Here is a 112,784-nt window from a genome sequence, read left to right as displayed (position 1 = left end):
CTTGGTCCGCATGGCGCCGACCTCGGCTGACGACACCTGCCGCGGCGGGGCATCCGGCCCGCGGTCGAAGAAGACGAAAGGCTCCGTGATCTTGGAGGCGTTCCAGGGCAACTCCGCACCCTGCGTCACCTCGTTGACGCGCAGGCGCGTGCGGTCGAAAACATCACCAAGCTGCAGGCCGCCATCCCTGATCATCTCGGCAAGCGCCTGCGCATAGGCGCCGTAAGGTCCTTTGCCTTCCGGCGCGACCGTGCCCGGGGCGGCGTTGAAGGCGATCAGCATGTTCGGGTCGGGATCGACCAGTGCAAGGCCGCCAGCCAGCGGCTGGTTCGATTTGGCGAAGGAGTTTGGCCGCGCCGCATCGAGCACGACGATGTTGACCTTGGTCGGCAGCGCTGCAAGCGGCTTGGTGAGGTCGGAGATCCGCACCGCGGCCATCGGCACGTCAGCGGCGTTGGCGATCTGGGCATCGACGGGCGCGAAATAGTTCTCGCCCTCGAACTGCAGGCCCTGGCCGGCCAGATAGACAAACACCACGGCGTCGGGACCGGCTGCCGTCACCTTGGCGAGGAAATCGCGATAGGCGCCGCGCAGCGATTCCTGGTCGACGTCGCGCGCGCCGACCACGTCGAACCCCGCCGCTTGCAATGTCTGGGCAATCAGGCCGGCATCGTTGGCCGGCGTCGCCAGCGCGCCCGCCGGATAGGCGGCATTGCCGATGACGAAGGCAAGGCGCTTCTGGCTTTGCGCCAGCGCCAGGGCTGTCGACCCGAACGCGAAAATGGAGAGGGCGAGGAAGAAAGCGAGAAGTTTCGAGACCGTCCGCATTACGATCATCCGTCAGTGAGAGTGCCGAATCTTCCGCCCCAACCGGACTAGGCTGGCACAAGAAGGCGGCTTTGCGGCGTCAATCCGGCCGCTTTGGGCCGGGAGAGGCCGAAGTGCCCGGTCTCAACGAAACGTGATCACGGGCCGGTCTCAGCCGCGCCTTCTCCTGGGCTTTTCCAGCAGGGCGACCGCCTCGACATGGGGCGACCACAGGAACTGGTCGATCGGCGTCACGCTCTTCAGTTGATAGCCGCCGTCGATGAGGATGCGCAGGTCGCGAGCCAGCGTCACCGGATTGCAGGACACCGCGGCAACGAAGGGAACATCCGAGCGGGCGATCTGCTTCGACTGGTCTTCGGCACCCGCGCGCGGCGGATCGAAGACAAGGCCGTCGAAGGCGTTCAACTCCTTGAATGTCAGCGGCCGGCGGAACAGGTCGCGGCGCTCGCCCGTCACCCGCTTCAGGCCGGTCGCGAATCGTGCCCCCCGATCGAGCGCCGAGAGAGCCGCCGCATCGCCCTCAACCGCATGGACTTCCGACTTGGCGGCCAACCGCAAGGCAAAGCTGCCGCAACCGGCGAAAAGATCGGCGACCTTCTTGGCGCGTTTCAGATGCGTGCCTACGATCTCGGCCATGGCCTGCTCGGCTGCCTCGGTCGCCTGCAGGAAGGCGCCGGGCGGCACGGCGACAGCGACGCTGCCGAACATCACCACGGGCTTCCTCGGCTCGATGACGATCTCGTCATCGATGGACAGCCTGGCAAAGCCTTGCGCCAGGACAAAATTGGAGGCGATGCGGCGCTGGTGTTCGCCGAGCTTGCCGGACTCATGCACCGCGACGTCGAGGCCGGAACCCGTCACCGTGACCGCCATCCGGAACGATTTGGTGGTGGCGCATATCAAGTCGGCGAGCGCCCTCAACCGGTCGAGTGCTGCGACGATCTCGGGCAGCGAGATCGGACATTCCGATATGGAAATGATTTCCGGTGACAAATGGCGATTGAAGCCGAGCAGCATGCCCGTCTCGCTGCGTCGGGCGGCAAGCACGACGCGGCGGCGCGTGTGCGGCGCGCAGGCGACCAGTTCGTCAATGCCGCAATCGATGCCCTTCAGGGCGTGCACCACCTTCTCGCGCTTCCACTGGCGATAGGCTTCGGCCTCGAAATGCTGGAGGGCGCAGCCGCCGCATTCGGTGAAATGGCGGCAGGCGGGTTCGATGCGCAGCGGCGAGGCTGCCAGCACCGCCATCAGCGCTGCACGATCCCGTTCGCGCGCGGCGGTAACGGTCTCGCCGGGCAGCGTGAAGGGGATGAACAGATCGCCGCTTTCGGTTTCGGCAATGCCGTCACCCTGGGCGCCAAGCTTTTTGATGGTGAAGCGCGCGCTCATCGATCCTTGATCCCACCAAGCAGGAATTCGCGATTGCCGTCGCCGCCTTCGATCGGCGACAGATGCAGGCCGAGCGAACGCCAGCCCGGAACGGCGTCCAGCCAATCCTGCAGCAGGCCGGCGACGCGGGCGGCATCGAAGGGGTCCTTCAACAGGCCGCCCTTGCCGATCGCCTCGCGACCCGCCTCGAATTGCGGCTTGACCAGAAAGACCGCGGCAGCCCCAGGTTCGGCAATCGCAAGCGCCGGCGGCAGCGCCAGTCTCAGCGAGATGAAGCTGACGTCGGAGACGATGAAATCCGGAATGCGGCCGGCAAGATCCGCGGCGGTGAGGTCACGGGCATTCAGTCCCTCGATAACCGTCACGCGCGGGTCCTTGCCGACATCGGGATGCATCTGGCCGTGCCCGACGTCGATCGCGGTGACATGGGAGGCACCACGCTCCAGCAGCACCTGGGTGAAGCCACCCGGTCGAGGCGCCGATGTCGATGGCCTCGCGGCCGGCCGGATCGAGGCTGAAGTGATCGAGCCCGCCGATGAGCTTCAGGGCCGCGCGCGAGACATAGCCTTGCGCCGGATCATCGATGGCAACAAGGGATTGCGGCGAGACGTTCTGACCGGGTTTACGGGCAATGGTGCCGTCAACCGTCACCGTGCCACGCTCGACCGCGTCGCGGGCACGCGAACGGCTGGCAAACAGGCCGCGCTGGACGAGCAGGTCGTCGAGCCGCTGGCGTGTGCTGGCTGGCAGAGGCGAGTTCATCGGCCTTCATGGCGAAAGCCGGCAGCGAAGGCAAGGACATTGGGACGGACGAAGAACATCCTCGCACGCAGGCGAATGGGTCAAGCCGCTCCGCGGCTTGCTGGAATCGCTTTGGGTCCGGCACAATGTTAGGGAGGAGAGCCGTTTGCTGTCAGAACTCGGAGGAGGAACGAATGCTGACGGGAACCTGCCATTGTGGCGCAACCCACTGGACCCTGGAAGGCGATCCCGGGCCGGTGACGGCCTGCAACTGCACGCTCTGCCGTCGCTATGGCGTGCTCTGGGCCTACGACTATGTCGACGAACGCATTCGCGTTTCGGGACCGACGGACAGCTATACGCGCGCCGGAAAGGCCACACCGTCGCTCGAAATCCTGTTCTGCCCGACCTGCGCCTGCGTGCTCGCCTGGCGTGGTTTGCGCGCCGAGGAATCTGGTCGCACACGCATCGCCGTCAATGTAAGGCTGGCGCCACCCGAGGCGGTCGCCGATCTGCCTATCGACCATTTCGATGGCCTCGACACATATGACGACCTGCCCCGCGACGGGCGTTGCGTGCGCGACATGTGGTTCTAGAAGATGGTGCGGGACACTTGGCGCTCGACGGCCGGAGACAAACCGTCGTCGCGACCCCCCGATGCCTGCACAGCAGGATGCTCGGTGGCATTGGCAGGCGGCGGAACAGGATCCGGCAAGACCACAAGCTGCGGCACCTGCTCGTAGGAAAAGCCGCCGCGGATATCACCCATCTTGCTGGCAACGATGCCCAGCGCCGCCTTTTCGAGATTGCGATCATAGCGCGTCTCGGCGGCGGCCGGCGCGACTATGGTGGCCAAGAGGGCCACGCCGCACAGAAGCGTCTTCATTGTTCTTGTCTCCCTGCCTGACGCCGGTCTAGCAGGGCGCCGTTGAAAAACGGCCAAGGGACACGGTAAGCAAAACGCCAAACGGCAGTGTTAACAATGCGTTACGAAATCAAGCCGGCAAACTGATTCAAGCGCTTCAGATTTTGAGTCAGGCGCGCTGGGCGCGGGCCGTATGATCGAGCGCGGTGAAAACGGTGCGCACGATGCCGGTGGCATCGAGCCCGGCATCGGCATACATTTTTTCCGGCTTGGCGTGATCAGTGAACACGTCAGGCAGCACCAGCGGGCGCACCTTCAGGCCGCTTTCCAGCAATCCCTCATGGGCAAGGAACTGCAGCACATGGCTGGCGAAGCCGCCAATGGCGCCCTCCTCCACCGTGACCAGAACCTCGTGCGAGCGGGCCAGCCGGCGGATCAAATCCTCGTCGAGCGGCTTGGCGAAGCGGGCATCGGCAACGGTGGTGGAAAGCCCGGCCGCGCCGAGTTCCTCGGCAGCTATCAGGCAATCCTGCAGGCGCGTGCCGAAGGACAACAGCGCCACCTTTGTGCCTTCCCTGACGATGCGGCCCTTGCCGAGTTCGAGAACCGAGCCGCGCTCCGGCATGTCGACGCCGACGCCATTGCCGCGCGGATAGCGGAAGGCGATCGGGCCGTCATCATAGCTTGCGGCGGTGCGCACCATATGGCGCAGTTCCGCCTCGTCAGCCGCCGCCATCACGACAAAGCCCGGCAGGCTTGCCAGGAAGGTGGTGTCGAAGGCGCCGCAATGGGTGGCGCCATCGGCGCCGACGAAGCCGGCGCGGTCGATCGGGAAGCGCACCGGCAGTTTCTGGATCGCGACGTCATGGACGACCTGGTCATAGGCGCGTTGCAGAAAGGTCGAATAGATCGCCGCGAACGGCTTGTAGCCTTCGGTCGCGAGACCGGCAGCAAAGGTCACAGCATGCTGTTCGGCAATGCCGACATCGAAGGTCCGTGACGGGAACACTTCGCCGAACAGATCAAGCCCTGTGCCGCTCGGCATGGCGGCAGTGACAGCGACGATGCGGTCGTCCTCGTGGGCTTCCTGGATCAGGCTCTCGGCGAACACCTTGGTGTAGGCCGGTGCGTTGGCCGGCGCCTTGGCCTGCGCACCGGTGATGACGTCGAACTTGTTGACGCCGTGATACTTGTCCGCGGCGGCTTCCGCCGGCGCATAGCCCTTGCCCTTCTGGGTGACGACATGGATCAGCACCGGGCCTTCGCCATTGTCGCGGACATTCTTCAGCACAGGGATCAGATGCTCGAGATTGTGACCGTCGATCGGGCCGATGTGGTAGAAGCCGAGCTCCTCGAACAGCGTGCCGCCGGTGACGTAGCCGCGCGCATGCTCAACCGCCCTTGTGATCGCACGATCGGCGCGCTTACCGAGATAGGATGTCAGCTTCTTGCCGAAGTCGCGCAGGCCGGCATAAGCCTTGCCCGAGGCGAGCCGCGCCAGATAGGCGCTCATCGCGCCGGTCGGCGGCGCGATCGACATGTCATTGTCGTTGAGGATGACGATGAGTCGGGCATCGAGCGCGCCGGCATTGTTCATCGCCTCATAGGCCATGCCGGCCGACATGGCGCCGTCGCCGATGACGGCGATGACGTTGTTGCGGCCGCCGGAGAGGTCGCGGGCGGCGGCCATGCCGAGGCCGGCAGAGATCGATGTCGAGGAGTGGGCGGCGCCGAAGGGATCGTATTCGCTTTCGGCGCGGCGGGTGAAGCCGGACAGGCCGCCCTCCTGGCGCAATGTGCGGATGCGGTCGCGGCGGCCGGTCAGGATCTTGTGCGGATAGGCCTGGTGGCCGACATCCCAGATCAGCCGATCGTCCGGCGTGTTGAAGACGTAATGCAGCGCCACCGTCAGTTCGACCACGCCGAGGCCGGCGCCGAGATGGCCGCCGGTGCGCGACACCGCGTCGACCAGTTCGAGGCGAAGCTCGGACGCCAGTTGCGGCAATTCGCTCTCGTCAAGCGCGCGCAGATCCGCCGGAATGCGGACCTTGTCGAGAAGCGGCGTATGCGGCGTTGCGTTCACGGGTGCTCAGGCTTTCTGTTCAACGGCGGGATAAGCCGCCGGCCGGCGAAAGTAAATGCGTGTCGGTGACGCGGATCAATCAGATCCCCTCGCCGATTTCCTCAGCTTTCCGGCAGCGGGATGAACTCTTTCTCATCTCCAGGAACGATATCGAAGCGTCCCGTCTTCCATTCCTGCTTGGCCTGTTCGATGCGCTCCTTCGACGAGGAGACGAAATTCCACCAGATGTAGCGCTGCGAGCCAAGCGAGGCTCCGCCGAAAAGCATGAAATGCGCACCGCGGTTTGCGACGATATGATGATCTCGTCAGCGGGCCGGAACACCAGCAACCGCTCTGCCGGAAAGACGTCGCCCGAAATCGCGACCTCGCCTTCCAGCGTGTAGATGGCGCGCTCTTCCGCGTCGGCGGGAATCTTTATACTGGCGCCCGGCGCCAGCCTAAGGTCGGCGTAAAGTGTCTCGGAATCGGCTCTCACGGGGGAGCGCAACCCTTGAAAATCGCCGATGACGATGCGGCCGCGCACGCCTTCGGCATCGATCTCGGGCAGCCGCAAGGCGGCGGTGTTCTCGAAGACCGGGGCCACTTCCTCCTTGCCATCGGGCAAGGCGAGCCATGTTTGCAGGCCAGAGATCGACATCGGCGCTCCACGCAATTCCTCCGGCGTGCGCTCGGAGTGGACGATGCCGCGGCCGGCGGTCATCAAATTCACGTCGCCCGGCTGGATCACCATTTCGGTGCCCAGGGAATCGCGATGACGGATCTTGCCGTCGAACAGATAAGTCACCGTCGACAGGCCGATATGTGGGTGCGGACGGACATCGAGAGCCTGGCCTGCCCGCAGGATCGCCGGACCCATGCGATCGAAGAAGATGAATGGCCCGACCAGCCGCCGCCTGGCGGTCGGCAGAGCGCGGCGCACCTCGAAGCCGCCAATGTCCTTGGCATTCGGGATGACCATCAGTTCGATCTGGTCGCTGGCAAAGGCGTCGCCGGCTTCAGGGTCTTTTCCGGGAAAGAAGCTCATGGGCTCTCCTTGTCAGCGGTCGAGGACCGCTCTGGCCGCATCAGGCAAAGCGGATCGCCGCTTTTGCCCGCAGTTTGGCCGCCACCTCTTCGCGGTTGCGCGGGTGCTGATTGGTTTCGAGCGAATCGAGAAGTTCGCGCGCCGATGCCGCAATGGCTTCGACGGCGTGATCGAACGCATGCTGGTTCTGTTTCGAGGGCCGTGTCGTTCCGCTCAGCTTGCGAACGAACTGAAGGGCCGCGTCGCGCACTTCGTCATTGGTTGCCGGCGGGTCAAAATTGAACAGGGTCTTGATGTTTCTGCACATCGCTTCCGTATCTCCTCTTGTCCTGGAGCCGTTTCAATCGGGACGAGCTTAATCCTCAACCTTGATCGTGTCCAAAAACCGGTAAGGCTACTCCGCGCCTCAATCCGCGTCGAGCGGCTCGGTTCCGACCGGCTTGCCGTCGCGCGACAGCCTGATCTTCTCGACCTTGTCTTCGGCGGCCTTCAGCAGCCGGTCGCAATGCGCCTTCAGCGCCTCGCCGCGCTCGTAGATCTTGATCGACTGGTCGAGCGGCACGTCGCCACGCTCCAGATCATCGACGATCTTCTCCAACGCGTCGAGTGCCTGTTCGAAGCTCATCGCCTTGACGTCTTCGTTGGTTTCACCAGCCATCATTCATCCTTTCATCAGTCGCCCGACATGGGCGGCGACCGAAAATGCCAGTCCCTGCAGATCGTAGCCGCCCTCGAGCAGGCTGACGAGCCGGTTGCCGCTGTGGCGCGCGGCGCGCTGCATCAACTGGCCGGTCGCCCAGTCGAAATCGTCCTCGGTCAGATTGATCTCGGCCAGCGGATCGCGGTGATGCGCGTCGAAACCGGCCGAAATGATGATCAGATCGGGCGCGAAATTGTCGAGCGACGGCAGCACCCGCGACAGGAAGGCATCGCGAAACACCTCACTGCCGGTCTGCGGCGCCAAGGGTGCATTGACGATGTTGCCGGCGCCGGTCTCGGTCTTCGCGCCAGTGCCGGGATAAAGCGGCATCTGGTGCGTCGAGCAATAGAGAACCGAGGGATCGTCCCAGAAAATATCCTGCGTGCCGTTGCCGTGATGGACATCCCAGTCGACGACGGCGACACGCTCGGCGCCATGCTTCTTCTGCGCATAGCGCGCCGCAATCGCCGCCGTGTTGAAGAAGCAGAAGCCCATTGCGGTGGTCTTTTCGGCATGGTGGCCGGGCGGCCTTGCGGCGACGAAGACATTGTCGGCGCGGCCTGCAAAGACGTCGTCAACAGCGGCGTTGGCCGCGCCGATCGCGGCGATCACCGCCTGCCAGCTCTTCGGGCTGGCGGTGGTGTCGGCATCGATGCGGGCAATACCCTCTTCGGGAATGGCGGCACGCACACGGGCGACGAAATCGGCGGGATGGGCGTAGAGGATGGTGGCCTCGTCGCCCTCCGGCGCTTTGACACGATCGAGCGCGGCAAAAGCCTCGTCGTCGAGCACGCGCTCGATGGCGCGCAGGCGGTCCGGCCGCTCGGGGTGACCGGGCGGTGTGATGTGTTCGAGGAAGATCGGATGCGTGTAGAGACGGGTTGTCATGCTCCCTATCTAGTGCCCCGGCGCCGCGATGGCCATGCATTGCAGCTTGATGGCTGGGGAAAATCGCGCCTGCGTCCATTGGCGTCGCTGCGGGGATTGGCGCGGCCGAGCCTTCGGCGTAAGGTCGCCGCTACTGCCTGGTGCCCGTCGCAAGCGGGAGAATCGGGAACACGGTTGAATTCCGTGGCGTGCCCAACGCTGTGAGGGGGACCGCGCCGGTAAATGCCACTGTCGATGACGGGAAGGCACCGGACGCGGGTTGATCCCAAGCCAGAAGACCGGCCTGGCAGGCATCGTCATCCGCATGGTCAGGCGGACGGCATCGGAGCGACGTGCGTCCGCTTGGATGCACAAAGTGCGCTCTGACGGTGTGGAGCTATTGCAATCGCAAGGGGACGAGCGATGCCGGAACACATGACCGCTGCTATGGGTGATGGATTTGACCAGATGGCGCGCGACGCGGTTTACCGCGCCATGTTCACGCGGCGCGACGTGCGCAGCCATTTTCTGCCCACCGGGCTCGACGACGCGGTGCTGGCGCGGCTTCTGCTTGCCGCCCACCATGCACCGTCGGTCGGCTTCATGCAGCCGTGGAATTTCATCGTCATCCGCGACGCCGCGCGACGGGCTGATGTGCGCGACCTGTTCCTGGCCGCGCGCGAGCAGGAATTGCCTGAAATCGAAGTGGAAAGACAGGCGCTCTACCGCAAGCTCAAGCTTGAAGGCATCTGCGAAAGCGCCCTCAACATCTGCATCACCTGCGACCGCGAGCGCTCAAAAAACTCGCCGCTGGGACGTTGGCACAATCCGGAGATGGATCTCTACAGCACGGTCTGCGCGGTGCAGAATTTCTGGCTGGCCGCGCGTGCCGAAGGCGTCGGCGTCGGCTGGGTCAGCATCATCGAGCCGCAAGCGTTGAAGAGCCTGCTGTCCATTCCCGAGCACGTGACGCCGATCGCATATCTCTGCGTCGGCCGGGTTTCCGAGTTCGCATCCAAACCGGACCTGGAAACGCATGGCTGGGGCCGGCGGCTGCCGCTGCCCGATCTGATCATGAGCGAGACTTTTTGCGGGCAAGGAGAGACGCCACTCAAGTCAGCGGTGGCGCACCTCAACACGGTTGCTGCTGCGCAGGCGAATCCCGCCGATCAGTGCGTCGCGCCGGCCGTGCCCCAGCGCGAGCCGCCAAAGGAGGCCAGCGCCTTGTCCTTCAACTCTCGGAACTTCGACGACGCCTCGGCCAGCCGGGCATCCCAGGCCGGATCAGGCACCTGGCCGGCGATGGTCTTGAAATAGACCTGCATCAGGCAGGCGATGGCGAAGGGCTCGATGAAGGCCGCCTTGAAGGCCCAGGCAAAGACGATGGCGAGCACGAAAGCCCAGCCGGCGAGTTGCCCTGGCATGAGGAAAAGAATGGCGGCGGCCGGGGCCAGCATCAGCAGGAAGATGACGAAGGAGACACCCCACATGATGACCGCCAGCCAGACGGCGTTCTTGATCATGGTCTTGCCGTTCTGGGCGTAGAGCACCACGCCTTGCCGAGCGGTTTCGAACGGTGAGGACGAATTGATGCGGATGTTGTAGCCGAGGATGATCTCGTCGACATAGGTGAGTGACAGGCGGATCACCGTGTTGATGAAGGAGACCAGGCCGCTCAGCCCCGGAATGGGCAGGAAGGCGGCGATGCCGCCGAGCAGGCCGGTGATGGCGCGGATGGCGCCCTTGACCAGCTGGTCGACGACGAAAAGGATGTTGGCCTCGGCGAAGCGCTCGGTCACGACCTGCCTGGCATAGGCGATCTGGTTCTGGCCGTCGGGAACATCCCGGCCATCAATCAGATGGACCATCACGGCGATATGGCCGGCCTTGACGACATAGAGGATGTATTCGCGGATCCAATAGACGGCGATCGAAACCACGCCGAAGCCGACCACCCCGCCCCACAGGGCAAAGGACATCGGCCCGTCAGGATCGGTGGAGATATGGCCGACGCCATAGCCGACGGAAGCGCCGGTGCCGGTCGCCATGATGTAGGCCAGCGTGATGCCGAAATAGACGATCATGCGGAAGACAATGAAAGGCCAGGTCCGCACCATGATGGACACCGACATGCCGATATCGAAATCCCACATGCCCGAATCTCCCCTCAGAGATGGCTGGAAAGGATGCGCTCACCCCGAGGATTGTCAATCATGAGCGGTGGACAGCGGTGCGCCCAACGAGGATTTAGTTCTGTTGCGAACCCGGTTTTCTGAGCAGTCCCTCGAGCAGTTGCTTGAACGCCGCAACCACTATCTTCGACGTCGCTTCGGGGTCGTTAGAATTGGCGATCCGCTGCGCCGCCTGGCCGCTCGCCCCGTTGATCAGCCGTGCGGCGGTCTCGGGGTCGACGCCCGGGACGACCACCCCCTCCCCTTGCAGCGCGGTCAGATGATCGGTCATTGAGCCGACGCAGGCATTGGCATTCGACCATTGCGCCGGATCGCCCAAGACGGCCGGACCGTCGCGGAACATGATGCGCTGGATTTCCGGCTCCAGCGCCATTTCGATATAGGTCGTGCATTCGTCGACGAAATGCTGCCAGCGGGTCGGCGCTCTCGACGCCACCTCATTCACCCGGGCCGCCATCTCGCCGTCGATTTCGGCGATAACCGCCTCCAGCAGTCCCTTCTTGTCGCCGAAATGGTGATAGAGGGCGCCGCGCGTCAGCCCGGCCGATGCCGTGAAATCATCCATCGACGCCTCGGCATATCCGATCGTGCCAAAGGCCTGGCGGGCCGCGGCAATCAGCTTGGCGCGCGTTTCGGCGATCATTTCCTTGCGGGGTCTGTGCATTTCCGTCTGGCCCTATTCACATACGTTCCGTATGCCAATTGACATACGTCGCGTATGCTCTATCTAATCCTCATACGCTTCGTATGTAATTGTCGAACCGCCCTTTGTCGAGGAACCCCATGCAAAACCCCTATTCAGAAATCTTCCGCGCCCCTGGAGCGAGGGGCTTTGCGGCCGCCGGCTTCATGGCGCGCCTGCCGATCGCCATGGCGCCGATCGGCATCGTGGCAATGCTGTCGCAGACGCGTGGCGAATACTGGTTGGCGGGTGCCGTCTCGGCGACATTCGCTCTGGCCAACGCATTCCTGGCGCCGCAAATATCAAGACTGGTCGATCGCCTTGGCCAGACGCGGATCGTCGTGCCCACGACAATCATCTCCGTGCTCGCCTTCATCACTCTCATTGCGGCCGCCAATCAGGACTGGCCGGTTTGGACGCTGTTCGTGTCGGCGCTGCTGGCGGCGGCCATGCCCAGTATGCCTGCCATGGTGCGCGCGCGCTGGACGGAGCTTTTCCGGGGCCGGCCCGAGATGAACACCGCTTTCGCCTTCGAATCGGCGGCGGATGAACTGGTCTACATCGCCGGCGCATCGCTGTCGGTCGGCCTCAGCGCCGCCCTGTTTCCGGAAGCGGGCATGCTGGCGAGCACACTGTTCCTCGCCTTGGGGTCGACCGCGTTCATCCTGCAGAGATCGACCGAGCCGCAAGTGCGCCCGGTGGACCACGGCTCGAGCGGCTCGGCGATCCGCCTGCGGCCAGTGCAGATCATCACCTTTGCCCTGATCTTCATTGGCGCCACCTTCGCGACGACGGAAGTGAGCACGGTGGCCATCACAAAAGAGCTCGGCCAGCCCGGCGCCGCCAGCCTCGTCATCGGCGTCTACGCGCTGGGGTCGTTCGTGCTCGGCATCATTGTCGGCGCGCTCAACCTGAAGGGTCCACTGCAACGCCAGCTTGCCATCGCGGTCGCCCTGGTCACGCTCGGCACGCTACTGCCGCTCACCGCCAGCAGCGTGCCGCTTCTGGCGTTGACCGTCTTCATCAGCGGCGTGGCGATCTCGCCGACCTTCATCACGGCCTTCGGCCTGATCGAACGGCATGTGCCGGAAGCGATGCTGACCGAAGGCATCACCTGGGTGACCACCGGGATCGGCATCGGCATGGCGCTGGGCTCCTTCGCCGCCGGCGCCGTGGTGGATGCGTTCGGCGCCCAGAACGGGTTCTGGGTCTCGGTGGCATCAGGCACGATTGCGCTCGCCACCGTGCTGCTCGGCCAGCGCATCCTTGCCACGCAAAAATGCGAGCTGGACGGATGCGAAGCAGCCGCCGTTCCGGCCGAGTGACAGGCAGGATAAGTTGAGATTCAGGTCAGGCCGACCTGACCCGAATATCGATATATTCTAGAGGATCTCGGTCTTGGCGATGTGGATGCCAAACCCTTCGAGGCCGACATAATGACGCTCGCGCGAGGCGATCAGGTTGATCGAGGAAATGCCGAGATCCTTCAGGATCTGCGCGCCGAGACCGATTTCACGCCATTCGTTTTCGCGGCGGCGCGCCTCTTCGTGATCCTCGCGGTCGCCGCTCAGCGGACGCTTGCGCTCCTGGTGCGCGACGCCGACGGAGCCCTCTCTGAGATAGACGATGACGCCGCGCTTGCGCTCGCCCATCGCTTTCATGATGCCGTCCAGGCGATGGCTGGTGCCGAAGACATCGGTCACCACATCCTCGGAATGCAGCCGCACCGGCACGTCCTCGCCATCGCGTATATCGCCAAAAACGACAGCGACGTGATGCATCGTGTCCCAGGGCAGCGTGTAGGTGAAGACCTGCGCCTTGCCGCCAAGCGTGTCGATATCGGAGCAGGCGACACGCTCGACCAGCGTTTCCTTGCGCTGGCGGTAGGCGATGAGGTCGGCGACCGACACCTGCTTCAGGCCGTGCTCTTCGGCGAAAGCCTGCACTTGCGGGCCGCGCTTGACGGTGCCGTCGTCGTTGACCAGTTCGGAAATGACGCCGATCGGCGGCAGGCCGGCGAGCTTGCAGAGATCGACCGCCGCTTCGGTATGACCCGAACGCATCAGGACGCCGCCTTCGCGGGCGATCAGCGGAAAGATGTGGCCGGGGCGGACGAAATCGGAGGCGCCGACATTGCCGTTGGCAAGGTTGCGCACGGTCAGCGTGCGGTCTTCGGCCGAAATCCCTGTCGTCGTGCCATGCTTGAAATCGACGCTGACGGTGAAGGCGGTGGTGTGGGCGGAATCATTGTCGGCGACCATCGGCTGCAGGTTGAGCCGCTTGGCTTCCTCACGCGGCATCGGCGTGCAGACGATGCCCGAGGTGTTGCGCACGATAAAGGCCATCTTTTCCGGCGTGCAGTGAACGGCGGCGACGATCAGGTCACCCTCGTTCTCGCGCCCGTCATCATCCATGACGACGACGATCTCGCCGCGTTCGAATGCGCGGATGGCTTCGACAATCTTCTTCTGATCGTAAGGCATGGGATGCTCGCTTCGCTCGCAGGGATTCGGCAGTAGGCAGAAGGGAAGAAAAAGGCTGTTTCGGGCGGCCTACTGCCTATTCCCTACTGCCTATTCCCTTCCCCGTCTGTCCCCTGTGCCGCAGATAGTGATCGGCAATCGCGCAGGCAACCATTGCCTCGCCGATCGGCACGGCGCGGATGCCGACGCAGGGGTCGTGCCGGCCCTTGGTCATCACCTCGACGTCGTTGCCGTCCTTGTCGATCGACTTTCGCGGCGTCAGGATCGACGAGGTCGGCTTGACGGCGAAACGGGCCACGATCGCCTGACCGGTCGAGATGCCGCCAAGGATGCCGCCGGCATTGTTGGACAGGAACACCGGCTTGCCGTCATTACCGATCCGCATCTCGTCGGCATTCTGTTCGCCGGTGATGCGCGCGGCCTCGAAACCATTGCCGATCTCGACGCCCTTGACGGCGTTGATCGACATCAGGCCCGAGGCAATGTCCTGGTCGAGCTTGGCATAGATCGGCGCGCCAAGCCCTGGCGGCACGCCGTCGGCGACAATCTCGATCACAGCGCCGACCGAGGATCCGGCCTTGCGGATACCGTCGAGATACTGCGTGAAGACGGGAACCGAAGCAGGGTCGGGCGTGAAGAACGGATTTTCCGCGTCGCCGATGAAATTCCAGTTCCAGTTGGCGCGGTCGATCGATTTTTCGCCCATCGAAACCAGGGCGCCGCGCACCACCATGCCGGGCACCACCTTACGGGCGAGCGCGCCTGCGGCGACCCTGGCGGCGGTCTCGCGGGCGGAGGAGCGGCCGCCGCCGCGATAGTCGCGTATGCCGTATTTGACGTCATAAGTGTAGTCGGCATGGCCGGGCCGGTACTGGCGGGCGATCTCGCCATAGTCCTTCGATCGCTGGTCGACATTCTCGATCAGCATGGAGACCGGCGTGCCGGTGGTGATCATCGTCTCGCCGTCCTCGTCGAGGACGAAACCGGACAGCACCTTCACCTCGTCGGGTTCGCGGCGCTGGGTGACGAAGCGCGACTGGCCCGGCCGGCGCTTGTCGAGTTCGGCCTGGATTTCGTTGCGCGTAAAGCGGATGCCGGGCGGGCAGCCATCGACCACGCAGCCAAGCGCTGCGCCATGGCTTTCGCCCCAAGTGGTGACGCGGAAAAGATGGCCGAACGTGTTGTGAGACATGGAAAAGTGCCCTGCCCGGCAGCGGAGCCGGTTGAAGCCTGCCTTCTATTGGCGTTTTTTGCGGTGGTCAAACTGTCATCCCTGCCGTTTAAGTTTTGACACATTCGGCTGGTTTCTGCTTTCTTCCATCCGCCGTTGAGGATCCGCCGCCACAGTGCCGGCGCAATGACCAAAGAGGACGATCATGCGTACCCTGATTGGCGCTGTTGCCGCCACCCTGCTCTATTCCACCGCCGCCTTCGCCGGACAGACCGAAGGCCTGATCAAGAAGGTCGACAAGGACGCGCTGACCCTGACGCTGGACGACGGTAAATCCTACAAGCTGAACGCCGAAACCGATCTCGACTCGCTGAAGCCGGGCATGGACATCGTCATCGCCTACGACGTGACCAATGGCGAGAATGTCGTGACCGATATGCAGTTGCCGGACAGCGACACGAACTAGGTCAGGCGGCTTAAAGCCACTCCAGGCTCTTGCCTTCGAGTTTGAGCACGCGATCCTGTGGTATTTCGAGGTTCGCGGCCTCGTCCTCGGCCATATCGAGCACGAAACGGAACAGGGTGCGCATGACGCCGCCATGCGTCACGCAAACCGTCTTGCGGTCGATCTCGTCGAAGCAGGGTTTCACCCGTTCGAGCAGCATCTGGTAGCTTTCCGCCCCCTCGCCCGGCGGCTGAAAATTCCATTTGTCCAATGCGCGGAACCGGCTTGCTCCGGGAGACTGTGTCTCGAGCTCGGCAAAGGTAAAACTCTGCCAGTCGCCGAAATTGACCTCGACCAGCCTGACATCGGTTCGATAGGCGAGCGGATCGAGTTTCATCGCGGCGCGGATGCGTTCCATCGTTTCGCGCGTCCGCCGCATCGGGCTGGCGACGAAGTCGAATTCCCCTTGATCGCCTACAAGGTCTGCCAGCCGACGCCCGTTTCCGGTCGCCTGCTCGCGGCCAAGGGCATTGAGATCGGTGTCGGCCTGGCCCTGAAGCCGGAATTCGGCGTTCCACGCGGTCTGGCCGTGGCGCACGATATAAACCAGCGGGTACATCAGGTCTTCCGGAGGTCGGGCCAGGGCCTGGGCGGAGGATGGGCGGAGGGCGTTATTCCTTGACCGTCGAAATATCAGGCGCGTCGACCGCCTTCATGCCCACCACGTGATAGCCGGAATCGACATGGTGCACCTCACCGGTGACGCCGCGCGACAGGTCGGACAGGAAATAGACGCCGGAATCGCCGACCTCCTCCTGCGTGACCGTCTGCTTCAGCGGCGAATTGTATTCGTTCCACTTCAGTATGTAGCGGAAGTCGCCTATGCCCGAGGCGGCCAGCGTCTTGATCGGGCCGGCCGAGATCGCGTTGACGCGGATCTTCTTGCCGCCGAGATCGACGGCAAGGTAACGCACGCTGGCTTCGAGCGCGGCCTTGGCGACGCCCATGACGTTGTAGTGCGGCATCACCTTCTCGGCGCCGTAGTAGGTCAGCGTGAGCAGTGAACCGCCCTCGGTCATCAGCGCCTCGGCGCGCTTGGCGATGGTCGTGAAGGAGAACACCGAAATGTCCATGGTGCGCAGGAAATTGTCGCGCGTCGTCTCGACATAGCGGCCGGTCAGCTCGTCCTTGTCGGAGAAGGCGATGGCATGGACGAGAAAATCGAGCTTGCCCCAATGCTTGGCGACATTGGCGAAAACCTCGTCGAGGCTCGCCGGATCGGTGACGTCGCAATGGCCGGCGACAAAGGCGCCCAGTTCCGCCGCCAACGGCTCGACACGCTTCTTGAACGCCTCGCCCTGATAGGTCAGCGCGATCTCGGCGCCATGGTCGACGCATGCCTTGGCGATGCCGTAGGCTATCGACCTGTTGTTCGCGACGCCAAGAATAAGGCCGCGCTTGCCGGCCATCAGGCCCTGTCCACCCGCCATGTGAGCGCTCTCCGCAAGGTTTGTGCTTTGTGGAGTGCCTATCGCACAGGCACACAGCCCCTTCAAGCGCTCAAACCGGACAGTTCGGGGGACAAGAGCGCTGGATCAGCCTTTTTGACCACGCAGCAACGCTTCGAGAGCGCTGTCGCCGCCCTCCGGCAGCATGATGCGGACATGCGCGTAGAGATCGCCGTGGCCGCCGGCCTTTTCCGGCAGGCCCCTGCCCTTGAGCCGCAGGACCTTGTCCGAGCTCGACCAGGCGGGGACGTTGACCGCCAGCCTGCCGGTCGGCGTCTCGACCGGCACCTTGGCGCCCAGCACCGCATCCGTCAGCGACACCGGCAGATCGGCATGCAGGTCGCGGCCCTCGATGCGGTAGCGCGGATGCCGGCGGATATGGATCTTGACCAGCGCGTCGCCGGGCTGGCCCGGCCCCTGCTCGCCCTGCCCCTTCAGCCGGATGGTCTGGCCATCCTCGACAAAGGCCGGCAGTTTGACCGCCACCTTGCGGCCATCCGGGAACATCGCCGTCACCTTTTCGGCGGTCGCCGCTTCCTCGATGGTGACGTCGAGCGTGACGTTCAGATCAGCCGCCGTCGCCGGCTGGCGGCGGTCGCCCATGCCGGCACCGCGCGCGCCGGAAAAGGCGTCGCCGAAGATCTGGCTGAAAATATCGCTGTTGCCGTCGAACGGATCACCGCCCGGGCGCCCCGAACGGAATTCGAATCGCGAACCGCCGGCGCCTTGCTGGCGGCGAAACCCGGCAAAGGGGTCGCCGCCACCGGCGGCGCCCTCAAAACCCTGGAAGCGCGGCTTGCCGTCGGCGTCGATCTCGCCACGATCGAAAGCGGCACGGTTCTTCTCGTCGCCGACGATCTCATAGGCCTGATTGGCCGCGGCAAAACGGTCCTTCGCCTTGGGATCATTCGGATTCTGGTCCGGATGATGTTTCTTGGCGAGTTTCCGGTACGCCGATTTTATGTCCTTGGCCGATGCGTTCTTTGCAACGCCCAGGACCTCATACGGGTCGCGCATGCTTCCTGCCCTGGAAATGAGTTGAGTCCATACTTGCCCCCTATATGCGCTCGGATAGGAAGAAATTCCAGTAGCGGGTGGCCATATTGAAGGCGGAAAATCAGCTCGACTTTGTACGTTTTTGGTCAGGTCCATGTCCAGAAGAGGCTGTTGGTTGCGATGTGGCTGAGCGCCTGATCGAGGGGCAGGCTGCAGCCTCCCATATCGTCGATGTCTTCCCATTTTCGCCGGTGTGACCAGTAGGCGATTTTGACCTCATCGCCTCTGCCGATCGGCTTGAGACGGGCGATCGGCACCTCGGTTGCCAGCAGGTACAGGTGGTAGGCACCTTTGTCCTTGTACCAGCCAACGCCGCCGCCATTGGCCTGGTCGAACGCTTCGATGCGCAGGGCTATGTCGTCCTTTTCCATTGTGCAGTCATAGCTGCCGCAGCCCTAGTCAGGTCTGATTCACTTCGCCGCACGGTCATTGCCTTGCAACATGTGCTGGCCGGGATTCGAAGCATGGGATGCTGCACCATCCCAACGCCGCCGTCAGCGATGCCGTTCCTCAGATCCTGCGCCAGTGGCTCCAAGAGTTGCGCACCTGTTTCACAGCGCCCAGTTGGGAACATGTCCTTGTTCTGGTCATGGGAGCTTTGCTGGCGCCGGGCAAGCGGACCGTCAGCTCCTGCTTGCGCATGACCGGCAGGGCCGAGGCCGCCAACTTTGCAAGCTACCACCAAATCTTCAACCGAGCCTGCTGGAGCCCCCGTGCCGTTGCCAGGCGATTGCTGGGCCTCGTGGTCGAACGGCTCGTGCCCGATGGCCCCATCGTCATTGGCATGGACGACACCATCGAACGCCGATGGGGACGCCGGATCAGCGCACGGGGCATCTACCGGGATCCAGTGCGCTCCAGCCATGGCCATTTCGTCAAAGCCAGTGGCCTGCGCTGGTTGAGCTTCATGGTGCTGACCCCGGTGCCATGGACGAGCCTGGTAAAGGCCTTGCCGGTCCTGACCTTGCTTGCCCCATCCGAGCGATCCGACCATCAACGTGGGCGGCGCCATAAGCTGCTGACCGACTGGGCGCGGCAGGGCGCACTGCAACTCTGTCGCTGGCTGCCAGGGCGCCGCGTCATCTTCGTAGGCGACAGCAGCTTTGCCGTCCATGAACTGGCCCATGCCATCACTGCCAGGGCAACGCTCATCAGCCGGCTGCGACTGGATGCCAGCCTGTTTGCGCCACCGCCAAAGCGGACCACGCGCACCCTCGGCCGGCCAGCGCAAAAAGGTCCAGCACTACCAAAGCTCAAGACCCTCCTGTCCAACCCCGCCACGACTTGGGCCAGGATCATCGTGTCCGCCTGGTATGGCCATGTCGACGGCAAGACGCTCGAGATCACGTCTGATACCGCCTTGTGGTACAGGCCCGGTACCCCGGTAATGCCGATCCGCTGGGTGCTGGTCCGGGATCCCGATGGTAAACGCGCGCCCCAAGCCTTCTTCAGCACAGACATCGCCCTCGAGCCCGCCGACATCATCGCCCTGTTCGTCCGCCGCTGGCAGATCGAGGTCACGTTCGCCGAGACCCGCGCCCACCTTGGCGTTGAGACCCAACGGCAATGGTCCGACAAGGCCATTGCACGAACCACCCCAACATTGCTCGGTCTCTACACCCTCGTATCGCTATGGGCCTGCGATCTGCTCACCAGCACCACCACCCCATACGCCGCAGCGTGGTACCGAAAAACCAGCCTGACGTTCAGCGATGCCATCGGCGCAGTCCGCCTCGAAATCTGGATCGGCGATATTAATCAACACTCCCCGCCAAACCGGGAACGACAAAATATCCCGCCACAACGCATCCTGCGAATGGCGCAAGCACTATGCTTCGCCACCTAAACGTACAAAGTCGAGATCAGAGCCTGATCCGAAAGTCGGCGGCTGAGGATTGGCGAGGGATTTTTGCCGATCCGGAAGGAGCCGATCGCAGCCGATATTGGGATATCGGCAAGATCGGCGACGCGCTGGGCGGCGAAAAGACCCGCCAAGCCGACCCGATCGACTTTCGGATCAGGCTCAGAGCGCCTTGAAGCCTTGCATGCGCCAGCCGCCGGCGCTGGCCAGGCAGAGCTCGCCCTCGAACATGGCAACGCCGTCAAAGCTTTCGCGCGAAGCCTTGAAGCGGCGGCAGGTCTGGCCCCGGTCCTTCAATTCCGCGAGTTCGGTGATGGAGCCGCGTGAACCGGTGCCGGCATTGGCCCACGGCACGGCCTGGCCGCCGAGCTGCTCGATGTCGGCGGAGGACACCGCATTGCCGATCGTCGTCTGGTCGGAGTCGCGATCCGAATCGGCAGGCGCCGATTGAGGCTGCGTGCTGCTGGTCAGGATCGAGCGGTCGACTTCGGCTTTTTCCAGGCTGAAGCCACCCGCGCCGCAGGCGGCAAGCGGCAAGGCGGCCGCCACGATCGCCGCTTTCGCGCTGGCCGAAGCGATAACGCTCCATTGCCTGCTGTCAAAAGCTTGCGCGATACGCGACAATCGGCAACCTCCCTGATTTCGTGACAATTTGAGAAAAACTATGAGTGACACAGAGTTAACAACCAGTGACTTTACCGAAGCGGCCGAGCCGTTTCGCCTCTTTGCCGCATGGCTTGACGACGCCACCAAGAGCGAAATCAACGATGCCAACGGCGTGGCGCTGGCGACCGTCGACGCCGAAGGCATGCCGGATGTGCGGATGGTGCTGCTGAAGGGGTTCGATGAAGGCGGGTTTGTTTTCTACACGAATTTCGAGAGCGCGAAGGGCCAGGAGATTCTTGACAGCATGAAGGCGGCGATGTGTTTCCACTGGAAATCGCTGCGCCGCCAGGTGCGCATTCGCGGCCCGGTGGAGATCGTCAGCGATGCCGAGGCCGACGCCTACTACGCGACGCGCCCACGCGGCAGCCGCATCGGCGCCTGGGCGTCGAAGCAGTCACGGCCGCTGGAAAGCCGCTTCGCACTGGAGAAAGCTGTCGCCGAATACACGGCGCGCTACGCCATCGGCGAGATTCCGCGCCCGAAGCACTGGTCGGGTTTCCGCATCGTGCCGAAGACGATCGAGTTCTGGCACGACCGTCCATTCCGGCTGCATGACCGGGTGGTCTTTACCCGCAACGCCCAAGGCGATTGGGACAAGACGCGGCTCTATCCCTGAAAGGGCAAGGCCTCAGCTCTTCTTCCTGGTCATGAACGCGGTGAGCGCGGCGCGCGCCTCATCCGACTTCAGCCGATCGCGAAAATGCTGGCTTTCCTCGCCGATGCGGGCAACGAGGTCGTCGCGCGAGCCGCGCATGAGATCGCGCGCGATCTTCAGCGCCTGCGGCGGCTTAGTGGCGATCTGGCTGGCGGCCGCAAGGACCGAGGCCTCCAGCGCGGCCTCCTCGACCACATCGTAGATCAAGCCGGCGGCCTTCGCGCGCTCGGCGGAAAAACCTTCGCCTAGGCCGAGCAGCGCGAAAGCGCCTTGCTGACCAAGGATGCGTGGCGCCAGCAAACTGGAGCCAGCCTCGGGCACCAGGCCAAGATCGACGAAAGGCGTCCTGAAGACGGTGCGCGGCGTGGCGAAGGTCAGGTCGCAATGCAGGTTGATCGTCGTGCCGATGCCGACCGCGATGCCGTCGACGCCGGAGACGATGGGTTTTTCGACCCTGGCCAGCGCCATCAGGAAATCCCAGACTTCCGTGCCGCCGTCACCGCCGGTGGCGACAACCATGAAATCGGCAAGATCGTTGCCGGAGGAGAAGGCGCCGGGCACGCCGAGGAAGACATGGACGCGGATCGCCGGATCGGCGTCACCCTCGGCAAGCGCCGCCGACATCTTTGCGTACATGGCACGCGTCAGCGCGTTCTTCTTGTCCGGGCGGTTCATGCGGATGATCTGGATGGCGCCCTGGCGCTCGACGAGGATATGGTCTGTCACGGTCTTCTTCCCTGGTGAGCGCTAAGAGAATTCAAGCTGATATCAGCGCCTTGCCGGCGGCAGCGAGGCTCTCCGCGCCGTCGATGACACGCTCCTTCAAGGCGCGTGCCTCGCCGAGCAGGTTTTCGGCGAAGAAGCGGCACAGGGCGATGCGATCCTGATCGGCAAGAGCGCCGCGCGCCAGATAGGCGCCGCCGGCGGCAAGCGAGATCAGCCTGAGATACGGCGTCGCTCCCGCCAGCACCTCTTCCATCCGGCCGTCGGCCGACGGTTTCTGCAGGAAGCGCGTCGCTTGCGTCAGGTCGCTAAGGGCTGCGTCGAGAGCATCGGCGGTGCGGCCGAAACCTTGCAGGTTTGAGGTCCGCACGGCGTTGGCGACGGCGGCCAGTTCGCCGATGAAGCCATGCACATGTTGGCCGCCGCCGAGCGGCAGCTTGCGGGTGACCAGATCGATCGCCTGGATGCCGTTGGTGCCCTCGTAGATCGGTGCGATGCGCGCGTCGCGGTAGAAGGCTGCTGCACCGGTTTCCTCGATGAAGCCCATGCCGCCATGCACCTGCACGCCGAGCGAAGCCACCTCGACGCCGACATCGGTCGAAAACGCCTTGGCCAGCGGCGTGAGCAGGTTGGCGCGATCACGCCAATGCACAGCCTGATCACCATCCGAGACGCGCGCCATATCGATGGCATGGGCGCAGGAATAACTGATCGCCCGCGCCGTCTGCGTCAGCGCCTTCATGGTCAGGAGATTGCGCTGCACGTCGGGGTGATGGACGATCGGCGCCATGCCGGCGCCGGCATAATCCGCCGCCTTGCCCTGGCGGCGCTCATTGGCATAGGCGATCGCCTTCTGGGTGGCGGCTTCCGCGACCGCGACACCCTGCATGCCGACGGCCAGGCGGGCATTGTTCATCATGGTGAACATGCAGGCGAGACCCTTGTTTTCCTCGCCGATCAGCCAGCCGATGGCGCCGGGTCCGGCGCCCTGGAAACCGTCGCCATAAATCATGGTGCAGGTCGGCGAAGCATGGATGCCGAGCTTGTGCTCGAGGCCGGAACAGAAGACGTCGTTGCGGGTGCCAAGCGAGCCATCATCGTTGACGAAAAATTTCGGCACCAGGAACAGCGAGATGCCGCGTGTGCCGGTGGGCGCATCGGGCAGCCGAGCCAGCACCAGATGGATGATGTTGTCGGTGAAATCGTGCTCGCCATAGGTGATGAAGATCTTCTGGCCGAAGATGCGGTAGGCGCCGTCGCCAGCGGGCTCGGCGCGGGCGCGCAAGGCGGCGAGATCGGAGCCCGCCTGAGGCTCGGTCAGGTTCATCGTGCCCATCCATTCGCCGGAGACGAGCCTTTCGAGATATTTCGCCTTGAGCGCTTCGGAAGCGTGCTTGTCGAGCGCTTCGACCGCGCCCATGGTCAGCGTCGGGCCGATGCCGAAGGCCATGGCGGCCGAGTTCCACATTTCGAGCGCGGCGACGCCCAGCATGGTCGGCAGCGCCTGGCCGCCATACTCTTCCGGCCCCGACAATGCGTTCCAGCCGCCATCGATCCAGCGGCGATAAAGCTCCTTCCAGCCGCGCGGCATGGTGACGGCGGCATCCCTAAGCACCGCACCCTGCTCGTCGCCGATCTTGTAGAGCGGTGCCACCTCCTCGGTGGCGAAACGGCCGGCCTCGCCAAGGACGGCGTCGACCAGGTCCTCGCCGAGATCGCCGAACCTACCGGCATCAAGGGCGGATTTCATGCCGGCAACATGCTTCAGCGTGAACGCGATATCCTCGACCGGTGCCCGATACATGCCGCTCGATCCTCCTGATGCACCGGCCTCGCCAATCCTAGAGCCGGCGCGGCTGCAAAACCATCCGCCTTTGGGCGGTCTCCCCGTTTCTTTTTACGTAAACGTCAAACTTTGTCACGTGGATTTTGCAATCGCGCCGGCCTGTATTAAATTCGATAGGCGCCGCATCAAGCCGACCGGCGACAGACCAGAACCAGCCGACCGGAACAAGCCCATGCTCGCCAGACCCGACGCCTATCGCTGCATCGAATGCGGCTTGCCTTACCGAGCGACAGGGTTTTGGCATCATGGCGGCCAGTTGGAGCACGGTGCGGCCTACTGGTCGGATCGCGGCATATTGTGCTCGCCGCAATGTTCTCTTGCCCACCACCGCAAGCGCGCCGCCGAAGGCACGCTGCAGCAGGAGCCCGCGCCCGATCCGTTTGAATTTCAGCCCTTCAGCCGGCGCTAGCTTCCCAACGGCCTCTGCATCGAGAAGCATTTCCTTAACCATAGCGGTTCACCATCGGTGTTTGATCAACGGGGACCCCCTGTTTGAAAACGCCGGCGCACCTTCTTCGCCGCTCAGCGATCGCTCTTGCGGCGATGATGGCGCTGATATCGGCGTCAAAGGCTTCGGATTTCTCCGAGCCGTGGAAGAACGCCGACCGCGCGCTGGTGATCGACGCCTACGAATACAATTCCATCGACTGGGCGCAGTTGGCCACCGACAAGCGCATCGCCGCCTTCATCAACAAGGCGTCGGACGGCATGCCGCCGCCCTATTTTTGTTTCGGCAGCGACACCGACGTGAAGCTCTGCAAGGCGCTGTGGAAACGCCATGCGGTGACGCGCGAACTGTTTCAGACGCGCCGGGTCGTGGCCAAGGCGCTGGGACTGAAATGGGGCGCCTATCATCTCGCCCGCCCCGGCAATCCGGTCGAGCAGGCCAATAATTTCCTCGATTTCGCCGATCCGGCACCGGACGATCTCATGGCGCTCGACATCGAGGGCATCGATCCCTCGCAATGGATGTCGCTCGACGATGCGGAGGAGTTCGTGCGCCAGGTGCATCGGCGCATCGGCCGCTTCCCGGTGCTCTACACCAACGGCAAGACCGCGCAGTACATCGCCGACAACCGCTACAAGTACCGGCTCTTGTCGCGGCTGCCGCTTTGGTACGCACGCTACAAGCCTGATATCGACGTGCATTTTCCGATGGGCAACTGGCAGGGCTACGCGCTCTGGCAATTTTCCGCGCAAGCCAATTGCGGCCGCTTCCGCTGCCCCTACAGGGTGGCCGGCACGCCCAATGACATCGACGTCAACGTCGTGCCGGCGGATGCCGCCATGCTGCGCCAGCAATGGCCCTTTGGCGGGCTCATCGACGTGCCATCCGACTATCTTGCCAGCGTGCCGGTGCCGCTGTCGCGCGAAGCAGCGCTCGCCGGCAAGACCACCCTCATCTATGCGGATGTAGCAACGCCGCCGACCTTCGAGGAAATGGTCGCGGTGCTCGGTTCGCGCTGGTCCAAATTCCGCGACGGGTTCCGCATGCCTGTTGTGAAGACGGTGCCGCGCAGGCCGGGCTTCGGCATCGTGCAATATGTCGCCTGGAAGCGGACCGGGCAACGCTCACCCGAGCAGTTGGACGCCGCCCTTGCCGCGGCCGACCCCGTGAGCACCGGTTCGACCGAAATCGATCGCGGTCAGCCGTAGGCCGCCGCTCCGAAATCTCAGCTCGCCCGCTCGCGCGCCACGGCCTGCCAGCCGATGTCGCGGCGGCAAAATCCGTCCGGCCAATCGATCCGGTCGAGCGCGGCATAGGCCCGCTTCTGCGCCTCGCCGACCGTGGCGCCGGTGGCGGTGACATTGAGGACGCGGCCGCCATTGGCGACCAGCGCGCCGCCGTTGATGGCGGTGCCGGCATGGAAGATCTGGACGCCTTCGCCCGCCGCTTCCCCGACGCCGCGGATGACCGAGCCTTTTTCCGGCGTGCCGGGATAGCCCCGCGCCGCCATCACCACGGTGAGTGCTGCCTCATCGCGCCAGCGTATGGACGTGTGCGCCAGCTGACCGTCGACGGCGGCATTGAGCAGCACCAGCAGGTCGTCCTTGAGCCGCATCATCAGCACCTGGCATTCCGGATCGCCGAAGCGGGTGTTGTATTCGATCAGCTTCGGCCCCTTGTCTGATATCATCAGCCCGGCAAAGAGAATGCCGGCGAAGGGCGCGCCAAGCTCGGCCATGCCGCGCATCGTCGGCTCGATGATCTCGCGCATGGTGCGCTCGATCATTTCCGGCGTCATCACCGGCGCCGGGGAATAGGCGCCCATACCGCCGGTGTTGGGGCCGACATCGCCGTCGCCGACACGCTTGTGGTCCTGTGCCGTGCCGAAAGGCAGCGCGGTCGTGCCGTCGCAGAGGCAGAAGAAGCTCGCCTCCTCGCCGGTCATGAATTCCTCGACCACCACCTCCGCACCGGCTGCGCCGAAGGAGCCCTCGAAGCAGGCATCGAGGGCCGCCCGCGCCTCGTCCAGCGTCATGGCGACCGTGACACCCTTGCCGGCGGCGAGCCCATCGGCCTTGATGACGATCGGCGCACCCGTCTTTTCGACATAGGCCTTGGCCGAGGCCAGATCGTTGAAACGGCCATAGGCGGCGGTGGGGATGTCGTATCGGGCGCAGAGGTCCTTGGTGAAACCCTTGGAGCCTTCCAGCCGCGCGGCGGCCTTCGAAGGCCCGAAGACGCGGATGTTTTCGGCGCGCAAATCGTCCGCGATACCGGCGACAAGCGGCCCTTCCGGACCGACGACGACGAGGTCGATCTTCTTCTCCCGGCAGAAGGAGGCGACAGCGGCGTGGTCGGTGATATCCATCTTCACCAGTTCGGCCTCAGCGCCGATGCCGGGATTACCGGGGGCCGCGTAAAGCTTGGTCAGCAGCGGCGAGGCGGCGATCTTCCAGGCAAGCGCATGTTCGCGGCCGCCGGAGCCCAGAAGAAGAACGTTCATGGCCACCTCTTGATGCTAACCCTGGAGAGCACCCGCTATTGCTCTCCGGGCGACGGGTCAAGGCATCAGGGTGTTTTGATCCGAATTGCGCACGGGAACGTTATCCCCGGCCGAATATGGGCGCCGAATTCCGGCGCCCATATTCTGGCCCGCTTCAGCCGGGAAAGACCACCGGGAACCAGTCTTCGCGCAATTTCTGCCCCGGCCGCATGCCATGGCCGTGATAGGGCGGCGAGGTACGACCCGGCCGCTCGACATAGTGGGCATCGTCGCCGACCCAGCGCAGCGACAGCGCCCGGCGCCGCGCCGCGGTTAGATTGCCGCGCGCGCCATGCGCGGTGCGGAAGTCGAACAGGATGGCGTCGCCCGGCTCCATCTCCCATTCGAGCACTTTCATCGACGGGTCGTTGTCGGGATCCGGCACCGGCAAATAGTCGCCTTCGCCGGCATAAAAATTGCTGTCGTCGAGCCAGCGCACGGGCAGGATCATCTTGTCCCATTTGTGCGAGCCGGCGATCAGGCGCAGCGTTGCCTCCTTCACCGGATCGATGGGGATCCAGAAGCTGACCGTCTGCTGGCCATCGACGAAGTAATAGGGGATATCCTGATGCCAGGGCGTCGGCTTCTGCGTGCCGGGCTCCTTGACCAGAACGTGATCGTGGAAGAACTGCGCGGTGCGCGACTGCATCACCGCCGCCGCCAGTTCGGCGGCCGGCGACTTCCGCACCAACTCGACGAATTCGGGAATGCGCTCCCAGTTGCAGTAATCGTCGAAGAAACTGCCGCGGCCATTGGCGATGTCGGACGCGGTGGCGCTGCGGTTTTGCATGTTGCGCTCGATGCCGGCGGCAATCGTGTCGACCCAGCCCTTGAACGCGCCGCGGATACAAACCGCGCCGTCACGCTGGTAGTCGGCAATCGTCTCCGCATCGATCAGGCTGGTGTCGATGGCGCGGGCAGCAGTCTGGGGAGCCATGGTGTCCTCCTTTCAGGATCGGGACGACTATCGCAACCCGCATTCATTCAGTAAAATAATAACTTCTCATCTGATACATAGAATCAGACTATGAGAATCAGCCTCACCCAATTACGTTATCTGGTCGCTGTCGCCCGCCACGGCAGCGTCACCGGCGCGGCCAGGGCGTTGAACATTTCGCAGCCCTCGATTTCGGTGGCGATCGACGCGATCGAAAAGGATTTCGGGCAAAAACTGTTCGTGCGCCAGCGCGGCAGCGGCGTCTCGCTGAGCTCCTTCGGCCGCGTCGTCGTGGCCAAGGCAAAACAGGTTCTTGCCGAGACCGACGAACTGATGAGCCTGGGGGCGGGCAATTCGGCCGTCGGCGGCGAGTTGGTGCTTGGATGTTTCGAGGATCTGGCGCCCTATTTCGCGCCGGGTCTGATCCGCGCTTTTTCCGAACGCCACCCAGACGTCACGGTGATCGTTCGCGACGAAACGTTCGAGACGCTCGGGCGGCGTCTGACGGATGCCGCCATCGATCTCGGCCTCAGCTATGATCTTGGCCTGCCCGCGCATTTCGCCCGCATCCTGCTGCACGAGCTGCGGCCGCATGCATTGCTGCCGGCAGGTCATGCGCTGGTGGACTATCCCGAGGTCAGCCTGGCGGATCTGGCGGCCTATCCGCTGATCACGACGGACCAGCCGCACAGCTGGCAGCACATGCTCGACCTGTTCCGTGGCCGTGGCCTCTCGCCGGTGGCCGACAGGGCGACAAGCTCGTTCGAACTCCAGCGCAGCATGGTAGCGAACGGATTTGGCGTCGCCGTCAGCTACACCCGCCCGCACGGCGACCGCAGCTATGATGGACTGCCCCTGATCTGCAAGCCGCTGTCGGATCCTCTGCCGATGCAACGCATCATCCTGACCTATGACACGCATCAGCGCGTGTCGAACGCGGCACTGGCATTTGTCGAGACGGCGAAGGCCTGGTTTTCCACGCGCGACATCTTCGCGTCGTGACGGGTCGGCGGCCGTCCCTCGGCCGCTTGCCGCTTGACGGTTTCCGCGGCTGCTGCCACTCCATGGACATGGAACCTATCCAGTCGAAAGCGGCTCAAGGCCGTGTTGCCGATGCACCGAACGGACATTGGGTCTATCGCGTGCTGCCGCGCGCGGTTTGGCCCTATGCGCAGCTCGCGCGATGGGACAGGCCGATCGGCTGGCAATTGCTTTTGTGGCCGTGCTGGTGGTCGGCGGCGCTCGCGGCAAGCGCCTATCCCCGCCCCGGCGACCCGCTGCTCTCGCTGCTGCCGGCGCCATTGTATCTCGTGCTGTTCCTGGTCGGCGCCATCGCCATGCGCGGCGCCGGCTGCACCTATAACGACATCGTCGACGAAGGCATCGACAACCAGGTCGAACGCACCCGCTCGCGCCCGCTGCCATCGGGCCAGACCACACGCCGTCGGGCCTGGCTGTTTCTTGTCCTGCAGGCCCTGGTCGGCCTTGCCGTGCTTCTGCAGTTCAACAGCTTCGCCATCCTGCTCGGCATCTGCTCGCTGGCGATCGTCGCTATCTATCCATTCATGAAGCGGATAACCAACTGGCCGCAATTGTTTCTCGGCCTTGCCTTTTCCTGGGGCGCGCTGATGGGATGGGCGGTCGAGTTCGGCGATCTCGATGGCCCCGCCATCATGCTCTATATCGGCTCGATCCTGTGGGTGATCGGCTACGACACGATCTATGCGCACCAGGACAAGGAAGACGATGCCATTGTCGGCGTGCGCTCGACGGCGCGGCTGTTCGGCGACAACACCAAGGCGTGGCTGGCCGGGCTTTATGGCGGCACCCTGATCTGCTTCGCCATCGCCTTCGCCTCGGCGCAGGCGCCCGTAGTAGCGCTCGCCGGACTGATCGCCGCCGGCGCCCACATGGCGCGGCAGATCGCGGTTCTGGATATCAACGATCCGGACCAATGCCTGCGGCTGTTCCGGTCGAACAACCAGGTCGGCTGGCTGATCTTCCTCGGCCTGATCGGCGGCGCATTGTGGGTGGCGCTGAAGCCGCTGGTGTAGTCTTCCTTCTCGCCGTCACTATACGGGGAGAAGGTGGCGGCAGCCGGATGAGGGGCAGCGCCAACCTTCAAGGTGAGAGGTTCAGCGGCGACACAACTCAACTAAGTCTTAAGGTAGTGACCAAACACTCAGGTCGGCGCTGCCCCTAGGCTAGTCGCGTGAAATGATCTCCTGGCCGTCGATGACCAGCCTGAGACCGAGGTTGCCGGCCCTGCGGCGGGCAAGGAAGCGCGGGCGGCGCGTGTTGGAAACGCGGCCCTTGCGGCGATCCTGCGGCGGCAGCGTCTTGATGGCGGCGCCGAGCGATTCTTCCAGGGTGCGGGCGACGCCGTCCGATTCGATCAACAGCATCGGCAGGCGGTAGGCATCGGCCCAGGCGCGCCAGTCGGCGGCGACATCGTCGAGATCGTCGGCCACCAGCAGCGGCACCGACAGCATCGGATCATTGTGCAGGAGTTCCAGGGTCACCGTGACATTGCCTTCCGGATCCTCCATCGCGCGGGCGGCGACGCCGCGGAACGCATTGGCCGGCAGGGCGATGATCGCCGGTAGGCCGCTCATCTCGAGCATGCGGCGGATCACGGCGCCACGGTGGTCGATGGTGAACGTCACGTCGCCATAATCGTCGCGCGTGGCGTAGCTGACCATCTGGGGCAGTCGGAATGGGTCGAGGCGCATGTTGCGTCCCGCCCAGACTGGCTTCAGTCCGGTGTTCATAGAGTGCCTTCCTGTCTGTCTCCTGAGAGCCGGTGTCCGGTTCTCTCCGGGCCAGTTTTCCCGGCCTCGTTATGGGGAAACAGTAGCGCGGGCTCCTTACCGCCGCGCTTAAGAAAGTCGGTTAAATTTTGCTGATCTCAGGGATGGTTATCGGAATGCCACCGGCCACAAGATGTTGAAAGGATCAGATAACCTTACCGGGATTCATGATGCCGGCGGGATCAAAGGCAGCCTTTACCCGGCGCATCAGATCGATGGCCATCCGCGGCGCCGTGGCGATCAGTTCGTCGCGCTTCAACTGGCCGATGCCGTGCTCGGCCGAGATCGAACCGTGGAAGGAGCGCACGACATCGTGCACCGCCTTGTTCATAGGATGGTAGAGGGCGAGAAACGCCTCGTCGTCGCCATCGACGGGCCGCGAGATGTTATAGTGAAGATTGCCGTCGCCCATGTGGCCGAAGCAGACCACGCGGGCGCCGGCGCTGACCGACGCCACCGCGCCGGCCGCCTCTTCGATGAAGCGCGGGATCGATGCGATCGGCACCGAAATATCGTGCTTGATCGAGGCACCCTCCGGCTTCTGGCACTCGGGCAGCGTCTCGCGGAAATTCCAGAAAGCGTCGCCCTGGGCAAGGCTGGCCGCGACCACCGCATCGCCAACGATGCCTTGCTCGAGACCATCCGCCAGCACCTCCTCGATCAGTTCCCGGCCATCGGCTTCCGAGCGGCCGGAGGAAACCTGCATCAAGACATACCAGGGCCAGTCGTCGGCCAGCGGCCGCACGACACCTTGACCATGCCTGAGTGTGAAATCGTAAGGTCTCTTACCGATCAATTCGAAGGCGGTGAGCGAAGCGCCGGCGCGGTCCATCGCCAGGCTGAACAGCGACAGTGCCGCTTCGGCAGACGACAGGCCGGCGAACGCGACCTCACGCCCCTTCGGCTTCGGGAACAGCTTCAGCACGGCGGCGGTGATGACGCCGAGCGTGCCTTCGGCACCGACGAACAGGTCCTTCAAATCGTAGCCGGTGTTGTCCTTCTTCAGCTTGCGCAGATCGTCGAAGACCTCGCCTGTCGGCAGCACCACTTCGACACCGAGGCAGAGTTCGCGTGCATTGCCGTAGGCAAGCACGCCGGTGCCGCCGGCGTTGGAGGAAAGGTTGCCGCCGATCTGGCAGGAGCCTTGCGCGGCGAGCGACAGCGGAAACAGCCGGTCGGCGGCGTCGGCCGCTTCCTGCAGCGTCTGCAGAATGACGCCGGCCTCCGCCGTCACTGTGTTGGACAGGACGTCGATCTCGCGGATGCGGTTCAGCCGCGACAGCGACAGGATGATCTCGCGACCGGATCTGTCGGGCACCTGGGCGCCGACCAGCCCGGTGTTGCCGCTTTGCGGCACGACCGGCGTTCCGGTCTCGGTCGCTAGCCTCATGATGCGGCTGACCTCGTCGACACTGCCCGGCCGCAGCACCAGCGACGTCGCGCCATGCCAGAGCCCGCGCCGCTCGATAAGATAGGGCGCGATGTCCTGCTCATCGCGCAGTGCGTATTTGTCACCGACGATCGCCGCAAAGCGGTCGATGAGAGCGGGATCGAGTTTTTGCAAAATTTCGGTCATGCGGCAAAACTATGTTGTGGGGTGTGCGTTGTCACCGGGGGGCGGCTGCACGCGAGAGCCGGTCGTTGATGGCCTCGCCGAGCCCACCGAAGGGAATCGTCTCCACAGCGATGGTACGCGCGCCGCTGCGATCGAGTGCCTGCATATAGGCGAAAAGATTGCTCGCCGCCTCGCGCAGGTCCCCTGATACGGACAGGTTGAGGAAGGCTGTAGCATTGCGCCAGCCTTCGGCCCGGTTGCCGCCGAAGCCGAGCAACGCTTCGCCCTCGCCGACCATTCCGGCATTGAGCCGCATGGCAGCACCTGGCGCATAGTGCGAGGCGAGCATGCCTGGCGCCTCGATGCCCGCCCCTCCACCGCGCAACAGCTCCATGCCGATGGCCGCCTCGATCTCCTCGGCGGCAATGCCGCCGGGCCGGAGTAGGCGCACTCCTGCCCCTTCGGCCTTGACGATGGTCGATTCCAGCCCGACCGGCGTCGCGCCGCCATCGACGACCAGCTTGATGCGGGCGCCGAGATCGGCCGCCACCGCTTGTGCCGTCGTCGCGCTGATCCTGCCGGAAGAATTGGCGCTGGGCGCGGCAAGCGGCCGGCCGAGCTTTGCGATCAGGTTGCCGCCAAAGCCCCTCGGCATGCGCAAGGCGATCGTGTCGAGCCCGGCCGTGACCAGCGGATGGATGCCGTTGCCAGGCCGCTGCGGCAGCACCAGCGTCAGTGGACCCGGCCAGAACGCCTGCGCGAGTTTCTTCGACAGCGGATCGAACAGGGCGATGCGCTCGGCCATGGCCATGTCGGCGACATGGGCAATCAGCGGATTGAAGCGCGGCCGCCCCTTGGCCTCGAAGATGCGCGCCACGCCGATGCCGTTGGTGGCATCGCCGGCAAGCCCGTAGACGGTTTCCGTCGGGATGGCGACGACATCGCCGCCCTCTAGCAAAGCCAGCGCCCGCTCCAACGCCTCGCCGACGGCAAGTATCTCAGCCACTCTCGTCACCTCGCAGATGCCGGCTGCGTAGTACGATGGCGGCTGTTGGGCAAGCCGGCTGTTCGGCAAGAGAGGGTCTTGGCGATTTATCAATCCCTAAAATGCTATGTTTGTGCGAAAGCCGGCATCAATTCCGGCCTGCTATTGAGCAGCTTCTGGGCAAGGGGAGCTATATCAGTGTCTGTGCGTGTATTGCTGGGAATAACTCTGGCCACGATGGCCAGCGGAGCTCAGGCCTCGTCCCTGGTCTTTCCCGCCGCCCCGGCCGCGACGCCCTCCATCCTGGTGCTGAAGGCGGCTGATATCAAGGCAAGCGATGTGGTGTCCGTCGTCGCGCTCGGCGAGCCCGACGTCACTTATGAGAAGGTGGCGGCGATCCCCAACGCGCCCGAGGCACGGCACGGCTTCATGCCAAGCCCGATGATCATCCGCGGCGGCATCGTCGGCGGCGATTTCTCGACGCCGACGCAAGCCAAGGCACCAGCCGCGACCACCGCCGCGGCTCCTGCCCCGGCCCAGGCGACCGCCTCGGCGGCTCCGGCGTCGGGCACGCAGAGGAAGCCGGCCGCACCGGCAGCCGCACCGAAGCCCGTTCCCGGGGTCGGCAAGGTCAAGTAGCGGCCACGAATTGCTGAACTAGTCAGCTCGTTGACAGCTTGATGGTGCCCTGCGCACCATTGTCGCGCGAGTTCGTGCCGGCATATCTGGCTGCTCGAAGCCGCCGCCTGAATTTGGTCAAGCGATTCAGGAAAAGGGGTGGCTCTGGCAGACGAGCTTCGTCGTTTCAAAGGGGGTTGATCATGAGACTATCCAAGACCGTTACCGTGGCCGGGCTTCTGCTGGCATCGCTGCTGGGCGCCGGTACAGCGCAAGCCGATGACATGCTGGGGTCCTATGTCGCGCGCATTTCCGATCGGGATCATCAGGCGAGCGACGGCTATGCGCTGGACAGCGCCGCGCAGATGGTGCGGCAGGACCGCGCCAACTGGCACAAATTCCATCGCCGCGACAGCGACGATGAGGGTGATGCCTGGTTCAGGACCAACGACCAGCGCGCCGATCTGCAGCGCATGCTGGAACGTCCCGGCGCGATGAGTTCGTCGACCAAGCGCGCCATCGTCAATGGCGAACCGCTGATCCAGGTCGACGTCTACGAGGACAGCGTGCGCGTCAGCATCCTGGAGAACTGACAAGCGCCCGGGAAGACGGATAAAAAGGGGCGGCGCCGATGCGCCGCCCTTCTTCTCGACAGAGCCGGATTGAAATCTCAGGCCGCTTCTTCCTTGTCGTCCTCGTCTTCCTCTGACGCGCTGTCTTCGGATTCTTCGTCGCCTTCGGCCTTCACGGCGTCGTCGGCATCGTCCTCGTCTTCGTCGTCATCGCCCGAGAGCTTGGCGGCTTCAGCGCCGTCTTCGTCAGACTCTTCGCCGTCTTCGTCTTCGTCGTCGCCTTCTTCTTCGTCGCCATCCTCCTCGTCGTCAGAGTGATCGGCGGCATCGACCGCCGTCGCACCGGCATGGTCGAGGACGGTTTCGGAAGCGGATTCAAGCGCCTCGGCGGCGGCCGAGGTTTCTTCAGTCACTTCGATGTCGTGATCGGAATTCATGGAAGCCTCCGTTGGGTTGGGGAACATGTCCCTTTTGCCACGGAGAGATCATCGTCATATGACTGTAAGCCGGCTCGAACGGCCGGCTCGCAGATATTATTTTTCTCAGGCCTGCGGCCTTTTTATCTGAGCATGATCGCCGGACAAACGAAAACCGTTTGTCCGAGAAAACCGGCACCAACTTTTTTGGATCATGCTACTCAGCCGGCGATTTTCGCGAAGTCCGCGACCTGACCGGTGGCCGCACGGATGCGAGCGAGCAGCGCCAGACGATTGGCACGTACGGACAAGTCCTCATCATTCACGAGAACATGCTCAAAGAATGAATCAACGGGTTCGCGCAACGCGCTAAGCGCCAGCATGGCGGCGGAAAAGTCTTCGTTTTGAATCGCTTCGCCGGCTTGCTTCTCGGCCTGATTCACCGCCGAAAACAGCAATTTCTCGGCATTCTCCTTGAACAGAGCCGGCTCAACGGTTTCGGCGACAGCCGTTTTCTTCTTCTCCTCGGCGGCCAGGATGTTGGCCGCGCGCTTGGTGCCGGCAAGCAGGTTCTTGCCGTCCTCGGTGTCGAGGAAGGAGCCGAGCGCTTCGACGCGGCGGACGATCTGCAAGAGATCGTCGGACTGTGGGGTGATGACGGCGTCAATGAGGTCGTGTCGGGCGCCCTGGTCGCGGAGGTAGACTTTCAGGCGGTCGTGGAAGAAGGCAACGAGGTCGGCGATGAATGGCGACAGCGATGTATTCAGCTCCATCAGACGCTGGCCATCGAAGAACTCTCGCTCCTGATCGGCGGAGCCAAAAGTTTCTGCACTTGCGTTGGCCAGCCCGCCTTTCAACAAGTTGGAAATCAGGCCTGCTTCCGACAACAGCTGGCTTGTCCCCTTGTAATCGCGAATGCGGGAATCGAGCATCGCGACCACGCCACGGCTGTCTGCGCCCTCGCCTTTTTGTTTGTATACAGCGAGGGCCGACGAGACCGCGGCCGCAATGGCAACGCCCAGCGAAAGCTTGAGCTTGTTTTCCAGAATGGTCCTCACCACGCCCAGCGCCGCACGACGCAGAGCATACGGGTCCTTCGACCCCGTTGGCTTTTCGTCGATGGCCCAGAAGCCGACCAGCGTATCGAGCTTGTCGGCAAGCGCGACGGCGACCGACACCGGATCGCTCGGCACGTAGTCGGACGGGCCTTGCGGCTTGTAATGTTCCTCGATGGCCGCGGCCACGGACGGGTGCTCGCCTTGGAGCAGCGCATATTTGCGGCCCATGGCGCCCTGCAATTCGGGGAATTCGCCGACGACTTCAGTGGTGAGATCGGCCTTGGCGAGAACCGCCGCGCGAGCGGCGAGAGCCGGGTCAGCACCGACGGTCGGCGCCAGTTCTTCGGCGAGCCGCCTGATCCGCTCCACCCGCTCGCCTTGTGTGCCGAGCTTGGCGTGGAACGTCACATTGAGATGGTCGAGCCGGGCCATGCGCTGGTCGAGCGGCTTTTTCAGGTCGAGGTCAAACTTTTTCGCCGTGGCTTCGAGCCGGCCCAGATCAGGCAGATCGCCCTGGTCGGTCGTCCAGAAATAGAGCGCGTCGGAGAGGCGGGCGCGCACCACCTTGCCGTTGCCGTGTGCGATCTCCTTGCCACCGTCCCTGGCCTCGATGTTGGCGGTGAGGATGAAGCGGTTGGACAGCGCTTCGCCTTCACCTTGCGGGCGCGTGACAAAGCACTTCTGGTTGGCGCGGATGGTCAGCCGGATCACCTCGGCCGGAATGGCGAGGAAATCCTCTTCGAACTCGCCCATCAGCACGACAGGCCATTCGACGAGACCGGACACTTCCTCCAACAGCCCTTCATCCTCGACCAAATCGAGCCCATTGGCGAAAGCGAGGTTGCGGGCGTCGGCAAGGATGATCTCCTTGCGCCGGTCGGCGTCGAGCACTACCTTTGCCGCTTCCAGCTTGCTCACATAATCGTCGAAGCGGCGTACGGTGATTTCGCCCGGTGCCAGGAAGCGGTGGCCGTAGGTGATGTTGCCGGAGCGGATGCCGTCGATCTCGAAATCGACCACGACCGGCTCCTCGGTTTCCGGGCCGAAGGTGCACAGGATCGATTGCAGCGGCCGCACCCAGCGCAGCGAGCCTGGCTTGGCCGAGGCGGGCCCCCAGCGCATCGATTTCGGCCAGGGGAAATTGCGAATAATGCCCGGGACCAGTTCCGCGATGATCTCTTCGGCCGCCCTGCCCGGCTTCGAAATGTGGGCGACATAGAAGTCGCCCTTCTTCGGGTCGGAATGGACATGCGCCTCGGCGACCGAGGACAGCCCCGCCTTGCGCAGGAACCCCTGGACCGCCTGCTCGGGCGCCGTCGTCGATGGTCCCTTGATCTCTTCGCGGATGTCCTTCGAGCGCGCCGTCAGGCCCCTGATGTCGAGCGTCAGGCGCCGCGGCGTCCAGTATTCGCGCGCCGCCTCATAGGTCAGCCCCGCCTCGACCAGACCGTCGGTCAGCATCTTCTTGAGATCACCCGCCGCCTTGCGCTGCATGCGGGCGGGGATTTCCTCGGAGCGAAGTTCTAGAAGCAGGTCGGGCATAGGGTCAGCTCATGCGGGAGAGTGGTCCGGGCGGGGCATAGCAACTCGGCTGGCCGCTGTCACCCTTTCCGGAAATTTTGGCTGCCCTGTCGGGACGCGGCACCCCAGTCCGTCCTTGGATCAAAGATTTCCATGAACCGAACGCAGCGCTGAAGCGACCCACGCTCAGGCAGGGAACTATTGGCTGAACGACCATGAAAACGGCATCCAGACTTCTGCAGATTCTCGCGCTCAGCGCCTGCTTCACCGCGCAGGTCCATGGCGCCTTCTCGATGCCGGGTGTTCGGCAGGCATTGCGGACAATGGCTGGCCCGAGCGGCCAGATCCTGTCACCGATCAACGCTTCCCTCGAAACGATGAGGTCTGCCTGAAGCTCAGGCAGCCAATCCACCCGCCTGCGTCTTCAAAAACGCCTCGCCGCAGGCCTTCGCCAGGTTGCGCACCCGCAGGATGTAGCTCTGCCGCTCGGTGACCGAGATCACGCCGCGCGCGTCGAGCAGGTTGAAGACATGGCTGGCCTTGATGCACTGGTCGTAGGCCGGAAAGACCATCTTGTGCATCGGCAGATTGTCGTTCGACGCCGGCGCTCCGGCCTCGAGCAGTGCCTTGCACTCGGCCTCGGCGTCTTCGAAATGCCTGAGCAGCATCGCCGTGTTGGCGTATTCGAAATTGTGGCGCGAATATTCCTGCTCGGCCTGCAGGAAGACGTCGCCATAGGTCACCTTGTCGGCACCCTCACGGCCGTTGAAGTTGAGGTCGTAGACATTGTCGACGCCCTGAACATACATGGCCAGCCGCTCCAGCCCGTAGGTAAGTTCGCCCGCCACCGGCGCGCATTCGATGCCGCAGACCTGCTGGAAATAGGTGAACTGCGAGACTTCCATGCCATCGCACCAGCATTCCCAGCCAAGTCCCCAGGCGCCGAGCGTCGGGCTTTCCCAGTCGTCCTCGACAAAGCGGATGTCATGCAGCAGCGGATCGACGCCGATCGCCGCCAGCGAGCCGAGATAGAGTTCCTGCAGGTTCGGCGGGTTCGGCTTCAGGATCACCTGGTACTGGTAATAATGCTGCAGCCGGTTCGGATTCTCGCCATAGCGGCCATCCTTGGGGCGGCGCGAGGGCTGGACATAGGCGGCGTTCCAGCGCTTTGGACCGAGCGCGCGCAGCGTCGTTGCCGGATGAAACGTGCCGGCGCCGACCTCCATGTCGTAGGGCTGGAGGATGACGCACCCATAGGCCGCCCAGTAATTGTGCAAGGTCAGGATCAGCCCCTGGAACGAGCGGCTGGGGTGCATATGGGCAGGGATTTCAATCGTCACGGGTGGCCTCGACAGCAAAGGCTAGAGCCTATCCTCGAGCATGATCTTTTCCGGTATCCACTTTTCGGGATCACGCTCTTGCCGGCACGTCCTAGAGACACGGCGGCGAAGCGTCAAGCAAGGGCACGCCGGATGCGAGCCTCCATGGGTATGCCGCGCGGTGTTGAAGGTTTGCCGAGGGCTGGCCCATTGCCGACCTCGGGGGCCTGAGGTCTGTTCGTTCCTACAGTCCACATCAACGACGATAGGTCCAGCCATGCCGAGTTCCATCATCGTCCGCCTGGTCACGCGACAGGATTTCGATCGGTGGCTGCCGCTGTGGGACGGCTACAACGCATTTTATGGCCGCTACGGCGAGACGGCGCTGGCGAGCGAAATCACGGCGATGACATGGTCGCGCTTCTTCGATGCCTATGAACCGGTCCATGCGCTGGTGGCCGAAAGCGAGGGAAAGCTCCTCGGCCTTGTGCACTATCTCTTTCACCGCAGCACGACGGCGATCGCCCCGAACTGTTATCTGCAGGATCTTTTCACCACGGAGGCTTCGCGTGGCAAAGGCATAGGCCGGGCGCTGATCGAAGGCGTCTATGGGCGGGCGCAGGCCGCCGGCTCCGGACGGGTGTATTGGCTGACGCACGAAACCAACCAGACCGCGATGAAGCTCTACGACAAGGTCGGCGAGCGCTCCGGCTTCGTCGTCTACCGGAGGCTATTCTAGGGTCTGCTGATATTCAGGTGATGCCGGCCTGACCTGAATCTCAACAGCCCTAGACTGGAAACGAAAGCGGGGCTCCTAAAGCAGCCCCGTTCGCATTCAAACATCCGATCTCAGCCCTTCGGGACAGGCACCGGCTCGGGCTTGACCTTGGGTGTCTCCTGCGCCGTGTTGGATTCGATCGGCGGCAGGCCCTTCATCAGCTTCTGCTGCAAGGTGGCCAGCACGTCGGGATCGGGCTTGAGGTCGCGGGCCTGATTCCACTGGAAGGTGGCTTCCAGCTTGCGGCCGACGCGCCAGTAGGCGTCGCCGAGATGGTCGTTGAGAACCGGATCTTCCGGCTTCAGCGATACGGCGCGTTCCATCTCGCGCACCGCGTCATCGAAGCGGCCGAGGCGGAAATAGGCCCAGCCCAGGGAATCCACGATGTAACCGTCGCTCGGTCTGAGGTCGACGGCCTTCTGGATCATCGCCAGGCCTTCCTTCAGGTTGGTGTTCATGTCGACCCAGGAATAGCCGAGATAGTTCAGCACCTGCGGTTGGTCCGGCTGCAATTCCAGCGCCTTGCGGAAATTCGGTTCGGCCTTCGGCCATTCCTTCAGCCGCTCATAGGCGATACCGCGCTGGTAGAAGATGTTCCAGTTGGCAGCGGTCGGCGTCTTCAGCGCCTCGACGGCCTTGTCGTAGAGGTTGGCGGCCGAGCGGAAATCCTCCTTCGAGGAATAGACCCCGCCAAGCGCCAGATAGGCGCGCATGTCGTTGGGATGAGCTTCGACGAAGGCCTTCAGATGAGTGATCGCCTCGTCATGGCGGTCGAGATCGGCAAGGTTGAGGCCAAGCTGCAGGTCCGAAAGCTCCTTCAGCGGCGAAGAATCGGGAATCCGCCGATAGAGCGCTATGGCACCCTCGCCGTCCTTCAGTTGCTCGGCGACGGCGGCGAGTTGCACGAGAGCCGCGTCGCTGTCGGGCCGCAGGGCGAGCGCATATTGCAGGTAAAGGCGAACGAACGGCTCGCCGCCGCCCCGGTTGAGCGCGGTGGCGAGGTCGAGCAGGATTTCGGAAGCACCGTCGGACGGACCGGAAACGAAGGGCGCGATCTTGTCGCCCTTGCTGATCCTGTCGCGCAAGGCGACGATTTCGAGCTTACCCGGCGAAAACGCCTCGGCCTGGTCGAGCACCGAGATCGCCTTGGCCTTGTCGCCCTTGCGGGCCAGGAACGAAGCATAAGCCTGCGCGTTGCGCATCCAGGTTTCGGGCGCGGCACCGCCGGCGGCGGTATCCTGCATCGTCGCGGCGTAGATCGCCTCGGCCTTTTCGGGCATGTTGGAGGCATCGGCGATCAGGGCGCGGTGGAAGGATTTGAACAGGCCGAACCAGTCCGGGCCCTGAAGCTTGTCGATCGAAGCCATCGCGTCGCCGGCTTGGCCAGCACCCTGTTCGGCCCAGCCGGACATCACGCCGGAGATCAGCCGGTCGAGGTCGGATTCCAGTGACAGCTTCAGCCAGTACTGTGCCTTGGTGAAATCCTTCTTGTGGAAAGAATCGACGGCCAGCGCCAGGCGCGAGAAGCGCTCGACATCGGGCACTTCCTTGAGCTTGTCGGCATAGACCAGGGATTCGTCGAAGCGGCCTTGCGCGATCAGCGACAGCATCAGGCTCTGCTGCAGGCCGGTGTCGCTCGGATCGAAGGCCAGGGCCTGCTTGTAGTAAGCGATGGCGCTGTCGAGGTCGTTGTCGCCTTCGGCGATCCGGGCTGCCAGATAGGCGCCCGAGAACGACGAGATCTTGACCGGTTCGGTGGATTGCTTGGCATAGGCCGGCAAAGCCGAAATCGCCATGCCCGTCACAATTGCCAGCCTTGTCAGCCAGCGCGCACGTCCTTGCTGCATCGTATCCCTTTCAGCCAGGCGCCATCTCCGCGTCAGCGGGATCGACGTAGACTCGATCTTTCCGGGCAAAGCATGGCCTTTTTGGGGTCGCGCTTCAATCCGCCTGAAATTCACAATCGAGGCAGCCGATTAACAAACCATAGCTGGAGGTGATTTTCGACTGGGGAAAAGCCGGCGTCAAGGTCAGTCCTGCACGATGGGCCGCCGCACCTTCGTCTCGGCAAAGCCGCCGGCCGCAATCGCGCCGCACAGCTCGCTCCACTCGCAGCCGCCGCAAGCCTTGCGCACGCCACCAACGGAGAACGCCTGTCGCAGCCGCGCCAGGATTGCCTCGTCGAGATCGAGGCGGACGCCGGGCTGGATTGGCAGGGCCAGAACATCCCCGACATCGCGTGCGGCAAGCCGGTCCCGTTCGACGACGCTCTCGTTGCGGCAATGCGGCTCCGGCCCGTCGAGCAAAGGCGCGCAGATGTCGTCAGGACCGGAAACGAGGAGGATATCCTCGCCCCCGCTCAGGCGCTCCGCGATCACGTCATAATTAACGGTGAAGGCGGGGCTGTATCCCTTGCCCACATAGGTGAGCAGGCAAAGGAGATGATGGGCGCGCAGCCTGATCGTCACGGATTGGCCGGCTTCGCCTTGCCGCCGCGAAGTGCCATCAGAGTCGCCGCACCAAGCGCCGACTTCAGCAAGCCGCCGACAATAAAGGGCAGGAAGCCGAAGGTGATGGCCTTCTCAGTGCCGATCATGACGGCAAGCCATGCGGTACCGAGCACCAGGCAGGCAAGATTGCCGAGCAGCATGGCGGCAAAGGCAAGCACCACCCTGTTGCCGTTCCAGCCGCGTTCGGCCAGCCAGCCGGCCAGGGCGCCGGTGATCGGGAAGGCGAAGAGATAGCCGCCGGTCGGCCCGACGAAATGCGCGACGCCGGCGGCACCTCCAGCCAGCACCGGAAAGCCGGCAGCGCCCTCGACAAGCCATGCCGCGATAGTGACCGCGCCAAGCCGCCAGCCATAGAGCGCACCGATCAGCGTCACCGCGAAGGTCTGCATGGTTACGGGAACCGGCACCATCGGCACTTCGATGTAGGAAGACAGCGCCAGGAACAGCGTGCCAAGCGCGACGGCTCCGACCTGCCAGGCGAGCGAGCGGTCCTGAAGCCGAAGCGGGCTGAAGGACGGCTTGCGGGGCGTGAATGCGATGTCTGTCATGAGGGTCCCTTCGGTCGATTTGAAATTATAGATAATTTCTATTTTCGATCTATTATCGAATCCACATTTCTCGCGACATAGCAAGCCTTCCCACGACAAAGAGCGTCTGAACTGCGTCGCGATGTGCTTCAGGCCATTGCTTTGTGGATGTCGCCCCAAATTGAGGGCCACCTTTGGGTGACAGGCATCAACCAACGATCGCGAAGGCTTCACGCGTCGCGCCGGACGCCGTCTTGACTGGCTTGCGGCCAATCCACTGGACATGCCGACCCAATGTCGCCGCGGCCGATTCGGTATTTCCCTGCCGCAAGGCGGTCAGGATCGCCCGATGGTCCTGGTCGGTACGCGTTTCCCACTCCGATCGCCATGCCGCGAAAAGGAAGCGGGCGCTGGCCGCATGCAGATCGTCGATGGTGGCGAGCAGGCGCGGCATGCCGCACGGCGCCAGGATCAGCCGGTGAAAGTCGCGGTTGGCTTCCTCCCAGGATCGGACGTCGCGGGACTTGTCGCCTGCCTTGGTCGCCTCCTCGGCGAGATCGAGAATGGCTGACGTCAGATGCGGCGCGGCGTGGCGCAGTGCCAGCACTTCGAGGGCGGCCCGCATTTCGGCGACCTCCTTGACCTCGCCGAGATCAAAAGCCGCGACGCGCACGCCGCGGCGCGGTTCGCTGACGGCCAGGCCTTGCGCCTCCAGACGGCGGAAGGCCTCGCGCACCGGAACATGGCTGGTGTTGAATTCCTCGGCGACATGATCCTGGCGCAGCCGCGCTCCAGGCTCGATCGCGCCCGAGATGATGCGGTCCGCCAGCGCCTTGCTGATGCGCACCGCGATGGTGTCGTCCGTGCCCTTTGCCATGTTTTATAGATAATTTGCGGCAAGGCACCTTGTCGAGACGGCGAAGCCTTGTTCGCCAAGGTTCTCCCCAGTACAAAGCGAGGGGAAATTCGGCGAAAGGTCGGCCTTCTCAGTTCACCCGGCTGATGCAGAAATCGATGACGTCGATCAGCGCCGATTTCTGCGGCGTTTCTTCGAGCGGCGCCAGAGCGTCGCGGGCGATCTCGCCGAAATGACGGGCGCGGCCGATCGTGTCGGCGATGGCGCCGTGACGAGTCATCAGGCCGATCGCCTTTTCCAGACCCGCGTCGTCGACGACATTGTCCTCGATGGCGCGCTTCCAGAAGGTGCGCTCGGCCTTGGTGCCGCGCCGGTAGGCGAGGATGACCGGCAGGGTCACCTTGCCCTCCCGGAAATCGTCGCCGACATTCTTGCCCAAATCCTTGCTGGTGCCGCCATAATCCAGCGCATCGTCGATGAGCTGGAAGGCGAGCCCGAGATTCATGCCGTAAGAGCGCAGTGCAGCGCGATCATTACGCGTTGCCTGGGCGATGACCGGTCCAACTTCGGCGGCGGCCGAAAACAGCGCGGCTGTCTTGGCCTTGATGACGGCGAAGTGCTCGTCCTCGGTGGTTTCAAGGTTCTTGGCGGCGGCGAGCTGCATGACCTCGCCCTCGGCGATGATCGAGGCGGCGCTCGACAGGATGTCGAGCGCTTCGAGCGAGCCGACATCGACCATCATGCGGAAGGCCTGGCCAAGCAGGAAATCGCCGACCAGCACGCTTGCCTGGTTGCCCCAGATCATGCGGGCGGTCTTCTTGCCACGGCGCATGCCGCTCTCGTCGACGACGTCGTCGTGCAGCAAAGTCGCGGTGTGCATGAACTCGACCGAGGTGGCGAGTTTGACATGGCCTTCGCCGGCATAGCCGAACATCTGCGCGGCGGCGAGCGTCAGCATCGGCCTGAGCCGCTTGCCACCGGACGAGATCAGATGGTTGGCGACCTCCGGAATCATCTCGACGTCGGAGCCGGCCTTGGACAGGATCAATTCGTTGACGCGTCCCATATCGGCCGCCGTCAGATCGATCAGATCCTTGATGGAGGCGGGCTCCCGCTTCCCGTTTTCGATGTTGAGAACGACACCCACGACAATCACTCCCGTCTTGTTGTAACGCGTGCGACGGCACCCTTAATCCCTATCCAGACTCTAGGGCGGCGGACACGGCCACGGCAAGTGGCGAATTGGCGCGGCGCCGGCGACAGCCTGTCAACCGGCACGGGAGGGAGCGAGGCTCCGCCACAGAAATCCCCTGCCCGTTTACATCAATGACGCAAACTGCGAGTTTCATATGATGATAGAACTTGTCCGTACCAACGATGCCGTGATCATCTCCTTCGTCGAATCGCTGATGCGCGACGCCGGTATCGCCTGCTTTGTCGCCGATCAGAATATGAGCATTCTCGAAGGGTCGATCGGTCTTTTGCAGAAGCGCGTCATGGTCGACGCCGACCAGGCCGATGCCGCACGTCGCATCCTCAGGGATGCCGGCATCGCCAACGAGATCCGCACAACATAATGTCGGCCGCGCCAGCCGCCCCTGCCCTTGACACCCTTGGCCCGGACACGCCGGCCCATACGGTCGATGCCTTCCATCGCGGCCGGTTCTGGCTGGTGCAGCCCAAGCATGGCGGCCACCGCGCCGGCATGGATGCGATGATGCTTGCGGCGTCGGTGCCGTCCGTCTTTGGCGGACGTCTCGCCGATTTCGGCGCCGGCGCCGGCGCTGCCGGCCTGGCGGTGCTGTCGCGCTGCCCGGCTGCCCAGGCCGTTCTGGTCGAACGCGCGCCGGAAATGGCCGCCTTCGCGTCGGCCACCCTTGCTCACCCCGGCAATGCGCATCTCAGCGATCGCGCATCCGTGCTCGTCGCCGACGTCACGGTTTCAGGCCAGGCCCGGGTGGCGGTCGGTCTGGCCGACAATGATTTCGACTTCGTCATCATGAACCCGCCCTTCAACGCCGCCCGGGACCGCGCCACGCCGGACCGGCTGCGAAAGGAAGCCCATGTCATGGAGGACGGGCTGTTCGAAAGCTGGATCCGCAGTGCGGCGGCGGTGGTCAGGCCGCGCGGCGGGCTTGCCGTCATCGCGCGTCCCGAACAGCTCGGCGCCATTCTCGACGCGATGTCGGGCCGTTTCGGCGATGCCGAGATGCTGGCCGTGCACCCTCGCCCCGACGCAGCGGCGATCCGTATCATCGTGCGGGCAGCGCTCGGTGCGCGGGGAAAGCTCGCCATCCGTCCGCCTTTGATGCTGCACGCGCAATCGGGCAACGGCCCCGACGAGCGAAGCGAAATGATTGCCAACGGTCTCGCCTCGCTGTTTGGAGATTGAGCTATTCTTGGCCGCCGCATTGCCGTTGGCCGGGAAATCCCTACATGCCTGCAACCCATCGACCGGAGACCACGCCCTCGTGAAACGCCTTTTCAACCGCCTGCTGCCGAAATCCTGGCGCTCCACCGTCGTCACCATTCCGGTCATCCGGCTGCATGGCACGATCATGGCCGGCGGTCAGTTCCGGCAGAATCTGTCGCTGGCCTCGACGGCCGGCCTCATCGAAAAGGCGTTTTCCTTCGATGCGCCGGCGGTCGCCATCTCGATCAATTCGCCCGGCGGCTCGCCGGTGCAGTCGCGGCTGATCTTCAAGCGCATCCGCGACCTGGCGGTTGAAAAGAACAAAAAGGTGCTGATCTTCGTCGAGGATGTCGCGGCCTCGGGCGGCTACATGATCGCGGTCGCCGGCGACGAGATTTTTGCCGATCCTTCCTCCATCGTCGGCTCCATCGGCGTGGTCTCGGCCTCGTTCGGCTTTCCCGAACTGATGAAGAAGATCGGCGTCGAACGCCGTGTCCACACCGCCGGCCAGAACAAGGCGGTGCTCGATCCGTTCAAGCCCGAGAAGAAGGAGGACGTCGAGCGGCTGAAGGCGCTGCAGCTGGAGGTGCATGAAACCTTCATCGATCTGGTCAAGGAGCGGCGCGGCACGAAGCTGAAGGACGATCCAGATCTGTTCACCGGCCTGTTCTGGACCGGCAAGAAGGGTCTGGAGCTCGGCCTCGTCGATGCGCTCGGCGACATGCGCACGGTGCTGAAGACCCGGTTCGGCGCGAAGACCCAGCTCAGGCTGATCACCGCGCCGCGCGGTTTCCTCGGCCGTTTCGGCCTGTTCGGCTCGAGCAAGGGCTTTTCAGCGCCCGATATCGCCGCCGCTGCCGCCAGCGGCGTCATCGATGCGGCGGAAGAGCGCGCATTGTGGGCTCGCTTCGGGCTTTGAAAACCGCGCAAAAGCGTCTAGCATGAAGGTTTGAAGTCCTATGCATGCCGTTTTCCCAACACCGGACACAGTTTTGGGCGACATGCATCAACCGACCCGACCGGCCGCCTTCGCCGGCCCAGCGTGGTAGGAGTTGTGACATGCCGCAGATCATCTTCTTCGCCGTCGTTGGCGCCGCCGCCTATTTCGGCTACCGCACCTTCATCCGGGAAGCGGAGCGTGTGACGGCCAAGGTACGGCGCACCGAAAAGCAGGCGGCCAATGGCGCGATGGGAACGCTGGTCAAGGACCCGAAGACCGGCGAATACCGGCTGGCCAAGGACTGAGCATCATCCCCCATACGACTGACGCCGTGGACACCGAGATCGGTTCGCGCACCTGGCACGCGCACGCCAAGATCAATCTGGCGCTGCATGTCACCGGCAGGCGTGCTGACGGCTATCACCTGATCGAAAGCCTGGCGGTGTTCACGCGCTTCGGCGACAGGGTCGAGATCGCGCTCGCCGATAGCGACGATTTCGCCGTGTCCGGCCGCTACGCGCCAGCGGTTCCCCTCGACGCCAGCAATCTTGTGCTCAAGGCGCGCGATGCCTTGCGGCGAGAGGTTGGCTCCGGGCGAACTCCGCCCGTCTCGATAAAGCTGGAAAAGAACCTGCCGGTTGCCTCCGGCGTCGGCGGCGGGTCGAGCGATGCGGCGGCCGTGTTGCGCGGACTGGCGCAGGCATGGGCCCCGGATATGGACGACGCCGGCCTGGCGCGGATCGGCCTTTCGCTTGGCGCCGACGTGCCGATGTGTCTGGCGGCAAAGCCGCTGGTGGCGCGCGGCATTGGTGACGAGTTGTCGATGGTGCCGGACTTTTCGGCGCTGGGACTGGTGCTGGTCAATCCGGGCACGCCGGTCTCGACGGCGGATGTCTTCGCGGCCCTGTCCCGCCGCGACAACGAGCCCCTGCCGCCGCTGCCGCGCAGCATCGATTTCCATAGCCTGCGCAACTGGCTGGAGATTACCCGCAATGATCTGGAGCCAGCTGCGCTTGCGCTGCAGCCCGCCATAGGCCGCGCGCTGTCATGGCTTGATAAGGCCGGATCAGGCTTTTCACGCATGTCGGGATCAGGCGCGACCTGTTTCGGCCTGTTCGAGACCGGCAATGTCGCCAAGCGCGCGGCGGCCGAAATCCGCAGCCGCCAGCCCGACTGGTTCGTCGCGGCGACGCGCAGCATGTCATCGGAGGCTGAGTGAAATGGCTGGGATCAACGAGAGCCGTTCGTTCGTTCCGGTGCGTATCGCGGTGCTGACGGTTTCGGACACGCGCAGCCTTGCCGACGACAAATCCGGCCAGACGCTGGCCAACCGCATCACCGAGGCCGGCCACATACTGGCCGCCCGCGATATCGTCACCGACGACCGCGACAAAATCCGCCATACGGTGCTGGCGTGGTCGCGCGACAAGGCCATCGATGTCGTCATCACCACCGGCGGCACCGGCTTTACCGGGCGCGACGTGACGCCGGAGGCGCTGGAGCCGATCTTCGAAAAGCGCATGGATGGCTTTTCCGAAGTGTTCCACCGCATTTCCTACGACAAGATCGGCACGTCGACGATCCAGAGCCGGGCAACCGGCGGCGTCGTCAACGCCACTTTCGTCTTCGTGCTGCCGGGCTCGCCCGGCGCCTGCAAGGATGCCTGGGACGGCATCCTCAAGGCGCAGCTCGACTACCGCCACACGCCCTGCAACTTCGTCGAGATCATGCCGCGCCTGGACGAGCATCTGCGGCGCGGAAAGTAATACGCGAAATTGCACTTCCAACAGTCAGCCTTCAGCGGATCACCGGCTCGCCATGAAAGCGCCGGCGCGAGGGGCGTGAAACGCCGAAGCCGACTTCCATCATCAGCCGCGGCGTGCGCGCCGGCACGGTGCCCATGTGGAAGCCGAAAGGGTCCTCGACGAAGCCGAGGCCGGCTTCGCCGGTCAGCGTTACCGGACTTTGCTCGCCATAGACGCCCAGCACCTCCTGGGCGGGATGGCCGACCAACAGGGTGAGCTGGTGCTTGATGGCGCGGCGCCTGTGGCTGCCCCTGACATAGACATGCGGCCCGGTGTCGGCGTCGACCGGCTTGAGGTAGAAGAAGAACTTCAGCATGCGCCAGTCGTCGAGGTCGAAGTGATACTTGCCGAGCGAGGCAAGGTTCTTGTCGGCGTCCGAGGCTTCGCCGGTCGGAAAGCTCCACCAGACGCGCGTCGTGATCAGTTTCGCCTGAGCGCCGAGATAGTGCGCGGCAATGTCGAGAAGCAGCGGATCGCGCTGTACGGCGAGTGCGGCCGGGCAGTCGAGGATGCGCTCGAAATAGTGCCCGCTGAGCAGAGAGCGGCCGAGGCGTTTTTTGGCCTGCGCATGGTCGCCCGGCATGAATTCGAGGCGGCGGTCGAAATTGCCGAAGCAAGGCGTGCGCGCCGCGAAATCCGCGATCTCTTCATGGATCGCCGGCGGCAGGACCAGGCCTGAAAACAGGCCGTCGGAACGCAACGCATCGACCACCGCCGCCCGCGCGACACCGGAAAACATCGTATCCCCGACATTGTCGGCAGGACGCGCGCGCTTTGCGCCCAGCCAATGCATCCGGCGCCCAGGCATGGTGCGCGCGAGCATGAACATCGGCAACCAGGCAGGGTTTTCGCGCAGGTCCGTGAGATAGGTCGGAATGCGCACGGCAATGCGCCGCAGCAGGCTGCCGTTGCGCGCAATCGCCTCGAGACTGGCGGCTCCGGATTCGTCAGGCGTTGAAAGGGTCATCGGGTCCTCTTCCATGAGGGTGACACCGATGCCGCATCGGTGCCCACCACTCGCATGACCCAAACCCAATTCACCCACCTCGGGGAAGGCTAACCTCGCGTCAGATTTTGTGCAATGCACAATAAACAGAGCAGGTGCAAAAAATCACTTCGGCGCCCGGGGCTGCTGCTTGGGCGGCGCCACCCAGATCTCGGCTTCGAGCTTCTTCGTCGCCAGGCCACGCGCCAGCGCCTCGGCGCTGCCGGCGTTTTTCGACAGGGACGCCGCCTGGCGCTTGCTGATCACCAGCCCGTCGGCGAGCGCGCGGTTTCCCGAAAAGACCCGGGCGAGGAACGGCGCGCGGCTGCCGCGCGCGCGAGAAAACCGTGCCGCCATGGTTTGCCTCGCCGTGTGGGCGACGACCGCGTCGATCCAGCCCTCCACCAGCCGCGCGCCCGGCTCCAGCAACAGCAGCCAATCGCCCTTGGCCTGCCTTATCCCGGCGGCGATGCCGCCGCTTGCTACGTAGTGGCAGCCAGCATGCTCGGCGACATGATGCGTCTGGTCGGTGGAGCCGGTGTCGCAGACGATGACGTCGCGCACCACGCCCTCCACCGCGCCGCCAATCAGCGAGCCGAGCGTACGGGCGAGAGCCTCCTCGTCATTGCGGGTTTCGATGAGAACACTGAGCATATTTAGCCGAATAGCGGAAAGCCGCGCACAGCGCCAGTTTTTGCGGCGCAGCATAAAAAGTTCTTGCTTTGTTCTCATCGGCAAAATAGGAATAATTTCATGAGCAGAGCGATTCGAAACAACATGGACAGTCCCTGGGAGCGGGCCAAGATGGAACCGATCGTGCGCGCCGACATTGCAGCCTTCGGGGCAGGGCGAGCCGAAATGGCCAATGCGATGATCGAGCAGAGTGGCATGCGCATCCGTCCGGACCGCAACCGCGGACGGTCGGCGGGCATCAATCCGTCCGGCCGCTTCGAACCGGTCAGCCGGCATGTGTTCGACGATGGCTGGAGTTCGCTGGAGGAACTGCCGCCGTTCAAGACCGAGGTGCAGGTGGAGAAGCCGCGCACCATCATCACCCGCAACGAATCGCCCGACATCTCCTTCGACCGGTCGATCAACCCCTATCGCGGCTGTGAACATGGCTGCGTCTATTGTTTCGCGCGGCCGACGCATGCGTTCATGGGCCTGTCGCCGGGGCTGGATTTCGAATCCAAGCTGTTCGCCAAGCCGGATGCGGCGCGGCTGCTTGACAAGGAACTGTCGAAGGACGGCTACCAGCCGCGCACCATCGCCATCGGCACCAACACCGATCCCTACCAGCCGATCGAGAAACAGTACCGGATCATGCGCGAGATCCTGGAAGTGCTGGAAGCGCGCGGCCATCCGGTCGGCATCGTCACCAAATCCGCTCTGGTGACGCGCGACATCGACATATTGTCGCGCATGGCCGAACGCGGGCTGGCCAAGGTGGCGCTGTCGGTGACGACAATGGACCGCATACTGGCCAGGACGATGGAGCCCCGCGCGTCGACGCCGACCAAGCGGCTCGAAGCGATCCGGCAGCTTTCTGACGCCGGCATTCCGGCTTCGGTCATGGTGGCGCCGATCATCCCCGGCCTCACCGACCAGGAGATGGAGCGGATCCTCGATTCGGCGTACGCCGCCGGTGCGCGCGAGGCAGGTTACGTCGTGCTGCGTCTGCCGCTGGAGGTCAGCCCGATCTTCAAGGACTGGCTGCTGCGCCACTATCCCGACCGTTACCGCCACGTGATGTCGCTGATCCGCTCGATGCGCGACGGCAAGGATTACGATTCGGAATGGGGCAAGCGCATGAAGGGCGCTGGACCCTACGCCTGGCAGATCGGCCGCCGCTTCGAAATCACCGCCAAGCGGCTTGGCCTCAACACCGAACGGCGCACGCTGCGCACCGACCAGTTCGTCGCCGCCGGAAAGGACCAGGAGCAGCTGATGCTGCTGTGAGACTGCAATTCGCCGCGGCGGTTTGAGCTGCCACGGCGCACAAAATCCCGTCCGGCCTGCCCCGGCCTGCAGACGGTGCCCTCCCGGTCCGGCGCCCCACCCGACCCGGAGGGACTTGCGGAGAATCGGAGCCGATGCGAACCTCGCCGCAACATGGCTCGCGCGCGTTCCGATTCTCCGCTTCTCTTCGAAATCGTCGAGAAACCCGATTTCTCCTTCGAGACGAAGGCGATGGCTGATGGGCTTTGGCCAGTCGCGGGGATGGACGAGGCTGGCCGCGGTCCTCTGGCCGGGCCGGTGGTCGCCGCGGCTGTGGTGCTCGATCCTGCCAACATCCCCGAAGGCCTCGACGATTCCAAACGGCTCAGCCATTTGCAGCGCGAAGCACTGTTCCTGCGCATCCTCGGCTCCGCGCAAGCGGTCTCGATGGCCTCGATCAGCGCCGAGGGCATCGACGGCAGCAATATCCTCAAGGCCAGCCTCGAGGCGATGCGCCGCGCTCTGGTCGGGCTGTCGGTTCGACCGAAGCTCGCGCTTGCCGACGGACGCGACGTGCCGCCTGGATTACCCTGCGACGGCCGCGCCTTGATCAAGGGCGACCAGCGCTCGCAATCGATCGCCGCCGCCTCCATCGTCGCCAAGGTGATGCGCGACCGCATGATGTGCGGCTGCGGCAGCTACCACGACCGCTACGGCTTCGAGGTCCATATGGGCTATGCCACGGCCCGCCACCGCACGGCGATCGAGGCGCATGGCCCGGTTGCACGGCTGCACCGCGTGTCGTTCGCGCCGTTCAGGCTGGGCGGGGCGGAAGTGACCGAAGAAGAGAGCTTCGCAGAGCTCGATTGAGCAAACTGGCCGAGTGGGCGATCTCCGCTCTCGTTCGGAGATCGATAGCGTTGACCTCAGCGCTGAAACAAAAAAGCCGCCAGGTTGCCCCGGCGGCTTTCTGATTTCCAAATGTTGTCAGCCTAGTTCAGCTTGGCCTTCACATCCGCGAGCGAAGCCTTGAACAGGTCGGCTCCGGCCTTGACGTCGACCTTCGCGGCGAGCAGCGCGCGGGCGGCTTCGACGGCGATGTCGACGGCACTGGCGCGCACCTCGGCGACCGCATCACGCTCTGCCTGACCGATCTTCTGCTCGGCAAGTGCCGTGCGCCGGGCAACATAGTCTTCGGTCTTCTTGTGCGCTTCGGTGGCGAGCATTTCGGCCTCGCGCTTGGCGGCCGCGACGATGTCGGCAGCCTCCTGCTCGGCTTCCTTGCGCTTCTTCTTGTACTGGCCGAGCAGTTGCTGGGCCTCGTCGCGCAGTTTGCGGGCCTCATCGAGTTCGCTGCTGATCCTGGCAGCGCGGGCGTCGAGCGCCTTGGCGATCAGGCCGGGCACCTTGATGTAGATGGCGACGCCCAGGAAGATGATAAGGGCAATCGTGGCCCAAAGCGTTGCGAGAGATGTAGCGTCCATGATGCGCTCCTCACCGGCCCACGGATTTGACCGCGGCCGCGATCTCGGCCTTGCTGGCCTTGCCGCCGACCAGGGCCTCGACGATCGCCGAAGCAGTGTCCTCGGCAATGCTGCCGACTTCCTTCATGGCGTTGGCCTTGATGGAAGAAATGCGCGCCTCGGCTTCGCCAAGCTTCTCGTCGAGCGCGGCCTCGATCTTCTTGCGTGCGGTCTCGGCTTCCGCCTTGGCAGCATCGGCGGCCTGCTGGCCGATCGAGCTGGCGTTCTTCTTGGCTTCCGCCAGTTCCTGCTCGTAGGCAGCAACGGCGGCGTCGGCCTCGCCCTTCAACTTCGCTGCCTGATCGAGGTCCTGGCTGATGCGATCGTTGCGGACATCGATGATGCCGCCGACGCGCGGCACCACGACCCGCTTCAGGAAGAGGTAGAACAGCCCAAAAGTGATCGCCAGCCATAGAAGCTGCGACGGGAAAGTCGCAGGATCGAAGGGCGGAAATGCGCCATGCGCTTCGGCAGGCACGCTGGTACCGGAGTGCGTATCGGCTCCGGTCGCGGCGTGGCTGGTATCGGCTGATGGCGCGGACTCTTGCGCGAAGGCAGATGTCACGAACATGGACTATCCCCAGATATCAGGCCCGCCGCTCGCGCGGCCGGCCTGTCCAATCTTCCCAAAGCCTGGCTCAGCCGAACAGGGCCAGCAGCGCAATGAGAAGCGAGAAGATGCCCAGAGCTTCGGTCACGGCGAAGCCGAAGATCAGGCGGCCGAACTGGCCATCAGCAGCCGACGGGTTGCGCAGCGCGCCCGACAGGTAGCTGCCGAAGATGTTGCCCAGGCCAATGCCTGCGCCACCCATGCCCAGGCAAGCGATGCCGGCGCCGATGTACTTTGCTGCTTCTGCGTCCATTTGTTCAACTCCTTTGGATCTGAAATTCCGTTGCGTTTCCATCCGGCGCCGACGTCGTTGGGCCGGAAACTTTTCCTCAATGCCCGGGATGCAGGGCGTCGTTGAGATACATGCAGGTCAACACCGCGAAGACGTAGGCCTGCAGGAAGGCGACCAGCAATTCAAGCGCCGTCAGCGCCACCGCCATGGCCAGCGGCAGGACCGAGCCCGCGACGCCGACCGCGCCGAGAGCGGATAGGCTGACGACGAAGCCCGAAAACACCTTCAGCGTGATGTGACCGGCAAGCATGTTGGCGAACAGACGAACCGAGAGGCTGACCGGCCGCGAGACGAAGGAGATGACTTCGATCAGCACCACCAGCGGCAGCAAGAACACCGGCACGCCATGCGGCACGAAGAGTTTCAGGAAGCCGAGACCGTGCTTCATGAAGCCATAGACCACCACGGTTCCGATCACCAAGGCGGCGAGGCCGAAGGTGACGATGATGTGGCTGGTGACGGTGAAGAAATAGGGGAACAGGCCGAGCAGATTGGCGACCAGCACGAACATGAACAGCGAGAACACGAAGGGGAAGAACTTCATGCCCTGCGTGCCGGCGGCATCGCGCAGCATGTTGCCGACGAATTCATAGGCCATCTCGGAGATCGACTGCAGGCGGCCGGGAACCAGGCTGCGGCTCGATGTCGTGAGGAACAGGAACGCGGCGGCGACGACCACGGTCGCGACCATGAACAATGCCGAATTCGTGAAGGACAGGTCGTAGCCGCCGATGTTAATCGGAACCAGCTTGATGATATGGAACTGGTGGATCGGATCGACCTTGTCAGCTGCCACGTTCTAACCCCGTCAATGCCGCGTACGGCCAAATTACCATTGCCGCACGAGGGCGGCTATTTCCGAATGCCGCCTGAAGGGCGGTCATTTGCTGTCGTCCCGGCCAGAGCGCGATTTATCGCCCTGTCCGAATTCTGCCACAACGCCCGCTGAACGCATGACATTGAGCACGCCGGCGCCAAAACCAAGCAGCAGGAAAACGATCAGACCCCACGGCGATGTCCCCGCCATACGGTCGATGATCCAGCCGATGCCGGCGCCCACCACCACACCAGCGATAAATTCACTGGAGAGTTTGACCGCCTGGCCATATCCGGCCGCACTGCCCGCTTTCGCGTCGTCTTTCCCCTCGAGCCGGTTCGGCAGCCTTGTCGCAAGCGATGCTTCAAGTTCACGCCGACGTCGCTCAAGATCGTCGTCGCGGATGTCAGGTTCATGCTGCTTGCCGCGGCCGGTTTCTCCGGTTCCGTCTGGCCTGCTTTTATCGGCCATCGCAACCCCCCTGCCCGGTCAGACCGTCACCGTCCGTCCGCTTCTAAAGTCGCCGGCAACATAGTTAGAGGGTTTGCGCCCGTCAAGCCACGGGCGGAAGATCATTGCCATGTATTTTAAGCAATAAAATCAATTAATTAGTGAGGTGCGACATCGTGCCCGTCGCGATGATGGGGATGTGCCGTGCGAATCCTCTCGGCAATGGCTCCCTGATCGAGCCTGTGGCCGATGGAAAAGACCATCGGCCGGCGAGCTCTCAACTCCAGCCGCCGCCATAGGTGCGGTAGAAGATATGCAGGCCGATCTTGGTCATCTTCTGCATGGTGCGCGCCCAGCCCGGATGGACATATTGGGCATAGTAGTGGGTCGACGATCCGACCTCGGGAATGAATATCTTGCCGGCGGTGACGGCCATGGCGATGTCCTGCGCGGTCTTGTAGGCGGCCGGGCTTTCGATGCGCTTCTTTCGGCCGTCGCAGGCGAAGGAGAACTGGCAGCGGTTGAACCAGCTGTCATTCTGGTAGACCACGCCGCAGATCGAATTGGGATAGGCCGGGTTGCGCACGCGGTTGAGGATGACCTGGGCAACGGCGGCCTGGCCGCGCACGGATTCGCTCCGCGCCTCGAAATAGATGCCATTGGCCAGGCACTTTTGCTCAGGCTTGGAGAAGACGCTGGCCGGAAGCGGGTTCTGGATCCATGAATGGTCGCCCTTGGCCATAGGCGGAATAAAGCGGCCGCTATTGGGCTGCTCATCCTGCAGCAGAGCTTCGAAGGGCGAGGCCTTGGCATAGTCCGGCTCGGATTGCGCGTAGGCCGTCGCCAGAACATCCGGATGATCGTTGTTGACCAAAGCGGCAAGCATGGCCGGCACGCCGGGATCCGGCTTCTTGTCCTCACGCGCGTGGAATTCCGCGGCGATCTGGATTTCCTTGCCTTTGATCTGCGGCTTGGCGAAAGCCATCTTCAGGCCGCCGTCCATGCTCGGCCGCATCAAGGAAGAGGTCCGCTGGAAGATCGAACCGGCGTTGAAGTTTTTCGGCGGCGCAACGGGAGACACCTGGACGATGCGGCCTTTCTTGTCGGCGCGCACCACGCGGTCCTCGTCGGGCGAGCCACTGACCTTGCCGCCCTTGCCGCGAAACGACACGTTGCCGACGCCAGCCAGATGAATGCCCGATCCGGAGATCGAGCCGGTGACGTCGGAATCGACAAAGGGCATCTCGGCGGCATGGGTCGAACCGGCGACGGATCTCTCGACATAGGAATTCCAGCGCGCGGTCGGCGATTCGAGGCCGGAGACGAGACTGGTCATGTCCTGATAGGCGGCAACGGTCGGGAAGCCGATCCAGATGCCGAGGCCGATGATGAAAGGAGACACAAAATTGCGTTTCTTCTCACCGGCGGCGGCGACAAGCCGCTTCAAGACGCGTCGATGCACGGAACTCTCTCCAGGAACGCTACTGACCCCACTGGAGAGCAAAATGATGCATTAACCTTGATGGGACGTTAACGGGATCGATCGGGTTTTCTCAGTCGGCTCAAGGTCGTGGTTTCGAAGTCGGGCGGTTTTACGGCCGGAGCGTTCAGGCGGGTCGCAGGAAGACCGGCCAGGCGATCAGCGCGCAGACGGCAGCCGACAGCCAGACACCGGACCAGGACCAGAGGTGCAGCAACCCCGGAATGGCCACCGGCACAAGGAAGAAGCCAACGAAGACAAAGGTGTTAGCCAGGCTGAGCGCGGTTCCGACATGGCCGGCGCCGGCAAGCGTGGCAAGCTCGGTATAGGCGACACCATGCCAGGCGGAGACCGAGATGCCCGCGACAATCAACACCAAGGGAAGGACGGCGATCAGAAAGGACTGGCCGCCCGGCAATGCGGGGCTGGTCAGGACCATCAGCCAAAGCACAGAGAAGGCCAACCCGCTGAGCGCACCGCACGAGCGCAGAAACTGGCGACGGTTGCCATGGCGGTCGGTGAAGCCGCCGCTCCAGACGCGCATGACCATGGCGCCGATCTGCACGGCTGCGAGGCTCGCGCTGATCGCCGCCGTCCCCAGCCCGACGAAGTCGTGCAGGAACACCGATGCGAAAGTAAGCACCGCCACTTGCGGGAAGCAGAGCAGGCCGATGGCGGTGGCGATGCGCCAGACCTCGATGTTGCGCAGCGGCGCCGGTCCGGCCACGGCGGACGTAACGACGTGACCCGTCGTTGGCGGTTCGTGCAGCCAGCGCCAGGCAAACAGCGCGGAGAGAGCGGAGGCGCCGGCCAGCAGCGCGAACACCGCAGAAAAGCCGAAAGCAAGCGCAAGCGACGGCAGGACAAGCGCGCCGAGACCGCCGCCGAGTGGCACCGCCGTCTGCCTTATGCTCATGGCGAAACCGCGCTCGTTTTCCCGGAACCAGCCCATGATGGCGCGGCCGCTCGAGCCGTTGACGCTGCCGCCGAGCAGTCCGGTGAGGAGCAGGCTTGCCGACAGGAGCATGACATCGGGAACGCCCGACCTTGTCGGCACAACGAGCATGGCCATGGCAAGGAGCCAGGCCGCCGTCGCGCCAAGCCCGATCAGGAGCACGCGGCGATCGCCCCAGCGATCCGTGAGCAAGCCCCAGGGCAATTCGCTGAGCGCAACGCCCAAGCCGAGAAGGCCGAGTGCCAGGCCAAGTTCGGCATTGCTTAGGTGGTAGCCCTGACGCAGCACGACCGCCGTTGCCGGTATGCCGGAGAAGGTGGCCGAGAAACTGGCGTTGGCGGCGACACCGATGCCCAGGACCTTCCAGCGGTGGCCGGGGCTGAACACCCTTCCGGCAGGGCCGGCAGCACTGCCTCCCAGCAATTTCTGCGTGTCTTTGTCGGTGCAGTCGAGGATGGCGGACATGGTTTCATTCCCGTGACGGCCCAGTCGCCTGGACCTTGACGGCATTTCTCTAACGCCATAGGTTTATCCTTAAAATCAGGAAGTTTTTGACTATCAATCCTGAAAAGCAGGACGTTTTCCATGCAACGCGTGACCTTCGACCTCGACGTTCTCCGCAGTTTTGTCACCGGCATGGAGCTGGGCAGCTTTGCCAAGGCCGCCGACCGGCTTGGCCGGTCGACCTCGGCGGTCAGCGCGCAATTGAAGAAACTGGAAGAGCAGGCAGCGACGCCGATCTTCCGCAAATCGGGGCGTGGGCTGGCCTTGACCGAGGCCGGTGAGACTATGCTCGGCTATGCGCGGCGGCTGCTCGAACTAAATGACGAGGCGGCGGCGGCCATCCACGATGTCGAACTGGAGGGCTGGGTGCGGCTCGGCCTGCAGGAGGATTTCGGCGAGGCGGTGCTGCCGGACGTGCTCGGCCGCTTCGCCCGCGCCCACCCCAAGGTCAAGATCGAGGCCAGGATCGCGCGCAGCCACGAGCTTGCCGAAAGGGTGATGTCAGGCAGCCTCGACCTCGCTCTCGCCTGGCACAGCGGCCAGACGCTGCCCTACAGCGAGCATGTCGCCGATGTTCCAATGCGCTGGATCGGCCCGGCAAAGCGCATCGAGACCAGTTTGCGCGACGGAGAACCGCTGCCGCTGGTGGCGCTCGAGGCGCCATGCCTGTTGCGCACGGTGGCGACGGAAACGCTCGACCGCGCCGGGCTGCCCTGGCGCATGGCCTTCTCCAGCCCGAGCCTTGGCGGCATATGGGCGGCTGTCGCGGCGGGGCTGGGGCTGACGATCCGCACCGATATCGGCCTGCCGGCCAGCGTCAGTGCGATGACGCCAGAGATTGCCGGTCTGCCGGCGCTGCCCAAGATGGCGTTGTTCCTGCACCGCCGGGATGCCGAACCCGAGCCGGTGGCGGCCCGCCTCGCCGACATATTGCTGGAGGCGGCACGGCAGGCCTTGCCGGGCAATGCGCGGACTGTGGGCTTGCGTGCGGTCGCCTGATCGGACGAGTACCGACGCTCAGTTGCGCTTCTTGGCCCGGCCGGCGAACGGATTGTCCGAGGTGCGCAGCGCGATGCGGATCGGCACGCCTGGCATGTCGAAGGCTTCGCGCAGGCTGTTGGAGAGATAGCGCACATAGGATTGCGGCATCGCATCCGGCCGCGAGCACTGGACCACAAAGCCCGGCGGCCGCGTCTTGGCCTGGGTGACGTACTTGACCTTCAGCCGGCGCCCGGCAACGGCGGGCGGCGGGTGATGCGCCAGTATGGCTTCCAGCCAGCGGTTGAGCTTGCCGGTTGAGACGCGGCTGTTCCAGACCTTGTGGGTCCGCAATACCGCATCCATCAGCTTGTCGAGGCCGCGCCCGGTCTCGGCCGAGACCGGCACCGCCTGGATGCCGCGCACCTGCGGCAGCAGCCGCTCGGTCTTCTCGCGCAGTTCCGCCAGAAGCTCCTGCGGATGATCGATCAGGTCCCATTTGTTGAAGGCGATCACCGGCGCCCTGCCCTCGCGGATGATCAAATCGGCGATCTGCAGATCCTGCTTCTCGAAGGGAATGGTGGCATCGAGCACGATGATAACGATCTCGGCGAAACGAATGGCGCGCAAGCCGTCCTGCACCGACATCACTTCCAGCTTTTCGTGGATCCTGGCCTTGCGGCGCATGCCGGCCGTGTCGAACAGCTTCAGCCGACGGCCATGCCAATCCCAGTCGACGGAGATCGAATCGCGGGTGATGCCGGCTTCCGGTCCGGTCAAAAGCCGCTCCTCGCCGATCAGCGCATTGATCAGCGTCGACTTGCCGGCATTCGGGCGGCCGACGACAGCGATGCGCATCGGCTTGGTGTCGTCGTAGGTGTGCACATCCTCGGCGTCAGGGTCGGCAATGTCCTCGCCGATCAGCACCTCGGTGGCGGCGATCTCGTCGTCTTCGCCCTCTTCGTCTTCGCCGAAGGCGCGCGCCTCGCCGATCGCCGCGATCACAGCATCGCGCAGATCGGGCATGCCCTGGCCATGTTCGGCCGAAACCGGGATCGGTTCTCCCAGCCCGAGTTCCCAGGCCTCCAGCATGCCGCCCTGCGCGCCCTTGGCCTCGGCCTTGTTGGCGACCAGCACCACCGGCTTGCCGGACTTGCGCACGATCTCGGCGAAGGTCCTGTCGTCGGGCAGCAGGCCGGACTTGGCGTCGATGGTGAAGAAGATCAGGTCGGCTTCGTGGATAGCGATCTCGGTCTGCGCGCGCATGCGGCCGGGCAAGGTCGATGCGCCGGCGTCCTCGAAACCAGCTGTGTCGATGACATCGAAATGCAGATCGTAAAGCTTGGCGGCATGGACGCGACGGTCGCGGGTGACGCCCGGCGTGTCGTCGACAAGCGCCAGCTTCCTTCCCACCAGCCGATTGAAAAGGGTCGATTTGCCGACGTTAGGTCTGCCGATGATGGCGACTTTGAAGGTCATACGGTCCTACAATCATGCATGTCGTTGTCCCAAAACCGCTGCACACTTTTGGGCGACATGCACTTACGAGGCATTGCCCGAGCCGCGGATCAGCTCGGACATCAGCGTTGCCCGCTCGCGGGTGTTGCGCGGGGCTCCGTCATCGGCCGCGATCTGGTCGAACAGTTTCAGCGCATCCTGGGTCTTGCCTTCCTTCCAGGCGGCAAGGCCGAGCGCCTCGCGCGCCGTGTGGCGCAGCGTGTTGGTGTCCGATGTCAGCGCCTCGACGCGGCTGGAGACGTCGGCGAAGGAACCGTGGTCGACGAGCAGCAGCGCTGCCCTGAGCCGCGCCATGTCGCGAATGCCCTGGGGAATGGCGGTGTCGGCGGCGACATCGTCGAAATCCTTGACGGCGGCAGCAGTGTCGCCCTTGCTCGCCTTGACGGTGGCGGCACGCATGCGAGCAAGCAGCGGATAGGCGCCGTAGCCATCCTTTTCCAGCTGGTCGAGCGCGGCCAGCGCCTCGTCGTTCTTGCCGTCATTGGCCAGCTTCAGCGCCTGCGAAAAGGCATCGCCGGAGCGATTGGCGCGCGTCTCGTCCCAATAGCGATAGCCAACGAAGGCAGCGGTGCCGAGCACCACGAGGATCGCGATGACGAGCAAAGCCGGGCCGAAACGGTCCCACAGCTTCTGCGCCTGCTCGCGACGCATCTCGTCGTTGACTTCACGGATAAAACTGTCGTCGGACATCAATCAAAACCACTTTTGCCCCGGGCCGGGGCGGTTCATGAGCCCGCGTTTTAGCGAAATTTTGTCGGCATGGAAGGGGTTCGGCCGGAAAATCGCCTATTCCCCAGGGGCAAACGGATGTTTGGCCGGGGGAAACGGATGTTTGCCCGGCCAAACCGCCCAAAAAGCCCAATCGCACCCACGCCACAATTCGGGGATAGCCGGCTTGTGACCGCCCGGAGCCTGTAAGTTTGCCGATGCCCAGTTTGTCCCGCGTTGCTGCGTTCGCGCTTGCCTCCCTCGCCTGTGCCGGCGCCGCTCTAGCCGATCCGCCCGCACCGCCAATGCCGGCAAAGCCGAAGCAGGTGGTCATCATCTCGTTCGACAGCGCCCGCGACATCGCAGTGGAAGCGCAGCCGCGCTCTGGCGGAGCGCACCGGCGCGCATTTCACCTATTTTCTCTCCTGCGTCTTCCTGCTGTCGCCGGAGACACGCAACGAATACACCGCACCGGGCAAAACAGCAGGTAAATCCAATATCGGCTTTGCCGCTTCCAAACGGGAGGTGGCCGAGCGGCTGGAACAGATCGGCCTCGCCGCGCATGAAGGCCACGATATCGCCAGCCACGCCTGCGGCCATTTCGACGGCAAGGACTGGAGCAAGGCCGACTGGCTGAAGGAATTCGCCTCGTTCGCACACATTCTCGAGAACGCCTATGCAATCAACGGCATCGCACCTGAACCCGCCGGCTGGCGCGATTTCGCCCGGCATTCCGTGGTCGGTTTCCGCGCGCCCTATCTGTCGGCCAGCAAGGCGCTTTACGAGGCGCTGCCCGCCGCCGGCTACGAGTTTGACGCCAGCGGCGTCTCGCAAGGGCCTGTCCAGCCGCCGACCATCGGCGGCATCACCCGCTTTTCACTGCCGCAGATCCCGGAAGGACCGAAATTAAGGCCGGTGATCGCCATGGATTACAATCTCTATGTCAGGCATTCCGGCGGCTTCGAAAAGCCGAGCAAGGCGGACGAGTTCGCCGAGCGGACCTATCAGGCGTTTCGCGCCGCCTTCGACGCGCAATATCAGGGCAAGCGCATTCCGCTGGAACTTGGCTTCCACTTCACGCTGATGAATGACGGAGCCTACTGGAACGCGCTGGAGCGCTTCGCCGGCGAGGTCTGCGTCAAGGCCGACGTCGAATGCATCAGTTTTCACGACTATATCGCGCGGCAGGCTGCCGGCCAGAAGCAAGCCTCGGTTGGCGGCTGAGCCGCCAACCCGGTTTACGTCAAACCCTTACTATGCCGGATCTTCGGCGCCCTGCCTTGCCAGATAGCGCTGATCGATATCGGGCAGCGGCTCGCCCAGCAGAGTCGCCTCGAAGGCGCGCAGGCGCTTATGGACCGATTGCAGCTCGACAATGGTCGACCACGAGGTGAGGAGGAACTGCAGCGAACCCGTCACCTTGCCGAAGGCGTTTGAGATCTGGTTCAGCGCACCGAACGTTATCTTGTGCGCGACCAGTGACGGACCCAGGATCAGCAGCGAGAAGATGTTGTCGGCCTGCAGGTAGGTGTACCGGACGACGTTGAAATAGATGTAGTGGAAATAGAGCCTGAAATAATTGTGGCGGACATTGGCGAACAGCTCGGCGGTGGTGGCAGGCTGTGCACGATCCACATGATCCTCGCCGTAAACCAGTTCCTTGCGGTAGGCGGCTTCGACGCGCTGGTTGCGGAACTGCAACCCCGGAAGTTTCAGGCCGGCAATCATCACCGAGATCGTTCCGAACAGACACCAGGCAAGCGCCGCGACCACCAGGGGCTGCGGGATCGCGCCGATGATCGGCAATTCGCTGATATGGGCCTGCAGCTGGATCATCACCGGCAGGAAGGCGATCAAGGTCATGATCGACTGGACGAAGCTGGAGCCGAGATCTTCCATGATCTGCGAAAACCGCATCGTGTCTTCCTGGATGCGCTGCGAAGCACCCTCGATATGGCGCAGCCTAGCCCAGTTCTCGATGAAGTAGTTGTTCATCGCCGTGCGCCAGCGGAAGATCCAGTGGCTGACGATAAAGGCATTGACCACCTGCACATTCATGCCGACCAGCGCCAGCCAGGAAAAGTCGGCCAGCCCGGTATAAAATTCACCGTTGGTCGATTTTCCGGTCCCTGACATCAGCCCCTGCACATAGTCGAAGAAAGGCCCGTACCAGGCGTTGACGGCGACGCTGACCTGCACATTGAAATAGATGAAGAACAGGATGACCGCCGTCATCAGGATCGACCAGCGCTGCCACGGATGCGGCGAATACCAGCTCCAGAATGCGTAGAAGATGGCGACGCAGGCCACGAAGTAGATGTAGAACCAGAGGAACGGCTTCGACACGAGAACGGCGATACCGATGATGGGCGGCGCGTCGGCGGCGGCTGCCGGCAGGCCAAAAATCGCGCCCAATTGCTCACCGCCGAAAAACCAGAACAGGATCGCCGCAAGGCTCCAGATGGCGGCCGAAGAGAAGAAGAGCTTCGGCTGCGGGAAGAAGGATACGAACACTGTGGCGAATTCCTTGCTTGATGGGCAAATCAGCTGACTTCGGCGGGCATAAAGTCACACATTAGGGGGAAAGAAAATGCCTGCCCGATGCCCGGCGCAGAGCAAGACCACAAATCATGGCGATTTTGGCACGGCCGACCACGTGATGACGCCGGAGACCACCAGCATGGCCGCAGCGACAATCGAAGCGAGGAAGAAATTGCCTGACATCTGCGCCAAAAGGCCGGCGGCGATCGGGCCGACGATCTGGCCAAGGCCGAACGACGCCGTCATCAAGGCAAAGATGCGCCGGGGTGCCTGTGGCGCCTGCTGGCGGGCGGCCTGCAGGCCAAGCGCGGTGATGGCGATGAAGGTGCCGCCGAGCAGCAGACCGCCAAGCAGCGGCCCGGAATATCCGCCAAGCGCCACGCTGGCGGTGACGCCGATCACTTCTATGAAACATGCCAACGCATAGGCTGCATTGAGCCCGACCCGTCCGGCTATCTTCTGCCACAACCAGGTCGAGGGAAAACCGGCGAGGCCGGCGACCAGCCAGACCATGGCCTCGAAGACGCGGCTGCCGCCGCCCTGGCGGACGATGGCGACCAGGAACGTCGCCGTCACCACATAGCCAAACCCAAACAGGCCGTAGGCGACGATCATCTTCATCAGCGACCGGTCTTTCGGCAGGGCCGGCTCACGGACGGCTTGGCCGTTGGCCAGCGGGCCTTCGTTCGTCAGCAGCGTCACGACCACGAAGCCGCAAGCTGAAATTGCCGCCGACCACAACCAGCCCGCGGCCCAGCCGGCATGCTCGGTGACCAGCACCGCCGATGTGGCTGAAAACGATGCTGGCCATGAACACCATGACGAAGGCGCTGGCCAGACCGGCCAGAAAGCGGATGAGGAGAAAGGCGACCATGGCGTCGGTCAGCCCCATCAGCGCCGCCAGGACGGTGCTGGCGCCAAGACTGCCCAGCATCAGCAGACGCTCGCGGCCATGCGCCCAGCCGCCCGCCGCCACAAACGCGCCGATGAGGTAGCCGAGATAATTGGCCGAGGCGATCCACCCGGCATTGGCCGGCGACAGATGCAGCTCTTCCATCATGCCGGGCAGGATCGGCGTATAGACGAAGCGGCCGATGCCCATGGCCACCGCCATCGCGATCATGCCGGCGACGGTGAAGCGCAGCGCTGTTGAGGTAGCCGATCTCATTGCAGCGCACAATAAATGCAGGGATCGCTGAAACAATCCACCATCCGTTGGGCCAGTGCGCGCGCAGAGAGGCGCGGCGGGTTCGACTCCTAATTGAGCTGAAGGCGCGTCATCGGCTTAGCTGCGCCCACCCAAACCGGCATGCAACGAAGCGGTCTCGTGCACCGTTCGCCGGGCCGTCAGCCTGAACGGCACGTCGCCCAATTCACGCTCCGACATGGTGTTCAGCACGGGATGCGACAGCGGATCGGTCAGCCATGTCTGCGTGTCGTTCTGCGCGCGCGACCCGGACGGCGTGCCCATGGCGAACAGAACCTTCAGCGACGACAACAGCCTTGACATTTCCGGCTCCTCGGATCTGGCTCCCATTGATAAAGTCTGCCGTTCCCTCTCGTCATTCAATTGAGATTTCAGCCGGAACGGTTTAGAAAATCTCAAATGGCCATGCTCAACCGCGTTCATCTCAACGGCCTTCGCGCCGTCGAAACCGTAGCCCGTCTCGGCTCGCTTGCTGCGGCCGCCGGCGAGCTCAACGTTTCCGTCAGCGCCGTCAGCCAGCAGATAAGCCGCACCGAAAAGCAGCTCGGCCAGGCGCTGTTCGAGCGCACGGCAAGTGGTCTGGTGCTGACCGAGTTCGGCGCCGTCTTCGCGACCCGCCTCGGGGCTGGATTTCGCGAGCTTGCTCAGGCCGTGGCGCTGGCCGACGAAGCGAGCCAATGCACATTGGTCGTCTCGGCGGCACCGGCCTTCGCTTCGAAATGGCTGCTGCCCAGGCTGTCGCGTCACTTCGACCGCCATCCCAATGTGCTGTTGCGCATCGACGCGTCGGTGCGGCTGGCCAATCTCGACCATTCCGACGTCGACATCGCCATCCGGCTTGGCGACGGCAAATGGTCCGGCGGCCAAGCCGAACTGCTCCTGGCGCAGGAAGTGTTCCCGGTCTGCGCACCTGACATCGCCCGGAAACTGAAGTCGATCGAGGACCTTGCCCAGACCTGCGCCATTACAGACGAGCGGGCGATGATCAACTGGGAGAGCTGGTTCGCGGCAGCCGGTGTCGCGCCCGTCACCTTCCAGAAAGGCGCGCGCTTCACAGACCCGATGCTGTGCCTGGAATCGGCGATTGCCGGCCATGGCGTGATGCTGGGCTGGCAATTGCTGACAGCGGATGCGCTGGCCGACGGGCGGCTGGTGGCGCCGTTCGGCATCCGCGCCCAGAGCGGGCTCGGCTACTGGATGGTGACCGCGTCGGCCAAGACGGAGAGCCGCAAGGTCCGGGATTTCAAGGCCTGGATCAAGGAAGAGATCGAGGCGACGATGGCGCAGTTCGGATCACTCGAAAGCGCTGCTTAAGCTTGGCCCACCGCAAACCTGGTGGAAAGGATCATGGCAGCGGTCTATGTATGGGTCAGATTCCCACATCACGGCAGGCAGGATCATGACCACACATTCGCGCGGCGTTTCCGCAACGATCGACCCGGTGAAGCTCGACAGGCTGGCGGAAGTCGCCATCAAGGTCGGCCTGCAATTGCAGCCCGGCCAGGATCTCGTACTGACCTCGTCGATCGCGGCCCTGCCGCTGACCAGGCGCATCGTCGAGCATGCCTACAAGGCCGGTGCCGGTTTGGTGACGCCGATCTTCAATGACGACGAGATGACGCTGGCGCGCTACCGCTTCGGCGCCGATGCCAGCTTCGACCGCGCGGCCGGCTGGCTGTATGAAGGCATGGCGAAGGCTTTTTCCAACAATGCCGCCAGGCTTGCCGTGCGCGGCGAGGATCCGTCGCTCCTGTCGGCGCAGGACCCGGCAAAAGTGGCGCGCGCCAACAAGGCCAATTCCATGGCCTACCAGCCGGCGCTGGAAAAGATCACCGGCTTCGACATCAACTGGAACATCGTCGCATACCCGGATCTCGCCTGGGCCAAGCAGGTGTTTCCCGGAGATGCCGACGATGTCGCGGTGGCGAAACTCGCCGACGCGATCTTCGCGGCGTCGCGGGTCGACGTGGAAGACCCGATCGGCGATTGGAAGGCGCACAATGCCGCGCTGCGCGGCCGCACCGAGTGGCTCAACGGCCATAATTTCCATGCGCTGCATTTCACCGGACCGGGCACCGACCTGACGGTCGGGCTGGCGGACGGCCATGAATGGATGGGCGGTGCCTCGACCGCCAAGAACGGCATCACCTGCAATCCCAACATCCCGACCGAGGAGGTCTTCACCACGCCGCATGCCAGGCGCGTCGAGGGCCATGTCTCCTCGACCAAGCCGCTGTCCTACCAAGGCACGCTGATCGACGAGATCTCCGTGCGTTTCGAAGAAGGCAGGATCGTCGAGGCCAAGGCGTCGAAAGGCGAAGATGTCTTGAAGAAAGTGCTCGACACCGACGAGGGCGCCCGCCGTCTCGGCGAGGTCGCGCTGGTGCCGCATTCCTCGCCGATCTCGGCCAGCGGCCTGTTGTTCTTCAACACGCTGTTCGACGAAAATGCCGCCTGCCACATCGCGCTCGGCCAGTGTTATTCCGAATGCTTCGTCGACGGCGCCTCGCTCAGCCAAGACGAGATCGCCGCGCGCGGCGGCAACAAGAGCTTTATCCACATCGACTGGATGATCGGCTCGGACAAGATCGACATTGACGGCGTGCACAAGGACGGCAGCCGCGTGCCGGTGATGCGCAAGGGCGAGTGGGCCTGAGGGTTCGGCGTAGGGAGGTCGAATGGCTTTCGACCTGATGGTCAAGCGGATTTACGAGCCGCCCGCTGCCGATGACGGGCAGCGGGTGCTGGTCGATCGCATCTGGCCGCGCGGCGTCAGCAAGGAGCATGCCGCGCTGGCCCTGTGGCTGAAGCAGATCGCGCCGAGCGAAGCGTTGCGGAAGTGGTTCGGGCACGAGCCGGAGCGTTGGGCGGAATTTCGGAAGCGGTACGGGGCTGAGCTGGACGGGAATGGTGAGGCGGTGGCGACGCTGCGCGACTTGCTCCGCGAGGGCAAGGTGACGCTGCTCTACGGCGCGCATGATGAGGCGCACAACAATGCGGTGGCGCTGTCGGAGTATCTACGCGGTATGGGCTGAGGCGGCCGGACCTTTCTGAGGCCGGTGGGACAGCGCGCCCCCCTCTGTCCTGCCTGACATCTCCCCCACGAGGGGGGAGATCGGACGTCGCAATGCTTTCGCCTACTTCCCGACCGCCTGCTCATAAACTTCCGGCTTGAAGCCGACCAGAACCCGGTCGCCGACCTCGAGCACCGGCCGCTTGACCATCGTCGGCTTGGCCAGCATCAGCGCCTTCGCCTTCTTTTCGTCGAGACCTTGCTTGTCCTTATCCGCCAATTCACGAAATGTGGTGCTGGCCTTGTTGAGCAGCTTTTCCCAGCCAACCTTGCCGACCCAGCCATCCAGCCGCTTCGCGTCCAGCCCCTCCGCACGAAAATCGTGAAAGCGATAGGCAACGTCATGGCTCTCCAGCCAGACGCGCGCCTTCTTGACCGTGTCGCAGGTGGTGATGCCGTAAATCGCAGTCGTCAAAGCGCGTCCCTCAAGCTGACAGTCGAATCCGTCCCACAGCCTAAAACCGCCCTTCCCGCTTTGCCAGCGCCCAGGCCCGCATCGTCGGAATTTTTGGACTTGCCAGTACTAAGGATTTTCCTCCACCGCGACGACGCGACCCGCAAAAACCATGAGGAAATGGGTTTCTTCAACGGCTGGGGTACGGTGGCCGACCAGTTTGCCAAGTATGTGAAGACCATTTGAATTTGCATGGCGGCCAGGGGATTGCCCCGACCGCCATGCTCATTTTTCAAACTTGCAACGAAGAGAGCAAAGGTCGGAAAGCCTGACTTCCGGCCTCAGTAGTAAAAGCGCTCTTCGGTGATCTTGCCGTTCTTGACCGTGTAGAGGCCAACCTCATCCATCGTGACGCGCTGGCCGGTGGCCTTGGGCGTAATGTCGAACGTGAAGCGCACCGCGAACTGGTCGCCGTTGACATAAGGGCCTTCGACCGAACCACCGTGGACTTCGTGGTTTTCCTGCCACCATTGGCTTTTCTGCCTGAGGGCCTCCTTGCCGTGGCTGACGGCCATCGGCCCCTCCATGGCTTCGTAACTGGCGATATCGTTGGCATTGTATTTTTCAGCAGCGCCATTGTGATCGCCCTGCTTGAGGAGCTCGGTGAAATCCTTGGCAATTTCCGCGATGGTCATGTGTATTCCTCCTGTTCAGACGCACTGCAATTAGGGAAGAGCCAGCCCGTCTGCCACCTGTGCCCACATGACAGCTGACAAGGCGTGTCAGGACGATCGATACAACGCGGCTCTGTGACACGAATTGCAGGAGCGCGGGCAGCGGCCTCGGTTGCAGACACAAGCCAATTCCGCAATGCTAGGTGCGTGTGCAACCTCTACAACATCACCACAACGCAAGAGGCGATCCGCCAATGGACGCGCGCATTACGCGATATCAGCGGCAACCTTGAACCTTCCGTTGACATCTATCCCAATCAACCCGGCCCGGTCGTCCGCAACACGGCAGACGGGAAGCGTGAGCTGGCGAACCTGCTTTGGGGGTTGCCGACGCCTCAAGAGCGTATGAAGGGTAAGGCCGACTACGGCACGACCAACGTTCGCAATCCACAATATTCGCACTGGCAACAGTTTGTCGGGGTCGAGCATAGATGCGTCGTACCGGTCACCAGTTTTGCCGAACCCAGCCCGACACCGAGCGACAAGGACCCGGAAACAGGCATCCAACGCAATTACTGGTTTGCCCGTGACGAAAGCCGGCCTCTGTTCTTCTTCGCCGGCTTCTGGACCCTTTGGCAGGGTGTTCGAAAGGTCAAGGACGGACCCGGCGACTTCGAGTTATTTGCCTTCATGACAACCAAGCCTAACGCCCTCATCGCGCCGATCCATGAGAAGGCTATGCCCGTAATACTGACCACTTCGGAAGAGACCGAGGCCTGGCTGACAGCACCCTGGGCAGAAGCACGGCATTTGCAGCGAACAGCGCCAGACAACGCGTTGGTCATCGTTGAGAAGCCAGCCACACAAATCAAGTTTCCGCAGCAGGCACCAGCCCAAGGGTCTCTGTTCTAGGCTGAAGGGATGGCCGCGCTCCTCATTCCTCGTCTCGCCATATCACACGGCGAACCATGCGGATTTCGACAAGGCGTCTCACACGAATTTTCAAGCGCTCAGCAGCACTCGGCAAAATTATGTCGGCATCAAGCTCGCGAAGCTTGCAGCGCTCGCACCGCATATGCCCTTCGACATCCCAAAAGGGTATGTCACCAACAAGCTTTGCAAGGTCGCCGGGCAGATAGTGCCGGGTGATGTTGCAGTGCCGGCATCGGACACGAATGAGTTGCCCCACTTCGTGCGCGAGGCATAGGGTTTGCACATTTCGGCGCGGTCGGGTGCTCAATTCCGGCATCAACTAATTTAGGAATGTCTTCCTAGCTTAGTCAATTCCTACTTAATTCCATGGTCGTTTGTTCACATGTCGATCAGACCAGCCGCGCCCACAGCCGTGCGGGCGACCTTGCGCAGGTGGATGAGGCTAGCTCGGCAGCATGGGGCAGTTGGCGCCACGGCGCAGGCTGACATGCGCCACGTCGCCGACGCTGAATTGAAACCCCTCGGCCTGGCGCGGCGCATCGATCACCACCGGCAACCCCTGCCCCAGTTCAGCATGCAGCCGCAAGGTACGGCCGTGGAAGACGATGCTGTTCACCCGCGCCGGCGCGGTTCCTTCGGTCGCCTCGGTGGCGGCCAGCAAATCCTCTGGGCGCACGCCGATGGTGCGCATCTCGCCTTCCCCGGGTGCCTGGCCGGTTTCGGAGGTAGCTTCCAGCGGCAGAGCGCCGGCAGCGAAGCGCAACCGATCGCCATCGCGGCCGACAAAGCGCGACTGCAGCAGGTTCATGGTGCCGATGAAGCTCGCTACGAACTTCGTCGCAGGCTGGTCATAGAGCGTCGCCGGCGGCGCGATCTGCTCGATGCGGCCCTTGTTCATGACGACGATGCGATCGGAGATCGACAGCGCCTCGGTCTGGTCATGTGTGACCATGACAAAGGTCGTGCCGAGCCGCGATTGCAGCCGCTTCAACTCGACCTGCATCTGTTCGCGCAGATGCGCATCGAGCGCCGACAGCGGCTCGTCGAGCAAGAGCACGCGCGGCTCGCAGACGATGGCGCGAGCAAGTGCCACGCGCTGGCGCTGGCCGCCCGACAATTCGGAGACACGGGCGCGAAACTTGTCGGCGAGACCGACCATGTCCAGCGCTTCGCCGACCCGCTTTGCCTGCTCGATTCCCGACAACTTGCGCAATGACAGGCCGAAGCCGACATTCTCGGCGACATCCATATGCGGAAACAGCGCGTAGTCCTGGAACACGGTGTTGACAGGCCGGTCGAAGGGCCGAAGCGCCGTGATGTCGCGGCCGTCGAGTAAGACCTTTCCGCTCGACGGGCTTTCGAAGCCGGCGATGACGCGCAGGCTGGTGGTCTTGCCGCAGCCGGACGGCCCGAGCAGCGTGATGAACTCGCCGCTGATAATGTCGAGATCGACGGCATCGAGCCCGACGATGCCGCCCGGGAAAACCTTGGAGACCGCCTGCAGCCGGACGAGTGGATCAGGCGCCATCGCGAACCTCGGAAGGCTTCGTGGTGTTGACCCACAGGATCTGGCATTGCTCGGCGCCGGGATTGCGGAAGGCATGCAACAGCGTGCTCTTGAAGGCAAAGCTGTCGCCGGTCTTCAGCCCGTATTTTGTCGAGTCCACCACCAGTTCGACCTCGCCCGAAAGCACATAGCCGAATTCATGGCCGGCATGGGCATAGGCTTCCGCCGTGCCGCCTCCGGCCTCCACCGTCACCAGCATGCCGGTGAGCGTCGCACCCGGCGGCGATAGCAGCGCCTTGGCGATGCCTTCCGACTTGACGGGAATGGAGCGCCGCTTGTCGGCGCGCACGCAATAGAGATCGTTGACGGCCTCGTCGCCATCGGCGATCAGCGCCGAAGGCTCGATGTCGAGGGCGGCGGCGAGCGGCCAGATCACCTTGACGCGCAGCGAGGACATGCCGCGCTCGATCTGGCTCAGCGCGCCGATCGACACGCCGGCTTTTGCCGCCAGTTCGGCCAGCGACAGGCGCCGCTCCAGCCGCAGCGCCCGCACACGGCGCCCGACGCGAACATCGGCATCGTCCTTGGGTTTCTCGGCGGCCTCGTCGACTATGTCCATTCGTCGATCCTTGTTGCGTCTAAGGCCAGCACCAGACAACGGCCGGCCTCGGGATTGAATTCGTACTTTACCGGGCGTTGGCGCCGCCCCTCACCGCCTGCCGGCATCCTCTCCCCGTATAGTGACAGGGAGAGGGACGCTCTTATCGCCGGTTTCGCCAATCACCAGCGTCGCAAGGGACTCGCCGGCATTGCGCCCGGCTCCTTCTCCCCGTCACTATACGGGGAGAAGTGCCCGGCAGGGCGATGAGGGACAGCGCCAGCTTCCGAAATTAACCACCGATCACCCGCCAGCCTTCACCTTCTCGAACATCTTGGCCACATCGTCGTTCTGCTTCATCGGCCCTGTGAAGATGGTGCTCTTCAGCATCACCTCGGGATCGGACGGCAGCTGCAGTTTCTCCAGTTCCTCCTTCGTGACGCCGGCGAAGGCGGTGCTCAGCGAACTGCCATAGCCATAGGACTGAATGAGATATTTGCCCGAATCGGCATCCAGCCGGCTGTTGATGAAATCATAGGCGAGATCGACATTCTTGGCGTCCTTCAGCATCACGAAGCCGCAGGCCCAGGTCAGCATGCCTTCCTTCGGATTCATGAATTCGACCGGCACGCCCTGCTTCTTGAGCGAGGTGGCCGAGGCGTTCCAGGTCATTGCGGCGACCAGTTGGCCGCTGGCAAGCGCCTGCTCGACCGACGTCATGTCGGTGGTGTAACTCGACAGCAGCGGCCGCTGTTCGCGCAGCTTTGCCGCAACCTTGTCCATCTGCTCGGGCGTCATGTCGAACGGATTGACGCCGGCCAGAAGCGCGGCGACGATCGGCGTGTCGTGCACGGCGTCGATGGTCGCCATGCGGCCGGCATATTGTTTGTCCCAGAGCAGGTTCCAGCTTGCCTCGGGGTTCTTCACCAAATCGGTGCGGTAGAGGATGGAAGTGTTGCCCCAGTCCCACGGCACCATCCACACCTTGCCATCGCCGGCCTGCAGGTCGGGCAGGTTCTTGAACACCGGGAAGATCGAATCCCAGTTCTTGATGCGCTTGGTGTCGATCGGCTGCAGCAGGCCTTCCTTGTTCCAGCGCGCCACCTTGTCGTAGCAGGGGTGCGCGATGTCGGGCCGGAAGCCGGCCTTGACCTTGGTGAAGGCATCGTCGTCATCGCCAAAGATCGAGGCCTCGACGCCATCGGGATGCGCGGCGAGGAAGCTCTTGTTGAAATCGGGCAATTCGTAACCCGACCAGGTGAAATATTGCAGCTTTTCGGCGGCCAGCGCCACGGTCGAAGACAGTGCCAGCGCCAGCGCGGCGAGGCCGGCGCGCGCCTTGTGTCCGGTTATCGATGTCAGGTGGAATGTCATTTTCGTTCTCCTCTCATTGTTATGGTCAGGCTGGATTGCGGCGCGTGGCACCGAGCCCGCGATGGCGCAAGATCTCGGCGGTGCCGGCGATAATGAAGGATGTGGCCAGGATCACCGTCCCCAGCGCCATGACGGTCGGCAACGAGCGGGGGAAGCGCAGCTGGCTCCAGATATAGAGCGGCAGGGTCGGCTCGGTGCCGGCAAGGAAGAAGACGACGATGAATTCGTCGAAGGAGATCAGGAAGGCCAGCATGAAGGCCGACAGCACGGCGGGCAGGCTGAGCGGCAGCATGACCCGCCGGAACGTCGTCCAGTCGGAGGCGCCGAGGTCGAGCGCCGCCTCGCGAACCGTCCTGGGGATGGCGGCGAAACGGCTGCGCATGACGACGACGGTCGTGGGCAAAGCCACCAGTATGTGGCCGAGCACGATGGCGATGCGCGACGGCCCAAGGCCGATGAGGTTGATCAGGATCAGCAACGATATGCCAACGATGACGCCGGGGATCAGGATCGGCAGGCGGGCTATGGCGCTTATGGTGGCGGCAAGCGGCGAGCGGCCGTAAAGGTCCATATAGGAAACGGTGATGCCGCACAGTGTTGCACCGGAAGCGGCGACAGTGGCGATGACGAGGCTGTTCACGAGCGCGCCCGACAGCGCCGGATTGCCGTAGAGCGTCTCGTACCATTGCAGCGTGAACCCCTGGAGCGGAAACGCCGCCTGGATGGAATCGTTGAAGGAAAACAGCGGGATCAGCAGGACCGGCAGATATAGGAACACCAGATAGGCAAGCACGTAGAGGCCGAGCCAGCGGCCATCCCGATTCGTCCCGGCCCGGTCCACTCTCATGTGCGGCTGCCAAATCTGCGGTCGGCGTTGCGCGCGACCAGCACCACGACGAGGATGACCAGCATGACGCAGACCGAAAGGGCGGCGCCGAACGGCCAGTCATTGGCCTTGCCGAACTGCGACTGGATCAGCGTGCCGATCATGGTGCTGGCCGGGCCGCCGACCATGGCCGGCGTGACATAGTCGCCGACTGTCGGCACGAAGACGACGAGCGCGGCCGCCAGCACGCCCGGCATCGAATTCGGCAGCACGACGCGGCGGAAAGCGGTGAACGGCCGCGCGCCGAGGTCGGAGGCAGCCTCGAGCAGCGATTTCGGGATGGTGTCCAGCGCCACGTAGATCGGCAGGATGGCGAAGGGCGCATAGGCGTGAGCCAGCGTGACGACCACAGCGGCTGGCGTGTTGAGAAATGCCAGTGTCGGCTCCGACCAGATGCCGCTTTCGATCAGCGCCGAGTTCAGGACGCCATTGTAGGCGAGTACGATCTTCCAGGCGAAGACGCGCAGGAGATAGCTGGTCCAGAACGGCAGCGTCACCAGGAACAACAGCAGGCCGCGCCGGCGCCCGGCATGGAAGGCAAGATAGTAGGCGACGGGATAGGCGGTGGCGACGGTTGCCAGCGTCACCAGGCCGGCGATGACCAACGAGCGCAGCGTCACCGTCCAGTAGAGCGGATCGGTGGCCACGGTGACGAAATTATCGACGGTCAGCCCAACGCCGAGGAGCGAGCCGTCATTGCCGCGAAAGGCAAGGAACAGCACCAGGCCAAGCGCGAACAGGATCAGCAGGAAAGTGACCAGCGCCCCTGGCAACAGCATGGCGAGCCGGAAGCCCGATGAAGACCGGGCCTTTGGCGCTTGTGCTGCAACTAAGGCCGACATCGACCAGCTCACCAAATTTGAAATTGGCTAACAATTTTTCATATTCGTGAAACTGTCAAGCAGAATCCGGCTTTCCTGAATTGGTCGTCATCAACGCTCCGGCGACTGCCGGAACGCTGCGCTTTGCCCGGATTGGTCGAAAAGCCGTAGCCGACCTGGTAAGCCTGCCGTTCTCGGCCGCGTCAGTAGGTAATCTCACCGAACCGTTTGGCTGGTGTGCCTCGAACGCCTGCGCGCACAGCGAACAACCCGCCCTCCTGCGGGTTTGCCTGCAAATGCCTCTCGCTCATGGTAAACCGTGCCGAAGTGACGAAGAGGATATCGAAATTCTCGCCGCCGAAGGTACAGCTTGTGGGCCAGCTGCAGGGCAGGTCCACCACCTTGTCCAGAACCCCGTCAGGTGAAATGCGAACCAGGCAGCCGCCCCCCGCAACGCGACAATTCCAGACATAGCCCTCCGCATCCATGCACGACCCATCCGGCAGGCCGCGTGGAAAGTCCGAGAAGAAAGGGCGCCTGTCGGTTATTCGCGACCGCACCCTGTCCCAGTGATAGCGAAAGATCTGGTTCTTGGTAGTGTCCGCCGTGATGAAGGTATCATTCGCTGTCCAGACCATCGTGTTGGTGATGCCGAAGCGATCGGCGCTGAGCGCCTCGACGATGCCGGCCGTGTCGACGCGATAGATCCGCCCCGCATCTCGCCAAATATCGCGTGGACGATCGTCGGCATCGATGTTGTTTTCCATGGTGCCGACCCAGAATGAGCCATCCGGGGCGACAATGCCCTCATTCAACCGTGTGTCAGGACTGTCCGGTTCGATCGTCGCGATCGTCCTGAAGGCTTTTCCAAAATCCCACAGAGCCACATCCTTTCGCAGCCCGACGATCGCGCCACCGTCCTTACGCAGGCCAATCGAGGTTGCGAGGTCCGGCGTCGGCCAACTCCGATGATCGCGAGTACCCGGATCGAGCTGGTGAATGCGTCGCCCGATGATATCCACCCAGATCAGTGTCTTCCTGTTCTCGTCCCAGAGCAGGCTCTCGCCGACGATATCCTGGGCATCGAACACGAAGCCTGGCTGTTTCTCTCCGCTATCCACTACCCTTTTCCCTTCCCAACTGTCGCGTAGTCAACCGCTATTGACAGACAAGATTTCACAAAGATATACCCATTTCAAGAAAACATGTCATACAGGTTTTGGGCAAATGGTAAGCGATCGCGGCATAGGGCCTGACGAGACAAATCCCGGGCTGGTGAGTGCCGCAATTCAGGCCATCACCCAGCACATCCGCGTTGAAGGCCTTGGCCCTGGCGACCTCTTGCCCAGTGAAGCTGACATGACCCGCAGGCTCAGTGTCTCGCGGACGGTGGTGCGGGAGGCGTTTCGGTCGCTGTCGGCGATGCGCCTCATCGACATGAGCGCCGGCCGGCGCGCCAGCGTTGCCAAGCTCGACATTGGTGCCATGTCGATGGTGATCGAGCACGGCGTCACGACCGAACAGATCAGCGTCCAGCAGGTTTATGATGTGCGCCGCACCATCGAAATGCGCACGGTGGCGCTCGCCGCACTCCGGCGGACCGACGCGGAGGCGGCTGAAATACAGAAATGCGCGCGGCTGATGCGCGAGAATTACCGTGCGCCCGAGATCGTCATGGAACACGACATCGCATTCCATGAGGCGATCGCGCGGGCCTCTCACAACCCGGTGTTTTCGTTGATCATCAACGCCTTCAGCGGCGTCACGCGACGCACCTGGGTGATCGGCTGGCGTACGCGTGTAACCGAGGAAGAGCAGATCAAGATGATCGAGGGGCACGCGGATATTGCTCGGGCGATCATCGCGGGGAACCCGCAACTTGCCGCCGAACATATGGCCGCGCATTTCGACAAAAGCGTCAAGGCATTGATCGACGCGGGGATCGCATGAAAATCCGCTCGCTTGAGACCATTCGTATCGAAGAGCGGCCCAATCTGCTCTGGATCGAGGTGCATACCGACGAAGGCATTACCGGCCTTGGCGAAACTTTTTTCTTGGCCCGCACGGTCGAGGAATATGTCCATGAATATGTCGCGCCACGCGTAATCGGCCGCGATCCACTGCAGATCGATCTGCTTTCCGCGGACCTGGTTGGCTATCTCGGTTTCCGCTCAAGCGGGGTCGAAGTCCGCGGCAATTCCGCCTTCGACATCGCGCTCTGGGATATTTTCGGCAAGGCCATGAACCAGCCGATCGCGCAACTTCTGGGAGGCTTTTCGCGCCGGTCCATCCGTACCTACAACACCTGCGCCGGCACCGAATACATCAAGGACGGCAAGGGACAGACCACCGCGAATTATGGTCTGGGCACAAGGCAAGGATACGACGACCTGAACGGGTTTCTCCACCGCGCCGACGAATTGGCGGCGGAGCTGCTTGAGGACGGCATCACGGCCATGAAGATCTGGCCTTTCGACCATGCCGCCGAGAAAAGCCGGGGGCAAGACATCACCGCCGGCGACCTCAAAGCCGCGCTGCAGCCCTTCGAAAAGATCCGCAAAGCGGTTGGTGACAAGATCGACATCATGGTCGAGTTCCACTCCATGTGGCAGCTCTTGCCGGCGATCAAGATCGCCAAGGCGCTCGGGCCTTATGGCACGTACTGGCATGAGGATCCCATCCGCATGGATAGCCTCGCCGATCTCAAGCGCTACGAGGCCGCGAGCCCGGCACCGATCTCGGCGTCGGAAACCCTGGGCAGTCGCTGGGCATTCCGCGACCTTCTGGAGACCGGCGCCGCAGGCATCGTCATGCTGGACATTTCCTGGTGCGGCGGGCTTTCCGAAGCACGCAAGATCGCCGCAATGGCGGAGGCCTGGCATTTGCCGGTCGCGCCGCATGACTGCACCGGGCCAGTGGTCCTGGCGGCATCCACGCATTTATCCCTCAACGCGCCCAACGCGCTCGTACAGGAGAGTGTGCGGGCATTTTACAGGACCTGGTACCGCGACCTCGTGACCGCGCTACCGGAAGTCAAGGACGGCATGATCACCGTGCCGCCTGGCCCAGGCCTCGGGCTGGAACTCAATCCCGACCTCGGTCGGGCCTACACCGTCCATCGCCGCGTCTCCGACAAGACGGACATCTGAAGAACACTCAACGGGAGGAATAGAAATGAAACGACTGACTGCAACGCTTTTGCTCGCCACGACGCTGCTTGCCGGGCCTTCCGTCGCCAGTGCCGACGGGCTCAACATCGTCTTTACACACCATTCGTCGGCCTCGAACACCTTCTGGCAGGCGGTGAAAAAGGGCTTTGACGATGCCTGCGGCAAGGTCGAGGCCAAGTGCAACATGATTTTCACCCAGACCGAAGGCTCGGTCGAGCAACAACTCGCCAACATGCGCGCCGCACTTGCCGCCAAGCCGGATGCCCTGCTGACCTCGATTGTCGACAACAAGGCGTTCGACGACGTCATCAAGGAGGCGCGAGATGCCGGTGTGTTGGTGATTGCCGTCAATGTCGATGACACCGAAGGCGCCAAGGGCAATGCGCGGCAGGCCTTCATAGGGCAAGGTTTCAAGCCGGCGGGCTATTCGCTCGGCAAGGCGATTTCCGAGAGCTTCCCGAAAGAGGGGCCAATCAAGGTTCTGGTCGGCATTTCCGCACCCGGCCAGAACTGGTCCGAAAGCCGTGGCGCAGGCGTGATGCAGTTCCTGGAAGAGTACAAGGCGGCCCATCCCGACCGCCAGGTCTCATGGGAGCGGATCGACAGCGGAACGGACCTCGCGATTACATCCGATCGTGTCGGCGCCTATCTCAATGCGCATCCCGACACCACAGCCTATTTCGACACCGGCTTCTGGTGCGCGGGCGTTGCGCGATCGCTGCAGGACCGCGGCGTCGCGCCGGGCAAGGTACTCCTTGGCGGTTTCGATCTGGTGCCGGAAGTTCTGCAGCAGATGCAGAAGGGCTACGTACAGGCTTTGGTGGACCAACAGCCCTATATGCAGGGCTTCATGCCCGTCATGGAAACCTACTTGAACAAGAAGGTAGGTCTGGCCCCCTCCGACATCGATACGGGTCAAGGCATCGTGCGCCCGGATCAGGCCGACGCGATCATGACGCTTTCCTCGCAAGGTCTGCGTTAAGCCCACGCGCGCCATGTGTTCGCCCGGCAGTGCTCGCACCGCCGGGTGGGTCCCTTGCCTCGAATTCCTGGAGCCTGCCTTGAAACGCCTCTTCAAGACCTATCTGGAAAAGCCGGAACTGGCGGGACTGATCCTGCTGGTGCTTCTGGTAGTGATTTTCGAGATCCGCTCGAATGGCGTGTTCCTCAACCAGGATAACCTTCGCGGCATACTCGGCATTCTGCCGGAAACGGGCCTCGTCGCCATCGGCGTCACGATCTTGATGATCAGCGGCGAATTCGACCTGTCGGTCGGATCGGTGTTCGCCCTGATGCCGATGTGCATGGCGGTCCTCATGGTCGAAGGGGTGCCTTTCCCACTTGCCTTGCTGGCCGGGCTTATCGTTTGCGCGGTGATCGGATTTATCAACGGCTATGTGACGATCTGGTTCGAGATCCCGAGCTTCATCACCACGCTCGGCATGCTTTTCATCGCCCGGTCGCTGACGATCGTCGTCTCGGGCGGGTTTCCACCCTTGCTTCCCGCCGATCTTCCGAACTGGCTGTTCACCTCGTTCGTCGGCCCCGGCAACATGTTCCGCATGTCGTTCCTGTGGTTTGCGGGAATTGCCCTTTTAACGTCACTGATGCTTTCCAGAACCAATTTCGGCAATTGGATAAAGGCCACCGGCGGCTTCCACCCGGCTGCCGCCTCGATGGGCATCCCGACAGCGAGAGTAAAACTCGCATGCTTCGTGCTTTGCTCGATGCTGTCGGGTTTCGCCGGCATGTTGCAAGTGCTGAGGCTGGGCTCTCCTTTGCCTTCCATTGGCGAAGGCCTGGAACTCCAGGCGGTGGCCTCGGCGGTCATCGGCGGCGCTTCGCTCGCAGGCGGGCATCGGTACGGTCGCTGGCGGCATCATCGGCACGATCCTCATCCGCATCATCGACAATGGGCTGGTGCTCTCCAATGTCGACGCGAACTGGTTCAAATTCGCGATCGGCTTCCTGACCATTTTCGCCGTCGTAGCCAATGCCTGGATGCGCAAGCGTGCCAAGGCGATCAAGATGGAGGGCTGAGCCATGGAAGACGCAATCATCTCCGTCCGCAATCTTCACAAATGGTATTCCGGCGTCCATGCGTTGAAGGGCGTGAGCCTCGACCTGAAGCGAGGCGAGGCACTTGGGTTGGTCGGCGACAACGGTGCCGGCAAATCGACGCTCATCAACATTCTGTCGGGCGTCCATACCGCCGACGAGGGCGAGATCCTGGTCGAAGGCAGACCGGTGCGGATCGCCAGGCCGCGCGACGCGATGAACCTCGGCATCGAGACCATCTACCAGTACAATTCGATGGTTCCCACCATGTCGATCGCCAGGAACCTGTTTATCGGCCGCGAACCGACGCTGTTTTCCGTATTCGGCGTCGGCATACTGGATCAAAAGAAGATGGGCAGCGAAAGCATCAAGGCGATCGCCAATGTCGACCTGCATCTGCGCTCGCCCGACGCACTGGTCGGTGAACTGTCAGGCGGCCAGCGGCAGGGCGTCGCCATCGCGAGGGCCATGCATTTCAAGTCGAAGGTGATGATCCTCGACGAGCCGACCAATCACCTTTCGGTCAAGGAGACCAGCAAGGTCATCGGCTTTGTACGTGGATTGAAGGCACAAGGGGTGACCGGCGTTTTCATCAGCCACAACATGCATCACGTTTTTGATTGCTGTGATCGCGTGGTGGCGATGGCGCGCGGCGAGGTCGTTCTCGACAAACGCATCGAGGAAACCTCCATCGATGAAGTTCACAACGTGCTTTGAGGGGCGGGAACGGTGATGACGAACCTTTCCGGTAAAGTTGTGCTCCTGACCGGCGGTCTGGGTTCGCTCGGCCGCGCCCAGGCTGCCGCGCTTGCCCGCGCTGGCGCGCGCGTGCTTCTGCTTGACCGGCCCGAGAATGCAGAAGGGCCCGGAATCGCAGCGGAATTGGCGGCGGCGAACAAGGGTACGATCGTCTATGTCGGTTGCGACTTGAACCAGTTGGCCGAAGCCGAGACAGCGGTCAAGGCGCTAGCCGACGAAGAAGGCACGATCGACATTCTGATCAACAACGCGGCGCTCATCATCAACCGTCCGTTCGAGGAATTCTCACTTGGCGAGTACGAGGACCAGATCCGTGTGAATTCGTCAGCCGCCTTCGCGCTGGCGCGCGCCTGCGCGCCTGGCATGAAGAAGAAAGGCCAGGGCAGGATCGTCAACTTCTGCTCGGTGACGCTGAACGGTCGCTGGGACGGCTACGTGCCCTACGTGGCTTCGAAGGGAGCCATGCTGGGACTCACCAAGTCGCTGGCGCGGGAATTGGGACCACACGGCATCACCGTGAACGCGGTGTCGCCAGGCGCCGTCGTTTCCGAGGCAGAGGAGCGCGTCTTCGGAGAACGGCTCGAGGAATACAATGACTGGATCCTTGCCAACCAATGCCTGAAGCGACGCATCGAGCCGCAGCATATCGCCGATCTCGTGCTGTTCCTCGTCTCCCCGGCATCGGACATGATCAGCGGTCAGAACATCAACATCGATGGCGGATGGTAGCCATGGCTGCTTTTCAATGAGCAATGGCGATGAGATCGAACTTGCCGATGGGCGTGCGAGCGTCGTGGTGCGCCCCCGCGAGGGCGCTGCCATCCTGCGCTACGACGCGCTCCGCACCGGCCGAGCACCGACGCCTGTGCTTGAGCCATCGAGGGGTCTGCTGAAGTTCGGGTCCCAACTGCTGATCCCTTGGTCAAACCGCATTTCCGGCGGCGGCTTCGAGTTTGACGGGCGCTTCCATGCGATAGAGCCCAATGTCAACGGCGAGCCGTTCCCACTCCACGGCGACGCATTTCAAAGGCCGTGGCGGTTGACGAGGCGAACCGGCACTGAAATGGAGCTGGCTCTGGAGGATGGGGCGATCGGACCCTACCGCTACCATGCGAGCGTCCGCTATGCATTGGAGGATGGCGCGCTGTCCGCCGTGCTGGCTGTCGAGAACCGAGCCGCCATACGCCTGCCCTACGGGCTAGGCTTCCACCCCTGGTTTCCGCGCCGCCCGCGCACTCTGCTCCAAGCATCGGCGCGCAGTGTCTGGTTGGAGGACGAGCGACACCTGCCGACGGGGGTGGTGCCGCTGGCCTCCCGGCCGGACTGGGATTTTTCGCAAGCCGCGCCGCTTCCCGACGCCTGGGTCAACAATGCCTTCGAAGGCTGGAACGGGCACGCCTCGATCATCCAGCCGGATGACGCTATCGCCGTCACGATCGAGGCGTCGCCCTCGCTGAATGTCTTCGTCCTCTATTCGCCGGCACGAAACGCTGATTTCTTCTGCTTCGAACCCGTTTCACATGTGGTGGATGCTCATCACGGCAGCGGCCTGACCACGCTGGAAAAAGGCGGATCGACAAGCGCGCATTTGCGGTTACGTTGGGATGAGCTGTAGCGCCACATCGGAAGTCGCGACGCAGTGCAGTGACATCGTGACAAAGGCCATTTTCGTTGATCGCCTGTCGCTTGGCACATGCTGCTTCAGGGCGTGTCGGCTTGAAGAGGCCATGCGCACCTCATAACATCGAACCATCCTGCGTAACGACGAGAGTGCAATGACAAACATGACGTTTCTGCCTGACGATGGCGTCTTTCTCGGCCGCGCTCGATCGGCTGATGTGCCTCACCCACTCGTGGTCACGGCGCGTGACGACACCGTCTTCGATATCACCTCGATCGCAGCGCCGACCGTGCGGGACATCTGCGAAATGGCCGATCCGGCAGGTCATGTGCGCTCGGCCAAGGGCAAGCCGATCGGCTCGCTCGACGACATCGCAGCAAACAGTTTTCAAGCCAGACGCGATCCGACAAAGCCCCATCTCCTCTCCCCGGTCGACCTGCAGGCGGTCAAGGCGTCGGGCGTGACCTTCGTCGTCAGCCTGCTCGAGCGGGTGATCGAGGAACAGGCGCGCGGCTCGGCGGAAAAGGCCGACGCCATCCGCGCCGACATTGCCGGGCTGATCGGCCACGACCTTTCGAAGCTCAAACCCGGTTCGCCGGAAGCCATGGAGATCAAGGCCAAGCTGATCGCGCGCGGCGCCTGGTCGCAATATCTGGAAGTCGGTATCGGTCCCGACGCCGAGATCTTCACCAAGTGCCAGCCGATGGCCTCGGTCGGCTTCGGCGCCGATGTCGGCCTGCACCCGGTGTCGACCTGGAACAATCCGGAGCCGGAGATCGCCATGATCGCCGCCTCGAGCGGCAGGATCGTCGGCGCCACCATCGGCAACGACGTCAATCTGCGCGACGTCGAAGGGCGCTCCGCGCTGCTGCTCGGCAAGGCCAAGGACAACAACGCTTCGGCGTCGCTTGGACCCTTCATCCGACTGTTCGACGACACCTTCTCGATCGACGACGTGAAGCGCGCCGTGGTGCGCCTCAAGGTCGAGGGCGAGGATGGCTTCTCGCTGGAGGGCGCAAGCTCGATGGCCGAGATCAGCCGTTCGCCCGAAGAACTGGTAGCCGCCGCCATGGGGCCGCATCACCAGTATCCGGACGGGCTGGCGCTCTATCTCGGCACCATGTTCGTGCCGTCGAAAGACCGCGGCGAAAAGGGCAAGGGGTTTACCCACAAGGTCGGCGACATCGTCACCATCTCGTCGGAAAAGTTCGGCGCGCTGGTCAACCGGGTGCGGCTGTCGCCCGATTGCCCGCACTGGACCTACGGCGCCAGCCATCTCATGCGCGACCTGGCAAAGGCCGATCTGATCTAAGAACCTGCCCACAACGCCATGACCTTGCTTGGCGTGGATGCCATCTGGGCCGCCTTCACCACCGGTGCTCTGGTCGTGCTTGGCTTGGCGATCGACCGGCTGATCCGGCCGTGGCGCTACTGGCACGCCGGACACAGCGGGGACAATCCGCTCGGCTGAGCCTCGCCGCCAATCATCATCCGGCCGCCCGGAAAAATCACCCCGACTGATGCAATCTGATGGGACCGTTGATGGCGCCGCGTCAGGCGCCAACTACATCTGCAGATGGAGGCTTGCCATCCGTCGAAAAAGGGAATGCTCTGAGGCATCCGAGCGGCGCTGGCAAAAGACGCAATCCGGCCGACGCCGGAACAAGAGACGGATCATCTTCAACCGGGAGGAAATCAAATGCTGACAAGACTGAGACTTGTGCTCTACGGCCTGCTGGTCGCGCTGACGGTCGTTCCGGCAGCGGCGCAGGCCAAGACCTTCTACTGGATTTCGCACGGCGGCCCGGCCGACCCGGTCTGGACCTACTTCCTGGCCGGCGCCAAGCAATGGGCCAAGGACACCGGCAACACCGTCAACACCTCGTTTCACAATGGCGACGTCGCTTCCCAGCAGGAAGAAGCGGTTCGCGCCGCCCTCTCGGCCAAGGCCGACGGCATCGTCACCACCAGCCCCGATCCGGGCAGCCTCGTCGAGATCGTCAAGGAAGCCCGCGCGGCCAACATCCCTATCATCAACTTCAACACGCCTGATCCAAAAGCCAATTTCAATGCCTATGTCGGCGGCGACAACGTCACCTTCGGCAAGCATTGGGCGCAATATCTGGTCGACAAGGGCCTGGTGAAGAAGGGCGACTTCGTCTGGATGCCCGTCGAGATCCCCGGCGCCACCTATGGCGTCCAGGAAGAGGAAGGCATCAAGAGCGTGTTCGGACCGCTCGGCATCACCTACGAAGTGACCGAAGCAACGCTCGACCAGGCCGAAGTGATCAACCGCATGGTCGACTACCTCACCGCCCACAAGGGCAAGGTCAACGCCATCATCGGTCTCGGCGACCTCGTCACCGGCTCGATCAAGCGGGTGTTCGACCAGGTCGGCGTCAAGCCGGGCGAAATCCCCGTTGTCGGCTGGGGCAACTCGCTCGACACCACGCAGGAAGTGCTGAACGGCTACGTCAATGCCGGCCAGTGGCAGGACCCGCAGGCGACCAGCTATGTCGCGCTGTCGCTCGCCAACATGGCGGCGTCAGGCATTCCTCCGGGCTTCAACGTCATCACCGGCGCGCTCTATGAGAAGGACACCGCCGGCATCTACGACAAGATACTGTCCGGCAAATAAACCGCGATCCCTGGCGCCGTGTCCGTCTGGCTCGCGGCGCCAGATATCTTCTTGCGTCGCGACAATCCATCCGAGGCGGTGGAGATCGCGGCCCGTTCCAAACCATGTCGCGGGTTCCCAGTGGAAAATCATTCGCTTGTCCAACGCCTGATTGCGCGGCCTGAATTCGGTCCCTTCGTGCTGCTCATCGTCGAGATCGGCGTTTTCTGGGGCTTCAATCACGACTTCCTGTCGCCGCAGAACATCTCCAACACCCTGGCCTTCACCGTCGAGCTCGGCCTGATCGCGCTGGCGATGACCTTGCTGATGACGTCAGGCGAATTCGACCTGTCCGTCGGATCCCTGTTCGGCTTCTCGCCCGTGCTGATGTGGACGCTGTTCAACAGCGGCGTCACCTCGCTGGAAATGGGCTTCGTTGCCGCGCTGGTGGTTGCCGCCCTGATCGGCCTGGTCAATGGCTGGTTCGTCACGCAACTCAAGATCCCGTCCTTCCTGGTCACGCTCGGCATGCTGCTCGTGGTGCGCGGCAGTGCGCTTTTCATCACCGACGGTTTTCCGCAGCGCACCTGGAGCGCCGAGGGCAGCTGGCTGGCAGAGGCGCTGGTCGGCGACTTCTTCATCGGGCCGTTCCGCATCTACATGTCGCTGTTCTGGTTCATCGCCGCGGCGATCGCGCTCGGCTATGTGCTGACGCAAAGCCGGACCGGAAACTGGATCCAGGCGGCGGGCGGCAATCCCAACGCCGCGCGCGCCCGCGGCGTCAATGTCAACCGCGTCAAGATCGGCCTGTTCGTGCTGTCGTCGCTCATGGCCTCGCTGGCCGGCGTCATCTCCTCGCTGCGAACTTCCGCCGCCAATCCCAATAGCGGCACCGGCTACGAACTCGAAGTCATCGCCATGGTGGTGATCGGCGGCACGGCGCTGACCGGCGGACGCGGGACCATCATCGGCACCGTGCTCGGCATCCTGATCCTGCGCGTGATGCGCAACGGCATCGTGCTGATCGGCGTGCCCGGTCTTGCCTACAATATCTTCATCGGCGCGATCATCCTTGGCATGATGGCGCTCCACTCATGGCTGGAACGCCGGCACCAGGCAGGGACTTGAACCATGGCCGAGCCACTGATCCGCATGCAGAACATCCGCAAGTCCTACGGCCGCGTGCAGGCGCTCGAGGACGCCAATTTCCATGTCAACGAGCGCGAGATCGTCGGCCTGCTCGGCGACAATGGCGCCGGTAAGTCGACGCTGATCAAGGTCTTGTCGGGCGCGGTGCCGCTGACCAGCGGCGACATCTTCATCCGCGGCAAGAAGGTCACCTTGCGCAGCACCAGCGACGCCATCGCACAGGGCATCGAAACGATCTACCAGGACTCGGCGCTGGTCACGCAACTGTCGATCGCCCGCAATTTGTTTCTCGGGCGCGAGCCGATCAAGCCGCCGCGTTTCCTCAACCGCATGGACCAGGAGGCGATGAACACCGTCGCCCGCGACCTGCTCAAACAGGTCGGCATTTCGAAGAACATTCCGCCGACGACGCCGATCGGCTCGCTCTCCGGCGGCGAACGCCAGGCGGTGGCGATCGCGCGCGCCATGCATTTCGACAGCGACCTCATCATCCTCGACGAGCCGACCAACAATCTCGGCGTCGCCGAGACACAAGGCGTGCTGAGCTTCGTGCGCAACGCTCGCGATTCCGGCCATTCCTGCATCTTCATCGCGCATAACATCCATCATGTCTTCCAGGTGGTCGACCGCATCGTCGTCATGCGCCGGGGCAAGGTGGTCGCCGACGACATCGACCCGAAGGAGACAACCGTGACGGAAGTCGAACGGATCATCACCGGCATGTCGGACAAGGAAATTCGCGAAGCCATCGCCGACGGCAAGCCGCCGCACTGAGGGCGGAAGCCGCCTTGTCGAAACAGCCCAACGCGCATCGCGGTGATGGATGTCGATCACCCGTCCCTCGGATCGCATCGGCTGCGAAATTGCTTGTCTGGCGCACGATCGCATCGGCGCATAGGGTTGCGGCATGAAGGCCACCGTCTCCGACATCGCCAGGAATTGCGGACTCTCGACCGCGACGGTCGACAGGGTGCTCAACAACCGGCCGGGCGCCAGCGCCGCCAACCGGCAGCGCGTCATGGAAGCCGCCAAGCAGCTCGGCTATCTGCCGGTCGCCGACCAGGTTACGCTTCCCTCCAAGCCCGCAAACCTTGAATTCTTCCTGCCGATCGGCGGCAACGCCTTCATGCAGGATCTGGCAAGGCACATCGAGGACTATGCATCGCGCCTGCCGCTGGTCGCTTCGTGCCGGATCCACAACCTCGCCGGCATCTCGCCGAACGCACTGCAGAGCGCCGTAGAAAATCTGTCGCTGAGGGCCAATGGCGTCGGTGTCATCGCCATCGACCATCCGCGAACCCGCAACATCCTGCGCGACATTGTCGAGGCCGGCATCCGCCTGGTGACGCTGGTGTCCGATATTCCTGCCGCTCCCCGCTCGGCCTATATCGGCATCGACAACCGGGTGGCGGGCCGAACGGCGGCACTTCTGATGGGCCGCTTCCTCGGCGGCCGCGAGGGCCATCTGGCGATGGTCGTCGGTTCGCGCTCCTATCGCGGCCATGAGGAGCGTGAAATGGGCTTTCGCTCAGTGCTCGGCGAAGAGTTTCCCAACCTCACCGTAACCAGTGCCGTCGAGATCAACGACGAACCGGATGCCAGCTACGCCGAAACCATGAAGGCGCTGCACAACGAACCGGAACTGCTCGGCATCTATTGCGTCGGGGCCGGACGCTCCGGCGTTGCGAAAGCCATCCGGGAAGCCAGGCCCAACCGCAAGCCGGTGTTCATCTGCCACGACCTGACGCGGGAAACCCGCGGCTATCTCGTCGACGACCTCGTCGACGTCGTCATCGACCAGAACGCCAGGCTGATCGCCGAACAGTCGGTTATCCGCCTGCTCGGCTCCATCGCCTCATCGGCGCCCTATCTCACCCGGAAATTCATCGAGCCGCGCCTGATTTTCAGGGAAAACGTGCCGGTGCAATAAGGCCGGCGCCTCGGAAAAGCCGGTTTCTTGGATTTGTCTGATAATTGATACGGCAAATCTGCACAGCTGCTATGCACAATTCATTGTTGCCGAATCATTGGGCAACTCGTAAGTTCTGGTTGTCGGCCATCTACTCCTCCCAGATGCGATGCCGACGATGAATGGGGTGCACCTCCTCCCGCGCCACATTCGAAATCGAGCCCGCTGCCACCTCCTCCCGGCAGCGGGCTTTTTTCATTCAGCATCGGAAATTCCTTCCACGCCAAAGGGCGCCAAGCATCGCCTCGATCATACGCCGGCAAATCGCCAACAGTCGCGGCGGATTTCAACCGGCGGCGGTGCCCCGGAAGGAAACGATCAACCCTTCGGCCATGCGCACGAACTGCGTGCTCGGACCTTCGGCGCCCACGGTCTGCACGCTGACACGGGCGCCTTCGAACAGCAGCGACAGCGTATCGGCAAGCAGTTCGGCCTGACCGATGCCCGCACCCCGGCATAGCGTCACAAGGCGTTCGCGCTGGGCTTCCTTGAGTTCCTTGATCACCAGCCTCGCCGGATGGTCTGGCTCGGTCAGCTCAGCGGCGGCATTGGCCATGTCGCAGCCGCGGCCGTCGGTATTGAGCATGGCAGCCGCCTTGCCAACCCAGGCATGCAACTGCGCGAGCTTGTCGCCGGGAAACTCGGCCTCGAAAGCGTCCCACATGGCGCCGGCCTTGGCCGCGTTGGCGCGCAGGCACTCGACGATCAGTTCGTCCTTGGATTCGAAGTGACGATAGAGCGTCATCTTGTTCGTGCCGGCAGCTTCGGTGATGGCGTCGACGCCGACGCCCTTGATGCCGTGCTTGTGGAACATGTCGCGTGCCGTCTCCAGAATCCGATCCCGGGGACGAGAGCGCTCCACGACGCCGTCTGTCATCATGATCTCCTTTCGTTTCCAAAAAACCCTCGGCCACCTCTTGACTAGGGTGTTACCGGTCTGTAACTTCCAGAATGTTACTTACTGGTAACACCTATGTCGCCCGCCGTCAATAACAAGGCCGTGAACTGGTCCTGCCAGATGAGACGGACGAGAAACTGCCAATCATGCGGCTCCGGCCGGTGAGGAAATGAAAAACGGTTCGCGAGCATGGGCTGCGAATCGACAGACAAGGAGCCGGCCAATGCCACAGCGCCGCGATCTTACCATAGATGAGGCCGTCCGGGATCCGATGATCCGGCTGGTCATGAAGGCAGATGGGGTCGACCCCCGCGCCCTCGAGAAGATGCTTCGCTCGCTTGCCGATGGGCAGCGTCGCGAGGTGCCGTTGCTGCGTTCACGGGAAGTCTCCCGTGACGGGCACGGCCAGTTATCCAGAGTTGCCAGCGCCTTCGGGCGGGCAAGAGCAGCCGGCGAGGCATGTGTGTCGTGGTAAACTTCTTCATTCACCGTCCGATCTTCGCCTCGGCGATCGCCATCATCATGGTGCTCGCCGGGACGATTTGTTATTTCCTGCTGCCGGTCTCGCAGTTTCCAGACATCACGCCGCCCCAGGTCGTGGTCAGCGCCCACTATCCGGGCGCCAGCGCGCAAGTCGTGGCCGACACGGTGACGACGCCGCTGGAGCAGCAGATCAACGGCGTGCAGGGCATGACCTACATGTCGTCGACGAGCTCCAATGACGGCTCCTCGACCATCACCATCACCTTCGATGTCGGCTACTCCCTGAGCACCGCCGCCGTCGACGTCCAGAACCGCGTCTCGCAGGCGGCCTCGTCGCTGCCGGCGATCGTCAACCAGGGCGGCGTGACGATCAAGAAGCAGAACCCGAACTTCGTGCTCATCGTCAACCTCACCTCGCCCGACAAGTCGGTCGATCCGGTGGCGCTGTCGAACCTCGCCTACCTGCAGGTTGTCGATCCACTGAAGCGGCTGCAAGGCGTCGGCGATGTGCAGATTTTCGGCGAGCGGCGCTATTCGATGCGCGTCTGGCTCGATCCGGACAAGCTTGCCAATCTCGGCATCACCGCCGTCGACGTGCAGAATGCCATCTCCGAGCAGAACGTCCAGGTGGCGGCCGGCAAGATCGGCCAGTCGCCGGCGCCCGCCGGCACCGCCTTCGAGATGCAGGTCAACGCTGTCGGCCGCCTGAGCGACCCGAAGGAATTCGGCGACATCGTGGTGCGCGCCAACACCGACACCGGCTCGCTGGTGCGGCTGCGCGACGTCGCGCGCATCGAACTCGGCGCGCTGCAATATTCGTCCTCGGCCTTCTTCGGCAAGGACCCGACCGTGGTGCTCGCGGTCTACCAGATGCCCGGTTCCAACGCGCTCGACCTTCAGCAGCGCGTCAAGGACAAGATGCAGGAACTGTCGGCGCGTTTCCCGAAGGGCGTGTCCTACGCCATGCACTACGACACGACGCGCTTCGTCTCGGCGTCGATGCATGACGTGCTGATCACGCTCGGCGAAGCGCTGGTGCTGGTCGTCGCGGTGGTGTTCATCTTCCTGCAGAGCTGGCGCACGACCATCATCCCGACCATCGCCATTCCGGTGTCGCTGGTGGCGACACTGGTCGTCATGGAGATGCTGGGCTTCTCGCTCAACATGCTCTCCCTGCTCGGCATGGTGCTGGCGATCGGCCTTGTCGTCGACGACGCCATCGTCGTGGTCGAGAATGTTGAACGACAACTCGAGGCCGGGCTGAAACCATTGGCGGCGACGAAGGCCGCCATGGCCGAAGTCACCGGTCCGATCATCGCCACCACCGCCGTGCTGATGGCCGTGTTCGTGCCGGTCGCCTTCATTCCGGGCGTCTCGGGTCGGCTCTACAACCAATTCGCGCTGACGGTGGCGATTTCGGTTGGCATCTCGGCTTTCAATTCGCTGACGCTGAGCCCCGCGCTCAGTGCCGCTTTCCTGCGCCATAGGCATGGGCCACAGTTCTTCCTGTTCCGCTGGTTCAACACCGGCTTCGACAAGCTGTCGCATGCCTACGCCCATGGCGTGCGCTTCCTCATCCGCCTGCGCTGGATCATGCTTGGCCTGTTTGCGGCCGGGCTGGTCGCCACCTATTTCGTCTGGCAGAAGCTGCCCTCGACCTTCCTTCCGGTCGAGGACCAGGGCTATTTCTTCGTCGTCATCCAGTTGCCCGACGGTGCCTCGCTCGAGCGCACCGACGCGGTGGCCCAGAAGGCGCGCGACATCCTGCAGGCGACGCCCGGTGTCGACATTGTCGGCTCGATCAGCGGCCTGAACTTCCTGACCAGTGCGGCGCAGTCGAACTCGGCGGTCGAGTTCGCCATCCTCAAGCCATGGGAAGAGCGTGGCCCCGACCAGAGCGCGTCGAAGCTCGTCGCCGACGTGCGCGGCAAGCTGATGCAGATTCCGGAAGCTTTCGCGCTTTCCTTCGATCCGCCTTCGATCCCGGGCATCGGCACGACCGGCGGCTTCGAATTCGTCGTCGAGGACCTCACCGGTCGCGGCAGCACCGCCCTTAACGACGCGACGCAAGCCGTGATCGCCGAGGCGCGCAAGCAGCCGGAAATCAATCCGCAGCAGCTGTTCTCGCCGTTCTCGACCTCGACGCCGCAATTCAACTACGACCTCGACCGCAGCAAGGCCAAGCTTCTCGGCCTCAACCTGCCCGATGTCTTCAACACGCTGCAGATCTATCTCGGCTCGCTCTACGTGAACGACTTCAACCTGTTCGGCCGCACCTTCCGGGTGACCATCCAGGCCGACAAGGATGCACGTGCGGGCGCCGCCGACATATCGAGGCTCTATGTGCGCAATGCCTCGGGCGGCATGGTGCCGCTCTCGACGCTGGGCAAGCTGGTGCCGTTCGTCGGGCCGGAAACCGTGCCGCACTACAACAACAACGCCTCGGCCTCGATCAATGGCGGTGCCGCGCCGGGCTTCTCCTCGGGCCAGGCTGTCGCTGCCATGGAACGGGCGGCTGCCACCGCGCTCCCCAGGGATTTCGGTTTCGAATGGACCGGCATCACCTTCCAGGAACTCAAGGCGGGATCGATCGCGTCCGTCGTCTTCGGCCTCGCCATCGTCTTCGTCTTCCTGATCCTGGCGGCGCAGTATGAGAGCTGGGCGATGCCGTTCATGGTGCTGCTGGCGGTGCCATTGGCCTTGTTCGGCGCCTTCGCGGCCCTGTCGGTGCGCGGCATGCAGATCGACGTCTACTCGCAGATCGGCTTCGTCATGCTGATCGGCCTGGCGGCCAAGAACGCGATTCTGATTGTCGAGTTCGCCAGGCGGCGGCGCGAGGAGGGCCTCAGCATCGTCGAGGCGGCGATGGAAGCCGCGCGGCTGAGGCTGCGGCCGATCCTGATGACGGCCTTCGCCTTCATCCTTGGCGTGCTGCCACTGATGTTCGCCACCGGCGCCGGTGCCGCAAGCCGCCAGTCGATCGGCACCACGGTGTTTGGCGGCATGGTCGCCGCGACCATCCTGTCGCTGGTGTTCGTGCCGGTCTTCTACGCGGTCATCGAACAGTTGCGGGAGCGCCGCGAAAGCGGCGAACCCGCCTCCAAGCATACTGAACCAACTGCCGAACCCGCCTTCCCTCCCCTGGCGGAAGCGGCCGAATAAGATTGGAGAAATATTATGCGTAAATGGAAAATTGCTTTGGGAGCGGCTGTCGCGCTGGGCGCGATCTCCGTGGCCAGCGTCCACCTGCTCGATATGGGAAATCTCAGGCTGAGCACCGGCACGGCCGGTGCGGCAACGCCCGCTCCGGCGGCATTCGTCATGCCGGTGCCGGTGGCGAGCGTGGTCAAGAAGACGATCCCGATCTATCTGGACTATGCCGCCCGCATCGAGCCTATCCGCAGCATCACGCTGCAGGCGCGCGTGCCCGGCTATTTGCAGGAACAGACGGCGCAGGACGGCGCAGATGTGCGGCAAGGCGACGTTCTCTACAGGATCTCGCCCGACGACTTCCAGGCCGCGCTCGACCAGGCGAAAGCCCAGGTCCAGCGCGATACGGCGACGCTCGACTATGCGCGGTCCAATCTCGGCCGCGGCACCGAGCTTGCCAAGAGCGGTTACCTGGACAAGGACAGCTTCGACCAGCGCACCAGCACCTTGCGCGAAGCGCAGGCGTCGCTGGCGCTCAACCAGGCGGCCGTGCGCACGGCGGAGCTCAATCTGAGCTACGCCGAGATCCATGCTCCGTTCCCCGGGCGCCTGGGCCGCAACCAGGCTTCGGTCGGAACGCTGGTCAGCGTCGCCGGCACGGTGCTCAACACGCTGGTGCAACTCGACCCGATCTATGTCACCTTCAATCCGAGCGAGACGGATCTGGCCGAGATCGAGCAGGCCCGCGCGGCCGGCCCGGTCGATGTCGAAGTCCTGCTGCCGGGTCAGACCGAGACCAGCCAGACGGGCGAACTCACCTTCATCGACAACACGGTCGATCACTCGACCGGCACCATCACCGCGCGTGCCACCATCGGCAATGCGAAGTTCACGCTCATGCCTGGCCAGTACGTCCGCGTGCGGCTGCATATCAGGCAACAGCCGGACGCGCTGATGGTGCCGCAGACGGCGCTGGGTTCGAGCCAGCTCGGCAAATATCTCTACGTCGTCGGCAAGGGCAACACGGTCGACCAGCGGCTGGTCTCGCTCGGGCCGACCAGCGGCGACCTTGTAGCTATCTTGAGCGGCGTCTCGGAAGGCGACCAGGTGATCACAGGCAATCTGCAGAAGATCGGACCCGGAATGCCGATCTCGCCACTGCCACAGAAACCGGCTACCTGACACCCCCGCAGGCCCGGTTTCCGCGCGGCGCCCTCGACCTACCCACGGGTCGTGGGCGCCGTATTCACAAGCAGGCCGACAAGAGCGGCCACATCGGCACGGTCGGCCTTGGCCGGCGGCATGAAGGCGCAATAGGGGTTACCGAGGCGCACCGAGACCGATGACAGCGCGATCAGGCGCCCGGCCTCCAGATCGGCCTGCGCCATCACACGCTGGCCGAGCGCAATGCCCAGACCCAACCTCGCCGAGGCGATCGCCAGGCTGGACAGGCCGACGCGCCGGCCATGCGACGGGTCGGGCGAGCGGCCGCCTCCACATGCCGCGAACCAGTCCGCCCAGCTTGGGTGCGAGGCATAGTTCGGCCCCCAATTGGTGTGGATGAACAGGCTCTCATGCAGGTCCGTGAGCCCCGGATCGCCATTGCCGTGCCGGTGCCAGAATTCCGGCGCGCAGACCGGTAGCACATCGTCATGGACGAGGCGCACCATCCTCAGGCCGGGATAGTGATAATCGCCATAGGAGATGCGCAGGTCGACATTCTGGCGTACCAGATCGATCGGATCGTCTTCGGCCCGCACATCGATCGCCATATGCGGGAAGGCCTCGAGAAGAGCGGCCAGCCTCGGCGCCAGCCACAGCTCTGCCAGCGAGAACGGCACGCTCACGACAAGCCGTGTCCTCAAGCCGCCTTCCAGCATGCGCTGGGCGATAGCGGCAATGTCACCCAATGCCCGCGCGGTCTGCGGGTAGATGGCGTGACCGGCGTCTGTCAGGGTGATGCGGTTGCCAGTGCGTACGAACAGCTGCTTGCCGAACCATGTTTCGAGATTGCGGATCTGCTGGCTGACCGCCGCCGAGGATACGCCGAGCTCGCTCGCGGCCAAAGTGAAGCTGCCGGCGCGGGCCGCGACCTCGAAGGCCTTGATCGCGTTCAGTGGCGGCAGTTTTTCCATGCCAATCTCCATAAGTTTTTGTTTCTTGCTCATTCATAATAATTTTCGCCGTTGAGAGAAAGAATTTTTTGCGATCTTCTGTGCCCAACCGATGGAGCACGCGACATGAAAGACATTCTCGATCTCGACCGTTATCCGCTCGACCGCGAAGGCAGCGCCGAATGGAAGCGCCTCGTCGAACAGTCGATCGAAGCCCTCCGGACCGACGGCATGTTCAATCTCGAAGGTTTTCTGCGGCCCGGCTTCGCCGAACAGGCGGTGCGGGAAATCAAGCCGGTGATGGACACGCAGTCCCATGTCCACAAGCGCATGCACAACATCTACTTCAAGCCCAGCATTCCCGAGCTCGCACCCGACCACCCCGCTTTGCGCAAGGTCGAAACCATCAGTCACACTGTGTGCGCCGACCAGATTCCGGACAGCACCGTGCTTGCCATCTACGAATACGAGCCGCTCGTGCATTTCCTGGCGGCGACGATGGGCAAGGAAAAACTGCATGTCATGCAGGATCCGCTGGCCCGCACCAATGTCATGGCCTATCGCGCCGGCGAGGCGCTGAACTGGCATTTCGACCGCTCGGAATTCACCACGACGCTGCTTTTGCAGCAATCGCAACGTGGCGGCGACCTCGAATACCGCACCGATCTCAGATCGGATGACGACCCGAATTATGAGGGCGTCGCCAGGCTGCTCGAAGGCCGTGATCCCGACGCCAAGATCCTGCGCATGAAGCCGGGTACGCTCAATGTGTTCCGCGGCAAGAACACCGCGCACCGCGTCACCACGGTCGAAGGCGAGCGCGAACGCATGATCGCGGTGTTCTCCTACTACGAGAAACCAGGCGTGATGTTCAGCGCCGAGGAGCGGGTCGGCTTCTACGGCCGCGCGGCCTGAGCCGCCCAAACCGCGTCCGTATCGGAAATGCCGGGCGACGATGAAAAATCCGAAATGCCATCTTGTTAGATTGTCGACAATCTGATTGTCTTGCCCACTGTACTCGCTGGAGTGGGCCGGATGGTGACGACGGATTTCAGCCCGATTGCCGATACGACGCGTCGCGCCGAAATCGTCGCGCTCCTGCGGCGCGCCATCCTGACCGGGCAACTGCAACCTGGCCAGAAGCTCAACGAGCTCAGAATCTCCGAACAGATGCGGGTCAGCCGCGCGCCATTGCGCGAGGCGATGCGCGAGTTGGTGCAGGAAGGCATCCTGACCAGCATTCCATATGCTGGCACCTTCGTCATCGACGTCACCGCCAAGGACATCGACGATGCCTATTCGCTCAACCAGGTGCTGGATGAGTTCGCCATCGAACGAACATGGCCCCAGCGCGACCAGCGTTTCTTCGATGAACTTGACCGGCGCCACGAAGCGGTGAAGCAGGCGACACGCAACCTCGACACCACAAGGCAGATCGAAACCGCGCTGCAACTGCACGGACTGATCTATGAATGGGCCGACAATTCAGTGCTTCTGGAAACCTGGCAACGACTGACCAGCCGGCTTCAGATGTATTTCGCGCTGCACCAGCATGCGCGCAACGAGCCGGTGCCGGCCGAAGACGTCCATGAGATCTACGTGCAACTGATGAAGGGCGCCGATATGCGCGCTGCCCAGCGTCATGCACGCGAACATATCAATCTCGACTTCGAGCAGTTGCTCTCCTATGCGCGCAGCCTCGAACAGCGTCCGTCAAAGGGCGCCTGACCAATTCCCAGACATCGCAGCCAGCGGACAGACAGAAGTGCAGATCAAATCCATCAAAGCCTACCATGTCGTGCAGCCCTTCGTGGACGGCCCCTACCGCATGTCCAAGGGGCGCCAGGCCGACGCCTTTGACGCGGTGATCGTCGCCATCACCGCCGACAGCGGCCTGACCGGCTGGGGTGAAATGGCGCCGCTCGGCAATTTCTACTCGGCCGCGTTTCCAGCAGGAACACGCGCGGGCGTGCCGGAAATCGCGCCGCATCTCATCGGCCACGATCCGCGCGGCCTCGCCAGCATCGGCCGGCTTATGGACACGGTGTTCAAGGGCCATCCCTACATCAAGTCGGCGCTCGACATGGCCTGCTGGGATCTCGCCGCGCGCGCCGCCGACGTGCCGCTGGTGACCATGCTCGGCGGCCGCGAGAGCGACATGGCGGAGACCTACCGGGTCGTCACCCACGGCACGCTCGATCAGATGGCGGCACTGGCAAAAAGGATCATCGCGGAGGGCTGTCGGCGTTTGCAGGTCAAGGTCGGCGGCAATGTGCACGACGACATCGAGCGGGTGACGACGGTCGCCTCGGCCGTGCCGAAAGGTACGGTGATTTTCTGCGACGCCAATGCCGGCTGGACACCCTATCAGGCACGGCAGTTCGCCGATGCCACGCGCGGCATCGACTACACGTTCGAGCAGCCCTGCACGACGATCGAGGAGAACATGTCGGTGCGCCGCATGCTCGACAAGCCGATGGTGCTCGACGAATCCGTCACCTCGCTGGAAGCGATGCTGGAGATTCACCGCCTGGGCGCGGCCGACGGGTTGACGCTGAAGATCTCGCGGTTGGGCGGTGTGACCAAGACCCGGCAGATTCGCGACGTTGCCGTCGACCTCGGCTTCATGATCACTGTCGAAGACACAGGCGGCGCCGAGATCGACACGGCAGCGATGGCGCATCTGTCGCTGTCGACGCCGGAGGAGCGCCGGCTGCATGCCATTGCCTTCCATCAATGGGTGACGGTGCGCACGGCCTTCAACGCCCCGCCGGTCACCGGCAGCCATATGGGCGTTCCAGACGGACCCGGCCTCGGCATCGACGTGGACCCGAGCCTGCTCGGCAAGCCTTTCTTCGAGATCGGCTGAGATGAAAATCCGCGGTATCACGGCAACGCCGATCAATCTTCGTCTCGAAGCGCCCTATGGCTGGGTGTTCGGCGAGCTCGACGGGTTTTCGCAGACCATTGTCGAGGTCGAGACCGAGGAAGGGCTGATCGGCCTCGGCGAGGCGCCGACGCCAGCGGCGGCCGCGATCATCAACGATGTTCTGGCCGCGCGCCTGGTGGGCCGCGATGCCTTCGACATCGCCGGCGCCGAGCATGTCTGCCTGCCCTACTGGACCGGCGTGCAGTCGATCAACGACCGCACCCGCATCATGGCCTTCGGCGCAATCGAGATGGCGCTGTGGGACCTGCGCGGCAAGGCGTGGAAGCAGCCGCTCTATCAGCTGCTCGGCGGCGCCGTGCGCAAGGATATCCCGTTCACCGACTATTTTTCGCTGCGCGGCGATGGACCCAAGGTGAAGGGCGAGACGACGCCGGAAGAAGTCGCCGACTATTGCGTCGAGCTGCACGAGACGCATGGCACGACCTTCTTCGAAGGCAAATTCTCGACCGAAGACCCGAAAGTCTCGCTCAGAATGGTCGAGCTGATCCGTGAAAAACTCGGCGACGAGGCGATGATCCGCATCGATTCCAACCAGGCCTATTCGCTGGCGACGGCGCGGCGGCTGGCGCGGCCGCTGGAAGAGCTCGGCGTGCGCAACTGGGAGGATCCGGTGGCGACGATCGAGGAGATGCGCCAGTTGCGGCAGCATTGCTCGATCCCGTTCTCGACCCACAACATCGACATTGCGCGCGCCATGGACCTCAAGGTTCCCGATGCCTTCGTCGGCAATCCGACGGCGCATGGAGGCATCGGCCGCCTCACGCGTTTCGTCGGCGCCTGCGAGCACGCCGGCGTCGATTTCTGGTGCTACAGCGGCGACAGTGGCATCGGCAGCGCGGCCTATCTGCATCTGTGCGCGGCGCTTGGCTGGATCCGGGAGCCGAACCAGTCGCTGTTTCGCATGCAGCCCATGGACATTACCGAGGAAGGGCCGTTTTCGCCGAGGAACAATGTCGTGCGCGTCCCGGAAGGCCCCGGTCTCGGCGTCACCTTATCGCGGAAAAACCTCACGGCCTGCCATCGCGATTTCGTCGAGAACGGCCCGTGCAACAAATATCATGACCCGGCGAAGCCCGGAACATATCGCCGCCTGCCGCTGAACTAGGAGACCGAGAAGGAAAGGAGACTAGCCAACACAAGGGTCGGCCGCGGCAATTTGGATCGCCACGGCAGGGCCTGACGGGTGAAAGCATGGCCTCAAGAAAATCTGAACCCTGCGCCGCCAGGATCGGATGGACCAGAAAAGACAGCATGCTACAGTCCCGGTCGACCGACTTCGTTGATGACCGGGACAAGGAGAACTCCACGGAATTTCGTCAACTGGAAGTGCATTCTTCAGCCATAAGAAACAAGGGGAAAGGGTTAAACCCATGAGCAAGAACTACCGCATTCTCGACCTGATCCGTCGCAATCGCTCGCCGCTCGAAAACCATCTCATCGACGGTCTCGTCGACGGCCGTGTCAGCCGCCGCGACTTCATTCGCCACGGCAGTCTGCTCGGCCTGTCGCTGCCGCTTCTGGGCGGCATCACCACCGCTGCCGGCCTTAGTGGCATGCCGTCGCTCGCCCGCGCCCAGGGCGCGCCCGGCGCGACCATCCGTGTCGGCAGCAGCGTGCCGGCGGCAACCATCGACCCGGTCACCATCGCCGATGCCGGCGGCCTGCTGATCATGCAGCAGGTTGCCGAATTCCTCTGCGTCGACGGCCCCGACCTGGTGCTCAAGCCGGCACTGGCCGAAAGCTGGAAGCCTAACGACAACGGCACGGTGTGGACCTTCAAGCTGCGCAAGGGCGTCAAATTCCACTCAGGCGGCGAGATGAAGGCCGACGACGTCGTAGCCAGCATCGACCGCCTCGCCGACCCGGCAAACTCGTCCAACGCGTTGTCGGTGTTCACCGGCATTCTGCAGAAGGGCGCCACCAAGAAGGTCGACGACTACACGGTGGAATTCCATCTCGACGCCCCGAACGGCAACTTCCCCTACATGGTGTCGTCCGACAACTACAACGCCGTCATCATCCCGGCGAGCTACAAGGGCGACTACGAGAAAAGCTTCGACGGCACCGGGCCGTTCAAGATCGAAAAATACACGGCCAAGGTCGGCGCCTCCTTCGTCCGCAACGAGGACTATTGGGGCGAAAAGGCTCTGCCGGAGCGCACCGAGTTCACCTTCTTCGCCGACATGCAGCCGCAGATCCTGGCGCTGCAGGGCGGACAGATCGACATCATCAACCAGATGCCGGTGCTCGCGGGCGTCGCCCTGCTCAATGATCCGAGCGTCGACATCATCAGCCTGAAGTCGGTCGCGCACCAGCAACTGCATCTGCGCTGCGATTCCGATCCGTTCAAGGACCCGCGCGTGCGCCGCGCCATCGCGCTCAGCCTCGATCGCGACAAGCTGGTCGCCGGCCTGATGAAGGGCCGCGCTTCGGCCGGCAATGACAGCCCGTTCGCGCCTGCCTATCCTTCGACCGATACCAGCGTGCCGCAGCGCAAGCAGGACATCGCGCAGGCCAAGCAGTTGATGGAAGCGGCCGGCGCCGGCAAGGGTTTCAAGGTGACCCTGACCACCGAGCGCTACCTGGAAATACCGGAATACGCCCAGCTCATCCAGAACTGGGTCAAGGAGATCGGCATCGAGCTCGAGCTCAACATCCTCGACCAGGGCGCGTATTACGGCGACGCCGTATTCGGCAAATCGAACTGGCTGGATTCGGTGATGGGCATCACCGACTACGGCCACCGCGGCGTGCCGAACGTGTACCTTGCAGCACCGCTGAAGAGCGACGGCACCTGGAACGCCGCGCACTTCAAGAACAAGGACTATGACACGCTGGCGACCAGCTATATCGCCGCGCTCGATCTCGAGGCGCAAAAGGCGACGGCGGGCAAGATCCAGAACCTGCTGCTCGAGGAAACGCCCGTCATCTTCGGCTATTTCTACGACTATCTGACGGCGACGGCGAAGGGCGTGGCCGGCGTGCAGCCGACCGCCATGTCGCAGCTGTTCCTCGAAAAGGCATCGAAGGCCTAAAACGAAAGGGAAAGCCAATCCTCTAACAGCCAGCTCCCGCGTGGGGGCTGGCTCCACAAGGAGTCTTAGCCATTCTCTCCTTCTTTGCACGGCGTGTGTCGCTGTCGCTGGTTACATTGTTCCTGCTCAGCATCATGGTGTTCCTGGGCGGCCAGGTGCTGCCCGGCAATGTCGGGCGCGCGATCCTGGGGCCGTTTGCCGACCAGCGCGCTGTCGACGCGCTCAATCACACGCTGGGCGTCGATCGGCCGCTGCTCACCCAATATGCGACCTGGATCTGGAATTTCATCCGCGGCGACATGGGCACATCCTACATCTTCCGCTCGCCGGTGGCGCCGTTCGTCATCGATGCCTTGGGCAATTCGATGAAGCTGGCCGCGGTCGCCTTCGTGCTGGTGGTGCCGATCGGCATCCTCGGCGGCGTCGTGGCCGCGCTCAACCTTAACCGCCCGCTCGACCGTATCATCAGCCTGGGCGGCCTGTCGGTGACGGTGTTGCCGGAATTCGTCACCGGCATCATCCTGATCCTGATCTTCGGCGTCTGGCTGCGCTGGCTGCCGATATCGGCGGCATGGCCGAAGAACGCCGGCTTCTTCACCCAGCTCTACTATCTGATCCTGCCGTCTCTGCCGCTGTTCCTGGTGCTGTTCGGCTATATCGCGCGCATGGCGCGCTCCGGCATGATCGAAGCGCTCGATTCCGACTATACGCGAACGGCGGTGCTCAAGGGCCTGCCCTGGCGCACGGTGATCTGGCGCCATGTGCTGCGCAATGCGCTGCTGCCGACCATCACCGTCATCGCCACCCAGACCGGCTATCTCATCGGCGGCCTGGTGGTGATCGAGACGCTGTTCCGCTACCAGGGCATCGGCTCGCTGATCTTCACCGCCGCGCGCGGCAAGGATTTCCCGATGCTGGAATCCGGTATCCTCACCATCGGCATCGTCTATGCCGTGGCGACATTGATCGCCGACTTCCTCTATTCCGTACTCAATCCGCGTATTCGGCTGGGGTCAGACCAATGAGCGCCGTCCAGACCACCTCCCCTCCGCAAGACGATACGCGCCGGCGCAGCCCCATGGCGGAAGTCTTTTTCTCGCTCATGCGCTCGCGGACCTTCCTTGTCGGTCTCTTCATCGTGCTGTTCTGGGTCGCCTGCGCACTGTTCGGCGAGCACTTCGCACCCTACGACCCGCTTGCCGACGACATCATCAATGCGTTGGCGCCGCCCTCGTCCGAACACTGGTTCGGTACCGACCAGATCGGCCGCGACGTCTTCTCGCGCGTCATCGTCGGCTCGCGCGACATCCTCACCGTCGCCCCGCTGGCAACCTTGCTGGCGACGGTCGCCGGCACGGCACTCGGCCTGCTGACCGGCTATTTCCGCGGTATCGTCGACGATGTCGTCAGCCGCATCCTGGAAGCCTTCATGGCCATCCCCGTGGTCATTGTCGCGCTGCTCGCGATCGTCGCGCTCGGCACCTCCAAGGCCACCGTCATCGTCGTCATCGGCCTGAGCTTCGCGCCAATCATCGCCCGGACCGTGCGCTCGGCGGTGCTGGCCGAGCGCGAACTCGATTATGTCGCCGCCGCGCAGCTCAGGCACGAGAGCGCCTTCCACACGATGTTCGTCGAGATCCTGCCCAACGTCATCCCGCCGATTCTGGTCGAGACCACCGTGCGGCTGGGCTACGCCATCTTCGCGGTCGCCACGCTCTCCTTCATGGGCTTCGGCATCCAGCCGCCCTCACCCGACTGGGGGCTGTCGATCTCCAGCAACTACGGCATGATCGGCGGCGGCTTCTGGTGGACAGTGCTGTTCGACGCGCTCGCCATCGCCTCGCTGGTGATCGGTGTCAACCTTGTGGCCGACGGCGTGCATGGAGCACTCAATGACTAATTCCGCCCCGATTAAACCGGCAAAGGCTGAAAACGCCCTCGAACTGCACGACCTGTCGGTCGCCTACCGGGTCGCCGGGCGCAACCGCGCCGTGCTGCGCAATCTCAGCCTCAACATCAGGCAAGGCGAGGCCTATGGGCTGGTCGGCGAATCCGGCTGCGGCAAATCCACCGTGGCGCTCACCGTCGTGCGCTATTTGCCGAGGAACGGCTCGATATCGGGCGGCGCGATCTCGCTCGACGGCCAGGACGTCATGAAGCTCGATGCCGAGGCCTTGCGGCGGGCGCGCGCCGAAAGCGTCTCTATGGTCTATCAGGATCCCGGCAAGGCGCTGAACCCGTCGATTCGCATCGGCCGGCAACTGACCGAGATCTTCGAGCTCGGCGGCATCACGGGACAGGCGGCGACCGATCGCGCCATCGCCATGCTCAACCGCGTGCGCATCTCCGATCCGCCAAGCGTCATGCAGCGCTATCCGCACCAGCTCTCCGGCGGCATGCAGCAGCGCGTGGCGATCGCCATGGCGCTGGCCAACGATCCCTCGATGCTGATCCTCGACGAGCCGACCACCGGCCTTGATGCGACGGTCGAAGCCGAGGTGCTCGACCTCATTGCGCAGCTCAGGCAAGAGCTCTCGGCCTCGATCCTGTTCATCAGCCACAACCTCGCCGTCGTCTCCAACATGTGCGACCGCGTCGGCGTGCTCTATGCCGGCATGCTGGTGGAAGAAGGGCCGACGGATGTCGTCTTCAACGATCCGCGCCATCCCTATACGGTCGCGCTGCTGCGCTGCCTGCCACGCGGCGGCCAGCGCAAGGACCAGGGCCGGCTCGACACCATTCCGGGCTTCCTGCCCGGCATAGGTGCCGACATCAAGGGCTGTGCCTTTGCCGACCGCTGTGCGCTCGCCGACAATCGCTGCCGCACCGAATTGCCGCCGCTCTATGATTTGAGCGACGAGCGCGGCAAGCGCCTGTCGCGCTGCTTCCATCACGACAAGGCGCAGGCTCTGCCGCGCGCCACACCGAGCGATGTTGCGACAGCGCCCAAGCCGACAACCGCGCCGGTGCTGCGCGTTGCCGGACTGAACAAGACCTATGCAAGCCACGGCCATCCCTTGCGCGCCGTCAAGGATGTCTCGCTTGATCTGCGGCCCGGCGAGACGCTGGGGCTGGTCGGCGAATCCGGCAGCGGCAAGACCACCTTCGCCAGGCTGCTGCTCGGCCTTGTGCCGCCCGATGACGGCGGCACCATCGAACTCGAGGGCAAGGCGCTGGCGCCGAAGCTGGAGAACCGTGGCGACGACCAGGTCAAGGCGATGCAGATCGTCTTCCAGAACCCGGACTCCGCGCTCAACCGCTCGCATTCGATCCGCCACATTCTCGGCCGCGCCTTAAAGCGGCTGGCCGGCCTCTCCGGCAAGGCGCAGGAGGCACGCCTCGACGATCTCGTCCGCTCGGTGCGCCTGACCGACCGGCATCTCGCCGTCAAGCCGCGCCAGCTGTCAGGCGGCCTGAAGCAGCGCGTCGCCATTGCGCGCGCCTTTGCCGGCGATCCGCGCATCGTCGTCTGCGACGAGCCGACCTCGGCGCTCGACGTCTCGGTCCAGGCGGCGATCCTCAACCTGCTCGCCGACCTGCAATCGAAGGAAGATGTCAGCTACATCTTCATCTCGCACGACCTTGGGGTGGTGCGTTACCTCTCCGACAAGATCGCCGTGCTCTATCTCGGCCGCATCATGGAGATCGGACCTTCGGAGGAAGTCTTCTCCGGTCCGCATCATCCCTATACCGAGGCATTGCTGTCGGCTGTGCCGAAGCTCGACCAGACCGAGACGGCGCGCATCCGGCTCGACGGCGAAATCCCCAGCGCCACCAACCCGCCCCCGGGCTGCGTCTTCAACACACGCTGCCCGCGCAAGATCGGCCCGATCTGCGAGCAGCAGGAGCCGCCGCTGGCCGAAGCGCAGCCCGGCCATTCCATCCGCTGCCATATCCCCTACCCGGAACTTGCCAGGCTGCAGAAGGCCGCCGTGATTGAACCGGCATAGCAGGATATTGCCGGCCGGCTACCTCAGGCCGGCCATGCCTAGAGCAATTCCAGGAAAAGTGTGAAACGGTTTTCCCGGGAAAAGCGCGTAGCGCTTTCCCTTAGGAATTGCGTCAAAACAAGGAGTTAGAGCAGTTCATCGTTTCCGCGAAATGTGAACTGCTCTAAGGAACGGTCGCCTTCCGAAAAACCCTGTTCGCTGGTCCAGTCCCTGGCCAGCGAGCGCAAGCCCGTCAGGGCGACATCCAGAACATCCGACGAGACGGGATTCGATGGATAAGCGAGATAGATCGGCCGCTGGAACACCGGCGTGTTGTCGATACGCCGCATCTCGCCGCGCTCGATGTGAGTGCTGACGGCGCTGAGCGGCAGATAGGCGGCCGCTTGCCGCGACAGCACATGCTGCAGGCCGATGAAGACCAGGCCAGCCGAGATGGCTGGCTTCACCATGCCGGCAAAGGCGCGGTCATGCTCGATGCGGAATTCGAGCCCCCAATCCATCAGTATGTAGTTTTCGGTCCATGGCTTGGTCTGCGCCGCATGCTGGACGAGCACGACCTGATCGACGGCCAGCGTCTCATAGACGATGCCGGGATGCGGGCGCGGCAGATAGAGGATGCAGATGTCGAGCAGGCCTTCCGCCAGCTGGTCGATCGCCAGATCCGGGAAACTGCCCTCGAGGCGCAGCGCCACGTTCGGCCGCCTGGCGCGCATCCACTCGACCCATGGCGAAGTGATCCGGTCCCACAGGTAGGCGGGAGCGGTCAGCCGCAGCAGGCTGTCATAGCCATGGGGAACGGCGATATCCTGCCTCGATTGCTCCCAGGTGCGGGTGATGGACGAGGCGTGCGGCAGGAATTGCCGGCCGGCGGGCGTCAGCTTGACGCCGTCGCGGTCGCGCACGAAAAGCCGGCGCCCCAACTGCTCCTCCAGCCCCCTGATCCGCGCGCTGACGGTCGACTGCGCGAGATTGAGCCGGCTGGCCGCCACGGTGAAGCTGCCATGTTCGGCGACCTCCAGGAAACTGCGCAGGTTCTCTGTATCCATGGCTTAGACCTTGCATCGAAGATTTCGATGAACCCTATCAAAAAATATCGCTTTCCGGTCGCGGTCAACAATGACCTAAATGGCTGGTCCCTCAAGGGCAAGCGAGGAATGCAGCCATACCAAGGCATTTCATGACGATCGACGCCGCTCGCAAAAACCTGACGGCAATCGAAAATTCCGCTGTCGACGAATTGCTGGCCGGCAGGCTCGACCGCCGCGATTTCCTGCGCCATGGCAGCGTGCTCGGCCTTTCCCTGCCGTTCCTGGCCAGCCTTGTCGCGGCTGCCGGCCTCGGCACCCCGAAGGCCCGCGCCGAGGGCAAGCCCGGCGGCACGGTGCGCGCCGGCGTGGCGACGCCTGGCGGCGCCATCGATCCCGTCACCTATTATGACAGCGGCAGCTACCAGCTGGTTTTCCAGACCGCCGAATTCCTGTGCATCACGCAGCCGGATCTCACCCTGAAGCCGGTGCTGGCGGAAAGCTGGTCGCCGAACGCGGATGGCAGTGTCTGGACCTTCAAGCTGCGCAAGGGCGTGAAGTTCCACAATGGCGAGGATTTTAAAGCCGACGACGTGGTGGCGACCTTCGATCGCCTCGCCGATCCCAACGGCGCCTCGAACGCGCTTTCGGTGTTCAAGGGTCTGCTGTCGAAGGGCGGCACGCAGAAAGTCGACGACCACACTGTCGCCTTCCATCTCGACGCGCCGAACGGCAGCTTTCCCTATTCGGTGTCGATCGACAATTACAACGCCGTCATCCTGCCGGCGAGCTACAAGGGCGACTACGAGAAGACCTTTGAGGGCACCGGACCGTTCCGGCTGGAGAGCTACACGCCGAAAGTCGGTGCGACCTTCGTGCGCAACGAGGACTATTGGGGCGAGAAGGCGCTGCCCGACCGGCTCGAATTCAAGTTCTACGGCGACGTGCAGCCGCGCATCCTGGCGCTGCAGGCCGGCGAGGTCGACGTCCTCGACGCCGTGCCGCTCGACGTCAGCCAGGTGGTGCTGAACAGCCCCGACATCACGGTGCTGCGTGTCGCCTCGACCGCGCACCGCCAGCTGCACATGCGCTGCGACACCGGCCCGTTCACCGACAAGCGCGTGCGCCAGGCACTGGCGCTCAGCATCGACCGCTCCAAGCTGGTCGACGGCCTGTGCCGCGGCATGGCGGCGACGGGCAATGACAGCCCGTTCGCGCCGGCCTTTCCCGCCACCGACAAGACGGTGCCGCAGCGTGTCCAGGACATCGCCAAGGCCAAGCAACTCATGGAGGCGGCCGGCCTCGCAAGCGGCTTCGACATCACCCTGACGACGCTGCGCTATTCCGACATTCCAGGCTACGCGCAGCTGTTCCAGAATTTCGCCAAGGAGATCGGCGCCCGCATCGCGCTCAACATCGAGGACCAGGACAAATATTACGGCAAGGCGGTGTTCGGCCAGTCGGATTGGCTGGACAGCCCTCTCGGCATCACCGACTACGCGCACCGCAGCGTGCCCAATGTGTTCCTCAAGAGCCCGCTGGTCAGCGACGGCCCGTGGAACGCGGCGCATTTCAAGAACACTGCCTATGACGGCATGGTCACTTCCTACCTCAAGGCGCTCGATATCGGCGCACAGCGCGCGGTGGCCTCCGACATCCAGAAGCTGCTGCTCGACGAGACACCGGTCATTTTCAGCTATTTTCCGGACCTGCTGGTGCCGGTGCGCAAGAATGTCAGCGGCCTGCCGCCGATCGCAGCCGGTCTGCTGCTCGATCGTGTGTCGCTGGGATAGAGGCTGGATTGGAAAATTCTGCTTTCGGGCGGTGAGGCTATCCGCTGGCAAGGCTGCGAAGAGCGATGGGGGGCCATCGTTCGAGCGGCTCGATGCAACGGAAACCCGCCGCCCGGAAACCTTCTCCGGCACCATGGCTCAATCCAGGTTCATCTCGCTGTGCGCCAACGCTCGATGACAAAAGACAAGAAACGGGAGACTACCATTCGCAAGCCTCATTTGCGCGGTCGCGGACCGCATTTCCCCTTGCTCGACAGTATCGTGCAGTACGAGTTCGAGCCGGGCTATGTCGCCTTCACCATGCCGATGCAGAAGCGGCTGCGCGTGCAGGTGGGATCGATGATCGTCGCCGATACGACCAAGGCGCTGGTGCTCTACGAATCCGATCATCTGCCGGTTTACTACTTTCCGATGAGCGACGTGCGCGAGGAGTTCCTGCTGCCGAGCAGGACGACGACAGAAAGCCCGTTCAAGGGCGTCGCCACGCATTATTCGCTGAACACCGGCATAACGCTGGTCGAGGATGCCGCCTGGCGTTATCTGGATCCGGTCAAGGGATCGCCTGACCTATCGGACTACATGTCCTTCTATTGGCCCAAGATGACGCACTGGTACGAGGAAGACGAAGAGATCTTCGTCCACGCCCGCGACCCGTTCCGCCGGGTCGACTGCCTGCCCTCCTCGCGGCGGGTGCAGGTCATTCTCGACGGCGAACAGGTCGCCGATTCACGCCGTGGCATATTTCTGTTCGAAACCGGCCATCCGGTGCGCCACTATCTGCCGATCTCGGACACGCGGCTCGATATGTTCGCGCCCAGCCGCTACATTTCGCGCTGCCCCTACAAGGGCATCTCCAACTACTATCACGTGACGACGCCCAAGAAGCGGCACGAGAATCTCGTCTGGTACTATCCCGAGCCGGTGCATGAGGCCGCGCGCATCAAGGGACTGGTCTGCTTCCACCACGAACTGGTCGACAAGATCCTGGTCGACGGCGTCGAGATCCCGAAAGAGGCGACGGCGGCATCGGACGGTTATTTCTAGGCATCGCCGCCCCTTGCCGGCTTGCGCATTGAGCGCTTGATCGAAACATGGCCAAGCGCATACCTTCCCTGAAACGGGAGGGCTATCGATGGATCTTTTCAAGCTGGATGGCGATGTCGCGCTGGTCACCGGTGCCGGCAGCGGCATTGGCCAGGCAATCGCAATTGGATTGGCCGAGGCAGGAGCCGACGTCGCGTGTTTCGGTCATGCGTCGAAAGGTGGGCTTGAGGAGACCGCGCACCAAGTCACGGCACTTGGCCGCAGGGCTTTGGTGCTGACCGGCACGGTCGCTTCGGCGAGCGATCTGGCGGCGGCAATCGATCGCGTCGAGGCCGAACTCGGTGCATTGACCGTTGCCGTCAACAATGCCGGCATCGCCGGTTCGGAACCGGCCGAGACCTTGTCGCTCGAGACATGGCAGAAGGTGCACGAGGTCAACGTCGCCGGCGTGTTCCTGTCCTGCCAGGCCGAAGCCCGCAAGATGCTGGCGCGCCGCAAAGGCTCGATCATCAACATCGCCTCGATGTCCGGCACTATAGTCAATCGCGGATTGACGCAGGCGCACTACAACTCCTCGAAAGCCGCCGTCATCCACATGTCCAAGAGCCTTGCCATGGAGTGGGCTGATCGCGGATTGCGCGTCAATGTCGTCAGCCCAGGCTATACGCTGACACCGATGAACAAGCGGCCGGAGGTGGCGGAGGAGATCAAGATCTTCAAGCGCGACACGCCGATGGGGCGCATGGCCGCGCCGGAGGAAATGGTCGGGCCGACGGTGTTCCTGGCCAGCCGCGCGTCGAGCTTCGTCACCGGCCTCGACCTGATCGTCGATGGCGGCTACGTCTGCTGGTAGGGCCACATCTCGCCGAACTTCGCCTGCAGTCTGAATTTGTGCATCTGCGAAGCGTTAGTCGTTGCGCGAGATGAACGTTGGTATATATAATTTCATCCTATGAAAGGGCTTGGCGAGATGGGGCTTGCCATGCCGACAGCCGAGATCATGGGACCTTGATGGCTTGCACCTTGCCGGGCGCCGCAAGACTGGCAATTGATCCGCAGATGATCGCTCCACCAGCGGTCTGTCGGCAGCCATGACGCGGACGGCATATTCCATCATCACGAGAATTGAGCACCATCTTGCCTGCGCTGGCCAAGGCCAGGGCGACAATTTTGGCGCCGACGGACTTGCGCAGCGAACCGCCTTTCCAACACAATCAAAAAAAGCCGCAAGAAGGGAACGACCGATAACCGTCACAGCTTGAAGGAGAACAAGCATGTCATTTCGCAGTCGAGTTTCAAAACTATCGATGGGCGCCGTTGCGCTCGCAACGCTGAGTCTGCTGACACCTTCCGCCCAGGCCGCCGCACCGGAATCCAACGACCCGATCAAGATCGCGCTGTTCGACTGGACCAGCGTCAATCTCAACGCCAAGATCCTCGGCGGCATCCTGGAAAAGCTCGGCTATACCGTTGAATACCCGACCGCAGACTACCTCTCCAGCCTGACCACCGGCCTCACCAATGGCGACCTCGATGTCGGCCTGGAGTTCTGGGACACGACAGCCGGCGAGGCGATGAAGGCCTCCGATGCGACCGGCCAGACCGAGCGGCTGGGCAAGCTCGGCCCGAAGGCCAAGGAAGAGTGGTGGTTTCCTGAATACATGAAGGAGAAATGCCCAACCTTGCCAGACTGGCATGCCTTGCTCGACGCCACATGCGCGGCTTCGTTCTCGACGGCGGAGACCGCACCAAAGGGGCGCTATCTCGGCGGCCCAGTGACCTGGGAAGGCTTTGACGACGAGCGCGTCGCGGCACTGAAACTGCCCTTCACCGTCATCCATGCCGGCACCGATGCGGCGATGTTCGCCGAACTCGATTCCGCCTATCAGCGCAAGGCGCCGATCATGCTGTGGATCTATTCGCCGCACTGGGCGCCGGCCAAGTACAAGGGCGAATGGGTGCAGTTCCCCGAATACACGCCTGAATGCTACAACGATCCGAAATGGGGCGTGAACCCCGACGCCAAATATGATTGCGGCAAGCCGCATGGCGAGATCTGGAAATATGCCTGGAACGGCATGAAGGACAAATGGCCGGTCGCCTACAAGGTGGCCAAGGCCTTCACGATCGATACCGACGAGCTCAACAAGATGAGCGGAGAGATCGACCTTGACGGCAAGAAGCCGGAAGATGTCGCCGCCGCCTGGATCGCCGCCCACGAGGCAGACTGGAAAGCCTGGGCGCAGTGATCGTTCCGACTGGAAAGCGAGACCCGGCCGTTGATCGGCCGGGTCCCAAGTCTTGATGTTCCAGAAGGACGATTGGATGACGACTGAACAGGGATCGACCCAACCAGGCACCAACGATCGCCCGGTAAAACTTGCCTGCCGCAATGTCTGGAAGCTGTTCGGGACGAACGCGGCCAGTTTCATCCGCGAGCGCGACGGCAAGGCCAGCATGGCCGATGTCAATGCTGCCGGACTGGTCGGCGCCGTGCGCGCCGTCGATCTCGAAATTCGCCAGGGCGAGATCTTCATTATCATGGGCCTGTCGGGCTCCGGCAAATCGACGCTGGTGCGCTGCATGTCGCGGCTGGTCGAGCCGAGCCATGGCAAGATCGAATTCGAGGGCAAGGACCTGCTCAAGATTTCCGATGCGGCGCTTATCGAATTGCGCCGCCACCGCATGGGCATGGTGTTCCAGAATTTCGCGCTGCTGCCGCATCTCAATGTGCTCGACAACATCGCCTTTCCGCTCGGCATCCAGGGGCAGGACCGGGCAACGCGCGAGGCGCGCGCCCGCGAGGTCATCGAGCTGGTCGGCTTGCGCGGCCGCGAGCATTTCTACCCACGCGAATTGTCCGGTGGCCAGCAGCAGCGCGTCGGCATCGCCCGCAGCCTGGCGACCAAACCGGAGATCTGGTTCCTCGACGAGCCGTTCTCCGCGCTGGATCCACTGATCCGGCGCGAGATGCAGGACGAGCTGATGCGGCTGCAGACCATGCTGCACAAGACCATCGTCTTCATCACCCATGATTTCGACGAGGCGATCCGGCTGGCCGACCGTATCGCCATCATGAAGGACGGCGAGGTCATCCAGATCGGCACGCCGGAGGAACTGGTGGTCAATCCGGCGACCGACTATGTCGCAGAGTTTACCCGCGACGTCGACCGCGCCAAGGTGATTTCGGCGCGCAGCCTGATGCGGACTTGCGATGGTTCGGAGCATGGCGGCACGGTTTCGCCTGATGCCAAGATCGCCAGTTTCTCGGCCAACATCGTCTCGGCCGGCAAGCCGTTCGCGGTGATCAACGGCACCGGCAAGCCGATCGGCGAAGTGACGCCGCAAGCGGTCATCGATCTGCTGGCCGGCATCGAGCACGCGAGAGCCGGCGCATGACGGTGGCGGCAAGCGCCAGCGAGGCCAGGCCGCCACTTCAGCGGTGGCTGCTCGTCTGGGCGGCGGCCCTTGCCGCTGTGCTGTTGGTGTTCCTGCTGCAGGACAGTGTCCCCTGGGCTGTCAACTATCCGGCCAGCGCCGTCGTACCGGTCGCCGACTGGGTCAGCGCGCTGATGGGCTGGATCAAGTCGAACCTGTCCTGGCTGACGCGCTCGATCACCGCGGTGCTCGGCGTGCCGCTCGATTTCGCGCTCAATCTCTTGGCCAAGAATTTCAAGATCGGCCATGGCGCGGACGCCTATGTCCTGCCGCGCCTCTCCTGGGTTGGCGTCTGCGCCGTCGCCTTCATCGCCGGACATGCCGTAGGCGGTCGGAAACTCAGCCTGCTGGTCGGCGGCTGTTTCCTCTACATCGCGCTGTTCGGCCAATGGACCAGCGC

The 112,784-nt window shown here is 63.4% G+C and carries 109 protein-coding genes, 6 pseudogenes and 1 riboswitch (2 of these 116 cut by a window edge); of the genes and pseudogenes, 57 read left to right on the top strand and 58 right to left on the bottom strand.

Annotated elements, in window-relative coordinates; all coding sequences use genetic code 11:
* The 3 genes and pseudogenes from ACVILI_RS13325 to ACVILI_RS13315 form a co-directional block, all read right to left on the bottom strand.
* Positions 1–837, bottom strand: partial view of a caspase family protein gene (locus ACVILI_RS13325; RefSeq protein WP_457102464.1) — the beginning only. 1,746 nt of this gene lie to the left of the window's left edge; 837 of the gene's 2,583 nt are visible here — the first part of the coding sequence; it begins with the start codon at positions 835–837; its stop codon lies off the left edge, out of view.
* A 141-nt stretch (positions 838–978) separates the two neighbouring features.
* Complete coding sequence (locus tag ACVILI_RS13320; RefSeq protein WP_069091676.1) at positions 979–2,217, bottom strand: class I SAM-dependent RNA methyltransferase; 1,239 nt, start codon at positions 2,215–2,217, stop codon at positions 979–981.
* A pseudogene (locus ACVILI_RS13315) lies at positions 2,214–2,979 on the bottom strand (TlyA family RNA methyltransferase). The gene ACVILI_RS13320 and the pseudogene ACVILI_RS13315 overlap by 4 nt, the downstream one beginning before the upstream one ends.
* Positions 2,980–3,152: 173 nt before the next feature.
* Between ACVILI_RS13315 and ACVILI_RS13310 the strand changes: the two are divergent.
* Positions 3,153–3,554: a GFA family protein gene (locus ACVILI_RS13310; protein ID WP_019856978.1), complete on the top strand. Its 402-nt coding sequence runs from the start codon at positions 3,153–3,155 to the stop codon at positions 3,552–3,554.
* On the opposite strand, the gene ACVILI_RS13305 is transcribed toward ACVILI_RS13310, so the two are convergent.
* The 6 genes and pseudogenes from ACVILI_RS13305 to ACVILI_RS13280 all read right to left on the bottom strand — a co-directional run bounded on the left by ACVILI_RS13305 (position 3,551) and on the right by ACVILI_RS13280 (position 8,518).
* Positions 3,551–3,844, bottom strand: coding sequence for a hypothetical protein (locus ACVILI_RS13305; protein ID WP_038645410.1), 294 nt, complete (start codon positions 3,842–3,844; stop codon positions 3,551–3,553). The two genes, ACVILI_RS13310 and ACVILI_RS13305, sit on opposite strands and share 4 nt — an antisense overlap.
* Positions 3,845–3,992: 148 nt before the next feature.
* Positions 3,993–5,906 (bottom strand): 1-deoxy-D-xylulose-5-phosphate synthase, encoded by a 1,914-nt coding sequence (dxs, locus tag ACVILI_RS13300; protein WP_038645408.1) that lies wholly within the window; start codon positions 5,904–5,906, stop codon positions 3,993–3,995.
* A 101-nt stretch (positions 5,907–6,007) separates the two neighbouring features.
* Positions 6,008–6,930, bottom strand: a pseudogene (locus ACVILI_RS13295) (pirin family protein).
* 40 nt (positions 6,931–6,970) lie between these two features.
* Positions 6,971–7,237 (bottom strand): DUF2277 domain-containing protein, encoded by a 267-nt coding sequence (locus ACVILI_RS13290; protein WP_010914875.1) that lies wholly within the window; start codon positions 7,235–7,237, stop codon positions 6,971–6,973.
* Positions 7,238–7,336: 99 nt separating this feature from the next.
* Complete coding sequence (locus ACVILI_RS13285) at positions 7,337–7,588, bottom strand: exodeoxyribonuclease VII small subunit (protein ID WP_027046614.1); 252 nt, start codon at positions 7,586–7,588, stop codon at positions 7,337–7,339.
* A gap of 3 nt (positions 7,589–7,591) precedes the next feature.
* Positions 7,592–8,518, bottom strand: a complete 927-nt coding sequence (locus ACVILI_RS13280) for a histone deacetylase family protein (RefSeq protein ID WP_019856973.1) — start codon at positions 8,516–8,518, stop codon at positions 7,592–7,594.
* Between the two features lie 121 nt (positions 8,519–8,639).
* A riboswitch (cobalamin riboswitch) is annotated at positions 8,640–8,819 on the top strand.
* 101 nt (positions 8,820–8,920) lie between these two features.
* On the opposite strand from ACVILI_RS13280, the pseudogene bluB reads away from it, so the two are divergent.
* Positions 8,921–9,499, top strand: a pseudogene (bluB, locus tag ACVILI_RS13275) (5,6-dimethylbenzimidazole synthase); the annotation flags it as partial.
* A 167-nt stretch (positions 9,500–9,666) separates the two neighbouring features.
* On the opposite strand, the gene ACVILI_RS13270 reads toward bluB, so the two are convergent.
* Positions 9,667–10,650: a hypothetical protein gene (locus ACVILI_RS13270; protein ID WP_038645403.1), complete on the bottom strand. Its 984-nt coding sequence runs from the start codon at positions 10,648–10,650 to the stop codon at positions 9,667–9,669.
* Positions 10,651–10,744: 94 nt separating this feature from the next.
* Positions 10,745–11,353 carry a TetR/AcrR family transcriptional regulator gene (locus ACVILI_RS13265; RefSeq protein WP_038645400.1) on the bottom strand — a complete coding sequence of 203 codons (609 nt, stop codon included), beginning with the start codon at positions 11,351–11,353 and terminating at the stop codon, positions 10,745–10,747.
* A gap of 119 nt (positions 11,354–11,472) precedes the next feature.
* On the opposite strand from ACVILI_RS13265, the gene ACVILI_RS13260 reads away from it, so the two are divergent.
* Positions 11,473–12,696 carry an MFS transporter gene (locus tag ACVILI_RS13260; RefSeq protein WP_038645397.1) on the top strand — a complete coding sequence of 408 codons (1,224 nt, stop codon included), beginning with the start codon at positions 11,473–11,475 and terminating at the stop codon, positions 12,694–12,696.
* Positions 12,697–12,753: 57 nt separating this feature from the next.
* Here ACVILI_RS13260 and ribB read toward each other — a convergent pair whose 3' ends face one another.
* Both ribB and aroC read right to left on the bottom strand, forming a co-directional pair.
* Positions 12,754–13,854 carry a 3,4-dihydroxy-2-butanone-4-phosphate synthase gene (gene ribB / locus ACVILI_RS13255; RefSeq protein ID WP_069091670.1) on the bottom strand — a complete coding sequence of 367 codons (1,101 nt, stop codon included), beginning with the start codon at positions 13,852–13,854 and terminating at the stop codon, positions 12,754–12,756.
* Between the two features lie 76 nt (positions 13,855–13,930).
* Positions 13,931–15,046: a chorismate synthase gene (gene aroC, locus ACVILI_RS13250; RefSeq protein ID WP_019856965.1), complete on the bottom strand. Its 1,116-nt coding sequence runs from the start codon at positions 15,044–15,046 to the stop codon at positions 13,931–13,933.
* A 184-nt stretch (positions 15,047–15,230) separates the two neighbouring features.
* Between aroC and ACVILI_RS13245 the strand changes: the two genes are divergently transcribed.
* A complete protein-coding gene (locus tag ACVILI_RS13245; protein WP_019856964.1) occupies positions 15,231–15,491 on the top strand; it encodes a DUF1344 domain-containing protein in 261 nt (86 codons plus the stop codon).
* A 10-nt stretch (positions 15,492–15,501) separates the two neighbouring features.
* Here the strand turns inward: ACVILI_RS13245 and ACVILI_RS13240 are convergent, their stop codons facing one another.
* The 4 genes from ACVILI_RS13240 to ACVILI_RS13225 all read right to left on the bottom strand — a co-directional run bounded on the left by ACVILI_RS13240 (position 15,502) and on the right by ACVILI_RS13225 (position 18,405).
* A complete protein-coding gene (locus tag ACVILI_RS13240) occupies positions 15,502–16,089 on the bottom strand; it encodes a histidine phosphatase family protein (RefSeq protein ID WP_038645391.1) in 588 nt (195 codons plus the stop codon).
* A gap of 52 nt (positions 16,090–16,141) precedes the next feature.
* On the bottom strand, positions 16,142–16,960 hold the full coding sequence (gene fabI / locus ACVILI_RS13235) for an enoyl-ACP reductase FabI (protein ID WP_019856962.1): 819 nt from the start codon (positions 16,958–16,960) through the stop codon (positions 16,142–16,144).
* Positions 16,961–17,065: 105 nt separating this feature from the next.
* Positions 17,066–17,995, bottom strand: a complete 930-nt coding sequence (locus tag ACVILI_RS13230) for a DnaJ C-terminal domain-containing protein (protein ID WP_038645389.1) — start codon at positions 17,993–17,995, stop codon at positions 17,066–17,068.
* A 125-nt stretch (positions 17,996–18,120) separates the two neighbouring features.
* On the bottom strand, positions 18,121–18,405 hold the full coding sequence (locus ACVILI_RS13225) for a hypothetical protein (protein WP_038645292.1): 285 nt from the start codon (positions 18,403–18,405) through the stop codon (positions 18,121–18,123).
* 98 nt (positions 18,406–18,503) lie between these two features.
* On the opposite strand from ACVILI_RS13225, the gene ACVILI_RS13220 reads away from it, so the two are divergent.
* Positions 18,504–19,880, top strand: coding sequence for an IS701 family transposase (locus ACVILI_RS13220; RefSeq protein WP_091586684.1), 1,377 nt, complete (start codon positions 18,504–18,506; stop codon positions 19,878–19,880).
* Between the two features lie 177 nt (positions 19,881–20,057).
* Here ACVILI_RS13220 and ACVILI_RS13215 read toward each other — a convergent pair whose 3' ends face one another.
* A complete protein-coding gene (locus ACVILI_RS13215; RefSeq protein WP_027046613.1) occupies positions 20,058–20,519 on the bottom strand; it encodes an RT0821/Lpp0805 family surface protein in 462 nt (153 codons plus the stop codon).
* Positions 20,520–20,559: 40 nt separating this feature from the next.
* On the opposite strand from ACVILI_RS13215, the gene pdxH reads away from it, so the two are divergent.
* Positions 20,560–21,177: a pyridoxamine 5'-phosphate oxidase gene (pdxH, locus tag ACVILI_RS13210; protein ID WP_038645385.1), complete on the top strand. Its 618-nt coding sequence runs from the start codon at positions 20,560–20,562 to the stop codon at positions 21,175–21,177.
* Between the two features lie 12 nt (positions 21,178–21,189).
* Here pdxH and ACVILI_RS13205 read toward each other — a convergent pair whose 3' ends face one another.
* Both ACVILI_RS13205 and ACVILI_RS13200 read right to left on the bottom strand, forming a co-directional pair.
* Positions 21,190–21,942 carry a crotonase/enoyl-CoA hydratase family protein gene (locus tag ACVILI_RS13205; RefSeq protein WP_038645383.1) on the bottom strand — a complete coding sequence of 251 codons (753 nt, stop codon included), beginning with the start codon at positions 21,940–21,942 and terminating at the stop codon, positions 21,190–21,192.
* A 31-nt stretch (positions 21,943–21,973) separates the two neighbouring features.
* A complete protein-coding gene (locus tag ACVILI_RS13200; RefSeq protein ID WP_038645381.1) occupies positions 21,974–23,743 on the bottom strand; it encodes an acyl-CoA dehydrogenase in 1,770 nt (589 codons plus the stop codon).
* Positions 23,744–23,957: 214 nt separating this feature from the next.
* Between ACVILI_RS13200 and ACVILI_RS13195 the strand changes: the two genes are divergently transcribed.
* The gene (locus ACVILI_RS13195; protein ID WP_064983566.1) at positions 23,958–24,194 is read left to right on the top strand and encodes a hypothetical protein; all 237 of its coding nucleotides are present in this window, start codon (positions 23,958–23,960) and stop codon (positions 24,192–24,194) included.
* A 134-nt stretch (positions 24,195–24,328) separates the two neighbouring features.
* Positions 24,329–25,441, top strand: a complete 1,113-nt coding sequence (locus ACVILI_RS13190; protein WP_038645377.1) for a glycoside hydrolase family 25 protein — start codon at positions 24,329–24,331, stop codon at positions 25,439–25,441.
* A gap of 17 nt (positions 25,442–25,458) precedes the next feature.
* Here the strand turns inward: ACVILI_RS13190 and purD are convergent, their stop codons facing one another.
* Positions 25,459–26,736: a phosphoribosylamine--glycine ligase gene (gene purD, locus ACVILI_RS13185; RefSeq protein WP_019856953.1), complete on the bottom strand. Its 1,278-nt coding sequence runs from the start codon at positions 26,734–26,736 to the stop codon at positions 25,459–25,461.
* 154 nt (positions 26,737–26,890) lie between these two features.
* A complete protein-coding gene (locus ACVILI_RS13180) occupies positions 26,891–27,712 on the bottom strand; it encodes a phytanoyl-CoA dioxygenase family protein (protein ID WP_038645374.1) in 822 nt (273 codons plus the stop codon).
* A gap of 90 nt (positions 27,713–27,802) precedes the next feature.
* On the opposite strand from ACVILI_RS13180, the gene ACVILI_RS13175 reads away from it, so the two are divergent.
* Positions 27,803–28,714, top strand: coding sequence for a LysR family transcriptional regulator (locus tag ACVILI_RS13175; RefSeq protein ID WP_038645372.1), 912 nt, complete (start codon positions 27,803–27,805; stop codon positions 28,712–28,714).
* Positions 28,715–28,782: 68 nt separating this feature from the next.
* Positions 28,783–29,766, top strand: a complete 984-nt coding sequence (ubiA, locus tag ACVILI_RS13170) for a 4-hydroxybenzoate octaprenyltransferase (RefSeq protein ID WP_038652324.1) — start codon at positions 28,783–28,785, stop codon at positions 29,764–29,766.
* 150 nt (positions 29,767–29,916) lie between these two features.
* Here ubiA and ACVILI_RS13165 read toward each other — a convergent pair whose 3' ends face one another.
* The 3 genes from ACVILI_RS13165 to ACVILI_RS13155 form a co-directional block, all read right to left on the bottom strand.
* The gene (locus ACVILI_RS13165) at positions 29,917–30,483 is read right to left on the bottom strand and encodes a DUF6101 family protein (RefSeq protein WP_019856949.1); all 567 of its coding nucleotides are present in this window, start codon (positions 30,481–30,483) and stop codon (positions 29,917–29,919) included.
* Between the two features lie 184 nt (positions 30,484–30,667).
* Entirely contained in the window at positions 30,668–32,098 is a 1,431-nt protein-coding gene (locus ACVILI_RS13160; RefSeq protein ID WP_240564780.1) for an FAD-binding oxidoreductase, read from the bottom strand.
* A gap of 31 nt (positions 32,099–32,129) precedes the next feature.
* Positions 32,130–33,083 (bottom strand): L-threonylcarbamoyladenylate synthase, encoded by a 954-nt coding sequence (locus ACVILI_RS13155; protein WP_038645368.1) that lies wholly within the window; start codon positions 33,081–33,083, stop codon positions 32,130–32,132.
* A gap of 216 nt (positions 33,084–33,299) precedes the next feature.
* Here ACVILI_RS13155 and ACVILI_RS13150 point away from each other — a divergent pair, with 216 nt between their 5' ends.
* Both ACVILI_RS13150 and ACVILI_RS13145 read left to right on the top strand, forming a co-directional pair.
* Positions 33,300–33,701 (top strand): hypothetical protein, encoded by a 402-nt coding sequence (locus ACVILI_RS13150; protein ID WP_051726752.1) that lies wholly within the window; start codon positions 33,300–33,302, stop codon positions 33,699–33,701.
* A 182-nt stretch (positions 33,702–33,883) separates the two neighbouring features.
* On the top strand, positions 33,884–34,273 hold the full coding sequence (locus tag ACVILI_RS13145; RefSeq protein ID WP_027046609.1) for a hypothetical protein: 390 nt from the start codon (positions 33,884–33,886) through the stop codon (positions 34,271–34,273).
* 77 nt (positions 34,274–34,350) lie between these two features.
* Here ACVILI_RS13145 and ACVILI_RS13140 read toward each other — a convergent pair whose 3' ends face one another.
* From ACVILI_RS13140 to ACVILI_RS13130, 3 genes are all read right to left on the bottom strand, one after another.
* Entirely contained in the window at positions 34,351–34,689 is a 339-nt protein-coding gene (locus ACVILI_RS13140) for a hypothetical protein (protein WP_038645364.1), read from the bottom strand.
* 200 nt (positions 34,690–34,889) lie between these two features.
* Positions 34,890–37,268: a glycine--tRNA ligase subunit beta gene (glyS, locus tag ACVILI_RS13135; protein ID WP_038645362.1), complete on the bottom strand. Its 2,379-nt coding sequence runs from the start codon at positions 37,266–37,268 to the stop codon at positions 34,890–34,892.
* Positions 37,269–37,642: 374 nt separating this feature from the next.
* Complete coding sequence (locus ACVILI_RS13130) at positions 37,643–38,587, bottom strand: glycine--tRNA ligase subunit alpha (RefSeq protein ID WP_038645360.1); 945 nt, start codon at positions 38,585–38,587, stop codon at positions 37,643–37,645.
* A 256-nt stretch (positions 38,588–38,843) separates the two neighbouring features.
* Between ACVILI_RS13130 and ACVILI_RS13125 the strand changes: the two genes are divergently transcribed.
* The gene (locus ACVILI_RS13125) at positions 38,844–39,305 is read left to right on the top strand and encodes a GNAT family N-acetyltransferase (RefSeq protein WP_038645357.1); all 462 of its coding nucleotides are present in this window, start codon (positions 38,844–38,846) and stop codon (positions 39,303–39,305) included.
* Between the two features lie 110 nt (positions 39,306–39,415).
* Here the strand turns inward: ACVILI_RS13125 and ACVILI_RS13120 are convergent, their stop codons facing one another.
* The 5 genes from ACVILI_RS13120 to ACVILI_RS13100 form a co-directional block, all read right to left on the bottom strand.
* Complete coding sequence (locus ACVILI_RS13120) at positions 39,416–41,191, bottom strand: tetratricopeptide repeat protein (RefSeq protein ID WP_027046608.1); 1,776 nt, start codon at positions 41,189–41,191, stop codon at positions 39,416–39,418.
* A 183-nt stretch (positions 41,192–41,374) separates the two neighbouring features.
* Positions 41,375–41,812 carry a DUF1284 domain-containing protein gene (locus tag ACVILI_RS13115; protein ID WP_019856940.1) on the bottom strand — a complete coding sequence of 146 codons (438 nt, stop codon included), beginning with the start codon at positions 41,810–41,812 and terminating at the stop codon, positions 41,375–41,377.
* Positions 41,809–42,402 carry a biotin transporter BioY gene (locus ACVILI_RS13110; protein ID WP_038645355.1) on the bottom strand — a complete coding sequence of 198 codons (594 nt, stop codon included), beginning with the start codon at positions 42,400–42,402 and terminating at the stop codon, positions 41,809–41,811. The genes ACVILI_RS13115 and ACVILI_RS13110 overlap by 4 nt, the downstream gene beginning before the upstream one ends.
* 187 nt (positions 42,403–42,589) lie before the next feature.
* A complete protein-coding gene (locus tag ACVILI_RS13105) occupies positions 42,590–43,258 on the bottom strand; it encodes a GntR family transcriptional regulator (protein WP_019856938.1) in 669 nt (222 codons plus the stop codon).
* Positions 43,259–43,367: 109 nt separating this feature from the next.
* Positions 43,368–44,384 carry a polyprenyl synthetase family protein gene (locus tag ACVILI_RS13100; RefSeq protein ID WP_019856937.1) on the bottom strand — a complete coding sequence of 339 codons (1,017 nt, stop codon included), beginning with the start codon at positions 44,382–44,384 and terminating at the stop codon, positions 43,368–43,370.
* Between the two features lie 205 nt (positions 44,385–44,589).
* Here ACVILI_RS13100 and ACVILI_RS13095 point away from each other — a divergent pair, with 205 nt between their 5' ends.
* From ACVILI_RS13095 to moaB, 6 genes are all read left to right on the top strand, one after another.
* Complete coding sequence (locus tag ACVILI_RS13095) at positions 44,590–44,814, top strand: putative signal transducing protein (RefSeq protein ID WP_038652321.1); 225 nt, start codon at positions 44,590–44,592, stop codon at positions 44,812–44,814.
* Positions 44,814–45,629: a tRNA1(Val) (adenine(37)-N6)-methyltransferase gene (locus tag ACVILI_RS13090; RefSeq protein WP_019856935.1), complete on the top strand. Its 816-nt coding sequence runs from the start codon at positions 44,814–44,816 to the stop codon at positions 45,627–45,629. Before ACVILI_RS13095 ends, ACVILI_RS13090 begins: the two co-directional genes overlap by 1 nt.
* Positions 45,630–45,708: 79 nt before the next feature.
* A complete protein-coding gene (locus tag ACVILI_RS13085; RefSeq protein ID WP_019856934.1) occupies positions 45,709–46,569 on the top strand; it encodes a S49 family peptidase in 861 nt (286 codons plus the stop codon).
* Positions 46,570–46,709: 140 nt separating this feature from the next.
* Positions 46,710–46,895 carry a membrane protein gene (locus tag ACVILI_RS13080; protein ID WP_019856933.1) on the top strand — a complete coding sequence of 62 codons (186 nt, stop codon included), beginning with the start codon at positions 46,710–46,712 and terminating at the stop codon, positions 46,893–46,895.
* 26 nt (positions 46,896–46,921) lie between these two features.
* Positions 46,922–47,809, top strand: coding sequence for a 4-(cytidine 5'-diphospho)-2-C-methyl-D-erythritol kinase (locus ACVILI_RS13075; RefSeq protein WP_038645353.1), 888 nt, complete (start codon positions 46,922–46,924; stop codon positions 47,807–47,809).
* A gap of 1 nt (position 47,810) precedes the next feature.
* Positions 47,811–48,356 carry a molybdenum cofactor biosynthesis protein B gene (gene moaB / locus ACVILI_RS13070; protein ID WP_019856931.1) on the top strand — a complete coding sequence of 182 codons (546 nt, stop codon included), beginning with the start codon at positions 47,811–47,813 and terminating at the stop codon, positions 48,354–48,356.
* A 31-nt stretch (positions 48,357–48,387) separates the two neighbouring features.
* On the opposite strand, the gene ACVILI_RS13065 is transcribed toward moaB, so the two are convergent.
* Together ACVILI_RS13065 and ACVILI_RS13060 are read right to left on the bottom strand one after the other, a co-directional pair.
* Positions 48,388–49,362 carry a hypothetical protein gene (locus ACVILI_RS13065; RefSeq protein ID WP_038652318.1) on the bottom strand — a complete coding sequence of 325 codons (975 nt, stop codon included), beginning with the start codon at positions 49,360–49,362 and terminating at the stop codon, positions 48,388–48,390.
* A 144-nt stretch (positions 49,363–49,506) separates the two neighbouring features.
* On the bottom strand, positions 49,507–50,034 hold the full coding sequence (locus tag ACVILI_RS13060) for a glycosyltransferase (protein WP_019856929.1): 528 nt from the start codon (positions 50,032–50,034) through the stop codon (positions 49,507–49,509).
* 150 nt (positions 50,035–50,184) lie between these two features.
* On the opposite strand from ACVILI_RS13060, the gene ACVILI_RS13055 reads away from it, so the two are divergent.
* Positions 50,185–51,339 carry a PA0069 family radical SAM protein gene (locus tag ACVILI_RS13055; RefSeq protein ID WP_027046604.1) on the top strand — a complete coding sequence of 385 codons (1,155 nt, stop codon included), beginning with the start codon at positions 50,185–50,187 and terminating at the stop codon, positions 51,337–51,339.
* A gap of 153 nt (positions 51,340–51,492) precedes the next feature.
* Complete coding sequence (locus tag ACVILI_RS13050; RefSeq protein ID WP_038645351.1) at positions 51,493–52,188, top strand: ribonuclease HII; 696 nt, start codon at positions 51,493–51,495, stop codon at positions 52,186–52,188.
* A gap of 122 nt (positions 52,189–52,310) precedes the next feature.
* Here ACVILI_RS13050 and ACVILI_RS13045 read toward each other — a convergent pair whose 3' ends face one another.
* From ACVILI_RS13045 to ACVILI_RS13015, 7 genes are all read right to left on the bottom strand, one after another.
* Positions 52,311–52,802, bottom strand: a complete 492-nt coding sequence (locus tag ACVILI_RS13045; RefSeq protein ID WP_019856926.1) for a F0F1 ATP synthase subunit B — start codon at positions 52,800–52,802, stop codon at positions 52,311–52,313.
* A 10-nt stretch (positions 52,803–52,812) separates the two neighbouring features.
* Positions 52,813–53,412 (bottom strand): F0F1 ATP synthase subunit B, encoded by a 600-nt coding sequence (locus tag ACVILI_RS13040; RefSeq protein WP_038645349.1) that lies wholly within the window; start codon positions 53,410–53,412, stop codon positions 52,813–52,815.
* A gap of 67 nt (positions 53,413–53,479) precedes the next feature.
* Positions 53,480–53,704: a F0F1 ATP synthase subunit C gene (locus tag ACVILI_RS13035; RefSeq protein ID WP_013896722.1), complete on the bottom strand. Its 225-nt coding sequence runs from the start codon at positions 53,702–53,704 to the stop codon at positions 53,480–53,482.
* A gap of 76 nt (positions 53,705–53,780) precedes the next feature.
* A complete protein-coding gene (locus ACVILI_RS13030) occupies positions 53,781–54,539 on the bottom strand; it encodes a F0F1 ATP synthase subunit A (RefSeq protein ID WP_019856924.1) in 759 nt (252 codons plus the stop codon).
* 84 nt (positions 54,540–54,623) lie between these two features.
* A complete protein-coding gene (locus ACVILI_RS13025; protein WP_010914825.1) occupies positions 54,624–55,031 on the bottom strand; it encodes an AtpZ/AtpI family protein in 408 nt (135 codons plus the stop codon).
* 256 nt (positions 55,032–55,287) lie between these two features.
* Complete coding sequence (locus ACVILI_RS13020) at positions 55,288–56,472, bottom strand: cell wall hydrolase (protein WP_019856923.1); 1,185 nt, start codon at positions 56,470–56,472, stop codon at positions 55,288–55,290.
* Positions 56,473–56,617: 145 nt separating this feature from the next.
* On the bottom strand, positions 56,618–57,910 hold the full coding sequence (locus tag ACVILI_RS13015; protein WP_038645337.1) for an MFS transporter: 1,293 nt from the start codon (positions 57,908–57,910) through the stop codon (positions 56,618–56,620).
* Positions 57,911–58,030: 120 nt separating this feature from the next.
* Here ACVILI_RS13015 and ACVILI_RS13010 point away from each other — a divergent pair, with 120 nt between their 5' ends.
* Positions 58,031–58,948 (top strand): LysR substrate-binding domain-containing protein, encoded by a 918-nt coding sequence (locus ACVILI_RS13010; RefSeq protein ID WP_038645336.1) that lies wholly within the window; start codon positions 58,031–58,033, stop codon positions 58,946–58,948.
* 18 nt (positions 58,949–58,966) lie between these two features.
* Here ACVILI_RS13010 and der read toward each other — a convergent pair whose 3' ends face one another.
* Both der and ACVILI_RS13000 read right to left on the bottom strand, forming a co-directional pair.
* Positions 58,967–60,406: a ribosome biogenesis GTPase Der gene (der, locus tag ACVILI_RS13005; protein WP_019856920.1), complete on the bottom strand. Its 1,440-nt coding sequence runs from the start codon at positions 60,404–60,406 to the stop codon at positions 58,967–58,969.
* A gap of 63 nt (positions 60,407–60,469) precedes the next feature.
* On the bottom strand, positions 60,470–61,135 hold the full coding sequence (locus ACVILI_RS13000; protein WP_019856919.1) for a tetratricopeptide repeat protein: 666 nt from the start codon (positions 61,133–61,135) through the stop codon (positions 60,470–60,472).
* A 236-nt stretch (positions 61,136–61,371) separates the two neighbouring features.
* Between ACVILI_RS13000 and ACVILI_RS12995 the strand changes: the two are divergent.
* A pseudogene (locus ACVILI_RS12995) lies at positions 61,372–62,377 on the top strand (polysaccharide deacetylase family protein).
* A 30-nt stretch (positions 62,378–62,407) separates the two neighbouring features.
* Here the strand turns inward: ACVILI_RS12995 and sbmA are convergent.
* From sbmA to ACVILI_RS12980, 3 genes and pseudogenes are all read right to left on the bottom strand, one after another.
* Positions 62,408–63,667: a peptide antibiotic transporter SbmA gene (gene sbmA, locus ACVILI_RS12990; RefSeq protein ID WP_019856917.1), complete on the bottom strand. Its 1,260-nt coding sequence runs from the start codon at positions 63,665–63,667 to the stop codon at positions 62,408–62,410.
* Positions 63,668–63,781: 114 nt separating this feature from the next.
* Positions 63,782–64,862 (bottom strand): annotated as a pseudogene (locus ACVILI_RS12985) (YbfB/YjiJ family MFS transporter).
* Between the two features lie 117 nt (positions 64,863–64,979).
* Positions 64,980–65,204: a hypothetical protein gene (locus tag ACVILI_RS12980; RefSeq protein WP_019856916.1), complete on the bottom strand. Its 225-nt coding sequence runs from the start codon at positions 65,202–65,204 to the stop codon at positions 64,980–64,982.
* A gap of 96 nt (positions 65,205–65,300) precedes the next feature.
* Here ACVILI_RS12980 and ACVILI_RS12975 point away from each other — a divergent pair, with 96 nt between their 5' ends.
* The 3 genes from ACVILI_RS12975 to ACVILI_RS12965 all read left to right on the top strand — a co-directional run bounded on the left by ACVILI_RS12975 (position 65,301) and on the right by ACVILI_RS12965 (position 67,936).
* Positions 65,301–66,215, top strand: a complete 915-nt coding sequence (locus tag ACVILI_RS12975; RefSeq protein WP_240564781.1) for a LysR substrate-binding domain-containing protein — start codon at positions 65,301–65,303, stop codon at positions 66,213–66,215.
* 85 nt (positions 66,216–66,300) lie between these two features.
* Complete coding sequence (locus ACVILI_RS12970; protein ID WP_457102463.1) at positions 66,301–67,557, top strand: aminopeptidase; 1,257 nt, start codon at positions 66,301–66,303, stop codon at positions 67,555–67,557.
* 22 nt (positions 67,558–67,579) lie between these two features.
* Positions 67,580–67,936 carry a DUF488 domain-containing protein gene (locus tag ACVILI_RS12965; protein ID WP_038645327.1) on the top strand — a complete coding sequence of 119 codons (357 nt, stop codon included), beginning with the start codon at positions 67,580–67,582 and terminating at the stop codon, positions 67,934–67,936.
* A 102-nt stretch (positions 67,937–68,038) separates the two neighbouring features.
* On the opposite strand, the gene ACVILI_RS12960 is transcribed toward ACVILI_RS12965, so the two are convergent.
* Positions 68,039–68,389: an ArsC family reductase gene (locus ACVILI_RS12960; RefSeq protein WP_038645325.1), complete on the bottom strand. Its 351-nt coding sequence runs from the start codon at positions 68,387–68,389 to the stop codon at positions 68,039–68,041.
* Between the two features lie 99 nt (positions 68,390–68,488).
* Between ACVILI_RS12960 and ACVILI_RS12955 the strand changes: the two genes are divergently transcribed.
* The gene (locus ACVILI_RS12955; RefSeq protein WP_276315353.1) at positions 68,489–68,614 is read left to right on the top strand and encodes an SRPBCC family protein; all 126 of its coding nucleotides are present in this window, start codon (positions 68,489–68,491) and stop codon (positions 68,612–68,614) included.
* A 95-nt stretch (positions 68,615–68,709) separates the two neighbouring features.
* Here the strand turns inward: ACVILI_RS12955 and ACVILI_RS12950 are convergent, their stop codons facing one another.
* Positions 68,710–69,063, bottom strand: a complete 354-nt coding sequence (locus tag ACVILI_RS12950) for a SnoaL-like domain-containing protein (protein WP_457102462.1) — start codon at positions 69,061–69,063, stop codon at positions 68,710–68,712.
* 186 nt (positions 69,064–69,249) lie between these two features.
* Here ACVILI_RS12950 and ACVILI_RS12945 point away from each other — a divergent pair, with 186 nt between their 5' ends.
* A complete protein-coding gene (locus ACVILI_RS12945) occupies positions 69,250–69,954 on the top strand; it encodes an SOS response-associated peptidase (protein ID WP_038645323.1) in 705 nt (234 codons plus the stop codon).
* 463 nt (positions 69,955–70,417) lie between these two features.
* Here the strand turns inward: ACVILI_RS12945 and ACVILI_RS12940 are convergent, their stop codons facing one another.
* The 6 genes from ACVILI_RS12940 to ACVILI_RS12915 all read right to left on the bottom strand — a co-directional run bounded on the left by ACVILI_RS12940 (position 70,418) and on the right by ACVILI_RS12915 (position 76,282).
* Positions 70,418–71,503: an ABC transporter ATP-binding protein gene (locus tag ACVILI_RS12940; protein ID WP_038645321.1), complete on the bottom strand. Its 1,086-nt coding sequence runs from the start codon at positions 71,501–71,503 to the stop codon at positions 70,418–70,420.
* Positions 71,493–72,101 carry a cupin domain-containing protein gene (locus ACVILI_RS12935; RefSeq protein ID WP_019856907.1) on the bottom strand — a complete coding sequence of 203 codons (609 nt, stop codon included), beginning with the start codon at positions 72,099–72,101 and terminating at the stop codon, positions 71,493–71,495. Before ACVILI_RS12935 ends, ACVILI_RS12940 begins: the two co-directional genes overlap by 11 nt.
* A 282-nt stretch (positions 72,102–72,383) precedes the next feature.
* On the bottom strand, positions 72,384–73,454 hold the full coding sequence (locus ACVILI_RS12930) for an ABC transporter substrate-binding protein (protein ID WP_038645319.1): 1,071 nt from the start codon (positions 73,452–73,454) through the stop codon (positions 72,384–72,386).
* 25 nt (positions 73,455–73,479) lie between these two features.
* The gene (locus tag ACVILI_RS12925; protein WP_038645317.1) at positions 73,480–74,301 is read right to left on the bottom strand and encodes an ABC transporter permease; all 822 of its coding nucleotides are present in this window, start codon (positions 74,299–74,301) and stop codon (positions 73,480–73,482) included.
* Positions 74,298–75,182 carry an ABC transporter permease gene (locus ACVILI_RS12920; protein ID WP_027046602.1) on the bottom strand — a complete coding sequence of 295 codons (885 nt, stop codon included), beginning with the start codon at positions 75,180–75,182 and terminating at the stop codon, positions 74,298–74,300. Before ACVILI_RS12920 ends, ACVILI_RS12925 begins: the two co-directional genes overlap by 4 nt.
* A 182-nt stretch (positions 75,183–75,364) precedes the next feature.
* Complete coding sequence (locus tag ACVILI_RS12915) at positions 75,365–76,282, bottom strand: SMP-30/gluconolactonase/LRE family protein (RefSeq protein ID WP_038645315.1); 918 nt, start codon at positions 76,280–76,282, stop codon at positions 75,365–75,367.
* A gap of 106 nt (positions 76,283–76,388) precedes the next feature.
* On the opposite strand from ACVILI_RS12915, the gene ACVILI_RS12910 reads away from it, so the two are divergent.
* From ACVILI_RS12910 to ACVILI_RS12850, 13 genes and pseudogenes are all read left to right on the top strand, one after another.
* Entirely contained in the window at positions 76,389–77,111 is a 723-nt protein-coding gene (locus tag ACVILI_RS12910; protein WP_051726751.1) for a FadR/GntR family transcriptional regulator, read from the top strand.
* Positions 77,108–78,310 (top strand): mandelate racemase/muconate lactonizing enzyme family protein, encoded by a 1,203-nt coding sequence (locus ACVILI_RS12905; RefSeq protein WP_019856901.1) that lies wholly within the window; start codon positions 77,108–77,110, stop codon positions 78,308–78,310. The genes ACVILI_RS12910 and ACVILI_RS12905 overlap by 4 nt, the downstream gene beginning before the upstream one ends.
* A gap of 25 nt (positions 78,311–78,335) precedes the next feature.
* Entirely contained in the window at positions 78,336–79,313 is a 978-nt protein-coding gene (locus tag ACVILI_RS12900) for a sugar ABC transporter substrate-binding protein (RefSeq protein ID WP_019856900.1), read from the top strand.
* Between the two features lie 79 nt (positions 79,314–79,392).
* Positions 79,393–80,371 (top strand): annotated as a pseudogene (locus ACVILI_RS12895) (ABC transporter permease).
* A 3-nt stretch (positions 80,372–80,374) separates the two neighbouring features.
* Positions 80,375–81,106, top strand: coding sequence for an ATP-binding cassette domain-containing protein (locus ACVILI_RS12890; RefSeq protein WP_010914799.1), 732 nt, complete (start codon positions 80,375–80,377; stop codon positions 81,104–81,106).
* A 15-nt stretch (positions 81,107–81,121) separates the two neighbouring features.
* On the top strand, positions 81,122–81,877 hold the full coding sequence (locus ACVILI_RS12885; protein ID WP_019856897.1) for an SDR family oxidoreductase: 756 nt from the start codon (positions 81,122–81,124) through the stop codon (positions 81,875–81,877).
* Between the two features lie 16 nt (positions 81,878–81,893).
* Positions 81,894–82,763, top strand: a complete 870-nt coding sequence (locus tag ACVILI_RS12880; protein ID WP_240564783.1) for an aldose 1-epimerase — start codon at positions 81,894–81,896, stop codon at positions 82,761–82,763.
* Between the two features lie 160 nt (positions 82,764–82,923).
* Positions 82,924–84,081 carry a fumarylacetoacetate hydrolase family protein gene (locus tag ACVILI_RS12875; protein WP_038645310.1) on the top strand — a complete coding sequence of 386 codons (1,158 nt, stop codon included), beginning with the start codon at positions 82,924–82,926 and terminating at the stop codon, positions 84,079–84,081.
* Between the two features lie 18 nt (positions 84,082–84,099).
* The gene (locus ACVILI_RS12870; RefSeq protein ID WP_240564784.1) at positions 84,100–84,240 is read left to right on the top strand and encodes a hypothetical protein; all 141 of its coding nucleotides are present in this window, start codon (positions 84,100–84,102) and stop codon (positions 84,238–84,240) included.
* A gap of 228 nt (positions 84,241–84,468) precedes the next feature.
* Entirely contained in the window at positions 84,469–85,407 is a 939-nt protein-coding gene (locus ACVILI_RS12865) for a substrate-binding domain-containing protein (protein ID WP_457102461.1), read from the top strand.
* 120 nt (positions 85,408–85,527) lie between these two features.
* Positions 85,528–86,514 carry an ABC transporter permease gene (locus ACVILI_RS12860; protein WP_020628799.1) on the top strand — a complete coding sequence of 329 codons (987 nt, stop codon included), beginning with the start codon at positions 85,528–85,530 and terminating at the stop codon, positions 86,512–86,514.
* A gap of 3 nt (positions 86,515–86,517) precedes the next feature.
* A complete protein-coding gene (locus tag ACVILI_RS12855; RefSeq protein WP_038645305.1) occupies positions 86,518–87,309 on the top strand; it encodes an ATP-binding cassette domain-containing protein in 792 nt (263 codons plus the stop codon).
* Between the two features lie 133 nt (positions 87,310–87,442).
* Positions 87,443–88,465, top strand: a complete 1,023-nt coding sequence (locus tag ACVILI_RS12850; RefSeq protein WP_038645303.1) for a LacI family DNA-binding transcriptional regulator — start codon at positions 87,443–87,445, stop codon at positions 88,463–88,465.
* 325 nt (positions 88,466–88,790) lie between these two features.
* Here ACVILI_RS12850 and ACVILI_RS12845 read toward each other — a convergent pair whose 3' ends face one another.
* Complete coding sequence (locus tag ACVILI_RS12845) at positions 88,791–89,381, bottom strand: TetR/AcrR family transcriptional regulator (protein ID WP_027046599.1); 591 nt, start codon at positions 89,379–89,381, stop codon at positions 88,791–88,793.
* A gap of 480 nt (positions 89,382–89,861) precedes the next feature.
* Between ACVILI_RS12845 and ACVILI_RS12840 the strand changes: the two genes are divergently transcribed.
* The gene (locus tag ACVILI_RS12840) at positions 89,862–93,047 is read left to right on the top strand and encodes an efflux RND transporter permease subunit (protein WP_171880399.1); all 3,186 of its coding nucleotides are present in this window, start codon (positions 89,862–89,864) and stop codon (positions 93,045–93,047) included.
* Positions 93,048–93,062: 15 nt separating this feature from the next.
* Positions 93,063–94,217, top strand: coding sequence for an efflux RND transporter periplasmic adaptor subunit (locus tag ACVILI_RS12835; RefSeq protein WP_019856885.1), 1,155 nt, complete (start codon positions 93,063–93,065; stop codon positions 94,215–94,217).
* A 38-nt stretch (positions 94,218–94,255) separates the two neighbouring features.
* On the opposite strand, the gene ACVILI_RS12830 is transcribed toward ACVILI_RS12835, so the two are convergent.
* Positions 94,256–95,170 carry a LysR substrate-binding domain-containing protein gene (locus ACVILI_RS12830; protein ID WP_032920999.1) on the bottom strand — a complete coding sequence of 305 codons (915 nt, stop codon included), beginning with the start codon at positions 95,168–95,170 and terminating at the stop codon, positions 94,256–94,258.
* Between the two features lie 105 nt (positions 95,171–95,275).
* Between ACVILI_RS12830 and ACVILI_RS12825 the strand changes: the two genes are divergently transcribed.
* The 8 genes from ACVILI_RS12825 (at position 95,276) to ACVILI_RS12790 (ending at position 105,084) form a co-directional block, all read left to right on the top strand.
* Complete coding sequence (locus ACVILI_RS12825) at positions 95,276–96,064, top strand: HalD/BesD family halogenase (protein WP_038645299.1); 789 nt, start codon at positions 95,276–95,278, stop codon at positions 96,062–96,064.
* A gap of 120 nt (positions 96,065–96,184) precedes the next feature.
* On the top strand, positions 96,185–96,877 hold the full coding sequence (locus ACVILI_RS12820; protein WP_019856882.1) for a GntR family transcriptional regulator: 693 nt from the start codon (positions 96,185–96,187) through the stop codon (positions 96,875–96,877).
* A gap of 37 nt (positions 96,878–96,914) precedes the next feature.
* Positions 96,915–98,018 (top strand): mandelate racemase/muconate lactonizing enzyme family protein, encoded by a 1,104-nt coding sequence (locus ACVILI_RS12815; RefSeq protein WP_019856881.1) that lies wholly within the window; start codon positions 96,915–96,917, stop codon positions 98,016–98,018.
* A 1-nt stretch (position 98,019) separates the two neighbouring features.
* Positions 98,020–99,204 carry a mandelate racemase/muconate lactonizing enzyme family protein gene (locus tag ACVILI_RS12810; protein WP_019856880.1) on the top strand — a complete coding sequence of 395 codons (1,185 nt, stop codon included), beginning with the start codon at positions 98,020–98,022 and terminating at the stop codon, positions 99,202–99,204.
* 265 nt (positions 99,205–99,469) lie between these two features.
* Entirely contained in the window at positions 99,470–101,134 is a 1,665-nt protein-coding gene (locus ACVILI_RS12805) for an ABC transporter substrate-binding protein (protein WP_019856879.1), read from the top strand.
* 71 nt (positions 101,135–101,205) lie between these two features.
* Complete coding sequence (locus ACVILI_RS12800; RefSeq protein WP_080643710.1) at positions 101,206–102,159, top strand: ABC transporter permease; 954 nt, start codon at positions 101,206–101,208, stop codon at positions 102,157–102,159.
* Positions 102,156–103,034 (top strand): ABC transporter permease, encoded by an 879-nt coding sequence (locus ACVILI_RS12795; protein WP_038645296.1) that lies wholly within the window; start codon positions 102,156–102,158, stop codon positions 103,032–103,034. The genes ACVILI_RS12800 and ACVILI_RS12795 overlap by 4 nt, the downstream gene beginning before the upstream one ends.
* Positions 103,027–105,084 carry an ABC transporter ATP-binding protein gene (locus ACVILI_RS12790; protein WP_038645294.1) on the top strand — a complete coding sequence of 686 codons (2,058 nt, stop codon included), beginning with the start codon at positions 103,027–103,029 and terminating at the stop codon, positions 105,082–105,084. The genes ACVILI_RS12795 and ACVILI_RS12790 overlap by 8 nt, the downstream gene beginning before the upstream one ends.
* A 125-nt stretch (positions 105,085–105,209) precedes the next feature.
* Here the strand turns inward: ACVILI_RS12790 and ACVILI_RS12785 are convergent, their stop codons facing one another.
* Entirely contained in the window at positions 105,210–106,130 is a 921-nt protein-coding gene (locus ACVILI_RS12785) for a LysR family transcriptional regulator (protein WP_038645290.1), read from the bottom strand.
* A 116-nt stretch (positions 106,131–106,246) separates the two neighbouring features.
* On the opposite strand from ACVILI_RS12785, the gene ACVILI_RS12780 reads away from it, so the two are divergent.
* From ACVILI_RS12780 to ACVILI_RS12755, 6 genes are all read left to right on the top strand, one after another.
* Positions 106,247–107,902 (top strand): ABC transporter substrate-binding protein, encoded by a 1,656-nt coding sequence (locus ACVILI_RS12780; protein WP_038645288.1) that lies wholly within the window; start codon positions 106,247–106,249, stop codon positions 107,900–107,902.
* A gap of 246 nt (positions 107,903–108,148) precedes the next feature.
* On the top strand, positions 108,149–108,946 hold the full coding sequence (locus tag ACVILI_RS12775) for a DUF427 domain-containing protein (RefSeq protein WP_019856873.1): 798 nt from the start codon (positions 108,149–108,151) through the stop codon (positions 108,944–108,946).
* An 88-nt stretch (positions 108,947–109,034) separates the two neighbouring features.
* Positions 109,035–109,799, top strand: a complete 765-nt coding sequence (locus ACVILI_RS12770) for an SDR family oxidoreductase (protein WP_019856872.1) — start codon at positions 109,035–109,037, stop codon at positions 109,797–109,799.
* Between the two features lie 421 nt (positions 109,800–110,220).
* On the top strand, positions 110,221–111,195 hold the full coding sequence (locus ACVILI_RS12765) for an ABC transporter substrate-binding protein (protein WP_019856871.1): 975 nt from the start codon (positions 110,221–110,223) through the stop codon (positions 111,193–111,195).
* Between the two features lie 76 nt (positions 111,196–111,271).
* On the top strand, positions 111,272–112,345 hold the full coding sequence (locus ACVILI_RS12760; protein ID WP_027046596.1) for a quaternary amine ABC transporter ATP-binding protein: 1,074 nt from the start codon (positions 111,272–111,274) through the stop codon (positions 112,343–112,345).
* A protein-coding gene (locus ACVILI_RS12755) for an ABC transporter permease (RefSeq protein ID WP_240565217.1) crosses the window boundary here: on the top strand, positions 112,342–112,784 show its start. It continues 1,537 nt past the right edge of the window; 443 of the gene's 1,980 nt are visible here — the first part of the coding sequence; it begins with the start codon at positions 112,342–112,344; the stop codon falls past the right edge of the window. The genes ACVILI_RS12760 and ACVILI_RS12755 overlap by 4 nt, the downstream gene beginning before the upstream one ends.

It is taken from the genome of Mesorhizobium sp. USDA 4775, assembly GCF_054062655.1.
This window is presented reverse-complemented; position numbering and strand designations above follow the sequence as displayed.

Excerpts from the sequence above, each read along its gene's own strand:
- ACVILI_RS13320 (WP_069091676.1), bottom strand. The coding sequence starts at position 2,217 with ATGAGCGCGCGCTTCACCATCAAAAAGCTTGGCGCCCAGGGTGACGGC.
- ACVILI_RS13310 (WP_019856978.1), top strand. The coding sequence starts at position 3,153 with ATGCTGACGGGAACCTGCCATTGTGGCGCAACCCACTGGACCCTGGAA.
- ACVILI_RS13305 (WP_038645410.1), bottom strand. The coding sequence starts at position 3,844 with ATGAAGACGCTTCTGTGCGGCGTGGCCCTCTTGGCCACCATAGTCGCG.
- ACVILI_RS13290 (WP_010914875.1), bottom strand. The coding sequence starts at position 7,237 with ATGTGCAGAAACATCAAGACCCTGTTCAATTTTGACCCGCCGGCAACC.
- ACVILI_RS13285 (WP_027046614.1), bottom strand. The coding sequence starts at position 7,588 with ATGGCTGGTGAAACCAACGAAGACGTCAAGGCGATGAGCTTCGAACAG.
- ACVILI_RS13280 (WP_019856973.1), bottom strand. The coding sequence starts at position 8,518 with ATGACAACCCGTCTCTACACGCATCCGATCTTCCTCGAACACATCACA.
- ACVILI_RS13270 (WP_038645403.1), bottom strand. The coding sequence starts at position 10,650 with ATGTGGGATTTCGATATCGGCATGTCGGTGTCCATCATGGTGCGGACC.
- ACVILI_RS13265 (WP_038645400.1), bottom strand. The coding sequence starts at position 11,353 with ATGCACAGACCCCGCAAGGAAATGATCGCCGAAACGCGCGCCAAGCTG.
- ACVILI_RS13260 (WP_038645397.1), top strand. The coding sequence starts at position 11,473 with ATGCAAAACCCCTATTCAGAAATCTTCCGCGCCCCTGGAGCGAGGGGC.
- ribB (WP_069091670.1), bottom strand. The coding sequence starts at position 13,854 with ATGCCTTACGATCAGAAGAAGATTGTCGAAGCCATCCGCGCATTCGAA.
- aroC (WP_019856965.1), bottom strand. The coding sequence starts at position 15,046 with ATGTCTCACAACACGTTCGGCCATCTTTTCCGCGTCACCACTTGGGGC.
- ACVILI_RS13245 (WP_019856964.1), top strand. The coding sequence starts at position 15,231 with ATGCGTACCCTGATTGGCGCTGTTGCCGCCACCCTGCTCTATTCCACC.
- ACVILI_RS13240 (WP_038645391.1), bottom strand. The coding sequence starts at position 16,089 with ATGTACCCGCTGGTTTATATCGTGCGCCACGGCCAGACCGCGTGGAAC.
- fabI (WP_019856962.1), bottom strand. The coding sequence starts at position 16,960 with ATGGCGGGTGGACAGGGCCTGATGGCCGGCAAGCGCGGCCTTATTCTT.
- ACVILI_RS13230 (WP_038645389.1), bottom strand. The coding sequence starts at position 17,995 with ATGCGCGACCCGTATGAGGTCCTGGGCGTTGCAAAGAACGCATCGGCC.
- ACVILI_RS13225 (WP_038645292.1), bottom strand. The coding sequence starts at position 18,405 with ATGGAAAAGGACGACATAGCCCTGCGCATCGAAGCGTTCGACCAGGCC.
- ACVILI_RS13220 (WP_091586684.1), top strand. The coding sequence starts at position 18,504 with ATGCTGCACCATCCCAACGCCGCCGTCAGCGATGCCGTTCCTCAGATC.
- pdxH (WP_038645385.1), top strand. The coding sequence starts at position 20,560 with ATGAGTGACACAGAGTTAACAACCAGTGACTTTACCGAAGCGGCCGAG.
- ACVILI_RS13200 (WP_038645381.1), bottom strand. The coding sequence starts at position 23,743 with ATGTATCGGGCACCGGTCGAGGATATCGCGTTCACGCTGAAGCATGTT.
- ACVILI_RS13195 (WP_064983566.1), top strand. The coding sequence starts at position 23,958 with ATGCTCGCCAGACCCGACGCCTATCGCTGCATCGAATGCGGCTTGCCT.
- ACVILI_RS13190 (WP_038645377.1), top strand. The coding sequence starts at position 24,329 with ATGATGGCGCTGATATCGGCGTCAAAGGCTTCGGATTTCTCCGAGCCG.
- purD (WP_019856953.1), bottom strand. The coding sequence starts at position 26,736 with ATGAACGTTCTTCTTCTGGGCTCCGGCGGCCGCGAACATGCGCTTGCC.
- ACVILI_RS13180 (WP_038645374.1), bottom strand. The coding sequence starts at position 27,712 with ATGGCTCCCCAGACTGCTGCCCGCGCCATCGACACCAGCCTGATCGAT.
- ACVILI_RS13175 (WP_038645372.1), top strand. The coding sequence starts at position 27,803 with ATGAGAATCAGCCTCACCCAATTACGTTATCTGGTCGCTGTCGCCCGC.
- ubiA (WP_038652324.1), top strand. The coding sequence starts at position 28,783 with ATGGAACCTATCCAGTCGAAAGCGGCTCAAGGCCGTGTTGCCGATGCA.
- ACVILI_RS13165 (WP_019856949.1), bottom strand. The coding sequence starts at position 30,483 with ATGAACACCGGACTGAAGCCAGTCTGGGCGGGACGCAACATGCGCCTC.
- ACVILI_RS13160 (WP_240564780.1), bottom strand. The coding sequence starts at position 32,098 with ATGACCGAAATTTTGCAAAAACTCGATCCCGCTCTCATCGACCGCTTT.
- ACVILI_RS13150 (WP_051726752.1), top strand. The coding sequence starts at position 33,300 with ATGGCCAGCGGAGCTCAGGCCTCGTCCCTGGTCTTTCCCGCCGCCCCG.
- ACVILI_RS13145 (WP_027046609.1), top strand. The coding sequence starts at position 33,884 with ATGAGACTATCCAAGACCGTTACCGTGGCCGGGCTTCTGCTGGCATCG.
- ACVILI_RS13140 (WP_038645364.1), bottom strand. The coding sequence starts at position 34,689 with ATGAATTCCGATCACGACATCGAAGTGACTGAAGAAACCTCGGCCGCC.
- glyS (WP_038645362.1), bottom strand. The coding sequence starts at position 37,268 with ATGCCCGACCTGCTTCTAGAACTTCGCTCCGAGGAAATCCCCGCCCGC.
- ACVILI_RS13125 (WP_038645357.1), top strand. The coding sequence starts at position 38,844 with ATGCCGAGTTCCATCATCGTCCGCCTGGTCACGCGACAGGATTTCGAT.
- ACVILI_RS13120 (WP_027046608.1), bottom strand. The coding sequence starts at position 41,191 with ATGCAGCAAGGACGTGCGCGCTGGCTGACAAGGCTGGCAATTGTGACG.
- ACVILI_RS13110 (WP_038645355.1), bottom strand. The coding sequence starts at position 42,402 with ATGACAGACATCGCATTCACGCCCCGCAAGCCGTCCTTCAGCCCGCTT.
- ACVILI_RS13105 (WP_019856938.1), bottom strand. The coding sequence starts at position 43,258 with ATGGCAAAGGGCACGGACGACACCATCGCGGTGCGCATCAGCAAGGCG.
- ACVILI_RS13095 (WP_038652321.1), top strand. The coding sequence starts at position 44,590 with ATGATAGAACTTGTCCGTACCAACGATGCCGTGATCATCTCCTTCGTC.
- ACVILI_RS13090 (WP_019856935.1), top strand. The coding sequence starts at position 44,814 with ATGTCGGCCGCGCCAGCCGCCCCTGCCCTTGACACCCTTGGCCCGGAC.
- ACVILI_RS13080 (WP_019856933.1), top strand. The coding sequence starts at position 46,710 with ATGCCGCAGATCATCTTCTTCGCCGTCGTTGGCGCCGCCGCCTATTTC.
- moaB (WP_019856931.1), top strand. The coding sequence starts at position 47,811 with ATGGCTGGGATCAACGAGAGCCGTTCGTTCGTTCCGGTGCGTATCGCG.
- ACVILI_RS13065 (WP_038652318.1), bottom strand. The coding sequence starts at position 49,362 with ATGACCCTTTCAACGCCTGACGAATCCGGAGCCGCCAGTCTCGAGGCG.
- ACVILI_RS13060 (WP_019856929.1), bottom strand. The coding sequence starts at position 50,034 with ATGCTCAGTGTTCTCATCGAAACCCGCAATGACGAGGAGGCTCTCGCC.
- ACVILI_RS13055 (WP_027046604.1), top strand. The coding sequence starts at position 50,185 with ATGGAACCGATCGTGCGCGCCGACATTGCAGCCTTCGGGGCAGGGCGA.
- ACVILI_RS13050 (WP_038645351.1), top strand. The coding sequence starts at position 51,493 with ATGGCTCGCGCGCGTTCCGATTCTCCGCTTCTCTTCGAAATCGTCGAG.
- ACVILI_RS13045 (WP_019856926.1), bottom strand. The coding sequence starts at position 52,802 with ATGGACGCTACATCTCTCGCAACGCTTTGGGCCACGATTGCCCTTATC.
- ACVILI_RS13040 (WP_038645349.1), bottom strand. The coding sequence starts at position 53,412 with ATGTTCGTGACATCTGCCTTCGCGCAAGAGTCCGCGCCATCAGCCGAT.
- ACVILI_RS13035 (WP_013896722.1), bottom strand. The coding sequence starts at position 53,704 with ATGGACGCAGAAGCAGCAAAGTACATCGGCGCCGGCATCGCTTGCCTG.
- ACVILI_RS13025 (WP_010914825.1), bottom strand. The coding sequence starts at position 55,031 with ATGGCCGATAAAAGCAGGCCAGACGGAACCGGAGAAACCGGCCGCGGC.
- ACVILI_RS13015 (WP_038645337.1), bottom strand. The coding sequence starts at position 57,910 with ATGTCCGCCATCCTCGACTGCACCGACAAAGACACGCAGAAATTGCTG.
- ACVILI_RS13010 (WP_038645336.1), top strand. The coding sequence starts at position 58,031 with ATGCAACGCGTGACCTTCGACCTCGACGTTCTCCGCAGTTTTGTCACC.
- der (WP_019856920.1), bottom strand. The coding sequence starts at position 60,406 with ATGACCTTCAAAGTCGCCATCATCGGCAGACCTAACGTCGGCAAATCG.
- ACVILI_RS13000 (WP_019856919.1), bottom strand. The coding sequence starts at position 61,135 with ATGTCCGACGACAGTTTTATCCGTGAAGTCAACGACGAGATGCGTCGC.
- ACVILI_RS12980 (WP_019856916.1), bottom strand. The coding sequence starts at position 65,204 with ATGTCAAGGCTGTTGTCGTCGCTGAAGGTTCTGTTCGCCATGGGCACG.
- ACVILI_RS12975 (WP_240564781.1), top strand. The coding sequence starts at position 65,301 with ATGGCCATGCTCAACCGCGTTCATCTCAACGGCCTTCGCGCCGTCGAA.
- ACVILI_RS12970 (WP_457102463.1), top strand. The coding sequence starts at position 66,301 with ATGACCACACATTCGCGCGGCGTTTCCGCAACGATCGACCCGGTGAAG.
- ACVILI_RS12965 (WP_038645327.1), top strand. The coding sequence starts at position 67,580 with ATGGCTTTCGACCTGATGGTCAAGCGGATTTACGAGCCGCCCGCTGCC.
- ACVILI_RS12950 (WP_457102462.1), bottom strand. The coding sequence starts at position 69,063 with ATGACCATCGCGGAAATTGCCAAGGATTTCACCGAGCTCCTCAAGCAG.
- ACVILI_RS12940 (WP_038645321.1), bottom strand. The coding sequence starts at position 71,503 with ATGGCGCCTGATCCACTCGTCCGGCTGCAGGCGGTCTCCAAGGTTTTC.
- ACVILI_RS12935 (WP_019856907.1), bottom strand. The coding sequence starts at position 72,101 with ATGGACATAGTCGACGAGGCCGCCGAGAAACCCAAGGACGATGCCGAT.
- ACVILI_RS12930 (WP_038645319.1), bottom strand. The coding sequence starts at position 73,454 with ATGACATTCCACCTGACATCGATAACCGGACACAAGGCGCGCGCCGGC.
- ACVILI_RS12925 (WP_038645317.1), bottom strand. The coding sequence starts at position 74,301 with ATGAGAGTGGACCGGGCCGGGACGAATCGGGATGGCCGCTGGCTCGGC.
- ACVILI_RS12920 (WP_027046602.1), bottom strand. The coding sequence starts at position 75,182 with ATGTCGGCCTTAGTTGCAGCACAAGCGCCAAAGGCCCGGTCTTCATCG.
- ACVILI_RS12910 (WP_051726751.1), top strand. The coding sequence starts at position 76,389 with ATGGTAAGCGATCGCGGCATAGGGCCTGACGAGACAAATCCCGGGCTG.
- ACVILI_RS12905 (WP_019856901.1), top strand. The coding sequence starts at position 77,108 with ATGAAAATCCGCTCGCTTGAGACCATTCGTATCGAAGAGCGGCCCAAT.
- ACVILI_RS12900 (WP_019856900.1), top strand. The coding sequence starts at position 78,336 with ATGAAACGACTGACTGCAACGCTTTTGCTCGCCACGACGCTGCTTGCC.
- ACVILI_RS12890 (WP_010914799.1), top strand. The coding sequence starts at position 80,375 with ATGGAAGACGCAATCATCTCCGTCCGCAATCTTCACAAATGGTATTCC.
- ACVILI_RS12885 (WP_019856897.1), top strand. The coding sequence starts at position 81,122 with ATGACGAACCTTTCCGGTAAAGTTGTGCTCCTGACCGGCGGTCTGGGT.
- ACVILI_RS12880 (WP_240564783.1), top strand. The coding sequence starts at position 81,894 with ATGAGCAATGGCGATGAGATCGAACTTGCCGATGGGCGTGCGAGCGTC.
- ACVILI_RS12875 (WP_038645310.1), top strand. The coding sequence starts at position 82,924 with ATGACAAACATGACGTTTCTGCCTGACGATGGCGTCTTTCTCGGCCGC.
- ACVILI_RS12870 (WP_240564784.1), top strand. The coding sequence starts at position 84,100 with ATGACCTTGCTTGGCGTGGATGCCATCTGGGCCGCCTTCACCACCGGT.
- ACVILI_RS12865 (WP_457102461.1), top strand. The coding sequence starts at position 84,469 with ATGCTGACAAGACTGAGACTTGTGCTCTACGGCCTGCTGGTCGCGCTG.
- ACVILI_RS12855 (WP_038645305.1), top strand. The coding sequence starts at position 86,518 with ATGGCCGAGCCACTGATCCGCATGCAGAACATCCGCAAGTCCTACGGC.
- ACVILI_RS12850 (WP_038645303.1), top strand. The coding sequence starts at position 87,443 with ATGAAGGCCACCGTCTCCGACATCGCCAGGAATTGCGGACTCTCGACC.
- ACVILI_RS12845 (WP_027046599.1), bottom strand. The coding sequence starts at position 89,381 with ATGACAGACGGCGTCGTGGAGCGCTCTCGTCCCCGGGATCGGATTCTG.
- ACVILI_RS12840 (WP_171880399.1), top strand. The coding sequence starts at position 89,862 with ATGTGTGTCGTGGTAAACTTCTTCATTCACCGTCCGATCTTCGCCTCG.
- ACVILI_RS12835 (WP_019856885.1), top strand. The coding sequence starts at position 93,063 with ATGCGTAAATGGAAAATTGCTTTGGGAGCGGCTGTCGCGCTGGGCGCG.
- ACVILI_RS12830 (WP_032920999.1), bottom strand. The coding sequence starts at position 95,170 with ATGGAAAAACTGCCGCCACTGAACGCGATCAAGGCCTTCGAGGTCGCG.
- ACVILI_RS12825 (WP_038645299.1), top strand. The coding sequence starts at position 95,276 with ATGAAAGACATTCTCGATCTCGACCGTTATCCGCTCGACCGCGAAGGC.
- ACVILI_RS12820 (WP_019856882.1), top strand. The coding sequence starts at position 96,185 with ATGGTGACGACGGATTTCAGCCCGATTGCCGATACGACGCGTCGCGCC.
- ACVILI_RS12810 (WP_019856880.1), top strand. The coding sequence starts at position 98,020 with ATGAAAATCCGCGGTATCACGGCAACGCCGATCAATCTTCGTCTCGAA.
- ACVILI_RS12805 (WP_019856879.1), top strand. The coding sequence starts at position 99,470 with ATGAGCAAGAACTACCGCATTCTCGACCTGATCCGTCGCAATCGCTCG.
- ACVILI_RS12795 (WP_038645296.1), top strand. The coding sequence starts at position 102,156 with ATGAGCGCCGTCCAGACCACCTCCCCTCCGCAAGACGATACGCGCCGG.
- ACVILI_RS12790 (WP_038645294.1), top strand. The coding sequence starts at position 103,027 with ATGACTAATTCCGCCCCGATTAAACCGGCAAAGGCTGAAAACGCCCTC.
- ACVILI_RS12785 (WP_038645290.1), bottom strand. The coding sequence starts at position 106,130 with ATGGATACAGAGAACCTGCGCAGTTTCCTGGAGGTCGCCGAACATGGC.
- ACVILI_RS12770 (WP_019856872.1), top strand. The coding sequence starts at position 109,035 with ATGGATCTTTTCAAGCTGGATGGCGATGTCGCGCTGGTCACCGGTGCC.
- ACVILI_RS12765 (WP_019856871.1), top strand. The coding sequence starts at position 110,221 with ATGTCATTTCGCAGTCGAGTTTCAAAACTATCGATGGGCGCCGTTGCG.
- ACVILI_RS12760 (WP_027046596.1), top strand. The coding sequence starts at position 111,272 with ATGACGACTGAACAGGGATCGACCCAACCAGGCACCAACGATCGCCCG.